We start from the raw sequence: 107160 nt of genomic DNA on the forward strand, positions 1-107160 counted from the left end.
GCGAGCGTGGCCGAACTGGCCGACCCGGACTCGGTCGGCACGCTGCTGACCGCGCAGACCTGCGCGGGTTTTCTGCTCACGCTGGTGAGCATTCATCTCGTGCCGTACGCGGTGGCGTGGCTGGGATGGCCGGGCGGCTTCGGCATGCTGGCCGTGGGACCGGCGCTCGGCTGTGTGGCGATGCTGCGGCTGCGGCGGCATCCCGATGCGGTGCGTCTTGCGGGCGGGCGTCGGTGATCCGCAAGGGGCCCATGCGGGCGGAAATCGAAAAGCAGAGGAAAACTGAACAATCAAAAGTGCGCGACGCGATGTGCCGGCGAGCGTGCTGCGTGGTTCCACGCTCCCTGCCGTTCGTGGACCTTTCCACAGAACCACGACATGCGGTAACTTAACGCGGATATTGGTTGCGTCCCGCGCAAGAGGAGCTTGTCACGCATGTCCGCAAGACTGAACGAATTCCAGCAGCCCATAGGCGACCCTGTCACCGGCTGGCAGCCGCGCGAACGGCCTGCGCGTATGACGATCGAGGGCCAGTTCTGCCGCATCGAGCCGATCGACCTCGACCGTCACGCCGTCGATCTCTTCGGAGCCTACGGCACCGCGGCCGACGGCCGTGACTGGACCTACCTGTTCTCCGAACCCTTCACCGACTTCGCCGCGTTTCGCGAGTACCTCGCGAAAGCGGCTGCATCGAGCGACCCGTTCCATTACGCCGTGATCGACCGCGCGAGCGGGAAGGCCGTGGGCACGTTCGCGCTCATGCGCATCGAGCCGGTGCATGGCGTGATCGAAGTGGGCAGCGTGACGTTTTCGCCGCGCCTGAAGCAAACGCCGCTTTCCACCGAGGCGCAGTATCTGCTGATGCGCTACGTGTTCGACGACCTCGGCTACCGGCGCTACGAATGGAAATGCGACAGCCTCAACGCGCCGTCGCGCAAGACGGCGCTGCGTCTGGGCTTCCAGTTCGAGGGTATTTTCCGCCAGGCGATCGTGTACAAGGGCCGCAACCGCGACACCGCGTGGTTCGCGATCATCGACCAGGACTGGCCGCTCGCGAAAGCCGCGTTCGAGCAGTGGCTCTCGAAAGAGAACTTCGACGCGCAAGGCCAGCAGCGCGCGTCGCTTGCCAGCTTGAGAGAAGCGGCAGCGTCCTGAATGTCCGGGGCGATCCTTATCCGCGACGTCGCGCCCGCCGACCGCGACGCGTGGTTCGATCTTTGGGCGGGCTACAACGCGTTCTACGAGACGAGCGTCGCGCCGCACATCAGCGAGCGAACCTGGCAGCGCATGCTCGATGCGAACGCGCCGGTGTTCGCGCGCGTCGCCGAAGTCGAGGGGCGGCTGGCGGGATTCAGCCTTTGCGTGCTGCATGAAGGCACATGGGTCGATGCGCCCATTTGTTACCTCGAGGACCTGTTCGTCGATCCCGGTTGCCGCGGCCAGGGCATAGGCAGGCGGCTCATCGAAGACCTCATCGCACTGGCGCGTTCGCGCGCATGGTCGCGTCTTTACTGGCATACGCGCGAGGACAACCCCGCGCGCAAGCTCTACGACGAATTCGCGCAAGCCGACGATTTCGTACGGTATCGGTTGCAGTTCTAAACCACTCTCAGGATGAGACGCGCGCGTGCGCGCAAACGCAGGCCCCGGGCGAAAGCCGAACGCGCGGGCCGGCGTTGCCACGTCTCGAGCCCGATAGATAGGATTGTAACGAGTATTGTCACGATCGTTTCATCGGTATAGGATGGGTGCGAATAAACCACCACGGTTTGATGTGCATTGCACAAATTCGCCTCCCAGCCTATGTCAGAAGCCTCAACGAATTCGCTCGTCGTGCTGCGCGGCGCGCCCGCCCAGCATGCTGCGCATGTCGCGCGCAACGCCGGCGTGGCGTTCGACGCGGCGTGGCTCGACGCCTTGCGCGTCAACCAGTCCGCCGTCGAGCGGCGCACGGCCACGCTCGGCACGCGCCGCGCGGTCAAGAAGGACGCGCAGGCCGCGTGGCTCCTGAAGGCCATCACCTGCATCGATCTCACCACGCTCAACGGCGACGACACCGAAGGCCGCGTGCGCCGCCTGTGCACGAAGGCGCGCCACCCCGTGCGCGCCGACCTGCTCGCGGCGCTTGGCTTCGCGCCCGATGCCATCACGACGGGCGCGGTGTGCGTGTACCACCGCTTCGTCGCGGCAGCGGTGGACGCGCTGGCGGGCAGCGGCATTCCCGTCGCAGCGGTCTCCACCGGTTTTCCAGCGGGCCTCAATCCGCACGCGCTCAAGCTCAAGGAAATCGAGGCCTCCGTCAAGGACGGCGCCGAGGAAATCGACATCGTCGTCACGCGCGAGCACGTGCTCACCGGCAACTGGCGCGCGCTCTACGACGAAGTACGCGAGTTTCGCGCGGCCTGCGGCGAGGCGCATCTGAAGGCGATTCTCGCCACGGGCGACATTCGCGTGCTGTCGAACATCGCCCGCGCGTCGGTGGTCTGCATGATGGCGGGCGCGGACTTCATCAAGACGTCCACGGGCAAGGAGGGGGTCAACGCCACGCTCGACGTCTCGCTGGTGATGGTGCGCATGATCCGCGAGTACCGCGAGCGCACTGGTGCGCTGGTGGGCTTCAAGCCTGCGGGCGGCGTATCGAATGCCAAGACCGCGCTTGCGTACCAGATCCTCATGAAGGAAGAGCTGGGGCGGCCCTGGCTCGAGCCCGAGCTGTTCCGCTTTGGCGCGTCGAGCCTGCTCGCCGACATCGAGCGCCAGCTCGAACACCATGTGAGCGGCCGCTATTCCGCCTTCCACCGCCACCCCGTAGCCTGAGCAGACCATACCGATGAGCGTAGCCGAGTATTTCCGAACGATGGATTACGGTCCCGCCCCCGAGGACGATCAGCCCGTGCGCGCGTGGCTCGCGCAGCACGAGGCCGCGTTTGGGCATTTCATTGACGGCGCGTGGCGCGAAAGTGCCGATGGTGCGCGCTTCGAAGTGCGTGCCCCCGCCACGGGCGAGGCGCTTGCCGCCGTTGCTCAGGGCGGCGCGGCGGATGTGGCGGTGGCCGTCGCGGCGGCGCGCGCGGCGCAGCCCGAGTGGTACGCCATGGGCGGCGCGGCACGCGCGCGGCATCTTTACGCGCTCTCACGCATGGTGCAGCGCCACAGCCGCCTCTTCGCCGTGCTGGAAGCGCTCGACAACGGCAAGCCGATTCGCGAGGCGCGCGATATCGACGTGCCGCTCGTGGCGCGCCATTTCCTCCATCACGCGGGCTGGGCGCAGCTTCAGGAGAGTGAGCTGGAAGGCTGGTCGCCGCTTGGCGTGATCGGCCAGATCGTGCCGTGGAATTTCCCGCTGCTGATGCTCGCGTGGAAAGTGGCGCCCGCCATCGCACTCGGCAACTGCGTGGTGCTCAAGCCAGCCGAATACACGCCGCTCACTGCGCTCCTGTTCGCCGAACTGGCGCATCGCGCCGGCCTGCCCAAGGGCGTGCTCAACGTGGTGACGGGCGACGGCAGCACGGGCGCGGCGCTCGTCGAGCATCCCGGCGTCGACAAGATCGCCTTCACTGGCTCGACCGAAGTGGGCCGCCTCATCCGCACCGCCACGGCCGGCACGGGCAAGTCGCTCACGCTCGAACTGGGCGGCAAGTCGCCGTTCATCGTGTTCGACGACGCCGACCTCGACGGCGCCGTGGAAGGCGTGGTGGACGCCATCTGGTTCAACCAGGGCCAGGTATGCTGTGCGGGCTCCCGGTTGCTGGTGCAGGAAGGCGTCGAAGCGCGCTTCATCGAGAAGCTCAAGCGCCGCATGGCGACGCTGCGCGTCGGCCTCTCGCTCGACAAGGGCATCGACATTGGCGCGATCATCGATCCGGTGCAGCTCGAACGCATCGAGTCGCTCGTCGAAGCCGGACGGCGCGAAGGCTGCAACGTGTGGCAGCCGCGCGAAGTCGAGCTGCCGTCGGGCGGCTGCTTCTATCCGCCGACGCTCGTGACGGGCATCGGGCCCGCCTCGACGCTCGCGCAGGAAGAAATCTTCGGGCCGGTGCTCGCGGCCATGAGCTTTCGCACGCCGGAAGAGGCCGTGGCGCTCGCCAACAATTCGCGCTATGGCCTCGCCGCGAGCGTGTGGAGCGAGACCATCGGGCGCGCGCTCGATATCGCGCCGCGCCTGCAATGCGGCGTGGTGTGGATCAACGCGACGAACCTCTTCGACGCGAGCGTGGGCTTCGGCGGCTACCGCGAGTCGGGCTTCGGGCGCGAGGGCGGCCGCGAAGGCGTGTTCGAGTATCTGAAGCCGGCCGCATGGAGCAAGCTGCCGATGCGCGCGCAACGTGAAGTGCGCCCCCCGGCACCAGACTTTCCGCACGCGGGCACGGGTCTCGATCGCACTGCGAAGCTATTTATCGGCGGCAAACAGGTGCGGCCCGACAGCGGCTATTCGCACGCCGTCTACGCGCCGAACGGCGAATGGGTGGGCGAAGTGGGCGCGGGCAGCCGCAAGGACGTGCGCGATGCCGTTGCCGCCGCGCGCGGCGCGGGCAAGTGGACGCAGATGAGCACGCACGCTCGCGCCCAGGTGCTGTATTACCTCGCGGAAAACCTCAGCGCGCGCGCCGATGAATTCGCGCAGCAGCTCACGCGCCGCGCGGGGCACGACGCGCGCGCGGCCGGGCGTGAAGTGGAGATGGCCATCGACCGGCTGTTCAGCTATGCGGCGTGGGCCGACAAGTTCGATGGCGCGGTGCATACCCCGCCGTTGCGCGGCGTCGCGCTCGCCATGCACGAGGCGCTGGGCGTGGTCGGCATCGCTTGCCCCGACGAAGCGCCGCTGCTCGGTTTCGTTTCGCTGATCGCACCGGCGCTCGCGATGGGCAATCGCGTCGTGGCGCTGGCGAGCGAGGCGAGCCCGCTGGCGGCAACGGACTTCTATCAGGTCGTGGAAACCTCGGATGTGCCTGCGGGCGCACTCAACATCCTGACCGGCGAGCGTGCCGCGCTGCTGCCGGCCCTCGCGAAGCACGACGACGTGGATGCGCTCTGGTGCTTCGGCACGGCGGCCGATTCGTCCCTCGTGGAGCGCGAGTCGGTCGGCAATCTGAAGCGGACCTTCGTCGATCACGGCCGCGAGGTTGACTGGTTCGACCGGACGAGCGCAGGATTGCCGTTCCTGCGCCATGCCGTGCAGGTGAAGAACATCTGGATACCGTACGGCGACTGAGCGCTTCGAAAGAGAGAGACGCCAAGCCCATATCGGAGGAGACAAACATGCTGAAGAATCTCGACCCGCTTCTGAACGCCGATGTCCTGCAAGCGCTGCGCGCGATGGGTCACGGCGACGAACTCGTCGTTTGCGACGCCAACTTTCCCGCCGACTCCGTTGCGCGCGCCACGGTGCTCGGCAAGCTCCTGCGCATCGACGGCGCCGATGCGCCCCGCGCCGTGCGCGCGATCCTCTCCGTGCTGCCGCTCGACACCTTCGTCGAAGCCCCGGCCATGCGCATGGAAGTGGTCGGCGAACCCGACACGATTCCCACCGTGCAGCACGAAGCGCAGGCCGAAGTCGACGCCGCGGAAGGCCGCGCCGTGCCGTTCGCGCCCATCGAGCGTCATGCGTTCTATGCGCGTGCCCGCAAGGCCTACTGTGTGATCGCCACGGGCGAAACGCGCGGCTACGGCTGCTTCGTGTTCACCAAAGGCGTGCTGCTCGCACCCGACGCGCCGCGCGCGAAGGAGCAGGGCCAATGAGCGGACGCGTCGTCATCCTCGGCATCTATGTGACCGATCTCGCGTTCCGCGCGAGCCGCATGCCGATGATCGGCGAGACGCTCGCCGGATCGGCATTCGCGATGGGACCGGGCGGCAAGGGCTCGAATCAGGCCGTGGCCGCCGCGCGCGCGGGCGCGCAAGTGGTGTTCTGCACGCGCGTGGGCAACGACGCGTTCGGCGACATCGCGCGCGCGACGTGGGCCGCCGAAGGCATCACGGCGCGCACCCGGGCCGTGGACGGACTGGCCACGGGCGCGGCGCACATCTTCGTGGACGACACGACCGGCATGAACGCGATCATCGTCGCAGCGGGCGCGGCGGCGACGATGGAGCCCGGCGACGCCGAAGCGATCGAAGCCGATATTGCGGCCTCCCAGGTATTCGTCACGCAGCTGGAACAGCCGCTCGCGGCAGCGCGGCGCGGCCTCGAACTCGCGCGCCGGCATGGCGTGAAGACGGTATTCAATCCGGCGCCCGCCATGGCGCTGCCCGACGACATCTTCCCGCTGTGCGACTACATCACGCCCAATGAGACCGAGGCGCAGGCGCTCACGGGCATCGAGATCCGCAATGCCGACGACGCGCGCCGCGCCGCCGACGTGCTGCTCGCCAAGGGCGCGGGCGCGGTCATCGTGACGCTGGGCGAAGCCGGCGCGCTGCTCCACACGCACGATGCATCGGTCTTGCTACCCGCCTTCAATTGCGGGCCGGTAGTGGAAACGGCGGGTGCCGGCGACGGCTTCACGGGCGGTTTCGCGGCGGCGCTCGCGCGCGGCGACGACGCGCTCACGGCCACGCGCTTTGGCTGCGCGCTGGCGGGCATCTCCGTCACGCGCCCCGGCACCGCGCCCTCCATGCCGCGCAAGGAAGAAGTCGACGCCATGCTCGCACGCACGGCGAACGCAGATGTCCATTGAGCATTGCCAGGTGAAAACACACCGCAAAGGATGAGGTCCATGAAGTCTGCACTCTTTGTCAAATGGTTCGGCGACCGGCAGTTGAACTTCCTGCTGGCCGTGAACCTGCTGGTCGTGCTGGTCGCGGTCTGGGTGTCGCGCGGGCAGTTCGTCGGCATCGACAACCTGCAGTCGATGGGCGCGCAACTGCCCGAAGTCGCGCTGCTCGCGCTCGGCATTATGCTCTCCATGCTGTCGGGCAACGGCGGCATCGACCTTTCCGGCGTGGGGCTCGCGAATCTCTCGGGCATGATCGCCGCGCTGGTCGTGCCGCGGCTCGTGAGCGGCGACGATTCGCCCGCGCTGTATACGGCGCTCTTCTGCGTGATCGTGTTGTGCATGGGCCTCATCGGCGGCCTGCTGAACGGTGTGGTGATTGCGCGCCTCGGGCTCACGCCCATTCTCTGCACGCTCGGCACGCAGCTGCTTTTCACGGGCTTCGCGGTGGCGCTCAGCAACGGCGCCTCCGTGCACGTGGACTACGTCGAACCGCTCGCCGATATCAGCAACGGCACGTTCTTCCAGGTGCCGATCTCGTTCCTGCTATTCGTGGCCGTCGTCGTGCTGCTGGGCTGGCTGCTCAGGCGCACGCCGTTCGGGCTGCGCCTCTACCTGATGGGCACGAACCAGCGCGCGGCGTTCTATGCCGGCATTCCGCGCGCGCGCATGCTGGTCATGACCTACGCGATGTGCGGCGTGCTTGCCTCGCTCGCGGGGCTCGTGAGCGTTTCGCACACGCTCAGTGCGAAATGGGACTACGGCAATTCGTATTTGCTGATCGCCATTCTCATCGCGGTGATGGGCGGCGTGAATCCCGCGGGCGGTTATGGACGCATCATCTGCGTGTTCTTTGCCGCGACGGTGCTGCAATTCCTTTCGAGCCTCTTCAATCTGATGGGCGTTTCGCAGTTTTTCGGCGACTGTGCCTGGGGCTTCCTGCTGTTGCTCTCGCTCGCATTCGCGGGCGGCGAGCGGGTACGAGCGATTTTCGGTCTCGGTGGCTCCGCGTCTGCCGGCAAAGGGCGGACCTCGGGCTGACGGGCTGAACCGTGTAGCAGGCGGGCCTCGAGCCTCGGAGGTCCGCCGCCATCTCTTTCGGGGCGAAGGCTAATCGGCTATAAAAAAACGGAGACATCGAACATGAAGATCAAGCGACTCAGTGTGGCAATCACGGCGTGTGCACTTGCCGCTGGCATGGCGGCCGTGGCGTACGCGGCGGAGAACCCGACGATCGTCACGGTGGTGAAGGTGACCGGCATCAGCTGGTTCAATCGGATGGACGACGGCGTCAAGGAATTCGGCAAGGACAACCCGAAAGTTTCGGTCTACCAGACCGGGCCGGGCCGCGCGGACGCCGCGCAGCAACTGAAGATCATCGACGACCTGATCGCGAAGAAAGTGAGCGCGATCGCCGTCGTGCCGTATGACCCGCCCACCCTCGAGCCGGCGCTCAAGAAGGCGATGGACCGCGGCATCAAGGTCGTCACGCACGAAGCCGACAACGAAAAGAACACGATGGTCGACGTCGAGGCGTTCGACAACTCCGCCTACGGCGCCGCGCTCAACGACCGCCTCGCCTCGTGCATGCACGACGATGGCAAGTGGGCGACGATGGTCGGCTCGCTCGGCAGCCGCTCGCAGGTTCAGTGGGCCAATGGCGGCATCGACAACGCGAAGAAGAAGTTCCCGAAGATGCAGCTCGTCGAGACCAACCTCGAAACCAACAACGACGGCGAGCACGCGTATGAAGTGGCCAAGGAAGTGCTGCGCAAGCACCCGGACATCAAGGGCTTCCAGGGCTCGTCGTCGCTCGACGTGATCGGCATTGGCCGCGCCGTCGAGGAAGCGGGCCTGCAGGGCAAGATCTGCGTCTATGGCACCGGCTTGCCGACCGAGGCCGGCAAGTACCTCGAAAGCGGCGCGATCAACGGCATTGCGTTCTGGGATCCGAAGCTGGCGGGCATCGCCATGAACAAGATCGCGATGATGCTGATCGACGGCAAGACCGTGGAGAACGGCGCGAACCTCGGCCTGCCGGGTTACGAGAAGGTCACGGTGTCGAAGGGTCCGGGCAAGGGCATCATCGTGCGCGGCCAGGGCTGGGTGAGCGTCGACAAGTCGAACTACAAGCAATACAACTTCTGATCGGGAGAAGGTGGCGCGCGCAGCGGGCTTGCAGCCCGGCGCGCGCTTCGTCGTAACGTCACGAAGAGACGACATGGCTTCAGAACCGTTATTGCAGGTGCTCGGCGTGCACAAGCGCTTCACCGGCGTGCACGCCTTGCGCGGCGTGACGCTCGCGTTCGAGCGCGGGCAGATCTATCACCTGCTCGGCGAGAACGGGTGTGGCAAGAGCACGCTCATCAAGATCATCTCCGGCGCGCAGCCGCCCGACGAAGGCGAACTGATGATCGACGGCGCGCGCCACGCGCGGCTCACGCCGCTCGAATCGCTCGCGGCCGGCATCGAGACCGTGTATCAGGATCTTTCGCTGCTGCCCAACATGAGCGTGGCCGAAAACATCGGGCTCACGACCGAGCTCGCTGAGCACGCGGGACGTCTCGCGCGCACGTTCGACCGCCGCGAACTCGCCCGCACGGCCGAGCGTGCGTTGAAGGCCGTGGGCCTGCCGGGCGACGCCGAGTTTCAGGCGACGCTCATCGAACAGCTGCCGCTCGCCACACGCCAGCTCGTGGCGATTGCGCGCGCCATTGCGAGCGAGGCGAAATTCGTCATCATGGACGAGCCCACGACTTCGCTCACGCAAAAGGAAGTGACCAACCTCATCGCCGTGCTCGGCCAGTTGCGCGCGCAGGGCGTGACCGTGCTGTTCGTGAGCCACAAGCTCGACGAGTGTTATGCGATCGGCGGCGAAGTGATCGTGCTGCGCGACGGCCAGAAAGTGACGCAAGGCCCGATCACGAACTACACCAAGGCACAGTTGAGCGAACTGATGACGGGCCGCGAACTCTCCACCGAACGCTACCGCAACGCAGCGGCCGAAGCCGAGGTGCTGCTCGACGTTCGCGGCCTCGGTCGCGCGGGCCTCTTCAGCGACGTGTCGTTCAAGCTGCATCGCGGCGAGATTCTCGGCGTGACGGGCCTGCTCGATTCGGGCCGCAACGAACTCGCGCGTGCGCTTGCGGGCGTCGCGCCCGCCGATGCGGGCGAGATCGAGCTCGAAGGCCGCGCGATCAAGCTTTCGACACCGGGCGACGCGAGGCGCGCGCGCATTGGCTACGTTCCGGAAGACCGCCTGAACGAAGGCCTTTTCCTCGACAAGCCGATTCGCGACAACGTGATCACGGCGATGATCGCGAGCCTGCGCGACCGCTTCGGCCAGATCGACCGCACGCGCGCACGCGCGCTGGCCGAAAACACCGTGAAGGAACTGCAGATCGCCACGCCCGATGTGGACAAGGCCGTGCAGTCGCTCTCGGGCGGCAACCAGCAACGCGTGTTGATTGGCCGCTGGCTCGCCATCGACCCGCATGTGCTGATCCTGCACGGGCCGACCGTGGGCGTGGACGTCGGCTCGAAGGACATCATCTATCGCATCATGCAGCGGCTCTCGAAGCGCGGCATCGGCATTCTGCTCGTCAGCGACGACCTGCCCGAGCTGCTGCAGAACTGCGACCGCGTGCTGATGATGCGTAAGGGCCGCCTCGCCGAAGAGCATCACGCCGATGATCTGACCGAGGCCGAGCTGTACCGCGCGCTGCTTGCAGAGGCAGCCTGAATTCCGCGTAACGTTTTGCCGGATACCGCATGAGCATGAATCAGACAATGAGCACGTCGTCCAACACCGTCGAAGTCGCGCGCCAGAGCGTACCGCTCAACTGGCGCGCGAAGCTCGCCCGCAACCCCGAATGGTTCACGGCCACGCTGATCGTCATTACCTGCGTGATCGTCGCTTCCATCAACCCGCGCTTTTTCCAGTGGGCCACGCTGTTCGATCTGCTGCACTCGGCCACGATCACGTCGCTGTTCGCGCTCGGCACGCTCGTCGTGCTGGCGTCGGGCGGCATCGACGTGTCGTTCACGGCGATCGGCGCGCTCACGATGTACTCGATCACGAAAGCCGTGTTCGCGTGGTGGCCCGATGCGCCGTTCGCGCTCATTCTGCTCACGGGCGCCGTGGGCGGCATCGTGCTCGGTGTGATCAACGGCATGCTCGTGCACCGGCTGCAGGCGCCCTCGCTGATCGTGACGATCGGCACGCAATATCTCTATCGCGGGCTGCTGCTCACCTTCGTGGGCACGACGTTCTTCATGAACATCCCGCACAGCATGGATCACTTCGGCCGCATTCCGCTCATCGCCTACAAGACCGCCGACGGGCTCAATGCGGTGCTGCCGGTTTCCGCGATCGCGCTCGTGGCCGGCGCGCTTCTCACGTGGTGGCTGCTCAATCGCACGATGATGGGGCGCGGCGTCTATGCCATGGGCGGCAGTACGGCGATTGCGGAGCGGCTCGGCTTCAATCTGCGCGCGATCCGCTTGTTCGTGTTCGGCTATACGGGGTTTCTCGCCGGCGTGGCAGGCATTTTGCATGTGGCGAACAACCGGCTTGCCAATCCGTTCGACCTCGTGGGTTCGGAACTCGACGTGATCGCGGCAGTGATTCTGGGCGGCGCGCGCATTACGGGCGGCAGCGGCACGGTCGTGGGCACGCTGCTCGGCGTGGCGCTCGTCACGCTCATCAACAACGTGCTGATTCTCGTGGGCGTGCCGAGCACGTGGCAGAAGGTGATCGTCGGCGCGTTCATTCTGGTGGCCGGTACGCTGTTCGCGCTGCGCCGGCGCGGCTGAGCCGGCAGGCTAATGAAGCGACCGGCGCCGCGCAGCCGGCCGGCGCACATGCGCTTATGCGCTGTGCGCGCGCAGCGTCTGGCCTTTCTCGGTGATGACGGAGTTGAAGTCGTCGAGCTGGGAAAAGCGCCACGCCTTCACGATGCCATACTTGCTGGCATCCACAACGAGATGGCTTTCCACGGCGCTGGCCATGGCGGCCTGCTTGAGCGCCACTTCGTGGAAGTTCCAGCACGTCACACCGCGCGCGGCGTCCACGCCGCCTGCTGAAATAAACGCCTTGTTGATGCCCATGCGGCGCAGCGTTTCCAGGCTCTCCTCGCCGGCGAACGAGTCCGACGACGGCACATACACGCCCCCCAGCAGGATCATGCGCACATTGGGCATGCGCCGCAGAATCTCGGCCACGTTGAGCGAATAGCACACCGCCGTGATCTGCAGCTGCGAAGGGATGAGGCGCGCGAGCGCGGCAAGCGTCGTGCCGCAGTCGATGAACACGGTGTCGTTCTGCGCGATGAGCCGCGCCGCGTGCGCGGACGCTTGCGCCTTGGCCTGCGCGAAGTGGTCCTTTTCGTGTTCGAGCGAGTAGCCGGCGGTATTGGGCACGTCCTGCGCGCTCACGATATAGCCGCCCAGATACGTGAAACGCTCCGGATTCGCGGCGATGTCGCGCCGCACGGTCATTTCGGAGACACCAAGCACGCTGGCTGCATCGCGCAGATGCATGACGTTGTGTTTTGCGAGCGCGTCGGCAAGGGCGCGCAGCCGGTCGGTTTTGGCCATGGAGTGGGTGCTGCGCCGGAGTGTGCTGCGTTCCGGCGAACGTTAGATTTGTTTCGTACGCTTGAGCGAATTATAACAAGCAAGGCGTGCGATGGCCACGCGCTTTGGCGCCTGCCGCCCCGCGCCTGCTTCACCGAGCATGCGTTTTTCGCATGCTCCGCTCGACAATTAATCGTTTGTGGCGTCCCGATGCCGCACGGATACTGCCCTTTCTCATGACGCGGCGGCAACGCCAAACCGGCAGCAATCCATGCGATCAGACCTCAATTTCATCAACGGGCAGTTCGTCGGCGCCGAAGGGCCGCAGATCGCTGTCCATAACCCGGCAACCGGCGACCCGATCGGCCACGTGAGCGTCGCGAGCGCCGCCGACGCAGTGCGCGCGGTCGTGGCCGCCAGGGCCGCGCAGCGCGCCTGGCGCAAGCTGCCCGCCGCCGAGCGCGGCGCGATCCTGAACCGTTTCGCGGACGCAATCGTGGCGCGCGCGCCGAAAATCGGCGTGGCGCTTGCCGCCGAGTCGGGCAAGAGCGTCGCGGACGCAACCGCCGAGGCGCAGTACGCCGCTGAAATCCTGCGCTACCACGCGCAGTGGGCGCGCCGCATCGAAGGCGAGGTGATTCCGAGCGACAGCGCGAACGAAAACCTCATCCTCATGCGCGAGCCGATCGGCGTGGCCGCGTGCCTGATTCCGTTCAATTTCCCGGTGTACACACTGCTGCGCAAGGTCGCGCCGGCGCTGATCACGGGTAACGCGGTGGTCGTGCGGCCGAGCAACAACACGCCGTGCTCGGCGTTCGAAGTGGCGCGCGCCGCGCAGGAAGCCGAACTGCCCGCGGGCATTTTCAACGTGCTGGCCATGGATCACGACACCGCCGCCGTGCTTTGCACGCACACGGATGTCGGCATGATCACGCTCACGGGCAGCGTGAGCGCGGGCCGCAAGGTGCTCGACTACTGCAAGGAAAATATCGCGAAGCCTTCGCTGGAGCTGGGCGGCAAGACGCCCGCGATCATCGAAGACGATGCCGATCTCGAAGCGGCCGCAACGGCCATCGTGCGCTCGAAAACCACGCACTGCGGCCAGCTTTGCACGGCGATCGAACGTGTGTACGTGCACGCTTCGGTGCATGACCGCTTCGTCGCGCTGCTACGCGAGAAGATGAGCGCCGTGCGCTTCGGCGACCGCGCCGAAGACGCTACCCGGATGGGTCCGCTAGTGAGCGCGAGCGCACGCGCGGCGATCCACGCGATGGTCGAACGTGCGGTGGCCGAAGGCGCGAAGCTCGAAACGGGCGGTTACGTGCCCGAAGGCAAGGGTCATTTCTATCCGCCGACTTTGATCACGCATTGCCGCCAGGACATGGAGATCGTGCAGGAGGAGATCTTCGGTCCGGTGCTGCCGGTGCTTGCGTACGAGACGCTCGACGACGCGCTGCGCATGGCCAACGATCACCAGTTCGGCCTGTCGTCGGTGCTCTTTACGGAGCGCTACCGCACGACCCTGCGCGTCGCGAACGAGATCGAAGCCGGCGAACTGTACGTGAACCGCACGCCTGCGGACCCGTATCAGGGCTATCACGCCGGCTGGAAGCGCTCGGGCCTCGGCGGCGACGACGGCAAGCACGGCATGCTCGAATTCACGCAGACACGCCTCGTCGTGATGCCGTTCTGATCGTTCGACATACTGATTAACCGCAGAAGCGGTGCCTCTCGAATCGGGCGCCGCAGTTAAAGAAAAAAAAACGCCTCGCGCGGCCAACCTTCCGCGCGCCGGCGTCAGCCTTGCATGGGACCAGAGTAAGTGCTTTGCACTAACTCTGGTCGACAGGAGACAATCTTGCAGAAGTCCATCGGAAAACCCAATGCGCCGGCGCTGCCGTGCGCCGAAACCCCATCGCTCACGCCCGCCGCATCGGGCTCCATGCAGCGCTACGTGCAGTTGCTGTTGCTCGTGCTCGCCGCAGGCGGTATCTATCCTCTGCTGTATCTGCGTCAGGTCTACCAGACCACGATGCTCGATGTCCTGCACATCGACAACGCGCAGCTCGGCTACCTCTACTCGGTGCTCGGCATCGTATTCTTCGTTTCCTATCTGCCGAGCGGCTGGCTCGCCGACCGCGTCGCACCGCGTCTGTTGATCTGCTTTTCGCTCATCGGCACCGGCGCGCTTGGCCTCTGGTACTCCACCGCACCCTCGTTCCATGCGCTGCTCGTGATCTTCTGCCTTTGGGGCGTCACGACCGGCCTCACGTTCTGGGCCTCGGTGCTCAAACGTGTGCGCATGATCGCTGGGGCGAACGAACAAGGCCGGTTTTTCGGGCTGCTCGATGGCGGACGCGGGCTCGTCGAAGCCCTGCTCGCCACTGCCGCGCTCGCGCTCTTCGCCGCCGCGACTGGCTCGGGACGCGGTGAAGCGGTGGGCCTGCGTCACGTGATCTATATGTATTCCTTCACGTGTATCGCACTCGGCGCGTTGATGAGCTTCTTCAAGGATCCCGCGCCCGCGCAGGCCGAAACCAGGTCGGTCGAAGTGAATGCGAACGGTTCGCTGTGGCGCGATCTCGCGACGCTCGCCGCGATTCCGCAGCTCTGGCTCATGGCGGCCGTGGTGTTCTGCGGCTATCAGATTTTCTGGGCGACTTACAGCTTCTCCGCGTATCTCCAACAGGGCGAGATGCATATGACCGTCGTGGCGGCCGGCATGGTCACCACCGCGAAGCTCTGGATGCGCCCCATCGGCGGCATTGGCGGCGGTTTTCTCGGCGACCGCCTGTCGAACCTGCGCGTGCTGATCTGGGCGCTGTTCCTCGCCGTCGCGGGCCTGATCGGTCTGATCGTGCTGCCCGCGCTGCGCAACATGGTGCTGCTCGGCGCGGTGGTGCTGTTCATCGGCCTCATGACTTACGCGATTCGCGGCCTCTACTGGACGCTGCTCGACTACTGCGCGATTCCCATGCGCATCACGGGCCTCGCCATCGGTCTCGTTTCGCTGATCGGGTATTCGTCGGACATCTTCCTGCCGCTCGTGAACGGCTATATCACCGAGCACTACGCGGGCATGCTCGGCTACCAGATCTATTTCGCCTATGTCGCCGCCATCGGCACGCTCGGCGGTATCGCCGCGCTCGTGCTCAAGCGCATGACCCATTCCAAACCTGCCTGAAACAGCCTGAACCATGAAAGTCGTTGCAATTGAAACGAACGTCGTTGCCGTGCCTCCTCCGCACCTCGGCGGCATGTACTGGATCTTCGTTACGCTGAAAACGGATTGCGGCATCGAAGGCGTGGGCGAGATCTACGCCGCCACGTTCCATCCCGACGTGATGGTGAGCGCGATCGAAGACGTCTTCACACGCTATCTGCTGGACCACGATCCGCACCGCGTCGAGCGCCTGTTCCGCGAAGCCTATTCGAGCGGCTTCACGCAGCGCCCGGACCTCACGATGATGGGCATCGTGAGCGGCCTCGAAATGGCATGCTGGGACATCATCGGCAAGGCGGCGGACAAGCCTGTGTACGAATTGCTCGGCGGCATGGTAAACGAGCGCCTTCGTTCGTACACCTACTTGTATCCGAAGAACGCGAAGGGCGAATACGATTACGACGACCCCGATCTCGCCGCCGAATGCGCCGCCGAGAACGTGAAGCGTGGCTTCACCGCGGTCAAGTTCGATCCGGCGGGTCCGTACACCGCTTATTCGGGCCATCAGCTTTCGCTCGAAGTGCTCGACCGTTGCGAAATGTTCTGCCGCAAGGTGCGTGAAGCGGTGGGAAGCAAGGCCGATCTGCTGTTCGGCACGCATGGCCAGATGGTGCCTTCCTCGGCGATCCGGCTGGCGAAGCGGCTCGAAAAATACGACCCGCTGTGGTTCGAGGAGCCGGTGCCGCCGGGCCAGGAGGAGGCCATCGCCAATGTCGCAAAGCACACGTCGATTCCCATTGCCACGGGCGAGCGCCTCACCACCAAATACGAATTCCACAAGCTGCTACAGGCGGGCGGTGCGTCGATCCTGCAACTGAACGTCGCGCGCGTGGGCGGCCTGCTCGAGGCGAAAAAGATCGCGACGCTCGCCGAAGTGCACTACGCGCAGATCGCGCCGCATCTCTACAACGGGCCCATCGGCGCGGCGGCGAGCATTCAGCTCGCGGCCTGCACGCCGAACTTCCTGATTCAGGAAAGCATCGGCACGTGGGACGGTTTCCACGCGCAAGTGCTCAAGCAGCCTATCCAGTGGGAAGACGGCTACATCATCCCGTCGAAGGCGCCGGGCCTGGGCGTCGAACTCGACATGGACGTCGTGCGCGCGCACTCGCCTTATACGGGCAAGCGTCTGCATCTGCAGATGGCGAGCCAGCCCGCCGACGTGCGCGATACCTCGCCCGCACGCGGCTGATCTGCCGGAGCACTCAGATGAACTACGACTACATCATCGCCGGCGCCGGTTCGGCGGGCTGCATTCTCGCGGAACGGCTCTCCGCTTCCGGGCGTCATTCGGTGCTGCTGCTCGAAGCGGGCGGACCCGACGATTCGTTCTGGTTCAAGATCCCGATCGGGTTCGCCAAGCTGTACTACAACAAGCAGTACAACTGGATGTATTACAGCGAGCCGGAGCCGGAGCTTGCCGGCCGGCGGATCTACGCGCCGCGCGGCAAGGTGCAGGGCGGCTCGGGTGCGATCAACGCCATGATCTACGTGCGCGGCGCCGCGCGCGACTACGACGACTGGGCCGCGGCGGGCAATGCGGGCTGGTCGTACCAGGAAGTGCTGCCGTACTTCCGCAAGCTCGAATCGCATCCGCTGGGCGACACGCCCTGGCACGGCGCGAACGGCCCGGTGCGCATCACGCCGATGAAGGAAGGCGCGCATCCGGTATGCCGCACCTTCGTCGAAGGCTGCACGCAGCTCGGCTACGAGCGCAACGACGACTTCAACGGCGCGCGGCTCGAAGGCGTGGGCATCTACGATGTGAATACGCGCGACGGCAAGCGCGATTCGAGCAGCGTGGCCTACCTGCATCGCGCGGGGCAGCGCTCGAACCTGAAGTTCGAGCATCATGCACGCGCCACGCGTGTGCTGTTCGACGAGGCTCAAAAACGCGCCATCGGCGTGGAGATCGTGCAGCAAAGCGTGAAGCGCACGTTTCGTGCAAATCGCGAAGTCATCGTCGCGGCCGGCGCGGTCGATTCGCCCAAGCTGTTGCAGCTATCGGGTGTGGGCCCGCGCGAACTGCTCGCGAAGCACGGCATCGACGTGGTGCACGAGCTGCCTGCGGTGGGGCAGAACCTGCAGGACCATCTGTGCGTGAGCTTCTACTATCGCTCGCGCGTGAAGACGCTCAACGATTCATTCGGCAGCTGGACGGGCAAGCTGAAGTTCGGGCTGCAATACGTGTTGCAGCGCAAGGGTCCGTTCTCGATGAGCGTGAACCAGTCGGGCGGCTTCTTCCGCACGAGCCAGGACGAGGCGCACCCGAACATGCAGGTGTACTTCAATCCGCTTTCGTACCGGATTCCCAGATCGAACCGGGCGCAGCTCACGCCGGAGCCGTACTCGGGCTTTCTGCTCTGCTTCAATCCTTGCCGGCCCACGAGCCGCGGCTCGGTCGAGATCGCTTCGGCGAACGTGGAAGACGCGCCCAAAATTCGCGGCAACTATCTCTCGACGCAGAAGGACCGCGACGAGGCGATTGCGGGCAGCCGCCTCGTGCGCAAGCTGATGACGGCGCGCGCGTTGCAGGGCATCACCGAAGCCGAGGTGACGCCCGCGGGCGAAGTGACCGACGACGCGAGCATGCTCAAATTCTTCCGCGAGCAAAGCGGTTCGATTTATCACCTGTGCGGCTCCTGCGCGATGGGGCCGGACCCGCGCACGTCAGTGGTGGACGCACGCCTGCGCGTGCATGGCATCGAAGGCTTGCGTGTGGTGGATGCGTCGATCTTCCCGAACATCACGTCGGGCAACACCAACGCGCCGACCATGATGGTCGCAGAAAAAGGCGCGGACATGATTCTGGAAGACGCGGATCAGGCGATTGCCGCACAGGCCGTCGCGCAGGGCCGTCAGCGCATGGCCGCAATTTCGTCCTGAAGCCATTGCCGGAAAAGCCGGAGCGGCTTCGACGCCTTCTGTTCGGGCCGCACCACGAACCAGTAGGACTGGCGGCCGTCCACGTGGATGTCGCGCACGGGCGCAAGCAGCCCCTGGGCCAGTTCGTGTTCGATCATGTGGCGGTCGGCCATCGTCACGCCGAGCCCTTCGATGGCCGCGCAGATCGCATGATCGAGCAGGTCGAATTCGTAGCCGCCCGAGGTGTCCACGTCTTCGATGCGCGCCGCGTCGAGCCAGTGCCGCCACGTGAGATAGCGCTGGTTGTCGCCCGCGAGCACGTGCAGCAAGGTGTGCTGCGTGAGATCGATGGGCCCTTGCGCAAGCAGCGCGGGCGCGCACACCGCGATGTGCGATTCGTGCATCAGCAGCGAGCTGTCGAGGCCTTCCCATTCCCCATCGCCAAAGCGGATTGCGCAGTCCAGCGCCGTCGAATCGGCCAGACTGTCCCGCAGATGCGTGGTGAGGCTCAGTTCGAGCTCGGGATGCCGCGCCTGCAGGCGCGTGAGGCGCGGCACGAGCCAGCGGCTCGCGAAGGTGGGCGGCGCGTTCACGCGCAGGCGGTTGAGGTCGCTCTTCTGCTGGATCGTGCGCACCGTCACTTCGATGCGGTCGAACGACTGCTGGAGCGTGCGCAGCAGCGCACGCCCGGCTTCGGTCAGTTCGAGCCGGTGGTGATGGCGCTCGAGCAGCGCCTCGCCAAGCTGTTCTTCGAGCTGGCGCACCTGGCGGCTCACCGCGCTCTGCGTCACGTTCAGCTGCTCGGCGGCGCGGGTGAAGCTGCCGCTCGTGCCTGCCGCCTCGAACGCCTTCAGGGCGTTCAGCGCCGGCATCTTTCGCTTCAAGGTCGTCTCCTCGCTCCGGGCGCCTCGAAACGACGCCTCCTGCAAACGACGCAGTATACCGGCCCGCGCCGCCATTCAGACGCCCCGCGCGCGTGACAGCGCCGCGAGCGCGAGCGTGACGACGAGCGCGAACACATAGAGCCCGCCCGCCCCCAGAAGACGCATGAACAGCGAAGCGACGGTGGGACCGGCCGCGCCGCCGAGCGAGAAGACGAGCAGCAGCGTCGCGCTTGTCTGCACGCGCCGCGTTTGATCGACACGATCGTTCACGTCGGAGACGATCACGCCGTAGAGCGTGAACGTGAGCGCGACGTAGAGAAACAGGATCGTATCGACGAGAACCGGCGCGCGCAGGATGGCGAGCGCCGCGGCCGCGCACGCGGAGACGAGCGAGATCAGGCCGAGCGTAGTGCGCCGCCCGAGCCGGTCGGAGAGCCGCCCCACGGGCCATTGCGAAAGCAGCGCGCCGATCAGCACGACGCCCATGGCGCGCGAAATCCCGCTGGCCGGATAGCCGATGCGCGCGAGATACACCGGCGTGAGCGCATAGAACGCGCTGGAAAGCAGCCCCGCGCCGACGCAGGCCGGCACGCTGCGCGGCGCGACGCGATGCAGTTCGCGCAGGCCGTCGAGCAGCAGCGTGGGGCGCTTCGGCGTGGCGAGCGCGGAAGCCGGCGCCGTGGCCGCAGCCGCGGGCGGAGCGGCTCCGGCCGACTGCCACTCGCCGATCAACGCCACGGGTATGAGCGCGGTCACGAACAACCCGTTCATGAGCGCATGCTCGAAAATGCCGCCGGGCGCGCCCACGCCCAGCAGGAACTGCCCGGCGCTCACGCCGAGATACGTGAGCACGAGATAAAGGGCAAACGCGCGCCCGCGGCGTTCGTTCGGCACGGCCCCGTTCACGCCGCTTTCGATCGAGGTGAACACGCCGACCATGCTGAAGCCGGTGATTAGCCGTAGCACGGCCCAAATGTCAGGGGAATCGAACGAGAGGTAGCCGAGCGCCGCGAGTGCGGCGAGCGCGCCAAAACCGATGAAGGCGCGCTGCGGCCCGATGCGCCCGACGATCGGGCCGAGCCCCAGCGCGCCGATGATGAAGCCGACGTAATAGCACGATTGCACGAGGCCGACGTCGAGCGCGGTGCGCTCGCCGTGCAGCATGCGCAGCGAGATCAGCGTCGTGAGGAGGCTGTTCCCGCAAACGAGGATCGTATAGCCGCCCAGCAGGCCGATGAGCGCCCGCATGTACGGCGGCTTAGTGCGTCGTCCCGGCGCGGCGCTCGACGAAGCGCCGCACGTAGTCGTCGGCGGGGCGGTGCAGGATGTCGTCGGGCGAGCCGCACTGGATCAGGCGGCCGTCGCGCAGGATCGCGATCTGGTTGCCGATGCGCAGCGCCTCGTCGAGGTCGTGCGTGATGAACACGATGGTCTTCTTGAGCGTGGCCTGGAGTTCGAGCAGCTGGTCCTGCATTTCGGTGCGGATGAGCGGATCGAGCGCGGAGAAGGCTTCGTCCATCAGCAGCACGTCGGTGTTCGCGGCGAGCGCGCGGGCGAGGCCCACGCGCTGGCGCATGCCGCCCGAAAGCTCGTCGGGATAGTGGTCCGCGTAACCCGCGAGGCCCACCTTGCCGAGCCATTCGCGCGCGCTCGCGTGCGCCGCCGCCCTTTTTTCGCCGCGCGTGGCGAGGGCGTACGCGGCATTGTTGAGCACCGTCTGGTGAGGCAGGAGTCCGAAGCTCTGGAACACCATGCTCACGCCGTAGCGGCGCAGATCGCGCAGGCCGTTGTCGGAGAGCTTGAGCACGTCCCTGCCGTCGATCAGGATCTCGCCCACGGTCGGCTCGATGAGCCGGTTGAAATGGCGCACCAGCGTGGACTTGCCCGAGCCCGAAAGGCCCATGATCACGAAGATCTGGCCCGAGCCGATCGACAGGCTCACGTCGTTGAGCCCGACGTTGCAGCGCGTCTTCTCGAGGACCTCGGCTTTGCCCGCGCCGCCGCGCAGCAGTGCGAGCGCGCGCTGGCTGGCTTCGCGCGTGCCGAAGATCTTGTAGACGTTCTTGACTTCGATGCCGCTCATGATCGTTACCTCATTCCATGCTCAATGCGTATGCGGGACGCGCCGGCCGGATTTCCGCCATTGTGCCGGCGCTTTTGCCTGCGCGTTCGTTACTTGGCCGGCTGGCTCGTCAGGTCGCTGCTACCGGTCGCGTCGGCGCGCTCGCTCTCCTGTTCGCGAACGCGGCGAAACGGAATGCGCGAGGGCTGCTTCGATTTGCGCGCGAGGCCGCGCGTGCGCCGGCCCTGCCCGTAACTCTGGCTGATGCGATCGATCACGATCGCGAGAATCACGATCGCGACGCCCGCCTGCGTGCCCTTGCCCACGTCGAGCGTCTGAATGCCCGCGAGCACGTCTTCGCCAAGACCGCGCGAGCCGATCATCGAGGCGATCACGACCATGGAAAGCGCCATCATCGTGGTCTGGTTGATACCGGCCATGATGCTCGGCCGTGCGAGCGGCAACTGCACGCCAAACAGCAATTGCTTGCGCGTGGTGCCGAAGGCGCGCGCGGCTTCGACGATTTCCGCATCCACGTGGCGGATGCCGAGATCGGTCAGGCGAATGAGCGGCGGCAGCGCATAGACGACCGTGGCGAGAATCGCGGGCACCTTGCCGAGGCCGAACAGCATGAGTACCGGAATCAGGTACACGAAGCTGGGCAGCGTCTGCATGACGTCGAGCACCGGCAGCAGCACGCGGCGCAGCCCGCTGCTCGAAGCCGCGAGGATGCCGAGCGGCACGCCGAGCACGACCGAGATGAGCGTGGCGACGACCATCAGCGCGAAGGTCTGCATGAGCTTGTCCCACAGCCCGAAGCAGCCGATCAGCCAGAGCAGCACGACGAACAGCAGCGCCACACCGATGCGCCGCGAGGCATGCCAGCCGAGCAGGCCCACGGCTGCCAGCACGACGACGGGCGGCGTGGCGCGCAGCAGGCTTTCGAGCGGCACGAGCAGGTCGCGCAGCATGAGCACGCTGAAATTGTGGAACGCGTCGCCGTAGCGCTGCACGAACGCGGCGACCTGATCGTTGACCCAGTCGGCGATCGAGAGGTGAAGAAAGGGAGATCCCATGGTGAGCCTCATTCTGCGTGTGTCATGTGATGCGTACCGTCGTGCGGCCAGTGTCGGTGCTTACGTGCGCAGGCCGGCCTGCACGCGCGCCGCGACTTCCGGCGTGACCCATTGCTTCCAGATTTCCGGATGCTGCTCGAAGAACGTGCGCGCGACCGTGGAGGCGTCGAGTTTCTTGTCGTGCATCTGCTGGACCAGTTGTTCATCGAGCGTGAGCGGCAGGCTCACCTTGTCGAAGAACGCGACGGCGTCCGGCTCGGCGTCGTAGAACGGCGTGGAGACCGCGACCTTCAGATGCGAGACCTTGAAGGCGGAGGCGCACGGCGCGCCCTTCGGGTCGGCGATGGTGTCCCAGCAGGCGTCGGAATACGGCGCGCCCTCGAGTTGCACGAAGTGGTACTTCGCCATCAGGCCGGCGGGCTGCCAGTAGTAGAAGAGAATGGGCTTGCCGCGCTCGTAGGCCGAGGCGATGGCCGCGTCGAGCGCGCCGCCGGTGCCGGGGCGGAAGTTCGTGTAGTCGTCGCCGAGCTTGTAGGCCGTGAGCAGGCGGTTGTTGAAGCGCTCGCAATCCCAGCCGGCGGGGCAGTTGTAGAAACGGCCCTTACCGGGTTCTTCGTCGTCCGTGAAGAGGGATTTGTACTGCGGCAGTTGCGCGACGGAGCGCAGCTGCGGCGCCATGGGCTTGATGCCGCGCTTCGCGTCGCCGTTGATCACGTAGTCGGGGACGTACCAGCCTTCCTTGTCGCCGCCGGGAATCAGCTCGCCCACGAGCTTCACGCTGCCGTCCTTCAAGCCGCGCGCGACGATGGGGCTGCGGCCCGTCCAGTGCTCGGCCCATACCTGCAGGTCGTTCTTCGTGAGCGCCGTTTCGGTGGCGGCCGTGGCGCCGGGCACGACTTCGGTCTTGCAGCCGTAACCCTTCTCCAGCACCGTGCGCACCACTTCGGTCATCAGCGCGCCGCTTTCCCAGGTGATTTGCGCGAGCTTCACGGTTTTTCCCGCCTGGCACCAGCCCGGGGCTGCAAAGCTGCTCGTGGCCGCGCAGGTCAGCGCGAGGGCGGCGGCAATACGCACGCCTGCCAGCGTGATACGTCTCATGTCGTCTCCAGTGATTGGAATTGTATGCGCGGGCCAGCGTGCGGCCGCCGCTTTTCGAATCAGTCCGACCAGAGTCTAGCCGTGGCATTTCGGGTTGCGAAGCAACGAATAGTCATCGATGCATTACCTGTTCTCATGCCACTTTCATCACGCGAATGATGCATGCGAGAGCGATGACTGCGCGTCATGCCCCCATGAGATTTCATAGCTTTTGGGCGCTTGCGGCGTGTGCTGGAATGCGTCTGGCCAAATTCGAACTCGTGTACACAGGAGACGGAGTCAAACATGAAAGACCTGCAAGTCTATATCGGCGAAGGTTTCGCTGGACCAGGCGTAAACGCTGCCCACATCAACATCATGATCGGCCCGCGCAACGGCCCGGTGGGGCAGGCGTTTACGAACAGCCTGTCGTCGCCTTCGCAAGGGCACGTGCCATTCATGGTGGTGGCGCAGCCCAACGTGCCGGTCAAGCCTGCCACGCTGTACGTGAACAAGGCCGACATTCGCGGCGACCTGCACGGCAACGCCACGTGGGGCGCCTCGCAGGCGGCCATCGCGAAGGCGGTGATGGAAGCGATGCTCGACGGCACGCTGCCGCCGCAAGCGGAGAACGAATGGTGCATCGTCACGGCGAACTGGGTGAACTGGTCGTGCGACGACCTCGACGCCGTGTACGAGAACAATTACGTGGCCTGCAAGACGGCCATTCGCGCGGCGATGAACGGCCTGCCGTTGCTCGACGACATTGCGAAGATCAAAGATCAGATCAGCAATCCGTTCTACACGCCGAAGGCCAAAGCGGCCTGAGCCGCGCCACACGTTACAGGTGACTACGATGCAATACACGCAAATTGGCCGCTCCGGCCTGAAGGTATCGCGCCTGTGCCTCGGCACGATGAACATGGGCACGCCCGAGTGGAAGCCCTGGATCTACAACGAAGAACAGAGCGAGCCGATCGTGCGCCGCGCGCTCGAAGCGGGCGTGAACTTCATCGACCTCGCGGACTTCTACTCGACCGGTGTGGGCGAGGAAGTGGTGGGGCGCATCGTGCGGCGGCTGGCGAAGCGCGACGAACTCGTGCTCACGACCAAGGTCGGTTATCCGATCGGCAACGGCGCGAACAACCAGGGCCACTCGCGCAAGCACATCATGGAAAGCATCGACGGCTCGCTGCGCCGGCTGCAAACCGACTACGTCGACATCTACATGCTGCACTACTTCGACGTGAACACGCCGGTCGAAGAAACCATGGACGCACTCAACGACATCGTGCGCGCGGGCAAGGCGCGCTATATCGGCGTGTCGACGATGTTCACGTGGCAGTTCGCCAAGATTCTGCAGGCGTGCGAGCGCTATCACTTCGCACGACCCATCAATATGCAGCTGCAGCTGAACTGTGCGTATCGCGAGGAAGAGCGCGAGATGATTCCGTTCTGCCAGGATCAGGGCGTGGGCGTATCGGTGTTCAGTCCGCTCGCACGCGGTCTCCTTACCGGCGACGCGAAGTCGGTGCGCAACCAGACCGACTTCTTCACCGTGCAGATGTACGACGATGAAGCTTCGCGCGATATCGCGCGATCGGTGGCTGAAGTCGCTGCGGCGCGCGGCGTGTCGTGCGCACAGATCGCGCAGGCCTGGGTGCTGGGGCGTGCGGGCATCTCGTCGATGCTCGTGGGCGCGGACACCGTCGCGCAGTTCGAAAGCGCGCTCGCCGCGCTCGACACGCAACTCACCGCAGACGAACTGTACGAACTCGATCGCAACTACACGCCGTGCGACGTGATCAACGACTACGTGAGCGCGCGCATTCCGCGCGTGCCGCGCGCGGCGCGCCGCCTGGAGATCGCAGCATGACGAGCCTGACGATTGACGGACTCAAGGAAGCGCGCCTGTGGCGCACATCGAGCTTCATCGACGGCGAATGGGTGGCGAACGAAGCGACCTACCCCATCATCGACCCGGCCACCGGCGCGCCGCTCGCGCAGGTAGCCCGCGCCGGTGCGCGCGAAGCGCTGCAGGCCGTGGCGGCGGCCTCGCATGCGTTCCCCGCGTGGCGTGACGCCACGGCAGCGGAGCGCAGCGCGAAGGTGCGCCGCTGGGGCGAGCTGATGCATGCGCATCGCGAAGACCTCGCGCGCATCATGACGGCCGAGCAGGGCAAGCCGTACGCAGAATCGCTGGGCGAAGTGGCGTACGCGGCGAGCTTTCTCACATGGTTCGCCGAGGAAGCGCGACGCGCCTATGGCGACGTGATTCCCGCGCCGAAGAAGGGCGCGCGCATTGTCGTGACGAAGGAGCCCGTGGGCGTGGTCGGTGCGATCACGCCGTGGAATTTCCCGCTCGCCATGGTCACACGCAAGGCCGGCCCGGCGGTCGCGGCGGGTTGCACGATGGTGCTCAAGCCTTCGGAAGAAACGCCGCTTTCGGCGCTCGCGCTCGCCGAACTGGCGGTCGAAGCGGGCATTCCGCGCGGTGTATTCAACGTCGTTTCCGGCGACGCCCCGGCGATCGGCGACACACTGATGGCCTCGAAGGCCGTGCGCAAGATCTCGTTCACGGGTTCGACGCGGGTGGGCAAGCTGCTCATGCGTGCTGCCGCCGATACGGTGAAGAAGGTGTCGCTCGAACTGGGCGGCAACGCGCCCTTCATCGTGTTCGACGATGCCGACCTCGATGCCGCCGTGGAAGGCGCGATAGCCTCGAAATTCCGCAACACGGGGCAGACCTGCGTGTGCGTCAACCGCTTCTATGTGCAGGCCGGCGTGCACGACGCCTTCGTCGAGAAACTCGTGAAGGCGGTGCGCGCGTTGCGCGTGTCGGGCGGCATGGAGCCGGGCGCCACGCAAGGTCCGCTCATCAACGGCGCGGCGTTGCGCAAGGTCGAGGCGCACGTTAGCGATGCGCTCGAAAAGGGTGGCGCCATTGCGTGTGGCGGCCACCCGCATGCGCTGGGCGGCACGTTTTACGAGCCCACGGTCATCACGGGCGCGCACGGCGGCATGATGCTCGCGCACGAAGAGACGTTCGGCCCCGTTGCCGCGGTGTTCCGTTTCGAGACCGAGGAAGAAGCGATCCAGGCGGCGAACGATACCGAGTTCGGCCTTTCCGCGTACTTCTACGCGCGCGACATTGGCCGCGTGTGGCGCGTGGCGGGCGCGCTGGAAAGCGGCATGGTCGGCATCAACGAGGGCATTGTCTCGACGGAGGTCGCGCCGTTTGGCGGCGTGAAGGAGTCGGGGCTCGGGCGCGAAGGCTCGAAGTACGGGCTCGACGAGTACCTCGAAACGAAGTACCTGATGATGGGCGGGCTCGGTTGAATTTCTACGCGGTTACCACGCTTGCCAGCTTCTGGCGAAGGCCGCCGCGCGAGAGCGCGGCGGTTTTTTTTGAGCCTTCAATTGAACGAGCGAATGGGCTTCAGGCCTCATTCAGCCGCAATGAAACGCAGGGTGCCCGCAAGGCGCGCCGGCCCGCCGGTGTCGTTCGGATGATTCACGCCGTCCATCACCGGGACCTCGGCGAAATCGAACGGGCTGATGCCGTCGAGGCAAGCCACGTTCACGCCATATAGATTCGGGTTGGAACGCCGTTGAAGATGGGTGGCGATTCCGCAGCGGGAACAGAAGAAGTGCTGCGCCGCGCCGGTGTTGAAGCGGTAGCTCGTCAGCGCCTCCTCGCCCTGCAGGAATGCGATCCCGCCCATTTCGGCCGCGACGATGACCGCGCCTCGCATGCGGCAGTAAGAGCAGTTGCAGCGGCGAATCGAGTTGAAGCCGTCGCTGAGCGTCACGACGAAACGTACTGCGCCGCAATGGCACTGGCCTGCCCGTTGGTTCGTATCGCCCACCATGTCGTTGGTTTCCCCTCTGCGGATAAAGCGCGTTGTGCAAGTACGCGGCGTCAACCTGCCCACGCGTTCACGTCGAGAACCGCTTTGGCGAATATTGCTGGCGCCTCCTGCGGAAGGTTATGACCGGCATTCGGCACGATGCGGTTCTCATGGCGCCCGCTGAAGCGCTTCGAGCTGGTCTCTCGTGCGCCGGGCGGCTGGACGCCGTCGGCGTCTCCGTCGAGCGTGATCGTCGGCACGGTGATCGGCGGGGTGGCGGCGAGGCGATGCTCGATGTCGTCAAAGCGGGGATCGCCTTCGACCAGTCCGAAACGGTGGCGGTAGGAATGGACCACCACGTCGACGAAATCGGGATTGTCGAACGACGCTGCCGTGCGCGCGTAGAGGTCGTCGTCGAAGTGCCAGGTCGGCGACCAGAGCGACCACAGGAGACGGCAGAACGCGCGCCGTTTTTCGGTCAATCCAGCCCGGCCGCGCTCGCCGTGCAGGTAGTACTGGTACCACATGCGATGTTCCTTTTTGGGGTCGGCCGGCTGTGCGGCGGCGGCGATATCCTGAATGTTGTAGCCGTTGACCGATACCAGACCCCTGGCTCTCGACGGGTAGAGCGCCGCCACGATGCACGCCGCGCGGCCGCCCCAGTCGTATCCGCCGAGGATGGCGCGGTCGATCGCGAGGGCATCGAGCAGCGCCAGCAGGTCCGCGCCAAGCGCCGCCTGCTGGCCCGAGCGAAGCGTCGTGGGAGAAAGGAAGCGCGTTGGGCCGTATCCCCGCAGGTAGGGGACGATGACGCGGGCACCGTCGGAAACCAGGCGTGGCGTCACCTCGTCGTATGCGCGAATGTCATAGGGAAAGCCGTGCAGCAGCACGACCGGCCATCCGTTCGCATCGCCCTGTTCGTCATAAGCGATGTCGAGCAGTTCGGTTTCGATATGGTCAAGCATGGGGCGCTCCTTCGAACTCAAGTTGCGTGCTCAGTTGCGTGATGCTGCACGGGTAGCAAACGGCGTGCGTGAAATCATCTCAGAGCCCGAGACAAACCGCACCGGCCGCGACGACCACGCAGGCGAGCCAGCGCGATCCACTCACCGCCTCCCGCAAAAACATCCGCCCGATCAGCACCGCGAACACCACGCTGGTCTCGCGCAACGCCGATATTGCGCCCATCGCGCCCGCCTGCAGCGCCCAGATCACGATGCCATACGCCCCGATCGACACGAGGCCGCCGGCCAGCGACGAGGCGATCGACAGAGGCTCGGCGCGCACCGGCGTCCATAGCGCAGCGGACCCGCGCCGCGCGACGAACAGCAGCGGCATCGCCCAATAGGACAGGAACATCCACGCGGTGTAGCTGAGCGGCTGGTCGTCGGACAGGCGCACGCCGATGCCGTCGATCACGGTATAGAGCGCGATCGTTGCCCCGGTCGTCAGCGCGGCCAGCGCACCCGCGCGCGACACGTCACGCCCATGCAGCGCGATCGCGATGATGCCGCCCGAAATCATCACGATCCCGAGACCGTGCAACGGACCGATCGCTTCATGCGCGAACAGCGCCGCGCCGAGCGTGACGAGCAGCGGCGACGAGCCACGTGCGATCGGGTACGCGAGCGCCAGGTCGTTGCGGCGATACGACCGCACGAGACTCACGTTGTAGAAGACATGCACGAGCCCCGACGCGAGGATGTAAGGCCACGAAGCGCGGGCCGGCGAGGGCATGGACACGACGACCAGCGTGGCGACCACGCCGATGGCGATGCTCATCCACGCCATCGAGAAAAACCGGTCGCGGTTGCCGTGGAGCATCGCGTTCCAGCTCGCGTGGAGCAGCGCGGCGAACAGCACGATACCGCCGGTATAACTGAGCATGAGGGTGCGGGCAGGGTTGCATGAATGGTCTAACAAGAAGGATATCTATCTTGTGGCGGGGCAACAAACCAGATAAATTCGACGTTCGTGTTAGATACACTATCTCGAATGAAACCGGTGTTGCCCCCACTCAATGCCCTGCGAGCCTTCGAAGCCGCGGGCCGGCTCGGCAGCTTCAAGGACGCCGCCGCAGAACTGCACGTGACGCCCGGTGCAGTGAGCCAGCACGTGCGCTTGCTGGAGGAGTGGCTTGGCGCGTCGCTCTTCGAGCGGCACAACCGCCGCGTGGCGCTGACGCCGGCGGCGAAAAGCTATCTGGCGGAAATCGGCCCGTTGTTCGAACAGCTCTCGCAGGCGACCGCGCGATACGGCGCGCCGCAAACGGTCTCCCGAACCCTGTCCGTGAATGCGCCCGCGACGTTCACGCTGCGCTGGCTGGTGCCGAGGCTGGCGACATTCCGCGCCGGGCATCCCGACATCGACGTCAAGGTGGAGACGTCGAACGCGCCGCTGGAGAGTCTGAAGGACGACGATGACGTCGTCATCCGGGGTGGCCCGGACACCTTCTACGGTTATTCGATGCGGCCGTTCTTGTCCGAGGAGCGGCTGCCGGTCTGCAGTCCTACGCTTATCAGGCGCGTGCCGCTGCGCGCGCCTCGCGACCTGCGAGAACACACGTTGCTGCACACCTCGAGTCTTCCGCGGCTTTGGCCCGACTGGCTGGCGAGCGCGCAGATTCCCGACCTGCGGCCGGCCGCCGCTTTGACCTTCGACCACTTCTTCCTGACCTTGCAGGCCGCCATCGACGGTATCGGCATCGCGATGGGTCCCACTGCGCTGGTCGCCGACGATCTCGCCGCCGGCCGGCTCGTGGCGCCGTTCGCAGGTCCACGTCTGCCGTCGCGCAGCTATTGCACTTACGTGGCGGACGAGAAGTCCGGCGATGAACGGGTCGCGTTGTTCCGTTCATGGCTCGAACGCGAGGGAACAGGTTCGTGAACGCGGATGCGCCGCGCGATGCAAGAGGAAGCCGGTCATCGCGCTGATCCCACGGCAGGACCGGCGTCGTAATAATGCGACGCCTCGCAGAATTTTGCCGCCCACGCGCGACCGATTACGCGCTCCATTTCTCTCCCAGTCGCGAAAGAGCGCGTCAGAGCCGCTCGATAGCCGATGGATGCAATTGGCTGCGCGGGCAATGTGACCACGAGCCCATGGTCACGAACGCTGCGCCTACTCCATGACGGGATCGATATCAAGCTAATGATGCAGCCGCATTTTCCCCGCCCTGCGCCGAACCTTGCATTCTTATAATTTGCCGCGCGCTCGCGCGATTGGACGCGACGCCGCAATACGAGGCGGCATCGCGTCGAGCGGCGTTTTTGGCGCGCGAATGCTTAGTCGTGGATGGTGTAGTGCACTGGCCCGTTCGTGGGCCCACAACAAGACTGTGACAACAGGAGAAATTCCATGAAGGCTATTCAGGTATTCAAGCTGGCCGCGGCGACGGCTCTCGTGGCCGCGTCTTTGCACGCCTATGCGCAGGGCGACGCGGCTAGCGGCGCGACTGCCGCAGCCGAGCAACAGGCAGCCTCGTCGAAGGCGCAATCGAAGCAGGCCAAGGCCGCTAATCGCGCGCTCAGCCGCAAGGTCCGCACCGCTCTCGCCAAGGACAAGAAGATCGATGTCGCGAAGATCACCGTGCGCGCGCGTGACGGCGCCATCGTCCTGCAGGGCTCGGTGCCGGAGCAGTCGCAGATCGAACACGCCACCGAAGTCGCCACGGGCGTGCAAGGCGTAACGTCGGTCAAGAACGCGCTGACGATCCGTCCGAACGAGTCCTGATCATCCTCTCACTATGGCCTTGCGCCCGGCCGGGCGCATGCGCTAAAGCCCGGAGACAGGTCTCCGGGATCCTCCTGAGGGCCTTTATCCGCGAATCAGCAGCTGAGCCGCGTGCGTGCATTAGCGAGCGTCGCCGTGTTCGCCGGACGACTCAACCAGGTTCGGGTGGCCAACGCGTAGCTTGCGCGGTTCAAAGGCTGTATGCAGCGCGAGGCCTGTCGCTGCGCCAATCAGTTGGGCAATGACGAAGGCGGGTACGCTGGAAGGCGCAATGCCTGCAAAAGTGTCGCTGAACATGCGTCCGAACGCTGCGGCCGGATTCGCAAACGATGTCGATGCCGTGAACCAGTATGCGGCGCCAATGTACGCAGCCACCATGATCGCAGCGCGTTCGCCCGGCGCGCGCAGGATCACGAGGATCAAACCTGCAGTCGCCACGGCTTCGGCAATCCATTGTCCGGTGCCTGTGCGCACCTTGCTCGATAGCTCGACGATGGGCAGGTCGAACATGGCGTGCGCGAGCCATGCACCCAGCAGCGCGCCGACGAGTTGCGCAGCGATGTACGGCAGCAATTCCCGAGCATGCAGTTCGCCGCGCAGCACCATGACAGCGCTGACGGCGGGATTGAAATGCGCCCCGCTCAAGGGCCCAAACACCTCGATCAGCACATACAGTCCGGCCACGGTTGCCAGCGTGTTGGCGAGCAGCGCGATCGCCACGTTGCCGCCCGCAAGCCGTTGCGCCATGATGCCGGAGCCAATCACGACTGCGAGCAGCAAGGCCGTGCCGGTCAACTCGGCCAGGACCTTGCGCTTGAGACTCGTGACTGCGGTCATGATTCGGAGATTGCAGTGAGCGCCTGCTGAAGCGCCTCGTCGCCCATCGATTCGAGCGGCAGCGCGAGGAGTTGCAGCATGCGATAACCGATCGCCTGGCGGGTGAGTTCGAACGCCACGCGCTTGCCTTCATCGCCACCGGGCGCAAGAGACGGATCCGGGTAGCCCCAGTGGACCTTGACGGGACTGCCGGGCCAATACGGACATGTCTCGGCGGCGGCACTGTCGCAGACGGTGATGACGATGCGCATGACCGGCGCATCGCTGGCGGCAAACTCATCCCAGCTTTTGCTGCGGTAGCCGCTCACGTCGATGCCCGTGCGCACGAGCGACTCGACGGCGAAGGGATTCAGGCGTCCGCCCGGCGCGCTGCCCGCGCTGAACGCGCGCACGTCCTTGCCGGCCTTCGAAGCGAGGTGATTCAACATGGCTTCGCCCAGCACGCTGCGAGCGGAGTTGTGCGTGCACAGGATCAATACGTTGGTCGTCATGGCGTTCCCGCTGGATCGTGCGCGGCTGCTCAGCAGCACGCCGAAGACTTGGTCGGATTGCCAGCCGGCTTGTCCGACGACGGTGCGCAGCACGCGGCAACTTCGCGGCCCGGTGCGCCGGTCGGCGTATTGCGCGATTCGCCGAACACGGGAATTTCATTGAGCGTGTGATACGACTCCCACGCGATGCCCTGCGGATCGACGCTCCAGTACTTGTTCGACTTCGCGTAGCAGCACGCGGTATCCATCTGCGTATCCACCGGCAATGCCGCGCTTTCCAGCCGCGCGTGCATTTCGGCCAGCTCGGCTTCGTTCTCGACCTGCACACCCAGGTGATCCAGGCCCGGTGCGGCGCCGCGTTGCGAGATCGCAAAATTGACGCGCGGGTCCTCGAGCATCCACTTCGCGTAGTCGCTTTTCGCGACGGTCGGTTCAGCGGCAAACAGCGCCGAATAGAAACGGATGCTCGATGCGAGATCCGCAACGGCGACGTGAATGTGAAAGCGCTTCATGACTGCTTCTCCGTGGAGGGTGAGCATATTGATGTCGGCGAACAGGGATTGCCGCCGCAACAGTTCTCGGTGAGGTAGGCCAGCAGGTCGTTCATCGTCGCGAAGTTCGCGCAGTAGAAAACGAACCGGCCTTCCTGACGGCTCGTGACGAGTTGCGCGTGAGACAGCTCCTTCAGATGGAAGGAGAGCGACGACGGGGGCACGTCGAGCAGGGTCGCGATCTGGCCGGCGGGCAAGCCTTCGGGGCCTGCCTGAACGAGGGCGCGAAAGATCGCGAGCCTGGACTCGTGCGCGAGTGCCGCCAGGGCGGCGATGGTCTGGTTCGTTTCCATGTTTCGATAATAGTCGAAATGTGGAAGGATAGGCAAGAAGATCGCTCGCACGACGTGAAAATTTTTGGCCTCGGTGGCCTCGCTCGCGCTTCGTACGGTTTTGCCGGCGCGCTGCGCGTTGCATGCCAACGCGGAAATGAATGATGACCTCGATGCGCATGCAACGAAAATCGCGCAGACCGATTATGTGTGCCGCAATGAAGGCGACCGATATTCCGCAATATGGATGCGAAATGTAGTCTCGCAAAATGCGCTGTAAATCGTCGAGGTGGATTTCAATCAGGGAGCTAAAAAAGGGGCTTTTCGCAGAGGCCAGGTCAAATCGCCGAACCGCATATCGAGCCGCGCAGCCACGGATTCGAGCCCGCGAAATCCACTACGCCATTACGGGTAATTGCCAGAAAACGAAATAAATCGTTGCGCACAATGCGCTTAATTATTCGCGATTGCTTTCCTAAACTTGATATCAACTGGCAGTGGTTTGCTTTACATGCAAGCCTGCGAACAGTTACGCGATTTTGATCGTCGTGAGCCGCATATAACGACCGCCCAATGAGAAATATCGCGGGTCGTTTGTGTCGGAATTCCAGTCCAATCAAAGGAGGAGCAAGTCATGATCAAGACAACCAGCACAATCATCGCGGCCGTCGCCGCACTCGTGCTGTCTGGCGGTGCGTATGCACAGGCCAACAATACGCTGGCAACCCCGAGCGTTACGTCGCCCGCCGCTGCCAATAACAATGCAACGAGCGGCTACGGCACGCCGGGCGCCACCGGGACGGACAGCGGCATGAGCGCCGCTTCGCCGAACTCGAGCATGAACAATGGCGCAACGTCGGCCACCCCCGCCTATGGTGGCAACAACACGCTGGCGACCCCGTCTACCGCGTCTCCGGCCAAGTAACAGCAGCCTGTTACCGTAAGCAGGACCGCTGCCCTCGCGGACAGCGGTCTTTTCTTTTGCCTTGACCCCGCTGGAACAGGCCGCCGGCGCGCGGGTGTCGTCGTTCGACGCTCAAGTCTGTCCCCAAGCTGCCGTAATAGCAGGCTTCGGAATATTCTCGATGCATCGTGACACATCCCGGGACTCAGCCTTCACTGGATCTTGCTGCGCTTATCGAAACCGTCCAGCGGAACGAGCGCGCATCGAAGTCGTTCCAGGACGTGGAACTGCGCCTGATCGGCGCGCACGACTGGTGCGTCTTTCTCGAAGGGATATTCGTCTATCTGCCCGAGGTGTTCCGGCTGGCTTGCGCCGGCCTCTGGCTCGACGTGCGCACGCCGCTGCTGCGCGATCTGCTCGAATCCGACTGCGGGCGCGCCGACCTCGAAGCGAACCTGCGCTCCGGGCTCCAGGGCGGCCTTGCGCTGGCGCGCCTGTGCGCGGGAAACCAGCCGTGGCTTGGCCGCGTGAGCGAGCTGGGCGAACTCGAGCCCGCGGTGAGCGAGACCTTCTTCGACGCGCGGACTACGATCGGCAGCGCGATCGTGTTGCCGCTTCTGAACCGCACCCAGCTGCTCGGCTATCTGTGCCTCGCGAGCGATGACCCCGCGCGCTTCGACGCCAGCATGGGCACCGATCTGCTCGCGCGCTTCAGCCGCGTTGCGGCGGCGAGTCTCGACAACGTCGCTCACCGCGAGCATCTGCGCAAGACCGGCGTGACCGACCCGCTCACGGGCCTGTCGAACCGCCGCTATTTCGACGAGCGCCTGCATCACGAAATCCGGCGCGCGAGTTCGCACGCGGCGCCCATGTCGTGCCTCTTCATCGACATCGATCATTTCAAGCAGATCAACGACACGCACGGCCACGCAACCGGCGACCTCGCGCTGGGCGCCATCGGCACCTGCCTGAAGCAGCAGGTGCGCGTGGGGGACACGGTGTCGCGCTACGGCGGCGAGGAGTTCGTCGCGCTGCTGATGTGCGAGCTGCCCGACGCGCTGGCCGTTGCGGAGCGCATCCGGATCGCGGTCGAGGCGCTCGACGTGCTCGACGACGAGGGCGGGCGCATTGCGCTCAGCGTGTCGATTGGCGTGGCGGCGTATCGGCTCAACAGCGAGGCGAACACCGGCGCCGCGACGCCGGAAGCGCTGGCGCGCTCGCTGCTCGACCAGGCCGATCAGGCCATGTACCGGGCCAAGCACCAGGGGCGCAACCGCGTTTCGCTGCTGGAAGCGTGAATGGCTCGACGTTCACAAACGTTGCATCAAAACGGCAGCGCGGCGGGCATGGCGGCTCAAGGCCGCGCTGAAACGTAAGTTTTCAAAATCCGGCACTATTTGCGGTAGCAGTGGTTTCCCAGGCCCGTTGAGCAGGCAAAGCGAAATCATGTCTACCGACCTTTTGATGACCGTTGCCTGTCTGGCCTGCGCGATCGCGATGTTCCTGATCGGCAGGCCCCGCTCGGACGCGGTGGCGCTCATCATGATCGTCGCGCTGTCGCTTTCGGGCATCGTGACGGTCAACGAGGCGCTGGCCGGTTTCTCGGACCCGAACATCGTCCTCATCGCGGCGCTCTTCGTGCTCGGCGACGCGCTTGCGCGCACGGGCGTTGCCCAGCGCGTGGGCGACTACCTGATCGAGCGCGGCGGGTCCAATGAGCGTCGCCTCGTCGTGCTGATCATGATCATCGTCGGCGTCATGGGCTCGGTCATGAGCTCGACGGCCGTCGTCGCGATCTTCATTCCCATCGTCATTCGCATCGCACGCCAGTCGGGCGTGTCGCGCGCGCGCATGCTCATGCCGGTCAGCATGGCCGCACTCACGAGCGGCATGCTCACGCTCGTCGCCACGACGCCGAACCTCGTCATCAACAGCGCGCTCGTCTATCGCGGCTACCGGCCCTTCAGTTTCTTCGCCATCACGCCGCTGGGCGTGCCGGTTCTCGCCGCGAGCATCGGCTGGATGCTGTTCGCGAGGCGTTTTCTGAACGGCACGGGTGGCGCAGAGACGACCACGCGCCCGTCGCTGAACGACTGGGTTGCGCGCTATTCGCTCGAAGGGCGCGCCTTTCGCCTGGAAGTCGGCGCGGATTCGCCGCTCGTGGGGCAGACGCTCGGCCACACCGGGCTCGACGACGACCCCGTGGCGCACGTCGTCGCGATCGAGCGGCGCACGCGCATGGGCGCGACGGTCCTGCCCGCGACCGCGGACAGCAGCATCGCGCCCGGCGACGTGCTGCTGCTCGACGTGGAGTCCGCGAGTTTCGACGTGCAGGCGTTTTGCGCGCGCTATACGCTCGCGACGCGCCGCATGTCCGGCGCATACTTTACCGACCAGTCGCACGACGTCGGCATGGCCGAAGTCATCGTGCCGCCCGACTCGTCGCTCGTCGGCAACGTCGCACGCGGTTCCGCGTCGCTGCGCCGGCACGGCGTGACGGTGGTCGGCCTGCGCCGCGCCGACGCCGCGCTCGAGCAGGATCTGCAGGCCACGCAGCTCAAGGTGGGCGACACGCTGCTGGTGGTGGGGCCGTGGATCGACATCTTCTCGATGCAGGCGGTGGAGCGCGATATCGTGTGTCTCGCCATGCCGGTCGAAAGCGACGCCTACGTGCCGGTGCCGCACAAGGCGCTGCACGCGCTCGCCATCATGGCGCTCGTCATCGCGATGATGCTCACGCCGCGCGTGCCGAACGTGCTCGCGGGCCTGATCGGGTGCCTGCTGATGGGCGCGGCCGGTTGCGTGAGCCTCGACAGCGCGTATCGCGCGATTCACTGGCGCAGCCTCGTGCTGATCGTGGGCATGCTGCCGTTTTCCATCGCGCTGCAGCGCACGGGCGGCATCGACATCGCCGCCGACACCGTGCTGCGCGTGGCCGGCAACTGGGGTGCGCATGGCTTGCTGGGCGCCGTCTTCCTGCTCACGCTCGTGATCGGCACCGTGATTTCCGGCACGGCGACGGCGGTGCTGATGGCGCCCGTGGTGCTCGCGATGGCGGCGCACCTGCATGCGTCGCCGTATCCGTTCGCGATGACGACGGCGGTTGCCGCGTCGGCGGCCTACATGTCGCCGATCTCGACGCCCGTGAATGCGCTCGTCAGCACGGCTGGCGGCTATCGGTTCCGGGAATTTTTCATGGTGGGCTCGCCGGCTGCCCTCGGGGCGCTCGTGATCACCGTAATGCTGGTACCGCTCATCTGGCCGGTTTTCCCGCGCTAGCGCGAGGGAAAGGGCACCCGTTCACGAGGCATTGACCGGACATGGCGAATTTCTTGACGAGAGCGTGGCTCCTTCGCTGGATCAGGCGGATTGCCCTTTTCGTGCTGATCGCATTCGTGTGCATTGCCGGCGTGCGCTTCTACGACGCGCAGCGCAAGGCGCCGTTGAGCCTGTGGCACATCTATGTGCCGGAAGACATGCACGCGCACGAAATCGATCATGCGACGTGGGAGGAATACATCGCCAACGAGAACCGCCTGTTCGACGCGGTGAAGAAAAACGTGACCGACAAGCTGCCGGCGGACGAACGCATTCCGGCCAATCGTTATTTCTCGGGCAGCCCGATTTATCCCGGGCACTTTCGCACCGACTGGAACCGCTCGTACACGCTCATGCCGCAAGGCGCGCCGCGCGGCGTGGCCGTGATGCTGCATGGGCTGACCGATTCGCCCTATAGTCTGCGGCACATCGCGCAGCGCTATCAGCAGGATGGTTTCGCCGTGGTGGCGGTGCGCTTGCCGGGGCACGGCACCGTGCCCTCGGGGCTGACCGAAGTGACGGCGGAAGACTGGGAGGCGGCCGCGCGCCTCGCCGTGCGCGAAGCGCGGCGCCTCGTGCCGGCGCCTGCGCCGCTGCATATCGTGGGATTTTCGAACGGCGGCGCGCTCGCGCTGCAATATTCGCTCGAGGCGCTGGACGACCCGAGCCTGCCGCAAGCGGACCGCCTGATCCTGCTTTCGCCGATGATCGGCATTACGCGTTTCGCGCGCTTTGCGGGGCTCGCGGCATTGCCTGCGATCCTGCCCGCGTTTGCGAAAGCCGCCTGGCTCGACATCGTGCCGGAATTCAATCCGTTCAAGTACAACTCGTTTCCGGTGAACGGCGCACGCCAGTCGTGGCGGGTCACACGCAAGATCCAGCAGGAAGTGGCGGACGCGGCGCGCAACGGCAAACTGGCGGTGCTGCCGCCCACGCTCACGTTCCAGTCCGTGCTCGACTTCACGGTGAGCACGAGCGCGATCGTCAGTTCGCTGTATGCGCAACTGCCGGCCAACGGCAGCGAGCTCGTGCTGTTCGACATCAACCGCACGGCGCAATGGAGCCCGCTGCTGCGCGCGTCGATGCGTGACGCGCTGCGCCGTCTCTCGCCCGTGCCGCCGCTGCGTTACCGCCTGACCGTGCTCACCAACGCCTCGGCTACCTCGCCGCACGTGGTCGAAGAGAGTACGGCGCCGAACGAGACCACGGCGAAAGTCGAACCCACGGGGCTCGACTATCCGCTCGATGTCTATTCGCTTTCACACGTGGCCTTGCCGTTTCCGGTGACCGATTCGCTGTACGGCCGCAACCCCGATCCCAACGACGACCTGGGCATCCATCTGGGCGCCCAGTCCGTGCGCGGCGAAACCGGGGCGCTGATCGTGGGGGCGGGGCTCCTCACGCGACTTTCGTGGAACCCCTTCTACGACTACATCGTCGAGCGGATCGACTACCTGGCGAGCCACGGGCCGTGAGTGCGCGACGAGCGCGCGCCAGGCCCGGACCCGGCCGCGGCGTTACGCGCGCGGCGCGAGCTGGACCTGCGCGGTCATTTGCTCGCCGTCGCGGGCCACGACGATCGACACGTTGCTGCGTGCCCGCGCGACCATGCTTTGCAGCTGCTCGACGTTGTCCACCTCGATGCCGTTGACCGCGATGATCACGTCGCCGGCGCTGATGCCAGCCGCCTTTGCCGCACCGCCCGCTTTCACGACGAGCACGCCGCCGTCCACGCCGACCTGCTGCGCTTCGTCGCTGCTGAGCGCGCGCACGGCCACGCCGAGACGCGGATGCGCATTGCGCGCCAGCGTCGTGCCGTTGCTGTCGCCATTGCCGCCGCCCTGCACGATCTGATCCTTCATGTGCATGGCTTCGTCGATCGGAATCGCGAACGAGAGGCCCTGGAAGCCGCCCGTGCGCGAATAGATCATCGAATTGATGCCGATGACTTCGCCGTTCAGGTTGAAGAGCGGGCCGCCCGAATTGCCCGGGTTGACGGGCACGTCGGTCTGGATCAGGTGCGTCGGGCTATCTTCCGAAAGCTGGCGCGACTTCGCGCTGATGATGCCCGAGGTCACGGTGTTGTCGAGACCATAGGGCGAGCCGATCGCGACGACCCAGTCGCCGACCTTGCTGTTCGCCGGATTGCCGATCTTCACCGTGGGGAAACCCGTGCCGGCGATTTTCAGCACGGCCACGTCGCCGGCCTTGTCGGTGCCGATCACGCGTGCGGGGAGCTTGCGGCCGTCGGTGAGCTTGACCGTCACGTCGTCCGCGCCTTCGACGACGTGATTGTTCGTCAGGATGTAGCCATCCTGGCTCACGATGAAGCCCGAACCCAGGGCGCCCGAATGGCCGTCTTCGGAGTCCGGGTTTTCCTTGACGACCTCGACATGGACCACAGCCGGGCCGTACTGCGCGACGATCGCCGAGAAGTTCGGCGCCGCGCCGCGGACGTCGTCTGCCTTCGGCACAGGTGCCGACAACGACGTTTTGGTGATGCCGCTTTCGTCCGCGCTGGCGTGCTCGTGGCTGACGACCCAGGCGCCGGCAAGCGCCACCGCTACACCGGCGATCAGGCCCCGGCGCCGATATTTGATGGTACTCATTGCTATGGTCTTCGAAGAGATGGTGAAGGTGCGCGTAAGGTACTTTTAGCTGCTTAAACGTGACTTAAATGCAGGAGAGATCTTTTGTCCGCGCGAAGAGTCGATGTGCGTGCAACGAAAATCCGGGCGCGGTTGTCGGATTCCTCGCCAGCTAGCGCGCACGTCTTTTTCAAAGCGGCTAGTCTTGCGAAGTGGCGGCCGATCGCGCCCCGAAGACGCTTTATTGAGGGCCTGATGTGCGCGGCGAAGCGTGGATGGCTTGCAAACGTCTCGCGCCGGATAGCCTGATAACCGGTTCGCCGCGCGACACGCCGAGCGCAACCGCTGTCTACAACATCAACGCAACGTGGTTCGTCATCCAAAGCATTTCCATGAAACAGGATCTCGTCACGTTCACCTGCGTGGTCGTCATCGCCGTCATCACGGGGTGGGTGCTCTATATCGGGCGCCCGGTGCTGGTGCCGATCGCATTCGCGATCATCACGTCGTATGTGATCTACGGGCTCGCCGAAATCCTGCGGCGCGTGCCCCACGTGGGCCCGCGCATTCGCGCGGGCGTGCGCTACTGGAGCGCCGCCGCGCTCATCCTCGCGGCCGCGTGGCTCGCGACCGAACTGCTACTGTCCGACACTGATCGCATGCTCGCCGTGGCGCCGAAGTACGAAGCCACGCTGCTCGCGTTGCTCGCGAAAATCACCGCGCTGTTTCATCTGGAGACCGAGGCTTCGTGGACGGCGTTTCGCCGCGAGCTGCTCGCGACCGTCAACGTCCAGTCGCTGCTCACCTCGCTGCTCGGCTCGCTCTCTTCGCTTATGGCGACGACGCTCGTCGTTCTGCTGTACACCGCGTTCTTCATGGTCGAGATGGGGCGGTTCCGCCGCAAGCTCTCCGCGGTCATGCGCGGCAAGGCAGACATGGAGCCCGTGATCGACGCCATCAATTCGAAGATCGGCACGTATCTGGCGTTGAAAGCGCTGCTCGGCGTGGTGCTGGGCATTCTCAGCTGGGTCTGCATGCAGCTGGTCGGGCTGGAGTTCGCGCCGCTGCTCGCCGTGCTCATCGTGCTGCTCAACTTTGTGCCGTATGCGGGGTCGCTCATTTCCGTTGCGCTCCCCGCCTTGCTCGCGGCGCTCCAGTTCGGCCAGTGGAACGAGTCGATCACGCTGCTCATTGCGCTGTCCGCGATCAACTTCGTGATGGGCAACGTGCTCGACCCGTGGTTGATGGCGGGGTCGCTGAACCTGAGCCCCGCGGTCATCCTCATGAGCCTCGCGACATGGACGGCGCTCTGGGGCATTCCGGGCGCCTTTCTCGCCGTGCCGGGCACCGTGGCGCTTACGATCATCTTCTCCGCGTTCAGCTCGACACGGCCGCTGGCGCTGCTGTTGACGAAGGACGATGTAGTCAGGCATGCAGAATAAATGCGTGGCTTACTTTCACAGGTGACCTATGGCTTCCAGAATCAACCGCCGCGGCAACGCAATCCGCCCGGTCTCCGCCTGCCTGGGCGACAAGGCGCTCGCGGAGTTCGCCAGTCGCCGCATCAGCGCCGACCTTGCGCGGCGCGGCTTCCTGGTGGGCATGGGTGCCTCCCTGTTGAGCGCGGTGCTGCCCGAGTTCAGCAGCGCGCAGCAACCTGGCGCCGCCGCGCCTGCCCAGCCCACGACCTTCACGAACTTTCGCCTGTTCGACGGCAAGTCCGCGGCTCTGCAGGACGGCATGTCCCTCGTCGTCGACGGCAACCGCATCTCGCAGTTGCGGCGGGGCGCGCCTGACGCACGGAACGCGTCGGGCGGCCGCGTGATCGACTGCGGCGGCAAGGTGATGATGCCCGGTCTCATCGACATGCACTGGCATTCACTGCTCGCTGCGGTCCCCATCGCGACCATCCTCCAGTCCGATCTGAGTTTCGTCTACCTGGCCGCGGGCGCGGAGGCGCAGCGCACGCTCTTGCGCGGATTCACGACCATTCGCGACGTGGGCGGCCCCGCGTTCGCCCTGAAGCAGGCCATCGACGCCGGCATGCTGAGCGGCCCGCGCATTTACCCCTGCGGCGCGATGATCACCACGACGGGCGGCCACGGGGATTTTCGTCTGCTGACCGACGTGCCGCGCACGAGCAGCCAGATCAGCGAGATCGAACGCACCGGCGCTGCCGCCATTGCCGACACGGCCGACGAAGTGCGCCTGCGTGTGCGCGAGCAGTTCATGATGGGCGCCACGCAGATCAAGATCGTGGGCTGCGGCGGCGTCTCCACGCCGCGCAGTCCGCTCGACATGCTCACGTTCACAGAGCCGCAACTGAAAGCCGCGGTGGAAACGGCTTCCGACTGGGGCACTTACGTGCTCGTGCACGCCTACACGCCGGAATCGGTGAAGCGCTCGGTTGCTGCCGGCGCGCAATGCGTCGAGCACGGCCACCTCATCGACGACCGGACGGCTGAAGTCCTGGCGAAGAACGGCACATGGTTGAGTACGCAACCATTTACCAGCGAAGAGGATGTTGCACCGTTGGCGCCGTCGAGCCGCGAGAAGTTTCTCGAGGTGACAGCCGGGACCGACAACATGTACAAGCTCGCGCGCAAGCATGGGCTCAAGGTGGCGTTCGGCACGGACCTGATCTTTTCGCAGGCGCTGGCCACGCGGCAAGGCACGATGCTCGGGCACATGACGCGCTGGTATTCGAATGCCGAGTCGTTGCGCATGGCCACGGCCACGAACGGACAGTTGCTCGCGATGGCGGGCGAGCGCAATCCATATCCGCACAAGCTTGGCGTGCTGGAAGAGGGCGCGTACGCGGACCTGCTGATCGTGGCGGGCGACCCGCTCCAGGACATGACGCTGCTGGCGAACCCCGATCAGAACCTGAGCCTGATCATGAAGGATGGCCGCGTCTACAAGGACGCGTTGAAGGCGTGACGCGCGGGCCCCGCGTCACCCAAAGCCCGTAGAAAAGCCGGCATCACCGTCGCGATTTGGCACGCAAATCGAGGGCCAAATAGCCCGCGCGGGCATGGCGAACGCCCGCTCATGGCGAATCCGCCACACGATTTCTGTATCAAGATGTCACGGCGTGGGGACGTATCAAACGGGCCCATTTGCCTGCGCGGCGCAGCCATCATGGCACGCCTCGGGAACCCCCAGCGGGGGTCGAAATCCCACCTGTCCCTATCCGCCATCTGGCCGATTATGCCGGTTGAACTTCGCGTCGAAGTAGCTCATATTCAAATCGACTATTTGTTACAACCGTCCAGCGATTCGCGCAATAGAGTAGGGATTACAGCCAATACTTCGAATCCGTGCCGCCTGGTTGCCTCCGCTGCGCCGCGCACCAGCCGCCGGTAGCAAACCCGAAACCATCCTGTCAAAGCTTCCATGCCTGCAATGTTCAACGAACCTGGCCGATCCAAGTCTGGTCCGTGGGGATGTCCATACTGCGGGACCGGTTTTAATGCGCCACTGATGATCTGTCCTCAGTGCGGCGCGAAGCAGCTTTCTTCTGGCCCGCGCATGTCGCCGGCTAGCGAGTCCGCCGCGCCCGAATGGCACGATGGTTTCGCGCGCCACGCGCGCACGGAGTGGAACCCGTCTGCATTCAGTTTCAGTGGTGGCGCGCCGCGCGACAGCGATTACGAGCTGCGCGATGAAGCGCCTCGGGCGTCACGTTCGTGGATGCCCTTCTATGCGATTGGCAGCGTGGTGTCGATCGCGTTCCTGCTGACCGCGTACATGATTTCGCACCACGCCGGGCGCGAGCCGACCGTCGGCGCCCAGATCGTGGAGGGCGCGATCCTCGGACCCAAGGTCGCTTCCGCCGCGCACGACACGAAGCCGCACACGGTGCCCAGTGCGCCGCCCGTGGCCGTCGCGCAGTTGCCGCCTCCGGTTGCCAGCGTGCCATCGGCTCCCGTCGCCAGTGCCCCGCCGCCTCCGGTCGCGAGCGTGAAGCCGCCTCCTGTTAAAGCAGCGCCGCCGCCGGTGGTGGCCCATGTCGCGCCGCCTGCGCCGGCGCCCCAGCCGACGCCCGCTCAAGCGCAGCCGCCGCGTACCGCAACGGCTCGCGCGGAGACCGCGGCGCCGAGCGCTGCCGAAGAGCACGCGCTCGCTGCAGCGAAGGCCAAGGCAGACAAGGCCAACGCGGAGAAGCTCGCCGCCGCGAAGGCCAAGGCAGAGAAGGCCAATGCGGAGAAGGTCGCCGCCGCGAAGGCCAACGCAGAGAAGGTCGCCGCAGCGAAGGCCGCCGCCGAATCGCGGGCCGACGTCTCGAGAAATCTGTCGATCGCGCGCGCGAGCCTCGACAAGAACAGCCTCGGGCCCGCGCGCAGCGCGATCAATTCCGCGCTCGCGGCACAACCGGGCAACGGCTCTGCACTGCAAATGCAGGCCGAATTGACGTCGCGCGAAGATCAGCGCGATTCGCTGCTTGGCTACGCGCGGCTTTGCGCGCGCGATGGGCGGTGGGTGTGCGCCTGGCATAACGCGGGGCATGCACTGACCGTCGATTCGTCGAGCGGCGAAGCACGGGAGATCCTCTCGCGTTCGATCGCGGCTCAAGGAGCCCGCAACGTGGCACAGGGCGCAGGCCCCCCCGCGGCCACGATGAGACAGGTGGACTCGGGTCCGCCGGGCCCGCCGATCGATCCCAACTGACGATGCCGAGGTCGCAGACGCGGGTGCGTGACGCCAGTCATGCACCCGCGCTAGCGTTGTTGCCCGTCCCGTTCGCAGTGGTGCTCGACCAGCCAGTTGCTGAAGTTGCGCACGCGTAGAGTCTCTTGCACTTCGGGACGCACGTCGAGCCAGTATCCCGAAGGTCCCACCACTTCCACCTCGCTCAGTTGCACGAGCGTGCCGTTCTCCAGTTCGGGCGCGATCATGTGCCGGTCGGCAACGGCGATACCCAGACCCGCCACCGCCGCGTGAATGACCTGATCGAGCGTGCTGAACTCCAGCTCGCCACGCGGCGCGATCTGAACGTCGAGCGCCGCGGCTTCGAGCCACGCTTCCCAGACCAGCAGGCGCCGGTCGATATCGAGGATATAGAGCCACGGATGCTGCGCGAGGATTTCGCGCAGCGCGTGTCGATCGGCGGCCGCCTGGCTGAACTCACGCGCCGAGCCGACCAGCACGTGGCGCTCGCGCATGAGCAGCGTGCTCTGGCCGCCCGGCAGCGGTTCCATGCCGAAGCGGATCTGGCAATCTTCGTTGCGCTCCGTGCCGTGCAGCGGCCCGTATTCGTTGGTGATGGAGATGCGCAAGTCGGGGTGGCGCATCTGGAAGTCGCGCAGGCGCGGCGTGAGCCAGCGCGTGGCGAGCGTGGGCGCGGCGTTCAGGCTGAGCAGGCTGTTCGACGGATCGGCGCGGATCGTGTCGAGCGTATGGGCGATGCTGTCGAACGCGGCCTGCAGCGTAGGCAGCAGACGCTTGCCCGCGGCCGTGATTTCGAGCCGGTGATGATGCCGCATGAAGAGCGGCGTGCCGAGATAGTCTTCGAGCAGGCGAATCTGGCGGCTGATCGCCCCCTGGGTCACGTGCAGGTTCTGCGCTGCCCGGGTGAAGCTGAGCGTGCGGCTCGCCTCCTCGAATGAACGCAGTGCCGATAAAGAGGGTAGGCGTCGCATGCAAGCCTCGCGATGCTGGAGCGCCGGCGCATTGTCATTCGCGCCGGCGCGTTTTCAGTGATAAGGACAGCGTGGAAAGCGTTAGAACGCGTGCGTGATACCCACGCGGGCGACGGCCTGGTTGTCGGTGCCCGAGGGGTTGAAGCCCGTGATCTGCGCGTTGTCCGCCGAGCCGGCCGCGTGCTGGTACACGCCCATCGCATAGAGCGAGGTGCGCCTGGACAGCGCGTACTGGCCGATCAGGTTGACCTGGTGATACTTCGGCGATTTGTCGGTGGCGTGGTCCTGGCCTACCGTGTAGGTGTAGCCCGCGCCCACGACGAACGCGGGCGTCACGGCATAGGTACCCGCCACTTCGAAGTTCTGGAAGTGCAGGTCGCCGCTGCCGGTGGCCGAGGCGAAGTCTACGTTCGAGTAGTTCGTCATCAGCTTGAGGCTGCCGATCACATACGACGCGCCGGCCGAGAGGACGCCCTGGTAGCGTGCGTTGGCGAGCGCGTCGCCGAAGATCGAGTTCACGAAGCTGCCGCCGCTGCCATAACCGGCCACCGCCGTGATCGGATCGTTCACGCGCAGGTAGCCTACGCCCGCGCTGAATGAGCCGAGCGTGTAGGCTGCTGCCGCGCTATACGAGGCGTTGTTCGAGAACTGGCCCGCCTGGCCGCCAAACGAATAGTGGCCTTCGAACTGGAAGCCGGCGAGCACCGGGCTCACGTACTTCACGGCGTTGTTGACAGGGAACCCGTTGTCGAGGTTGTCCATGTCGTTCGGGTGGGCGAAATACCAGCCGCCGTAGTTGCCGTTGAGCGAATACGGCTCGATCAGATCGACGGTGGCGTCCCATTGCTTGCCGAAGGTGATCTGGCCATATCGATCCGACTTGAAGCCGACATAGGCGTTACGCGAAAACGCGAGACCGCCGCCCAGGCCGCCCGTCGCCGCGTTGAAGCCGCTTTCGAGCCGGAAGATCGCGGCATAGCCGCCGCCCAGGTCTTCGGTGCCGCGCAGACCCCAGCGGCTGCCGGCGGGCACGCCGCTTTGCATCTGCACGAGCTTGCTGCCGGTGCCCGGCACGAGCTGGCCGTTCGCGCCGTTCGCCACATTGCTGGCGTAGTCCACACCGAGGTCGATGAGGCCGTACAGCGTCACGCTGCTTTGCGCGTGCGCGCCCGCTGCGGCGAGCGCGAGCGGCAGCGCCGCAAGCATCTTCTTCTTCATTTAAGTCTCCTTATCATGGAGCCGCGTTGCGCGGCCCGGCTTTTCTCGTTGGAATCGTTTTATCTCGTGGGGCGCGTTGCGCTTACGCGCCAAGCGACTTCTGCACCTTCTGCGCGACATCGGCGGGCACCCAGGTCTTCCACATCTCGGGGTGCTGCTTGAGGAACTTGAGCGCTTCGTCCTGGGCATCGACCTTATGCTCGGTCATGTCGAGAATCGTCGTGTTCAGGAAGTCGATGGGGAAGTTCACCTTCGAGAAGAAGGCCATCACGTCGGGCTCGGCCTGATAGAACGGTGTCGAAACGCCGATCTTCAACTGCGAGACCAGATACGACGAGGCGCATGGCTGTGCGCTGCTGGCATCGCGCAGCGTCTTCCAGCACGCTTCGTTGAACGGCGGCATCTTGAGCTGAACGAACTTGTACTTCGCCATCAACGCGGCCGGCTCCCAGTAGTAGGTGAGAATCGGCTTGCCGCGCGCGTAGGCCGAGGAGATGGCCGCGTCGAGCGCCGCGCCTGTGCCGGGGCGGAAGTTCGTGTAGGTGTCGTCGAGCTTGAGCAGCTTGAGCAGGCGCGAATTCACGCGTTCGCAGTCCCAGCCCGAGGGGCAGTTGAGGAAGCGGCCGCGATCCGGTTCCTCGTCGTCCACGAAAAGCCCCTTGTATTTCGGCAGATCGCTCACGGACTGCAGGTCGGGCGCGCTGGCCTTGATGCCGCGCTTCGCGTCGCCGTGCACCACGTAGTCGGGCACGTACCAGCCTTCCTTCGTGCCGCCCGGCAGCGTGTCGCCCACGAGCTTGACCGAACCCGCCTTGAGCGCGCCTGCGATGATCTCCGAGCGGCCCGTCCACTGCTCGGACCAGACCTGCAGGTCGTTGCGCGAGAGCGCCGTTTCGGTGGCCGCCGTGCTGCCGGGCACCGTGTCGGTCTGGCAGCCATAGCCGTTCTTGACGATGTAGCGCAGCACTTCGCTCGTGAAGTTGCCGCTTTCCCATGTGACGCCCGCGAAGCGCACGGGTTTGCTTGCGCTGCACCAGGTGCCGGCGGCGTGCGCCGGCAATGCGGCGAGGGCGAGCGGCGCTGCCAGGCTGGCTGCGCGCAGGAGGGTGGTCAGGCGGTTCATGGTGTGTCTCCGTTTTATTGAAATGTTTCGGAATGCTTTAGATGTGGGCTGGCATCTCGTTCGTGCTGCGGCCCAATGAGGATTCAGTCGTAACGGCTGTCGTGTGCGCGTGTCGCGGCGAGCATGGCTTCGTCGAGTTCGATGCCAAGGCCGGGCGCGTCGCTTAGCGCGATCCAGCCATTCGCATCGATGTCGATCACGTGCTTGATCGGAAAGTCGCGCCGCGCCGGCGTCCATTCGGGCGGGTCATAGGGAAACTCGACGAACGGCGCGTGGGCGGCGCCGGCCACGACATGCAGGTTGGCCGCGAGGCCAATGCCGTTGCCCCACGTATGCGGCGTGAACACCTTGCCGTGCGCCTCGATTTGCGCCGCGAGCCGCCGCGCGCCCTCCATGCCGAGCGTGCAGACGACATCGGGTTGATAGACGTCGAGGCAGTCGTGCGCGAGGAGCGCCGCGAATTCGTGCGCGTCGCGTGTCATCTCGCCGCCTGCGATCCGCACTTGCGTTTGCTTGCGCAACTGCGCGTGGCCCGCGTAGTCGCCGCGATGGAGCGGCTCCTCGACCCAGTACACGCGATGCTTTTCGATCTGGCGAATCACGGCGAGCGCTTCGTCCGCGCGCCACGGCGCCTGGGTGTCCCAGGGCATGCGCCAGCCCTGGTTGCAGTCCACCATCAGTTCGATGGTCTCGCCCGCGGCTTCGCGCACGGCGGCGAGCGCGGCGAGATCGTCGGCGAGGGTCGGGCGGCCGAAGCGCACCTTGAGCGCCGGGAAGCCGCGCGCGACGGCATGCTCGGCCCATTGCGCCATGCCTTCGAGCGTGCGATGCACGCCCGAGGACGCATAGGCCCGCACTCGCTTCGCCCGGCCGCCGGCCATTTGCCAGCACGGCTCGCCGCGAATTTTCCCGGCGAGGTCCCAGAGCGCGACGTCGAGCGGCCAGAGGCGGCCCGCGTGGAAGCTGAGGTTCTCGAGGACCGCCGAGTGCCGTGCGAGGTCGAGCGGGTCGGCGCCGATGAAGATGTCACGGTAGTCGTCGAAGCCGTACATCGCGTCGCCGGAGCCGATTCCTACGCGGCCTGCGTCGTCTTCCACGCGCACGATCGTCGCCGGGAAGGCGCGCCGCGGGCGGCTGTCCCACGAGGCGGGGAACGGTGGGTCGAGCGGCAGGCGATGTTGGCTCACGGTGATGCGTGCGATGCGGTTCGTCATGGCGTGGGGCGCCGCTCCGGCGCGTGCAGCATTGCGTGACTTACGTCTGAAGATACGCATGCCGCGCGCCGTGGGGCGGGCGATTGTCTCCTTGGCCTTGTCAGGCGTTACGGCATCCTAGAGGGTCAATTTCGTGCCCTCAATGAAGTCAATTTAAGTAAATGACAGCCTTCATTTCCGCGAATTGGGCGCGATAATGACGCAGCCGTCGCGCCGTGCCGCGGCGTGCATTGCTCCTTCGGGAAAACCATGAATGGCTGGATGCCCACGCTCTCGCGCAGCAGCGAACCCAAGTATCGGGCGATCGCCCAGGCCTATTCGCAGGCCATTCACGGCGGCCAGATGCTGCCTGGCGAAAAGCTGCCCGCACACCGGCTGCTGGCGAAGAAGCTCAACGTCACGACCGGCACGGTGAGCCGCGCTTATGCGGAGCTGGAGCGCGGCGGCCTCGTGGTCGCGCGCGTGGGCGACGGCACTTATGTGGCCGAACCCGACGCCGACGGGGCGCGCATCCAGGACCGTACGCGCCCCGCGCCCGAGTCCAGCGAGCGGGCGGCGGCGATCACGCACGGTGCGCCGGGCGTCCATGCGGCGGGACGGCTGATCGATCTCGGCCAGAACGTGCCGATGCCGACCGACGAAGCCTTCCTGCTCACACAGACCTTGCGCGAACTGGCCGCCGACGAGCGCCTCGCGGGCGAACTGCTGCTGTATCAACCCGAAGGCGGGCGCCGCTCGCACCGCGAGGCGGGCGCACGCTGGCTCGCGCGCATGGGCTGCACGGTGGCCGCCGAGCGTGTGCTGGTGACGCAGGGTGCGCAGCACGGTCTTGCGTGCGTGTTGCGCGCGGTGCTGCGGCCAGGCGACACGATCTTCGCCGAAGCGTTGAGCTATCCGGGCATCGTCGCGCTCGCGCGGCAGTTGCGGCTGAATCTCGTCGGCATCGAAATCGACGGGGAAGGCATCGTGCCGGCCGCGCTCGAGCGCGCGTGCGGGCTGCTCGCGCCGCGCGCGCTCTTTTGCGTGCCGACGCTGCACAACCCGACCACGGCGACGCTCTCCGAAGCGCGCCGCGCGCAGATCGCCGAGATCGCGGTGCGCCATCACCTCGTCGTGATCGAAGACCTCGTGCCCGCCGCGTTGCTCGATGCGCCGCCCACCCCGCTCGCCGCGCGGCTGCCCGAGCACGGCATCGTCATCAGCAGTCTTTCGAAGGCGGTCGCGCCGGGCCTGCGGGTGGGCTATGTGCAGGCGCCGCAGGACTGGGTCGGCAAGATCCTCGCGGTGATACGCAGCGACTGCTGGATGACGTCGCCGCTCGCCGCGGAGATCGCAGCGCGCTGGATCGTGGATGGCGAAGTCGACCGGCTCGTCGCTCAGCAGCGCGCGCAGGTGGACGCGCGCCATGCGATCGCCGCCGAGGTGCTGGCGGACTGGACGTATCGCACCGATCCGGCGAGCCCGCATCTCTGGCTTCCGCTTGCCGAGCCCTGGCGCGCCGCCGAATTCTCGGCGGCGCTGCGCCAGGCCGGCGTGCTCGCGAAAACGGCGGACAGCTTCGTGATCGGCCGCGGGTCGGCACCGCACGCGGTGCGCCTGAGCCTCGGCGGCGCGCGCAGCCACGAGGCCCTGCGAGAAGGGCTGGAGCTGCTGGCGCGCACGCTGCGCAACGGGCCGGAAGGGCTGTATTCGGCGTGACGGCGGACCTTTAACGGCGCGCGGCGTTACTCCGCGATGAACGAGACCGTGCGCTTGCGCCGTTCATCGACCGAAAGCGCGAACACGTCGGGCCGCGCGTAGTGGCCCACCACGTCGAAATCGTAGCGGGCGCGCGTGAGTTCACCTGTGTCGATCTCCGCGACGATGAGCCCGGCTTCACCGCGCAGCGGGCCGGCCAGCACGTCGCCGAGCGGCCCGACGATCAGGCTGCCGCCGTTGATGAGCGGCCGGTTCTCGTCCCAGCCCGGCACCTCGACGCCGAGCGCCGCGGGCGAAGGCTGCACCTGGCACGCGCTGATCACGAAGCAGCGTCCTTCGTGCGCGATATGGCGCATGGAGCACTGCCAGATGTCGCGCTCGTCCACGGTGGGCGAGCACCAGATCTGCACGCCCTTCGCGTACATCGCCGTGCGCAGCAGCGGCATGTGATTTTCCCAGCAGATGGCCGCGCCCGCGACGCCGGATTCCGTGCGCACGGTGGGCAGCGTCGAGCCGTCGCCCTGCCCCCAGATGAGCCGTTCCGTGCCGGTCGGCATGAGCTTGCGATGCTTCGCCACGAGCCCCTCGCCCGGATTGAAGAACAGCGCGGTGCAAAAGAGCGTGCTGCCGTCGCGCTCGATCACGCCGATCACGAGCGACGCGCGGCAACGCGTCGAGAGCTCCGCGAGCGCTTCAGTTTCCGCGCCGGGCACGTCGATCGCATTCTCGTAGTAGCGCGCGAATGCCTCGCGGCCTTCGGGCAGGCGGTAGCCGAGGCGTGTGCCGAATATTTCGCCCTTCGGGTAGCCGCCGAGCAACGCCTCGGGCATCACGACGAGTTGCGCGCCCGAGGCGCGGATCTGCGCTTCGAACGAGAGAATCTGTTCCAGCGTTTGCGCTTTGCCGGCGGCGGACGAACCGATCTGCAGCGCGGCGACTTTCGACCTGGGCATGATGACATGCTCCCACGGGGTTGGACTGCCCACATCTTTCCACGGCGATAAGATCGCGAGAACGTATATCGATACTAAGTGATATGAACCAGTTTGATATCGCCGCCGTGGACCTGAATCTGCTGAAGATATTCGAGGCGCTGTTCGAAGAGGGCGGGGCGAGCCGCGCAGCGATTCGCCTCGACATGACGCAGTCGGCCGTGAGCGCGGCGCTCAGGCGTCTGCGCGCGCTCTATGCGGACACGCTGTTCGTGCGCACCGGCCGCGGGCTCGCGCCGACCTCGCGTGCGCAGGAACTCAAGCCCGTGATCAGCGAAGCGCTCGACCGTTGCCGCCATAGCCTCGCGATCGCCTCGCCCGATGCCACCACGTTTCACGGTCGCGCAGTTTCCATCGGGCTTTCGGACGACTTCGAAGTGGCTTTCGGCCGGCGCATCATCGAAACGCTGGAAACCAGCGCGCCGGGTCTGCGCATCATCTTTCGCCAGACGCACAGTCAGATCGTCGCCGATGCGCTTGCCAATCAGGACATGGATCTCGCTGTCGCGGCGGGCGGCTTCGCTTCGCGCGGGCTGAGCCACCGGGTGCTCGGCGAGGGCAGCTATGCGTGCCTCGTGGACGACGCACCGCGCACCTTGCGGCGTTTGACGCTCGGCGATTACGTGTCGAGAGGGCACATCCTCGTGTCGTCGGGCGGCGTGGTCGGGATCGTCGATGAAGGGCTCGCCGCGCGCGGCCTGAAGCGCAATGTCGTGGCTTCTACGACGCATTTCGCCGCGTTGCCCTTTCTGCTCAAGGGCACGCGCAGCGTCGCCACGATTCCGCGCCACGCGGCCAAGGCGATCGCACGCGTGACGGGCCTGAAGTTGCTCGCGTGTCCGCTCGATCTGCCGCGCTATCCCGTGGAACTCGGGTGGCGCAACAGTTCGCTGCGCGACGCCGCCATCGTCAAGGTTCAGGCGGCCATCATCGCGTGCTTTCCGGCAAAACACTGATCGACACCCAGGCGCCATTCGCGTTGAATGAACGGGCACGAGATTTGCGTCGAAGTACCAATTTCCCAGAACGACGATAACGACCATAACGACGATATCGACGGACTCGACAAGGAGTTTCTCCGCATGCGCGCAATGCCTTTCCCTGACGGTTATACGATCGAGTCACATTTGCAGGAACCGCGCGACCTGCGCCGGGTGCCCATTCATCCCGACCACTGGTATCCGCTCGCCTGGTCGCGCGAACTCAAGCCTGGCAAGACGCTGGGCACGCATTTCGCCGGCGAGCCCATCGTGCTGTTTCGCACCGCGTCGGGCGCGGTGCACGCGCTCGAAGACCGCTGCGCCCACCGCCAGGTGCCGCTGCATGCGGGCGTGGTGGATGGCGAGTCGCTGCGCTGCGGCTACCACGGCTGGACCTACGACTGTTCGGGGCAGTGCGTGGACGTGCCTTACCTCGGCAGGGAGCGCCTGCCCAACGGCGTGCGCGCCTATCCGTGCCGCGAGGCGCACGGCATGATCTTCGTCTTTCCCGGCAACACCACGCTCGCCGAAGAAACGCCGCTGCCCGTGCTGGATTCGGTCACGGACAAGGCATACAAGACGCGCCGCTTCGGGCGCGAGGTGAAGTGCCACTACTCGTTCATGCACGAGAATCTGATGGACATGAATCACCAGTTTCTGCACCGTCGCCAGATGGGCCAGATGCGGGCGCGCTCGCTCGGCCGGCGGCGCGGCAAGCGCTCCATCGAAGTGGACTATACGTTCGCGCGCATGGCGGGCAAGCAGCCTGCGGGCGAGGCGCTCGTGTTCGGCGCGAGCAGGAACCGCGCGGACCCGAGCGATCAGAGCGTGATGACGATCCGCACGGAATATCCGTATCAAACGCTGAAAATACGCTCGGGCGACGACTCGCTCCTGATGGACCTGTGGATCGTTTATGTGCCGCTCGACGCGCGTCAGCGCACGAACCGGACTTTCGGACTCCTTTCAGTCCGCAGGCCTGCCATTCCGTTCCTGCTCGACGCGGCGTGGCCGCTGCTGGTCTGGTTCACGGAGCGCATCTTCAAGGAAGACCGCACCATCGTCGAACTCGAACAGGCCGCGCACGACAACCAGGGCGCTGACTGGAATCACGAAGTGTTTCCCGTCATCAACGAGTTGCGCGACCTGCTGCGCGATTGCGGCGCGCGCACCGTGATTCCCATTCGCGAGGTGAGCGAAGCCGACGCCTGAGGCGAAGGCGCCTCGCGCTCGCATCAGGCCGTTTTGCGGGCGCGCGGTTTGGCAGACGCCTTTTTCTTCGCGTTGCCCTGGTTGAATTCGATCGCCGCGCAAATGAGCGCTGTGAGCGCGCGTTTGTCGACCTTGTCGCCCTCGAGCCAGTCGATAGCGCGTCGCGCGTTGCCGTCGAGCCCGGCGTTGAACAGCTGCTTCGGGTCTGGCAGGCTCGCGCCGTACAGGAACGTGAGCTTCACCTTGCCCTTGTGCGCGTTGCCCACGGCGATCATGCCGTCGCGATACCACACGGGGCTGCCCATGTATTTCCATTCCTCGACGATCGCCGGGTCGGCCGCGAGAATGGCTTCGCGCATCGCGGCGAAGGTTTCGCGGCGCCAGTCGGTGAGTTCCGCGATTAGCTGGTCAATCCGTTCCGATGGGGTCATTCGCGCTCCGTGCCTTGGATGACGTCCTGTTGTCGGGCAAACAGGATCGTAATGTAGCACTGAGGTTGCCAGGTCGAAGCCATGCAGGCAACTGAAGCAATCGCTAAGTGTTGAGCGACGTGCCCGTTTCGGGCGCCTTGGCGGAGCTGGATGCGTTTTGCGCTTCCGGCTCCATGAGGGAAATGGTGAAGAAGCTGCCCATGACCGCGGAAAGAATGATGAAGATCGAGGCGGCATCGACAAGGAAGCCGAAATAACGGAACACGAGGAAGCAAACCGAAAGCGTGAGCAGGTTAAGCGTAAGGCCGATGATGGCGGAGGCCTTCGGCACGGCGCGCATGAAGACGGCGAGCCGTGAATCGTTGCGCGGCACATACCAGATGAAGAACAGGCCGAGCACGAGGATGAAAGCCGTCTCACCCCAGATCACCCAATCCGGGCGCTGCAGGAAGCGGCCCTCGAAAATCGTTTCGATCACCTGCGCCTGTATCTCGATGCCGGGCACCAGTTCGCCCAACGCCGTCGTGCGCATGTCGGTCAAGCCCGTGCCGGTGAGGCCGACGAGAACCAGCTTGTTGCGGATACGGCTCGCATCGACCTTGCCCTGCAAAACGTCGCGTGCGGAAACATAACGCTGCTGCGTACGCGCAATCGAGGCGAAATGCAGCCAGATATCGCCGTCGGGTTGCGTTGGCACCCGCACGTCCGCCACGCCGACGGCGCGCACGCCGGATGGGCCCGCGAACACCTCGATGGCTGGCGAGCCGGTGGCCACGCGCAGCATTTCGATGGGCAGGCTCGGTACGAGTTTGTCGCCAAGACTCAGCACGAGCGGAATGCGCCGCACTGTGCCCTGTTCCTGTGCGACGTTGAGCATCGCCTGGCCGTGGGCCGCGCCCTGCAACTCGGGGAGGCTCGCGAGCACGTAATTGAAGCGGTGAACGTTCGCGAGGGCGTCCGGGCCGTGCACGAGCACGGGGGCGCTCAGGATGTCGGTGCGCGTCGTGGAGGTCGCATAATCGAAAGCCGCCGCGCCGAGGATCGAAGGCGATGCGCGCAATGCGGTCGCGAGAATGCGCTCGTGGCTGGGCAGCGCGCGCAGTTGCGTGGCGAGCGCGGCCTCCGAGGCGGGCAGGTTGTCGGCCACGTTGCCAGGCGACGTCTGGTCGGGCTCGGGCATGTAGATGTCGAGGCCGATCGCCAGCGGTCTGTTCGCCTCGATCGCATCGACCAGCCCGGCGAGGCGGTTGCGCGGCCAGGGCCATTGGCCGAAGGATTCGAGCGTCTTGTCGTCGATCTCGACGATGGTCACCGGCTGCGTGGCCGGCACACGCGGAAAGCGGCGCTGGTAGTGGTCGAAAAGAAGCTGGCGCGCCGAGCCGAAGGTGTCGGGCAACACGGTGTCGAGCGTATCGAGCAAGGCTGGCCGCGCAACATCGCCGGGCCATTCGCTGCACAGGTTGATGAACAGAAGCGTCAAGAGCACCGCGAGCGCCCAGGGGCGCCCTTTGCGCGCCCGCATCATGCGCCTGAGAAAGGCGATGCATGAGTTGCGGTAGCGTTTCATCGTGGCATGGGATCGCTAAAGAGTAACGCGTATCGATACGGATTACTGAACGGTGATGACTGCGCGCCGGTTTGCCTGGTTGGGGACGCCGTCCGCGGTATGGACGAGCGGCTCGCGCTTGCCTCGGCCTGCAACCTCGATCTGCTGCGCGGGTATGCCGGACTTGACCAGAAACGACGCCACGCTTTGCGCCCGGCGCATGGAAAGCCGGTCGTTGAACTCCTGGGAGCCCGCCATATCGGTGTGGCCGACCACCGTGAGGTGAGGCGCGGGCCAGCTCGCCAAGACCTTTTTCAACTCGGCTACAGTGGCCGTGGACTCGGGCGCAAGCTGCGTGGCGGAGTCGAATACGAAATTGATCGTGAACGTTCGGGGCCTGGGCGGCTCGGCGGCCAGCAGGGCGCCGTACTGGGTCTCCACGGCGGCCTTGTTGCCGGCGGTTTGCTCGATCGCGCCGCCCTTCGAGACGTCGGCGCGCGTGTAGGCCTTGTCGATGACCTGCGTCTTGCTGCCGCTATGCACGATCACGTTGCCGACGCTGCCGTCCGGATTGGGCAGCAGCGTGATCTTGTCCGGCGTGCTGCACGCGCAGAGGCACACGCACAGCGTGAGCGTCATGGATCGCGGCAGCCGGTGTGCGCGGTTCGTCGTCTTCAATGATCGGTCTCCCCGCTTCCTCCCACCTCGATGATGAACTCCGTGCCGCGTACACCGAGCGTGGTGGTGGGCGTGCTGTAGCGCACGGCTTCCGGATTGGCCTTCGCGAGCTTGCCGTCGACCACGGCGAGCGAGCCGCGCTTGATGCTCACGTCGAGCGCGCCGTCGTAGGTGGTGGTGTCGAATGCGAACTTGTTGAGATCGAGAACGGAGTTGGCGCCCTCGGTCAGCAGCGTGTTGTCGCGCAGTGTGATGCCGACCGAAGACGCGGGGCCGGTCAGGACGCGATCGCTCGCGAACACCTCGCTGCCGACCGCGACGCCGACCGGCTGATTCGCACGCTCGACATGCACCGAGCCTTTGATCGTCTTGACTATGCCAATTGCATCGGCTGCGTGCGCATCGATGACTGGCGGGCACCCGCAGGCGAGAAGCAAGGCATATTGGATGGCTTGGCTACGCACTGGCGACACCGTTTGGCGAAACGAACGTGAGGGCTCGCGCCGGGTCTCTCGGGCACCCGGCGAGCATAGGGACTCCGCGCAGTCTGCTCCGTGCGCTAGCGCACATAGTGCAAGCGCACTGAAGGTGCGCCAGAATCGGCAAAGCGGGCCGGGTTCTCGACTGGCGAGTGGCGTGCCCGAGCTTGCCAAAGGTTGCCGATACATTCTCATTCATGCCGACACCGACCAACGCGAGACCGCACGGAACGCACGCCACAGCGCGGACATGGGCGCTGGCGGCGGCGCAACTCGTTTCGTGGGGGACGATCTACTACGCGTTCTCGCTCTTCGTCGTGCCCATGGAGAGCGCGATGGGCTGGAGCCGCACGGCCACCAATGCCGCTGTTTCAGTGGGTTTGCTGGTCTCGGGGCTCGCGGCCTACCCGGTCGGCACGCTGATCGATCGCGGCTACGGACGGCGCGTCATGGCGGGCGGTACGCTGCTCGCGTCGGCGATGCTCGTGATCTGGGCCCAGGCGCGCGATCTGCCGACGCTCTTCGTCGTGTGGTGCGGCCTTGGCGTGGCGATTGCGGCGACGCTCTACGACCCCGTGTTTGCGGTCGTGACGCGCGAGTTTCCGCGCAGCTACGCGGGAAAAATCACGCTCATCACACTGGTGGCGGGTTTCGCTAGCACCGTGTTCATTCCGCTCACGCAAGGTTTGATCGATGCGTTCGGCTGGCGGGGCGCGCTGCTCGCGCTAGCGCTCGTCAATCTGCTCGTGTGCTTGCCGGTGCACGGCTTGGCGATTCGTCGCGGCGAGCCGGGGGAGGACGCCGCGAGGCGCAAAAGCGCGCGCGAGGTCAGCCGCGCATCGGCGCGCAACGCCTTGCGCTCGCCCGTGTTCTGGGCGCTGGCCGTTTGCTTCACGGCGTACTACTCCACGTTCGTGGCGCTGACGTTCCATCTGATCCCGTTGATGCGCGAGCGTGCCGTTGCGGGCGCCACGGTTATCGTCACCATGGCGGCGATCGGGCCGGCCCAGGTGCTCGCGCGTGTCGTATGGTTCGCCGTCGGCAGGCGCGCGCGACCGGGGCCCGTCGCCATCGTGGTGACGACGGCCTTCCCGTGTTCCGTCGTGATCCTGATGTGTGCCGGGAAGTCGGCCGCGTGGTTGATGCTGTTCGCCATCGTCTATGGCGGCGCCAACGGCATGATGACGATCTTGCGCGGGACGATCGTGCAGGCGCTGCTCTGGACCGAAGGCTATGGCGCGGTGAGCGGCCTGCTTTCGATGCCCGCGAATATCGCCAAGGGCATTGCTCCAATAGCGGGCGCGGCGATCTGGGCCGTACGCGAAAGCTATGTGCCGATGGAATGGACCGTGCTGATCGTCTCGTTGATTTCGCTCGCGGCCTGCGTGGTGGCGGTGCGGCTCGCGGGCAAGGCCTGACGCATCCGGCCGATGCCCGCGCAGGGCCTGTCCCTTCAGTGATCGTGCCTCACCTGCGCCATCACCGGCTGGCTCGCCTTGCGGCTCAGCATCAACGTTACGACCGCGGAAAGCGCGAGCGTCGCGCCAACCACATACAGGCCCACGGCATAGCTCCCGGTCCGGGTTTTCAGCCATCCGATCACGGCGGGCCCGACGAACCCGCCGAGATTGCCGATCGAATTGATCATGGCGATGCCCGCTGCGGCCCCCGCGCCGGAGAGAAACATGCTGGGCATGGCCCAGAGCGGCGCCTTCGCGGCACTGATGCCGACATTGACCACCACGAGCGCCAGCACGATCATCAGCGCGGTACTGGCCTGCCCCGCGAAGATGAAGCCCACGCAGGCCAGGACGCAGGGAATCACGACGTGCCAGGTGCGCTCTGCCGTGCGGTCGGAGTGGCGCGCCCAGAGAATCATGGCAGCGACCGCCACGATGCTCGGAATCGCGTTCAGCAGCCCGGTTTCGAGCGAGCTGAAGCCATATTGCCGGATGATGAGCGGCGCCCACAGGCCCAGCGTGTAGAGGCCAGCCGAGGTGCCAAAGTAGATCAGCGCGAGCGCCAGCACGCGCGGGTCGCGCAGGGCGCTCAGTGCCCCCGCCGTATGGCCTGCGTGCCCCTCGCGCGCCCTCGCTTCATCGGCGAGCTTCGCCATGAGCCAGTCGCGCTCTTGCGGCTTGAGCCACTGCGCTTTCGAGGGCGCATCGGTGAGAACTTTCAGGACCACGAAGCCTAGCAGCACGGCCGGAACCGCTTCGATCACGTAAAGCAGCTGCCAGTTGGCGAGCCCGAACAGGGTCGGCAGTTGCATGAGCGCGCCGGAAATCGGCGAGCCGAGCGCCGTCGAAATCGGCGCCGCCGCCATGAACCATGCCGCCGCTGCCGCGCGCTGCTTCGTCGGGAACCAGAGGCTCAGGTAGAGGATGATGCCGGGGAAAAAGCCCGCTTCCGCAACGCCGAGCAAGAAGCGCAGCGCATAGAAACTGCTGGGGCCGGTCACAAAGGCGGACGCCGCCGAGACAATGCCCCACGTGACCATCACGCGCGCGATCCAGATGCGCGCGCCCACGCGGTGCAAGATGAGATTCGAAGGCACTTCGAACAGAAAGTAGCCGATGAAGAAGAGGCCGCCGCCCAGGCCGAACGCCGTGGGCGATAGGCCGATCGCCTTGTTCATCGTCATCGCCGCGAAGCCCACGTTGACCCGGTCGAGAAAGCTCACGAAATAGAGCAGCATGACGAACGGGATGATGCGCCACATGAGTTTGCGCGTGACGATTGCTTCGGTATCCGAATTCACGTGTCTCCTCCTCGGAGGGTTTTGGCGGGGGCGCGCGGGTGTTTTTTAGTGTCACGCCCCCGTGTCTGCTTCTTTTAACGGCGCACGAGCGCTGAGCGCTCAGGCAGCGACGGCCGCCTTTTCGACGAGTTCGCACACCGCGGCCGTGACCTGCGCCGTGGTCGCCTTGCCGCCCAGGTCGCCGGTGTGCAGCGCGGGGTTGGCGGTCACGGTCTCGATGGCCTGCATGACATGAGCGGCGGCCTCGGTCTCGCCCAGATGCTCGAGCAGCATCACGACCGACCAGAACGTGCCGATGGGATTGGCGAGCCCCTTGCCCATGATGTCGAAGGCCGAACCGTGGATCGGCTCGAACATCGACGGATAACGCCGCTCGGGATCGATGTTGCCGGTCGGCGCGATGCCCAGGCTGCCCGCGAGCGCGGCGGCGAGGTCGCTGAGAATATCCGCGTGCAGGTTGGTCGCGACGATCGTATCGAGCGAAGCCGGGCGGTTGACCATGCGCGCCGTGGCGGCGTCCACCAGTTCCTTGTCCCACTTCACGCCCGGGAACTCCTTCGAAATCTGCTGCGCGATCTCGTCCCACATCACCATGGCGTGGCGTTGCGCGTTGCTTTTGGTGATGACCGTGAGCAGCTTGCGGGGGCGCGACTGCGCGAGGCGGAATGCAAAGCGCAGGATGCGCTCGACCCCGGCGCGCGTGAGGATCGAGACATCGGTTGCGGCTTCGAGCGGATGCCCCTGGTGCACGCGCCCGCCCACGCCCGAATACTCGCCTTCGGAGTTCTCGCGCACGATCACCCAGTTCAGGTCTTCGGGCTTGCAGCGCTTCAAAGGCGCGTCGATGCCGGGCAGGATGCGCGTGGGGCGCACGTTCGCGTACTGATCGAGGCCCTGGCAGATCTTCAGGCGCAGGCCCCAGAGCGTGATGTGGTCGGGCACGTCGGGGTCGCCCGCGGAGCCGAACAGAATGGCGTCCTTGTTGCGGATGGCGTCGAGCCCGTCGGCCGGCATCATCACGCCGTGCTGGCGGTAGTAGTCGGCGCCCCAATCGAAGTTTTCGAATTCGAACGCGAAGCGCTGCGTGGTTTTCGCAAGCGCTTCCAGCACTTCCTTGCCCGCGGGCACGACTTCCTTGCCGATGCCGTCGCCGGGAATGGTTGCGATGCGATAGGTCTTCATGTCTCGTTCCTGTGAAGTGTGGCCAGTGTGGGTTCACTTTACCGAACTCCCGGTTCAAAAACCGGTGCTAGACTCAAAGCATCCTTAACTTGAATTCACAAGTGGCGACCGTGACCGACACCGTTCTACCCGCCGATCTGGGCTTTTTCTCGACGCTCGCCTCCTCGGGCAGCCTGAGCGCCGCCGCGCGCGAGCTGGGCCTCACGCCCGCTGCCGTGAGCAAGCGGCTCGCGCAAATGGAGGAGCGAGCCGGCGTGCCGCTCGTGAACCGCACGACCCGCCGGATGATGCTGACGCCTGAAGGCGAGGTGTACCTGGAGCACGCGCGCCGCATCCTCGACGAGATCGACGAGCTGGGCGAGCTGCTGGGCGGCTCGAAGAAGCATCCCAAGGGCTTGCTGCGCGTGAACGCGACACTCGGCTTCGGGCGCAGCCATATCGGGCCCGCGCTTTCGCGTTTCGTCGCGCAGTATCCGCAGGTTTCCGTGCAGCTTCAGCTGTCGGTCATGCCGCCGCCGCTCACGGAAGATTCATACGATGTCTGCATCCGCTTCGGCGAGCCGCCCGATACGCGCGTGATTGCACGGCGTCTCGCGGCGAACCGGCGTTTGCTGTGCGCTTCGCCCGCCTATCTCGCGAGCCGGGGCACGCCCGTCACGCCGCACGACCTCGCGAAGCACAACTGCATCAGCATTCGCCAGGGCGACGAAGCCTATGGCGTGTGGCGGCTGTCGAACGAGCGCGGCAGTGCGCGCAAATCGGCAGCAATCCGGATCAACGGCAATCTCACGACCAACGACGGCGAGATTGCCGTGAAGTGGGCGCTGGACGGGCATGGCATCTTGATGCGCGCGGAATGGGACATCAATGAATATCTGGCGGACGGGCGGCTCGTGGTCGTGCTGCCCGAGTATGAAACGCCGGGCGCGGACATCTACGCCGTATATGCGCAGCGGCACCAGCTTTCCACGCGCATTCGGGCGTTCGTCGACTTCCTCGCTATCGAATTGAGCAAGTCGCAGCGATATCCAGTAGACCGGAGCGTTTAGCCTCGCTTCATTGCGCCGCCGCGGCAATCACGGCGGCGAGGCGCTGCGCGGCCGCTTTCATTTGCGCGCTGCTGAAGCCGCCAAAGCCGAGGATGAGCCCTGGGCGCGCGGTGCCCGCGGCGAACATGGGCGACGCTGCACGCACCGCGATCCCTTCGTTCGCTGCGCGCCGCACGATCTGGTGATCGTCCAGCCTCGCGGCGAGCCAGAGCACCAGATGCATGCCCTGATCGCCGGGCTCGATCCACGCCAGTTCACGGGGCAAAAGCGCTTCGAGCGTGTCGATCAGACTGAGACGCTGCTCGGCATAGACGTTGCGCACCTTGCGGACGTGTCGTTCGAGATGCCCCTCGGTCATGAAGGCGGCGAGCACGTGTTGATCGGCCGTCGGCGGATGGCGGTCCATTAGCACGCGCGCGCCGCAGAACGCATCCACGAGACTGGGCGGCACGACGACATAGCCGAGCCGCAGCGAGGGAAACAGGATCTTGCTGAAGGTGCCGAGATACACCACGCGATCCGGCGCGAGGCCCTGCAGCGCCGGAAACGGATAGCCCTCGTAACGCAGCTCGCTGTCGTAGTCGTCTTCGACGACCCAGGCATGGGCGGCGCGCGCCCACGCGAGCAACGCCGCGCGCCGCGCCATGCTCAGCGGCATGCCGAGCGGATATTGATGCGAGGGCGTGACGAACGCCACGCGCGCCTTCGGCGCCATGCGAATGCCGGCCTCGACGTCGAGACCTTCGGCGTCCACGGGCACGCGCACCATGGCGTTGCGGTAGGGCAGGCTTTCGAGGATGGCGGTGACGCCCCGGTAGGCCGGGTTCTCGACCCATGCCTGGTCGCGCGGCCCCAGCAGCACCTGGCTTGCGAGAAAGAGCCCTTGCTGGGTGCCGCTCGTCACGATCACCTGATCCGCTTCGCAACGCACCGAGCGGGACTTGCGCACATAATCGGCAATCGCTTCGCGCAGCGTCAGAGCGCCTTGCGGGTCGGCATAGCCGGTCGGCGAGGCGGGGCCCCGCGCGCGCAGGCGGTTGCCGAGCCGGCGCCAGACGTCGCCGGGCGCGGTCATGCCCGTTGGCACCGAAATGGCAAACGGCACTGGAGGAAGCGGCTTGAACTCGCGTCCGATCCTGGCGAACGCTTCGGCGCGTTCCGGCAGCCCGGCTTGTGCCGCCTGCGCTGAAGCCACGCGGGGCTCGCGCGCGGGCGGCGGCTCGGCCAGCGCGAGCGCCACGCGGGTACCGGCTCCGGCCTTCGATTCAAGAAAGCCTTCGGCTATGAGCTGCTCGTAGGCCTCGACCACCGTGCCGCGCGCCACCTGGAGCGAAGCGGCGAGCGCGCGCGTGGACGGCAGCGCATCGGCGGGCCGCAGATCGCCTTTGCGCACCGCTTCGCGCAGCGTCTCGGCGACCTGGCGGCTGAGATTGCCGGTCTCCCGGTCCAGCGTGCCGAACGATGGCATCTCGGCGGCCTGCGCGGTTCTTGGCATGATTCTGGTTCACTGGAATATGAATAAACTGGATCTACAGAATAAACCACTTTTGCGGCAGACTCGGGTCTGTGGCGGCATCGGCCGCGCTAACCCATCACCTTACGAGCAGGGACAAACGCATGTACGTACCAGCCCATTTCGCCGAAAACCGCAAGGACGTTCTGCACGACTGCATCGCCCAACATCCTTTTGGCACGTTGGTCACGCAGGGAAAGAGCGGGCTCGACGCCAATCACATTCCCTTTGAACTCGCAGCGGGCGAGGGCGAGCTAGGCGTTCTGCGCGCGCACGTCGCGCGCGCCAACCCGGTTTGGCAGGACGTGGCGAACGGCGACGACGTGCTCGTGATCTTCCACGCGGGCGACGCGTATATTTCGCCGAACTGGTATCCGAGCAAGCACGAGGCGCACAAGCAGGTGCCGACCTGGAATTACGTCGTGGTCCATGCTCATGGGCGCATCAGGATTCTCGACGACGAGCGCTACGTGCGCGGCGTGATCGGCCGCCTGACGCGTACGCACGAAGCCACGCAACCCAAGCCCTGGAAGATGGCCGATGCGCCGAAGGACTACACGGACATGCTCGTCAAGGCGATCGTCGGCGTGGAGATCGAGATCACGCGTCTGGTCGGCAAGAGCAAGCTCAGCCAGAACAAGGAAGAGCGCGACATTCGCGGCGCGGGCGAAGCGCTCAAATCGAGCGGCGAGTCTCGCATCGCCGACGCCATGCTCGCCGCTGCCGACGCGAAGGCGCAATAACGCGCACCAGCGCACACAAGGGCACCGTCATGGCAAACGACCCGTCGCTCGCGCCTGGCTTCTCAGGCATCGATTCAGCGAGCCTGCCATGGGTGCCCTCCCGCTTCGCGCCCGGCGTAGAGGTGAAGAACCTCGGCAAAGCAGACGGCCGCGCGATGCAACTGGTCCGGTTCGCTGCGGGGGCAACGTTCCCTGATCACCGCCATACGGGTCCCGAGTTCATCTACGTACTCGAAGGCGAGGCCGTACAAAACGGCCGGCGACTCACTGCGGGATACGCGGGCATTGCCGAACGGGGCACCGTCGACGCAGGATTTCATAGCGACACGGGCTGCGTGTTCCTGCTCGTCTACGACCTGGACCAGGTGTTCGACAAAACCTGATTGCCATCCAGGCTCGCGGGTAAACACGGGTAAACCACATTCCAGGCGCTTGAAGAAAATCTTCACAGGCCTATTCAACTAGTATTTAATAAACCGGCGCGGCAGTGAGCGACGGGTCACGCGCGCGTCGCCGTGACCTGACCCTGACGGTACGAGGCCGGAACGATGAATCCCCACGAATACGAAATCCACGATGCGCGCTTTCGCATGCTGCTGCAGCCCAACGCGCAGTTCGAGAAGCTCGCGGGCGGCTGCATGTGGGCAGAAGGACCGGTGTGGTTTCCCGCCGGCGACTTTCTTGTCTGGAGCGACATTCCCAACAACCGGATGATGCGCTGGGTGCCCGGCATCGGCACGGGCGTGTTCCGCGCGAACTCGAATTTCAGCAACGGCAACACGCTCGACCGCGAATGCCGACTCGTGACCTGCGAGCACGGCACGCGCCGCGTCACGCGCACGGAGCACGACGGGCGCATCACCGTCATTGCCGACCGCTACGAAGGGCATCGGCTCAATTCGCCCAACGACGTGATCGTGCATTCGGACGGTTCGATCTGGTTCACCGACCCCGACTACGGCATTCTCGGCGACTACGAGGGCTTTCGCGCGCCGAGCGAAATCGGCGCATGCCATGTGTATCGCGTGGCGCCCGCCACGGGCGCGGTGCAGCGCGTGGCCGACGACTTCATGAAGCCCAACGGGCTCGCCTTCTCGCCCGATGAATTGCGGCTCTATGTGGCCGACTCGGGCGCCTCGCATATCGAGAACGGCCCGCATCACATCCGCGTATTCGATGTGGACGCGCAAGGCAGATTGCACAACGGCCGGTTATTTGCGGACATTTCGCCTGGCGTGCCCGACGGCATGCGCGTGGACGAGCACGGCAACCTCTGGACGAGCGCGGGCGACGGCATTCACTGCTATGCGCCCGATGGCACGCTGCTCGGCAAGATTCTCGTGCCGGAGACGGTCGCGAATCTCGTGTTCGGCGGCCCGAATCGCAATCGCCTTTTCATCGCAGCCAGCACGTCGCTGTACTCGCTTTACGTGGGCGTGCGCGGAGCTTCCCAGGGAGACCGGCAATGACGCTTCTCGACCCCGCCTCGCTTTCGGCCGCGCTCATTCTCCTCGACCGGTGTGATGACGTTGCGATCGCGCGCGGGCAGTTGATGCCCGGCTCGGCACTCTATGGCGACCAAACGGTCGCGGGCATGATTCCGCCTGGCCACAAGGTGGCGTTGCGCGATATCGAGCCAGGCGAACCGGTGCGCCGCTACGGGCAGATCATCGGCTTTGCGAGCCGGCCGATCCGCTGCGGCGAACACGTGCATACGCAAAATCTCTCGATGGGCGATTTCGAGCGCGACTACGCATTTGGCGTGGACGCGCACGACACGCCGGCCGCCGCGCAACCCGCCACGTTTCTCGGCATTCGGCGCGCGGACGGCCGCGTCGCTACGCGTAACTACATAGGCATCCTGACGTCTGTCAACTGCTCGGCCACCGTCGCACGCGCGATTGCCGATCACTTTCGCCGCGACATCCACCCCGAAGCGCTGGAAGCGTTCCCCAACGTGGATGGCGTCGTGGCGCTCACGCACGGCGAAGGCTGTGCGCTGGCGGCCGAGGGCGAGCCGATCACGGTGTTGCGCCGCACGCTCGCGGGTTATGCGCGGCACGCCAACTTCTATGCCGTGCTGATCGTCGGACTCGGCTGCGAGACGAACCAGATCGACGGTCTCGTGGAAGCCGAACAACTCGAGCGCGGCACGCGCCTCTCGACCATGACGATCCAGCAGACGGGCGGCACCGCGCGCACGGTGGCAGCGGGCATCGAACAGGTGCGTGCGCTGCTGGCCGAAGCGAACCGCGTGACGCGCGAGCCGGTCGATGCGCGTCACCTCATGGTCGGCTTGCAGTGCGGCGGCTCGGACGGCTACTCCGGCATTTCCGCGAACCCGGCGCTCGGCGCGGCCGTGGACCGGCTCGTCACACACGGCGGCACAGCGATCCTCTCCGAAACGCCCGAAATCTACGGCGCCGAGCATCTGCTCACACGGCGCGCGGTGTCGCGCGAGGTGGGCGAAAAGCTGGTGGCGCGCATTCGCTGGTGGGAAGCGTATTGCGCGCGCATGGAAGCCAACATGAACAACAACCCGTCTGCCGGCAACAAGGCGGGCGGCCTCACGACCATTCTCGAAAAGTCGCTCGGCGCGGTGGCGAAAGGCGGTACGACGCGGCTCGTCGAAGCCTATGAGTATGCGCAGCCCGTGCGCGCCCAGGGTCTCGTGTTCATGGATACGCCGGGTTACGACCCGGTGTCCGCCACGGGCCAGGTGGCGGGCGGCGCGAACCTGATCTGCTTCACGACGGGCCGCGGCTCGGCTTATGGCTGCGCGCCTTCGCCGTCGCTCAAGCTCGGCACCAACAGCGCGCTGTGGCGACGCCAGGAAGAGGACATCGACCTGAACTGCGGCCGCATTCTGGACGGCGAGCAAAGCGTGGACGAGGCCGGCGCCGCGATCTTCGAACTGATGCTCGCGACGGCCTCGGGGCAGCGCACGAAGAGCGAGCTGCACGGCTACGGCCAGAACGAATTCGTGCCCTGGCATCTGGGGGCGGTCATGTAGAGCGGGAGCGATTCGAACAGGCGCCGCCCCTGACGGGAGAGGCGACGCCATATTCAGAAGGAGTGCTTTCGATGAAGGAAAAATCGCGCTGGCTGGTCATTTTCTTCTGCTTTCTGGCGATTGCGGTCAATTACATCGACCGCGCCAATCTCGCGGTGGCGGCGCCGCACATCATGAAGGACCTCGGCATTGGTCCTGCCGCCATGGGGCTGCTGCTCAGCGGCTTCTTCTGGACTTACGCCGTGATGCAATTGCCGTTTGGCTGGTTCGTCGACCGGGCCGGCGCGCGCATCGCGTTGCCGTTCGCCGTGGGCTGGTGGTCGGTGTTCACCGCGGCCACCGCGGTCGCGGGCGGCTTCGCGGCGATGTTCGGCTGCCGGCTCATGCTCGGCGTGGGCGAGGCAGGGGCGTATCCGTCTTGCGCGAAGCTCGTGAGCCAGTGGTTCTCGCGCGATGAACGCGCGCTCGCCACGAGCATCTTCGACAGCGGCTCGCGCGTGGGCTCCGCACTCTCGCTGCCGCTCGTGGCCGCGATCATGGCCGCGTGGGGCTGGAAGGCTTCGTTCTTGATTACCGGCGCGCTCGGGCTCGTGTGGATCCTGGGCTGGGTCGTGATGTACCGGGAACCCGAGGCGCGGGCCACACTCGACAAGCCGCGCGCTCCTGCGCTGGCCACCGCCTCGATACGCTGGAGCGGGCTGTTCCGCTACCGCACCGTGTGGGGCATGATGCTGGGCTTCTTCTGCCTGAACTTCGTCATCTACTTCTTCATTACGTGGTTCCCGAGCTATCTCGTCGAGGCACGCGGTTTCTCGCTCAAGTCGCTCGGCACGCTCGGCACCTTGCCCGCCATCGCCTCGATCCCTGGCGGCTGGCTGGGTGGCTGGCTTTCCGACACGCTCGTCAAGCGCGGCTGGAGCCTGACTGCCGCGCGCAAGACGTGCATCGTCGGCGGCATGCTGCTTTCGTCCGTGATCACGCTCACCGGTGTTGTTCAGGATGTCTACGTAATGCTCGCGCTCTTCGCGATTGCATACGGGAGCCTCGCGGCCGCGGCGGCCAGCATCTGGTCGCTGCCTGCCGACGTCGCGCCCACGCCGCGGCATGTCGCCTCGCTGGCGGGCATTCAGAACTTCGCATCGAATCTCGCAGGCATCGCGCTGACGACGTTCACCGGCGTGATGCTGCAGCTCACGCGCGGCTCGTTCACGATTCCGCTCGTGGTCGCCGGCGGGTTTTGCGTGCTAGGCGCCGTGAGCTATCTTGTGATTGTCGGACGCGTCGAGCCGCTCCGGGCGCCGGAGACCAGCGGCGTCGACGAACCGGCTTACGCGTCGCGCCCGTAAGCGCGTCAGCACCGCCTCTTGTTTCGCTGCCACACACAGGGTCATGTACATGTCGAATGCCACCGCTGCAAAAGGTTCAGAAGTCGTTATCGAGGCTCGCGCGCTGCACGCCTTCGTCGTCGCCGTCTGGCGCGCGGCCGGCAGCGAGGCGCGCGAGGCGGCGCTGGTCGCCGACCATCTCGTCGAAGCCAATCTCGCCGGGCACGACTCGCACGGCGTGGGCATGATTCCGCGCTATATGCTGTCGTGCCGCGAAGGCGAGCTCAAACTGAACGCGCACGCGCAGGTCGTGCGCGACGCCGGTGCGGTGCTCACGATCGAAGCCGGACGCGGCTTCGGGCAAGTCACGGCGTTCGAGGCGATGGAGCACGGCATCGAGCGCGCGAAGTCGCTCGGCGTGTGTGCGCTCGGCCTGCGCAACGCGCATCACATCGGACGTATCGGGCACTGGGCCGAGCAATGCGCGCGCGCCGGGCTCGTGTCGTTCCACTTCGTCAACGTCGCGGGCGATCCGCTCGTCGCGCCGTTCGGCGGCATCGACCGGCGCTTCGGCACCAATCCGTTTTGCGCGGCGTTTCCGCTCGAGGGGCGCTCGCCGCTGGTGCTCGACTTCGCCACGAGCGCGATTGCCGCGGGGAAAGTGCGCGTGGCCTACAACAAAGGCGTGGATGTGCCCGCCGACGCCCTGATCGACAGCGACGGCCACCCCACGCGCGATCCCGGCGCGCTGTTCAGCGACACCCAGCACGGCGCGCTGCGCGCATTCGGCGGCGCGGTGGCGGGCCACAAGGGTTCCGGGCTCGCCGCGATGTGCGAGATCCTGGCGGGCGCGCTCTCGGGCGGCTTCACCACACGCGAGCAAACTATCGTCTCCACGCACGCGATCGTCAATTGCATGACGTCGGTGATCGTCGATCCGGCGGCGTTCGACGCGCCCTCGCGCGAGCAGGAAGCGCTCGCGTTCGTCGAATGGCTGAAGGCCACGCGGCGCGTGGCGGGTGTCGACGAGATCCTGCTGCCCGGCGAGCGCGAGGACGCGACGCGGCGCACCCGCGAGGCGCAGGGCATTCCCGTGGATGCGACGAGCTGGTCGCAGATCGTCGATGCCGCGCGCATGGCGGGCGTGACCGAGACGGACATCGCGGCGTGCGAGCGTAGCTCGCGCTAACCAGGCGAACTACGAGGCTAACTACGCGCCGCTCACTCGTCGCACTTCACCTCGTTTTTGGGCGCGACGATGATCACCGGGTAGGTGCCGCGATCGAGTTCGACGCGCACGACGATGGCGGTAGTGGCAGGGTCGCTATCGTCGTACACGCTCGCCTTCTCGTTCTTCAGTAGCGTGACGCCGGTGCAGGCGGACGCGTGGCTGTCGTCGTCGGCGATCTTGCATTGAATCTCGTTGTCCTTCAGGTAGCGAATGCGGTCGCGGTCGGGCGTGGCCAGATAGTCGCGCACGCTTTGCGCCGAGCCGGCAACGCCCGTCACATAACCGATCGCGCAGTCGCGCTTCGAATTCGTATCGCCCGACGACGTTTGGGCAAGAGCGGGAGCAGCGGCCAGCGCCATGGCAGCGAGGGCAGCGAAGGCCGCGAGGACCGGCGAGAGGGTGAGGCACTTCATGAGTGATCGATTGCCGCAAAAGTGGAAGCGCCGATTTTAACGCCTGCGCGTTATCCGCTAAGATCGACGCGGAATTCACAGAGCGAAGCGACCGCACGCCAGAACGCGCAATGGACCGAATCGACGCCATGAAGGTTTTCGTCGCCACGCTCGACGAGGGAAGTCTCGCGGGCGCGGGCCGCCGGCTGGGCCGCTCGCCCGCGGCGGTCAGCCGGGCCATTGCGTTCCTCGAGGAGCACACCGGCACGGCGCTGCTGTACCGCACCACGCGCACGATCCGCCTGAGCGAGGCGGGCGAGCGCTATGCGCTGGCGTGCCGGCGCATCCTCGCCGATCTCGAAGAAGCCGACCTGCTCGCCGCCGACGAGCGCTCCGCGCCGCGCGGGCTGCTGGGCGTCACGGCGGCGGTGGCCGTGGGCGAAGAGGTGCTGCGCCCGATGATCGAGGAGTTCATCGACCGCCACCCCGAGGTGTCGATCCGCCTGCACCTGCTCGACCGGCCCGCGAGCCTCATCGACGAGGGCATCGACGTGGCGCTGCGCATTGCGCATCTGCAGGATTCGACGCTCGTCGCCATTCCGGTGGGCGAGGTGCGGCGCGTGGTGGTCGCCTCGCCCGACTATCTCGCCGCGCATCCCGCCATCGAGACGCCCGCCGATCTCGCGAGCCACCCGATCATCTCGATGACGCATTTCGGGCTCGACTCGTGGAGCTTCCCGGCGGCGCGCCAGACCGCGCTGCCTCAGGTCGTGCAGTTCTCGCCGCGCTTCATCGTGAATACGATCCGTGCGGCGCGGGCTTCGGCCGTGGCGGGGCACGGCGTCACGCGGCTCTTTTCCTATCACGTGGCCGAGGAGGTCGAAGCGGGCCGGCTCAGGATCGTGCTGCGCGACAGCGAGCATGCGCCGCTGCCCGCGAATCTCGTCACGCCGCATGGGCGCCTTTCGGTGCCCAAGGTGCGCAGCTTCGTCGATTTCGCCACGCCGCGGCTGCGCGAGTACTTCGAGCAGGCCAGGCGCATTACCGACGCCGATTGAGCGATATTCGCCATTCGTTCGCCACGCGGAAGAATGACTTACGTACTGCATCGATTCTCTCGACAAGTGATCTAACCTAGACTGGCTCTCATGTTCAGCGGTTGCTTCATTGCAGCCGCTCTCTGGAGTCGCCATGCATCAAGCCGTCTCGAATCCGTCCGCGCCTGCGGCCTACAACGTCTGGCGGGGCACGCTCGCCGGGGCTAGCGCAAGCCTCATCGGCATTGGTCTCGCGCGTTTCGCCTATACGCCGTTGCTGCCCGCCATCATCGGCGCCCACTGGTTCCCCGCCTCGACCGCCGCTTACCTCGGCGCCGCCAACCTGGGCGGCTATCTGGCCGGCGCGCTGCTCGCAGGCGCGATGGTCCGCGCCGCCAAACCCGCCACCGTGCTGCGCGCGATGATGCTGCTCGCGACCATCGCGTTCGTCGCTTGCGCGGTGCCCGTATCGTTCCTGTGGTTCTTCGTCTGGCGCTTCGCCTCGGGCCTGTCGGGCGGCGCGCTGATGGTGCTCGCCGCGCCCACGATCCTCGCGCACGTGCCGGCGGCGCGCCGCGGCTTCGCAAGCGGCGGCATCTTCACGGGCATCGGGCTCGGCATTGCCGCCTCGGGCACGATCGTGCCGATTCTGCTGCGCCAGGGCCTGACGGCCACGTGGTTGGGCCTCGCCGTCGTCTCGCTGCTGCTCACGGCTGTGGCGTGGAACGGCTGGCCCGAGCACGGCACGCCGGTGCACGCTCACGCGCCTTCGCGCTTCGAACACGCGAAGGCTTACCCACACACGCAACTGCGCGCGCTCTATGCCGAATACGGGCTGAATGCCGTGGGGCTCGTGCCGCACATGATCTTCCTCGTCGACTATGTGGCGCGCGGGCTGGGTCGCGGCGTGGATGCTGGCGCCGAGTTCTGGGTGCTGTACGGCATCGGCGCGATCGTCGGCCCGCTCGCGGCGGGGCACCTTGCGGACCGCTCGGGCTTCGGTCCGGCGCTGCGCGTCGCGTATCTGGTGCAGGCCGTGGCGGTTGCGATTCCGGCGCTCGGATTCTTCGGCCCGGCGGGGCTCATGGTCTCCGCCGTGCTGGTGGGCGCCTTCACGCCCGGCATCGTGCCGCTGGTGCTCGGCCGCGTGAACGAGCTGCTCGCGCATCATCCGTCCGCCGTGAAGGGCGCGTGGAGCCGCGCCACGACGAGCTTCGCCGTGATGCAGGCGGTTGCCGCCTACGGCCTGTCGTTCGTGTTCTCGTCGAGCGGCGGCAACTACCTCGCGCTGTTCGCGATCGGCGCCGCGGCGCTCGTGCTCGCGCTCTTCGTCGATCTCTTCTCCGCGTTGAGGGCCAGGTGAATACGACCATCTCTTCTCCCGCGGCTGCGCTGCGGCAGACAAAGCCGCAGCCGCGCGGCTACGCGGAGCGCAATGCGCAGTACTGGCGACGCAATCTCGTCGTGTGCGTGATCGGCTCGTTCACGACGCTCGTGAGCCTCAGCATGCTGCTGCCTTTCCTGCCGCTCTACGTGCGGCAGCTCGGCGTGAGCTCGCAGTCCGCCGTGATCCAGTGGTCGGGCGTGGCATTCGGCGCGACCTTCCTCGGCACGGCGCTCACCGCGCCGGTCTGGGGCCGCCTCGCCGACCGCTATGGCCGCAAGCCCATGCTCGTTCGCGCGGCCATCGGCATGGCCGTGGTGATGTCGTTGATCGGTGTGGCGCACAATGTGTACGAGCTCGTCGCGCTGCGTCTGATCGCCGGTCTCGTGGGTGGCTACGCGTCGGCTTCCACCGTGATGGTCGGCACCCAGGCGCCGCGCGAGCGGGCGGGCTGGGCGCTCGGCATTCTTTCCACGGGCGCGCTCGCGGGCAATCTCGTCGGCCCGCTGGTGGGCGGCGTGCTGCCCGGCTGGATCGGCATTCGCGGCACCTTTTTCGCCGGCGGCGCGATGATCGCCGTGGCGGCGCTCCTGACCGTCTTCGTGGTGAAGGAAGAGTTTCATCCAGAAAGCGACGCGAAACCGCACGCAAGCAACGCGGCGGCCGGTTCGGGCAGCGGTGCGCGCCGCCCCGACTATGCGGTGGTGGCCGCGCTGCTCGTGACCGCGATGATGGTGCTGCTCGCCAACATGTCGATCGAGCCCGTCATCACGGTGTATATCGGCAGTCTGGGCGTGGGCGTGGCGCATCTCGCGCGCGTGGCGGGCGTGGTCATGGCATGCTCGGCGCTTGGCAGCATGCTCACGGCGGCGCGCCTCGGCGCACTGGCCGACCGCTTCGGCAGCTGGCGCGTGATCGTCGCCTGCCTCGTGCTCACGGGGCTCGCGATGGTGCCGCAGGCGTTCGTCACACACTGGTGGCAGCTCGCGGGACTGCGCGTGGTGATGGGCATGACGCTCGCAGGGCTCTTGCCTTCCATCGGCAAGCTCGCGCGGCAGTCGGTAGACGAAAGCAAAACGGGCCGCATGCTCGGCTATTTGCAGTCGGCGCAATTCAGCGGCCAGGTGGTGGGCCCGGTGATCGGCGGCGTGATTGGCGTTCACTTCGGTCTGCACGCCGTGTTCTTCGCGACCGGCGCGCTGCTGGTCGCATGCGGTGGACTCGCGCACTGGGCGCAGCGCCGCGCTCACGCTTGAAACTGGAACGGATCCGGAGGGAACGCAACATGAGCAATCAAGTGGACCAACGGGCGTTGCTGCGCTCGCTCGGCATTCAGAAACCGATCATCCAGGCGCCCATGGCGGGCACCACCACGCCGGCGCTGGCCGCCGCCGTGTCGAATGCGGGCGCGCTCGGCTCGCTGGGCGTGGCCGCGATGAACGCGGAGAACGCGCGCCGCGCGATCCACCAGACGCGCGAGCTGACGGCGAAGCCGTTCAACATCAACGTGTTCTGCCATCGCCCGGCCACGCCCGACGCGGCCGTGGAGCGCGCGTGGCTCGACTGGCTCGCGCCGGTGTTCGAGCAATACGGCGCGAAGCCGCCTGCCGCGCTCTCGGAAATCTACACGAGCTTCGTCGTGGACAAGGCCATGCAGGCCATGCTGCTGGAAGAGAAGCCGGCAGTGGTGAGCTTCCATTTCGGCCTGCCGCCCGATGCGGTGATCGCCGAACTCAAGCACGCGGGCATCCGTTTGTTTGCGAGCGCAACCAGTCTCGACGAAGCGGCCGCAGCGGTGGAGGCGGGCGTGGATGCGATCGTCGCACAGGGTGTGGAGGCGGGCGGCCATCGCGGCGTGTTCGATCAGAATGCCCGCGACGACGGCCTCGGCACGTTCGCGCTCACGCGCCTGCTGGTGAGCGAATTCGACGTGCCCGTGATTGCGGCGGGCGGCATCATGGACGGCGCGGGCATTGCCGCCGCGCTCGCGCTGGGCGCGCAGGCGGCGCAACTGGGCACGGCGTTCGTGGCCTGCCCGGAGAGCGCGGCCGACGAAGGCTATCGCGCCGCCTTGCTCGGCGACGCGGCGCGCCATACGACGTTCACTTCGGCGATCTCGGGGCGGCTTGCGCGCAGCATCGTCAACCGCTTCACCGCGCTAGGCGAGGACCCGAAGGCGCCGCGCGTTCCGTCTTATCCGATCACGTACGACGCGGGCAAGGCGCTGATCGCGGCTGCGAAGGCCAGGGGAGAATCCGGCTACGGTGCGCAGTGGGCGGGCCAGGCCGCGCCGCTTGCGCGCGCGCTGCCGGCGGCGGAGCTGGTGGCGCAACTGGAGCGCGAGACGCGCGAGAGCATTGCACGGTTGCAGTCGGTGTTCGCTTGAGCGGTATTTGATCGACGCAAACGGGAACATCGGCACGCGCGATGGATGCGCGTGCCGATGTTCCTTTAGGTGGCGGGAAAGACGGCGTCAGGCAGACAGAATCTGCGCGATCACCACGAGTTCGACGGGCAGATCGAGCGGCAGTCGGGGAGGCGCGAACGCGGAGCGTGCGTGCCCGGCCTTCTCGCCGAGCACGGCGGCGAAGAGATCCGACGCGGCGTCGAGCACGGCAGGCTGCTCGAGAAAGCCTTCGGCGCTGCTCACGTGGCCTTCCATGCGCACGATGTGATGCAGGCGCTCGAAGCTGCCCAGGTGCCGCTTGATCTGCGCGAGCACGTTCAAGGCGGTGAGCCGCGCGGCCTCGCGGCCCTGTTCGAGCGTCAGCTCCGCGCCCACGCGTCCGCTCCAGCGCAGCTTGCCGTCGACGAGCGGTCCCTGGCCGGAGATGAAGAGCAGGTTGCCTGCCTCGGAAGCGGCCGTGTAGTTGCCGAGCGGTTGCGGCGCGGCGGGCAGGGCGAGGCCGAGATCGGCAAGTTTTTGTTCGACGGACACGATGTTCTCCTCCAGGGGTGATGAGTATTCGCCTCATGTTGGACGCATCAGAATAGAACTAAAGCATCTGGTGCGAGCAGGAGCAATCAGGAGAAAAGGGCATGCAACGCAAATTCGACGATCTGCTGCTGGGCAGCATTGAACTGTTCTGCCAGGCGGCGGAGCTGGGCAGCTTCACGCTGGCCGCCAATGCGGCGAGCGTCACGCCCGCCGCGGTGAGCCGGTCCGTGGCGCGGCTCGAAGAGCGGCTCGGCGTGCGTCTGTTCGTGCGCACGACGCGCCAGATCCGCCTGACCGATGCGGGGCGGCGCTACTTCGAGCAGTGCCGCGAGGCGCTCTCGCAACTCGTGGATGCGGAGCGCGAAGTCACGGGCGAGCAGACCACGCCGGCCGGCGTGCTGCGCATCAGCATGCCCACGCCCTACGGGCACTATCGCGTGCTGCCGCTCTTGCCGGCATTTCGCGAGCGCTATCCGGAGGTGCAGGTCGACACGCATCTGAGCAACCGCAACATCGACTTCGCGGACGAAGGCTTCGACCTGGCGATTCGCGGACGCGCGCCCGCCGATTCCAACCTCGTGGCGCGCAAGCTGGAAGACGCGGAGATGGTGGTGGTGGCCACGCCCGCCTATCTGAAGCGCGCGGGCGTGCCGAAGACCGTGGCGGATCTGCAGTCGCACGAATGCATACAGTTCGAACTGCCAAGTAGTGGGCGCCATCTTGCGTGGACGTTCGACGGCAATGCCAATGAAGACGGCGATGTGATCACGAGCGGAAGTTACGGAACGTCGGGTGACGCGCTCGCCGGCGTGACGCTCGCGCGCGCGGGGGCGGGGCTGTTCCAGACGTATCGCTTCGTGGTGGCCGACGACCTGCGCGAAGGCAGGCTCGTGGAAGTGCTGCGCGAGGAGGGCGGACGTACCCGGCCTTTCATTCTGCTGTATCCGCACGCGCGTTATTTGACGTCGCGGGTGCGGGCGTTCGTGGATTTTCTGGTGGAGGAACTGGCGGCGCCTGCGCTTGCGCCGAAAGCGAAAATCGGCGTGGCAAAGCGTTGAAGCGCGTTTAGCGGAATAGCCCCGCCCGCGGATCGTTTACGCAAGACGCGGGGCGCGCGAAGCATGGTGCGTTCACTGGCCGCGCGAGTCGTCCTGGCGTTCCGGACCGTCCCCGCGAGAAGGAGGTGTCAGATGAAAGCTTCTCGCTCGTTGTCCGCATGTCGTTCATACTTCGGCCGGAACCGGGCGGCGTTCGTGCCGCGACTGCGTCACCTGGCGTTGGGCGCCGGGCTCTTCGCCCTTGCGCTGGGAACCGTCCGCGCCGACGCCCTGCAGGCGATCCTGCCGCCGGCCTTCGCGACTTCGTCGACCGTACCGTCCAACGGCGACGTCAATCCGTATGGCATTGCATTTGTCCCGTTCGGCGTGCCCTCGTGGAGCACGCTCAAACCCGGCGACGTGGTGGTGTCCAACTTCAATGCGCAATCGAATCTGCAAGGCACCGGTACGACGATCGTCAAGCTTGTTCCGAATAGCCAGCCGGTGACGTTCTTCCAGGGAGCGCACCTCGGTCTCACGACGGCGCTCGCCGTGCTGAGAAGCGGCTTCGTGCTGGTGGGCAATGTCCCGACCTCCGACGGCAAGAACGTCATCGCGCCGGGTTCGCTTCTCGTCATCAATCCGCAGGGCCGGCTCGTCAAGGAACTGAAAGATGCGCGGCTGCTCGACGGCCCCTGGGACCTCACCGTGCTCGACGGCGGGCAGTTCGTGAAGGTCTTCGTCTCGGATGTGCTCAATGGCACCGTCGCCCGGATCGACCTCGCGATCGGCGAGAACGGCGTGACGGAGTTGCCCTCCTCGACGATCGTCGCTTCGGGCTACGTGCATCGCACCGACCCGGCTGCACTCGTCGTCGGCCCGACGGGCCTCGCCTATGATGGCCAGCACGACGTGCTCTACGTCGCCTCGACGGGCGACAACGCGGTGTTCGCCATCTACGGCGCGGCGGGTGCGAATCATAGCGGCGGCGTGGGGCGGCTGATCTATCAGGACAACACCCATCTGCACGGACCGCTTGCCCTTGCGCTCGCTCCCAACGGGCATCTCGTCACGGCCAACGGCGACGCCGTGAATGCCGACCCGCAACAGCCCAGCGAGATCGTCGAATTCACCGTGGAAGGGCAGTTCGTCGCGCAGATGTCGGTCGATCCCACGGCGGGTTCCGCGTTCGGGCTCGCATTCGGTATGGACAGCCAGCACCTCTCGCAGTTTGCCGCCGTAGACGACAGCACCAATGCGGCAACGGTCTGGACGTTGCGCACGGGTAACTGATCGACAACAATGCAACGTCACGTTCCTCGGCCCGCCCCGAAACGTCGGGCCGGGCCGGGCAATGACAATCGGTTAGCTAACCGAAATAATGTCAGGGATTCACGGTGTGCCACATGCCTTTGAAGCCGTCGCCGTTCATCTGGCCGGCGTGCGTGTCCTTCGAGTAGCGATAGAGGGGGTGGCCCTTGTAGGTCCATTGATGCTTGCCGTCTTCGGCAGCGATCAGCCCCCAGTCGCCGCTGGCCTTGTCGTAGGGGTCGGCGAGCGCGGCCGGCCACATGCTTGCGCACGCACCGGCGCAGGCGCTTTTGCCTTGCACCGTGTCCTTGTCGAAGGTATAGAGCGTCATGCCGTCATCGTCGACGATCATGCCGTTGGCCACTTTTGGCGCTTCCGCGAACACCGCGATGGGCAGAAGGCAAGCCATGGCGCACAACAAGATTCTGGTCATGATTTCAGTCCTTTTAAGCACCCCGCCGGGATATGGGTTAAACGGCTGACAGCGGCCTTTCTTCCATTTTCGGTTTGCCAATGGGAACAGCCGCGCGACTCGTGACATCTATTTCCTCGAAGGCAGGTGAAACGCCCGCCGCCCACCGAGGAGAATCGTATGAACCCCATCAGCATGCTGCCAGGCGCGGCGCTCGCACTGGTGAGCCTGTTCGTGGGCGCGCTGTCGAGCATCCCGGCGCTCGCCCAGGGCTCGGGCCCGACCGATCCGCAGATCGCCGCCATCGTCGTAGCCGCAAACCAGGCCGACATCGACGCCGGCAAGCTGGCCGAATCGAAAACGCAGTCGAAAGAAGGCCTTCGCGCAGCGCATGGTGGCCGACCATACCGCTGTGAATCAGGCAGCCGTCAAACTCGTGCACAAGCTGGGTGTCACGCCCGAAGCCAATCCGACCAGCGAGAGCCTGAAGCAGGGTGGCGAGGCCAACATGCCGAATCTCGAGACGCTCAAAGGCGCGGCGTTCGATCGCGCGTATATCGACCATGAAGTGACGTATCACGAACAGGTCATCGACGCGCTCAACAAGACGCTCATTCCCAGCGCGCAAAACGCCGAGCTGAAGGCCTTGCTCGTGAAGGTCCGCCCGGCGTTCGTCGCGCATCTGGACCACGCGAAGCACGTGCAGGCGACGCTCGCGACTTCGCAATGAGCCGCTTGCGCCGTGTTGCGCTGGGCGTGTGCGCAATCGTGTGTGCGGCCGGCGCCGGGCCAGCGGCGGCCGCCCGCTACGTCGTCGCCATCGAGCAGATGCGCTTCGATCCGCCGAGCGTGACGGTGCACGCCGGCGACAGCGTCGTGTGGGTCAACAAGGACCTCGTGGCGCACACGGTCACCGCCGAGGCCAAAACGTTCGACTCCGGCAGCATTGCGCCGGGTGCGTCATGGCGATATGTCGCGAGCAAACGGGGACGCCATGCCTACTCATGCCAGTTTCATCCGGTGATGCATGGCACCCTGATCGTGGTGCCGGGACCATGACGAATGAGGAGGCGGCGCTGGCCGAAGCGTGCACCAGCGGCCTGACGAGTGACGATGCGCGGATTGTGCGCCGCATCGTGGCGGGCGATCTTGCGGCTTTCGAACTCCTGATGCGCCGCCACAACCGGCGCCTCTACCGGCTTGCGCGCGCCATGCTGCGCGACGACGCGGAGGCGGAAGACGCCTTGCAGGACGCGTATCTGAAAGCCTTCAGGGCGCTCGCGCAATTCCGCGGCGATGCTGCGCTCGCGACATGGCTCTCGCACCTCGTGCTCAACGAATGCCTCGCCCGGATGCGCCGCGAGGCCCGCCGCCACAACATGATGGTTCGCTGCCGAACAGTCGCGGGTAGATCTCGCACGTCGAGCCGCCGGGGCGATACCGGATGCGGCATACTGGAAAGCGAACCACGCGTTTGTTTCCAGAGAGAGCCGCGATGATCTTTCGCCAGCTTTTCGACCCCGTATCGTCCACCTATACCTACCTGCTCGGCGACCCCGAAAGCGGCGAGGCGCTGCTGATCGATCCGGTCTACGAGCAGGTGCCGCGCGACCTCGCGCTGCTGCAGGAACTGGGCTTGCACCTGCAGGCGACGCTCGACACTCATGTGCATGCCGACCATGTCACGGGCGCGTGGCGCTTGCGCGAGCGCAGCGGCAGCCAGATCGCGCTCGCCGACGTGGTGGGCGCCGAGGGTGTGAACCGTGCGCTGCGGCACGGCGATCGCATCGCCTTCGGCAAGCGGTATCTGGAAGTGCGCGCCACGCCCGGCCACACCAGCGGCTGCCTGACCTACGTGCTCGACGATGCGAGCATGGCCTTCACCGGCGACAGCCTGTTGATACGCGGCTGCGGCCGCACCGATTTTCAGGGCGGGAGCGCGGAGCAGTTGTTCACCTCGGTACGTGAGCAGATCCTCACGCTGCCCGACGACTGCCTGCTCTACCCGGCGCACGACTATCGCGGCATCACGGTCACGAGCGTGGCGGAAGAGCGGCGCTTCAATCCGCGCCTGGGCGGCGACGTCGATCTCGGCGATTTCGCGGGCTACATGCACAACCTGAATTTGCCGCACCCCAAGCAGATGGCCGTCGCGGTGCCCGCCAACCTGCGCTGCGGCAAGCCCGAAGGCGACGCGCCGATCCAGGAAACGCCCGACTGGGCGCCGCTCACACTGCGCTTTAGCGGCGTGTGGGAAATCGAGCCCATGGCGCTGCTGGAGCATGCGGCCGCGCTGCAGATCGTCGACGTGCGCGAGGCGCCCGAGTTCATCGACCATCTCGGCCATCTGCCCGATGCGAAACTCGTGCCGCTCTCGCAGCTGATGGCGCGCATCGACGAGCTCGATCGCGACCGGCCGGTCGTGGCGGTGTGCCGATCCGGCGTGCGTTCCGCGCAGGCAAGCGTATTGCTGGCCAAGGCGGGTTTCGGCAAGGTGGCCAATCTCGCTGGCGGCATGCTGCGCTGGAAGGCCGAGGGATTGCCCGTCGCGCCGTGCAGTCCCTGATGACGCCCTGGAGGAGACGAACATGACAGCCCACGACTTCGCCGAGTTTTCCTGGGACGAGCAGGAAGACGTCAAGGCTGTGCTCGCGAGCCGGGGCCTCGACCTGCGCGAGTTCCGCATCTCGGACCACGAGAAAACGGCCGATGGCGGCGAGCGCGCGGCGATCCGCCAGGTATCCGTCACACGGATCGCCAACGGCAAGACGGCCACCTACGACACCGACCACTTCGCCCCGTGGATCACGGATTTCGACGAGGCTCTGCAGGCCGGCGAGTTCGACGACTGAACCCGATAGAGCGGGCGCCGACGACACCGGGGCCACGTTCTGTCCTCCGCGCATGGCTGGCGTACACTCGTGCCCTTGGGAAAGGAATCGGGAACAGGGAGCCAGGCTTGCCATGACGAACGCCACGGTGACTGAGGGCCGGAACGATCACTGGCTCGTCGCACGGCGCGATGCGCAGACGGGCATCGAGAGTCTGCGCGCGCATTTCAGCGGCCACGCCTACGACCCCCACGATCACGACGACATGCTGATCGGCTATACGGAGCAGGGGGTGCAGCGCTTTCAGTGTCACCGGTCGTTGCACACGAGCGTGCCGGGCCGCGCGATCCTGATCGAGCCGGGCGCGCTGCACGACGGCCACGCGCCCGAGCCGGGCGGCTTCACCTACGCGATGCTGTACCTGCCGCAGCCGTGGGTCGAGCGTGCGGCGCGCAGGCTGAACATCGCGGGCCTGGGTGGCGTGGCGGCCGCCTTCGGCCAGACGCTCGTGGACGACCCGCGCCTGATCGAGGCGATCCGCCGTGCGTTTCTCGCGCTATACGGCGAGGAAGGCCGGCTCGCGCGCGACGTGGCGCTCGACCGCTTGCTGGAGCACCTGGGCGGCCATCTGCTCGATACGACCGCGGCGACGCCCCCCGCTTCGCCCGCGCTGGCCCGTGTGCGCGATCTGCTGCACGAACACATGAGCGCGAACATCGGGCTCGACGAACTCGTCGATAGCTCTGGCATCGACCGGTTTCGTCTGACGCGCCTGTTTCAGCGCGAGTTCGGCACGTCGCCCCATGCGTACCTGGTGCGCTTGCGCCTGCGCGCCGCGCGCAGGCTGCTGGCGGCGGGCCACACGCCGGCCCGGGTCGCCGCGGAAGTAGGTTTCGCCGACCAGAGCCATCTCGGCCGCTGGTTTCGCCGCGCGTACCGCATGACGCCGGCCACCTACCGGCGCATGTGCGGGCGCGTGGATACGGACACGCCGGACTAAACGCATCCTGCAGGCCATGTCATATCGATTCCAGGACCGATGACCGGCGCACACCATGACACCTCGGCGCTCTTTGGCGCGGCGGGTACGGCCATCTCGCTCTTCGCGGCCATTCCGTACGGACTCGCGATCTACCGGCGCAGCATCCGTCCGCATCTCTTTACATGGCTCGTATGGTCGGTCGTCACGGCCATTGCCGCCGCCGCGCAATTCGTGGCGGGCGCCGGGCCTTCCGCGTGGTGTACGGCGGCAATCGCCTTCACGTGTTTCCTTACGTTCGTGGCGAGCATTTTTCGCGGCGACAGAAACTGGACGAAAACCGACTGGTTGTTTCTCGGGGCCGCGTTTTCCGCGATTCCCGTCTGGCTGCTCACTGCGGACCCCACGCTTTCGGTCGTCATCGTGACGTTGATCGAACTCGCGGGTCTCGGCCCGACCATGCGCAAGACGCTCCGCGATCCCTGGAGCGAAAGCCTGCTCTACTTCACGCTGTGCGTTCTCAAATATCTGCTGGCGGTGCTGGCGCTGGAGAAGTGGACGGTGGCCGTCGCGTTTTATCCGGCCGTCAACCTCGCTGCCTCGATCTGGATTTGCACGCTGATGGCCGTGCGGCGCCGCTCGCTGGCGCATACGGGTATGCGTTCGCGCCTGTGATCGCGCTGCGTTCGTGTTACGGCCGGTATAACCAGCTTGCCAGTTGCGTGCCGACGAAAGCGCAAGCGCCGCCGGCAAACGCGGCGATGCCCAGCGACGGATAGCGGGCCGTAAAAGGGTGCACGCAGATCAGCGCGACGAACGTGAAGAGCCCGGTGAACATGCCGCGTTTGAACTTGACGGTGGTTTCTCGCACGGCGGCTCCTCGCGGGTAGCTCTGCGCTATCGGCTCAACGCGGCCTGAGCCCGTTGCAGCCACTCGCTGTTGTGCTCGCGGGCGTGGCGCGGCCAGTGCTTCCCGTCGTGCACGATCTCGGCGTAAAGCTCGCGCGAGCGCTGGCGATCGGCGTCACCGGGCTGCTTTGCCAGCCAGTCGGCGAACAGGCATCGCGGGGCGGCGTCGCTGGCGCACGAGAGCGCGGCTTCGAACGCGGCGCGCGTGCCCGCTGCGCCGTTCGCGGCGAGCGCCCGTGCATACAGCAAGGAGGGATCCGGCTGCTGGCGGGCGGCCGGCTGGACGGCGAACAGTTTTTCGAGCGTCTCCTGGGTGGCTGCGGCATGGCCATTGGCGAACTGCGCGCGCGCGAGGCCCTCGAGCAACGCGGGATCGGATGCGAACGGCCCGGTGGCCGCCGCCTGGTAGTGCTCCAGCGCTTCGACGGCGTTGCCCGCGTCGAGCAGCGCAGCGCCCAGGCGCATACGGTGCGCGACGGTCGGCGCGCGGTCGAAATCGTTGCGCGCTTCGCGCACGGCGCGGTTGGGATCGACCAGTTGCGAGATGGCCCGGCCTGTGGCCCTCGCCCCGCGCGACTGGCGCAGGCTCGGCAGATAAATGACGAAGAAGTAGACGAGGCTGCCGAGGCCAGGGAACAGAAACAGGATCAGCAGCCAGTACATGTTCTGCTGGTTGCGGATGGCATGCACTGCAAAGAGCAGCGCGATGATGACGTAAAGGCTGATTCCGAAAATGCGCATGGACGAGAGGGCCCGGTGTGGTGCGTGGTTGTGTTAATGATACCCGCCGGCAGCTTGCGTTCGCGCGCAATCGACATTGATATCTCGGCCGGTGCGGATCGGCAATGGACGGATCGGCTCCCGCGTCGATCAGCAGCGCGGGCGTAGCGAGCCGTTTGAACCGCGCGGCATGGAAAAGCGGCGTTTCGCCGTGCGCCTTGAGGCTCAGTCAGGGCGGAAACGAAAGATGTCCTCGATGGCTTCGTCACGATTCCGCCGCATTGGAGCCACTGCCGGATTGTCGTGAATTCTATCTGTATCGTCCGATGAGCGTTCGTTTGCTGGTTGCCGTCAAGAACGGTTGAACGTTAGGAGAGCGATGCACGCCGCGTCTTCATCGAAACACGTTTGTGTCGTGGACTACGAAGAATGCGTCGGGTTCGAAATCCGTCTACCGCCGCTACGCCGGGCGCGGTCCCGGCGTGCCGCGAGCACGGCAGTGGCGAGCGTCAACGCGAAGAGCGCCAGCGCCACCGCGCCCGCGAAGGTCGTGTTCATGGAAGACTCGAGATAAACGACAGGATAACCAACCATGTGCGTATGGCACAAAACATTCACCGTCGATGAATGTTTTGATCATGATAACGCTTTGACGCATTCCGGCCCTGTGCTAATTGGCCGCAGAACATGCCTAAAAAATAAACAGGGACCGAGGGGCGGCCCGGAAACCCTTGCGCCCGTCGTGAAGCACACGGGCGCAGCGAGCGCCACACGTTGCGCATGCATCGATTTTCGCAAGAGCTTGTTGCGTCATCTGCCTCTAATGCGAGCGCAGCCGGCGCCGTATACGCAGAGACTCTCGCAGTGCGTGCCCGCGAAGGCGGGGTGCCGCTTGCTCAGGCACGCTCCTCAAATTATTAGAAAACGACAGACTGATGAAGCTTTCTTTTGTGCAAAGGCTTTGGTTGCCGCTGATCCTGAGCCTCGTGTGTCTCGCGGGCGTATCGATTTATGACGCGTGGCAGATGCGGGCAACGCGCCTCGAGGAGCGCAAGGCGGATTTGAAACACGCCTCGGAAATCGCGCTCGCCGTGGTGAAGTCATACGGCGAACGCGCCAATGCCGGCACGTTGTCGCAAGAAGACGCCCAGAAGCGCGCGATGGAAGCCGTCAAGAACATGAAGTACGGCGAGGGTGGCTACTTCGGCATTATGAATTCGCAGTATGTGCTGCTGATGAATGCCGCGAGCCCGCACCTCGTCGGCAAGAACGTCGGCGACTTTCAGGATTCGAACGGCGTCTATCTGTTCAAGGAGATCGTTGCCGTCATCAAGCAGGAAGGCCAGGGTTTCGTGTCCTATTCGTTCAAGCGCATCGGCTCGAACGACGTTGCGCCGAAAATCTCCTATAGCGTGAGCTACCAGCCGTGGGACTGGATTCTCACGACCGGTCTTTATGTCGACGATATCGACGCGGCGTTCCGCGTGACGCTCTATTGGAGCTTGGGCATTCTGGCGGCGATCGCGCTGGCGCTCTCGGCGGTCGTGGCAGTGGTGAACCGGGGCATCCTGCGCTCGCTGGGCGGCGAGCCCGCCTACGCGGCGCAAATCGCCAACCGCATTGCCGACAACGACTTGACCGCCGTGGTGGAGATCGCAGCGGACGACCGTTCGAGCCTGCTGTTTTCGATGAAGCGCATGCAGGCGCAGCTTACGCGGACCATCGACACGATCAAGCATTCGGCCGACTCCATCGCGACCGCGACCAACGAAATCGCCGCCGGCAATCAGGACCTCTCGCAGCGCACGGAAGAACAGGCCGCATCGCTCGCGCAAACGGCAGCGAGCATGGAGCAACTGACGTCCACGGTTTCGCAGAACGCCGACAGCGCCCGCGAGGCGAACCAGCTCGCCGCGCAAGCCGCCGAGGCCGCGGAGCAAGGGGGCAAGGTGGTCTCGCGCGTGGTGCAGACGATGGAGGACATCAACGCCAGTTCGGATCGCATCGCGAGCATCGTCGGCATCATCGAGAGCATCGCGTTCCAGACCAATATTCTCGCGCTCAATGCGGCCGTCGAAGCGGCGCGCGCCGGCGAGCAGGGGCGCGGCTTCGCCGTGGTGGCTTCGGAAGTGCGTTCGCTCGCGCAGCGTTCGTCGGCGGCGTCGAAGGAAATCAAGGAGCTGATTCACGAATCGGTCGAACGCTCGCATGCGGGCGCGGCCCACGTGCAGGAGGCGGGCGAAAAGATGCGCGTCATCACGCAGGAAATCCGGCGCGTGACCGATGTCATCAGCGAGATCACGGCCGCGTCGGAGCAGCAGAGCAAGGGCATCGGCCAGGTCGGCCAGGCCGTCACGCAGATGGACGAGGTCACGCAGCAGAACGCGGCGCTCGTGGAGCAGGCCGCGGCGGCGGCAAGTGCGCTCGCCGCTCAGGCGAACGACCTCAAGGGCTCCGTTTCGATGTTCCGGCTGGCCGGTTCGCACGATATGCCGGATCGGCACGCCTTACACGTGTAAGCGGTTGCGCGCGGGCGGCGCAAAGCCCCCGCGCGCAACCGCATCTGCTACCAATTTGCACGTGCGGACCCAGCACAGGCAGAATACGACATTCCGGCCGACTCAAGTGGGGCTGGATTCCGCGGGCTATGGCGATGAGCAGCCGTCCGCGCAACAATCAAAAATCGAGCTTAGGGGAAGTTGAGCATGATCGGACGGATTCTGGTGATGATATCGATGATCGGCGCACTGGCCGCTCTGGCGGGCTGCAACACGGTCGCCGGTTTCGGGCAGGACATCACAGACTCCGCCCGGGCCGTCCAGCGCGTTCTGTGACCTTCGCGCCGGGTGGCATAATAGCCGCTCGGTCAAAGGTTAAGGATGGGTTGGACAGGGCTCCTGCTGAGTAAACAATGAAAGTCGATACGGTCCGCGGTTTTATCAGCAAGAGTCTTCGCGTTCCCCATCCGGAAATCGTCCAGGATGAGGTCGAGAGCCTTTCCGCTTATAAAAAGCTTTCGCTTCTGAAGAAGCAACTGCATAAGTGGTCGATACTTTCGCTGAACCGGCAACTGGGTCTGTATACGGAATCTGCGCAGTTGCGCCCGGGCGCCCGGATCCTGTTGTTTTACAGCGGCGTCAACAACCTCGGCGACGCGCTGATGGACCTCTCCGGGCGTGCGCTCCTCAGCGGCACGTCGTACAAGCTGGACGTGGTGCTCGATCCGTCTCTGGCCGAACTGTTCCGCCACGACCGGTTTTTTTCGAAAGTCTATACGGATTATCGTGAAATCGATTTCGACGCATACGATTTCGTTATTCTGAACAAGCTCGGCATTCGCGTCATTAAAGAGAAAATCCGCTATGCCGGTCAAGCCAGATTTACGAGCCTGATTGGATGGTATGCCGGGCGCAATTTCAACCATATCCAGTTCAGCTACTACTCGTTCAACAAGATTCTGAATTCCGGGATCGAAGAAGCCGCGCTGTACAGGAACTCGCGGCTGATTCTCGATGCGCCACAGAGCCAGGATTTTCCGGCGCAAGCGTGGGCCGGCAGAATTGCGATTTCGGTCGGCGGCAGGGAGTCGAACCGCATCTACGGCAAGTGGGCCGACGTTCTTGCCCGGCTCGATGACGATCCCAAGTTGTCGCGCTATCAATATGTGCTGATCGGATCGGACAACGGGCTCAAGGAAGCCAGCGATCTCACTGCCATGTCATTCAGGAATTTGCAACTCGACTCGCTGGTCGGCAAGTTGAAGATTCACGAATGCTATGCGCTCATCGGTCAGAGCAAGCTGTTCGTTGGCGCGGACGGCGGCCTGCTGCATATCGCGCACGCGGCCGGCGTGCCGACCGTCGCGTTGTTCAGCGACGATATCGACCCGAGGACCCGGTACGTGGAGAACGACTTCTTCAGGTGTACCCCGCTCATCGGCCAGACCGACGTCACGAGCATCGAGGCAAACGATGTGGTGCGCGTCATGAAAGGCGCGCTGACACGTTAAAGCGCGATCCGGCTGGCAAGTTCCCCTGGCGGAGACCCATAATCCGGGTCTCGCTGCTTTGCGCGCAATCGATCAGGAATCCTGTTTGAATTGATGTCGGCTTGACTGGCATCCTGAATAAAAGCCATTATCATTCATGGCGATTAAAAGCATAAATAATGCCGCCGCTCATGGAAATCCCGTATAAATCTGCGTGACCCGCGAAAGCTTCGGGAAGGGTTCGAATCACTAGAATCCCGGAAACGATCGAGGTGGCGAGCATCGCGCCGCCGGCCCATCCTGACGGAGACAATCAATGCAATCGAGTTTTGGCGCGCTGCGTCGAGCCGCACTCGCTGGTGGCCTGCTGTTTGCCATGGCGCTTCAAGGCGCGCATGCCGCCGACGATGCCGGCGACAAGATCACCATCATGGTCGGCGGGATTACGAAGCTCATTTACCTGCCCGCGCGCCTCACCGAGCAACTGGGTTATTTCCGCGACGAAGGGCTGAACGTCGAGCTGCTCTCGCAGCCCGCCGGTGTGGATGCGGAAAACGAACTGCTCGCCGGCGCGGTGCAGGCCGTGGTGGGCTTCTACGATCACACCATCGACCTGCAGACCAAGGGCAAGGACGTCAAGGCGATCGTCGTGTTCGGCCAGGTGCCGGGCGAAGTGGAAATGGTGTCGTCGAAGGCGGCCGGCACGATCAAGTCGATGGCCGACGTCAAAGGCAAGACGCTCGGCGTGACGGGCCTTGGGTCCTCGACCAGTTTTCTCACGCAGTATCTCGCGAGCCAGCATGGCATCGCCGCGAGCGCATACACGATGTTGCCGGTGGGCGCGGACGCGAGCTTCATCGCGGCCATCAAGCAGGGGCGCATCGACGCGGGCATGACGACCGAGCCGACCGTCTCGGCGTTGCAGAAAGGCGGCGACGCGAAGGTGCTCGTCGATATGCGCACGGTGGAAGGCACGCGCGCCGCGCTCGGCGGCACCTATCCCGCCGCAAGCCTTTACGTGCAGGACGCATGGGCCGAGTCGCACAAGGCTCAGGCGGTGAAGCTCGCGCGCGCGTTCGTGCGCACGATGCAGTTCATTCACACGCACAGCGCCGAGGAAATCGCCGCGCAAATGCCCGCCGACTATCAGAAGGACAAGGCGCTTTACGTGAGCGCACTCAAGGCCTCGCTGCCGATGTTCACCGCGGACGGCAAGATGCCCGCCGACGGTCCCGCAACCGTACTGAAGGTGCTCTCGAGTTTCAATCCCTCGGTGAAGGGCAAGCACGTGGATTTGTCCGGCACGTACACGAACGAATTCGTCAGCGCGAAATGAAGCACGCCCGGAGCTGCAGTCCTGCGCGCACCGCCTGGCGGTTCGGTACCTGAGAGAGCGCGACATGGTGCATAGCCTGCGTGGACGGTTGCTGTTGTGGCTGCTGGTGCCGCTCGCCGCGTTTGTCGTCGTGACGAGCTGCGAGTCGTACGATGCCGCCCGGCAGACTGCGGATCTCGTGCAGGACCACTCGCTGCTGGATTCGGCGCGCACGATCATCGAAGACGTCGACTGGGACAACGGCTCCCTCAGCGCGACGATCCCGCCGGCGGCGCTGGAACTGTTCGAATCGCCGTGGCAGGATCACATCTTCTACAAGGTGCTCGCCGCCAATGGCCGCCTGCTGGGCGGCGCGCCGGACTTGCCGCTGCCGCGCGCGAACACAGCCGAGGCGCCCGTGTTCTACGACACCACTTATGCGGGTTTGCCGATTCGCGCCGTGGCCTACGAGCGCATGCTCTACGACTCGGGCCGCGCCGAGCGCGTGATGGTAATCGTCGGCAAGACGATCGCGTCGCGCGAGGCGATGGTCAACGCCTTATGGAGGCCGCAGCTCGCACGCCAGTGGTTCATGCTGGCGCTCGTCGCGTTGCTCGTGCCGCTCGGGCTCACGCTCGAACTGCGGCCGCTCATGAAGCTCAAGGACGACGTTGCCGACCGCGAGCCCGTGCAACTGGAGCCGATCCGCCCGGATCATCTGCCATCGGAGCTGAGGCCGATCGTCGAGGCGATCAACCAGTGCATCGCGCGGCTCAAGGTGCATGCCGCCATGCAGCGCCAGTTCATCGCCGACGCGGCGCACCAGCTGCGTACGCCGCTCACGCTGCTCACCACGCAAACGCAATTCGCGAGTCAATGCGACGCGAGCGATCCTGCGCTTTTCGACGCACTCAGGGGCGTGCGCCGCACCTGCCAGAAAATGGCGGAGTTGACGAATCAACTGCTCGTGCTCGCACAGGCCGAATCGATGACGCAATCGTCGCCCAGCCAGACGCGCGTCGATCTCACCGAGGTCGTGTCTTCCGTGCTCGAAGAGATGGTCCAGGCGGCGGAACGGCGCGGCATCGATCTCGGCGCCGAACTCGACGACGACGTGCAGGTGGCGGGCAACACGGGCCTGCTGGCCTCGCTCGTGTCGAACCTGATCGACAACGCCATTCGCTATACGCACAAGGGCGGCCGCGTGACGGCCGTGTGCCGCAGCGAAGGGGAGCAGGTCATGCTGCAGGTGGTCGACAACGGCCCCGGCATTCCCGCCGAGGCCCGTGCGCACGTGTTCGAGCGCTTCTATCGCATCGCGGCGGATACCGAGGGCACGGGGCTCGGTCTTGCCATCGTGCATCAGGTCGCGCGCTCGCACGGCGGCTCGGTGAGTGTCGCCGCGGGGGCCGAGCGGGTGGGTCTGGTCGCGACGGTGCGCTTGCCCGTCTGGCCCGGATGAGGAGACGTGAGGAGGGACCATGAAGCTGCTGCTCGTAGAAGACAACGCCGAACTCGCGCACTGGATCGTCAACCTGCTGCGCGCCGAGAATTTCACGGTGGACTGCGTGGCCGATGGCGAAGCCGCGGATTCCGTGCTGCTCACGCAGAGCTACGATCTCGTGCTCCTCGACATGCGCCTGCCGCGCCTGAGCGGCAAGGACGTGCTCAACCGTTTGCGGCGCAGGCGCAACAACGTGCCCGTGCTCATGCTGACCGCGCATGGCTCGATAGACGACAAGGTGGCGTGTTTCGGCGCCGGCGCCGACGATTACGTGGTCAAGCCGTTCGACAGCCGCGAACTGGTGGCGCGCATCAAGGCGCTGATACGGCGCCAGACAGGCGAGAAGTCGGGCTGGCTGACCTGCGGCGACCTGCAGTACGTTTGCGACACGCGCGAGTTCCGCCACAAGGACGCGCTGCTCACCCTGCGCCGGCGCGAGCATTCCATCCTCGAAGCATTGATGCTGCGCCAGGGCAAGGCGGTGCCGAAGCAGGCGCTGCTGGAGCGCATCTGCAGCCTGAGCGACGAACCGAGCGTGGACGCGATCGATATCTACATCCACCGCCTGCGCAAGCATCTGGCGGAATCGAGCGTGCAGATCACCACGCTGCGCGGCCTCGGCTACATCCTTCGCGCGAAAGAGCCGGTGGCGGCCTGAGCAGGCCGGATTTTTTACCGGTATTGGTGGATGTACTTAGACATACGAATCGTTCGTGAAAGAATCGCGAAGGATTCACCTCTCTACTATTCGTCTCACCCGCTGATTCACACGGCTCGCCGCAACCGGTGAGTGATGGCAGCGGGTCCATGAAAACTTCCAACGAAGCAACCCTGGAGACGATCTTGAAGAGAAAACAACTTGCTGTCGCTGCCGTAGGCGCGACCTTCGGTGCACTCGCAGCGAGCGGCGCACACGCGCAATCGAGCGTTCAACTCTACGGCCTCATCGACCTGAGCGTCCCCACCTATCAATCGCACGCGGACGCCAACGGCAATCACGTGATCGGCATGGGCATTGCCGGCGAGCCGTGGTTCAGCGGCAGCCGCTGGGGCTTGAAGGGCGCCGAAGACATCGGCGGCGGCACGAAGGTGATCTTCCGGCTCGAAAGCGAATACCGCGTCAGCGACGGCCAGATGGAAGACCCGGGCCAGATCTTCGACCGTGACGCCTGGGTGGGCGTGGAGGACGAGCGCTTCGGCAAGCTCACGGCGGGCTTCCAGAACACCATCGCGCGTGACGCCGCGGCCATTTACGGCGACCCGTACGGCAACGCGAAGCTCACGACGGAAGAGGGCGGCTGGACCAACGCCAACAACTTCAAGCAGATGATTTTCTACGCGGCGAGCGCAACGGGCACGCGTTACGAAAACGGCCTGGCGTGGAAGAAGGTCTTCGATAACGGCATTTACGCGGCAGCGGGCTACGCGTTCGGCAATTCAACGAGCTTCGGCAATAACGCGAACTATCAGTTCGCACTCGGCTACAACGCTCCGACGTGGACGGCCTCGACCTTCTATAACCACGTGAATCGCGACGGCAACACGAACCAGGCGTTCTCGGTTGGCGGCAACTACACGATCGGCATCGTGCGCGCCAATGCGGGCTATTTCCGCTACTGGGGCAATCAGGGAGCGCTCGGCCAGCGTCAGGACAATGCGTGGACGGTCTCGTTCAAGCTCGTGCCGAAGGGCGCGCTCGACTACGAACTCGGCTATCAGCAAATGCGCACGCACAACGCCGCGTATAACGTCGATGGCGATATTCCGAACGCCAACATCGGCGCATTCGATCCCACGAGCGGGCTGCACAATGGCTTCAAGGAAACGCTCTACGGCTCGATTTTCTATCACCTGTCCAAACGCACCGAAGTGTATCTGGCGGGCGACTACATGAAGCTGCACGGCGGCTACACGGTGGGCACGACCTTCGGTGCGACCAACCAGGTCGAAGTGACGACGGGCGTGCGCACGCGCTTCTGATCCGGCTTCTCAGTCAACTTCGTAGCACGCGGGGCTCGATTCGTCAGGCGAATCGAGCCCCGCGTTTCTTCCTGCGGCATCAACCCGCGTCCACGCAGGCAATGCTCGGCGCCGTATAGGCAGAGGGATAAGGCGATTCCGGTCCGCTCACGAGCCTCAAACGCTGCGTGGCGAGCACATCGGCTTCCACCTGTTCGCGACGCGTGAGCGTCGCCAAATCGCCGGCAGGATGTGATTCGTTCACGCTGCACAGCAGATTCCTTCCGCTCGATAACTGCACAGGCGTCTGGTAGGCCGCACCCGGCGGTGCGGCCAACGCGCCGGCACTCCACAGCGCCGCGGCACAAACGACGGCGCATCCTGGCAAGACGATTTTCATGGCTCGCTCCTCACATTGCGGTTATCCATCTTCTGCCAACGACCGGCGTCGTTCCAGAGCGAATTCTGAAAATCACTCTTGCCGTGCACTCAACGGTCAGGCCGAGATTTCAGCCTGCGGCTCGGGCCGATTCTGAAATCTCGGCTCGGCGGTGGCTTCGAGAAGAGTGACGTTGCTGGAAAAGGCAAACAAATCAACGTGTTGCGGAGTATTCGAGACGCTGGCGCGAGCTGGCACGGCTACTGCTTTATAGAGGCCCGGCGGCTTATCCCTCGATAGCCCGCAGCCCTCATTAAACAAGCACCGGAGACGCGACGCAGTCCGGTCGCGAAAACGAAGGAGACATCCCGTGCAGAACAGTGCATCCGCATCCGCCGCCTCGCAAGTGACCCAGGCGGTCCCCGAGCCATCCCCGACGACGCAAACCCGCTTCTGGCCCGAAGGCTGGTGGAAGCTGATGGAAATTCGCATCGGCATCATTCCGCTGCCGATCTACGTGATCCTGTTTGCGCTGATCGCGGGCTTCGCGGTCACCGGCAAGGTGCCCGGCGAGATCTCGATGGCCATCGCCGTGCTCGCCTTTTGCGGCTTCACGTGCGCCGAACTCGGCAAGCGCCTGCCGCTGTTGCGCAATATCGGCGCGGCGGCAATTCTCGCGACCTTCGTGCCCTCGGCGCTCGTGTACTACCACGTGCTGCCCAAGCCCGTGCAGCACCTCACGGTCGAGTTCACGAAGCAGACCAACTTCCTCTATCTCTTCATCGCCTCGATCATCGTCGGCAGTATTCTCAGCATGGACCGGCGCGTGCTGATTCAAGGCTTCCTGAAGATCTTCATTCCGCTGGCGGCCGGCACGGTGGCGGCGACCATCGTGGGCACCGCGGTTGGCGCGGCGCTCGGGCTCGGCGTCAAGCACACGCTGCTCTATATCGTCGTGCCGATCATGGCCGGCGGCGTGGGCGAAGGCGCGATTCCGCTTTCCGTGGGCTACTCGGAAATCATGCACGTCGCGCAAGGCGACCTGTTCGCGCAGGTCTTGCCGCCCGTGATGCTCGGCAGCCTCATGGCGATCATCCTCTCGGGCATGCTCGACATGCTGGGCAAGCGCATGCCGCATCTCACCGGCAACGGCCGTCTGCAAGTCGGCGCGACCGATGAACTCGCGTCGTCGAACGACGAAGCTCGCGGGCACGTGGACGTGAGCCACATCGCGGCTGCCGGTATCACCGCGATCACGCTGTACCTCATCGGCCTGATGGCGAACAAGCTGTTCGGCCTGCCCGCGCCGGTGGCGATGCTGTTCCTCGCCGTGCTCGTGAAGCTCGCGCGCGCGGTTTCGCCGCCGCTGCAGGAAGGCGCGTTCGTGGTCTACAAGTTCTTCTCGACCGCGGTCACGTACCCGCTGCTGTTCGCGATCGGCGTCGCGATGACGCCGTGGGACAAGCTCATGGCCGCGTTCACGCTCGTCAATGTCGTGACGATCGCCGCGACCGTGGTCACGCTCATGGGCACGGGCTTCGTGGTGGGCCGCCTGATGAAGATGTACCCTATCGACACCGCAATCGTGAACGCGTGCCACAGCGGCCAGGGCGGCACCGGCGACGTGGCGATCCTCACCGCCGCGAACCGCATGCAACTCATGCCGTTCGCGCAGATCGCCACGCGTATTGGCGGCGCCATCGTCGTGACCGTGACGCTCATCCTGCTCGCGCATTTCGGCGCATGACGCGCCGTTGCGCGCGCCTTCGCGATCGTGGCGCCGGTGCACCCGGCGCGCGGTATCCGCTGAACCCGCCGTCTGGCGGCAGCCAATCGACGAGGGCGAACGTGCAGATGCGTTACAAGGGCATTCCATGGTGGGGATGGGCGGCGGCGGCCGTGCTGTATGTCGGTGCGGCCGCCGCCGCGGTGGAGTTCGCATGGAACCGCGCGATCGACGCGCTGGCCGACGTCGGCGAGCATCGGCTCGATCTCTACGCGGCGAGCCTGCAAAGCGAGCTGGGACGCTTCGAGATGGTCCCCGCGCTCGTGGCGCGCCAGGACAGCGTGCGCGCGTTGCTCAAGGCGCCGCCCGCTGCAGCGCACGGCATGCTGCCCGCGGTCGATGCCTATCTCGAAGCGGTCAACAGCGATGTGGGCAGCGGCGCGGTAGACGTGATCGACGCGCACGGCACGGTGGTCGCCGCGAGCAACTGGAACCAGCCGGTCAGCTTCGTCGGCACCAACGTGTCGTACCGGCCGTACTTCAAGGACGCGCTCGCGCAGGGCCGCGGCCGCTTCTTCGGCATCGGCACGAACACCGGCATTCCGGGGCTGTACTTTGCGAATGCGATTCACGACGGCGACACGGCGATCGGCGCGGCGGCGGTGAAGGTCAGCGTCGACGCGCTCGAATCCGCGTGGCGCACGCCTGGCGAGGCGGCGATCGTCGTCGACAGCAACGGCGTGATCGTGATCTCGACCCAGCCCGAATGGAAATTCAGCGCCATGCGCGCGATGACCGAGCCGCAGCAGCGCGACATCCAGGCGTCGCGCCAATACGCGGGCCGCATCGTCGAGGCGCTGCAATACCGGCGCGTGGGCGACTGGAATGACAGCGCGTGGATCGGCATCTTCCCCGACCTGCGCCGCGCGGGCCGTACGGCCCGCTTTCTCGTGATGTCGCGACCCGCGCCGCAAGGGCAGGACACGATCATGGTGCTGCTCGACACGGCCGGCGCGCGGCGGCAGCAACGGCTCGCGTTCGCCTTCGTGACGGGTGTCTTTCTGATCGCCGCGCTCTACGCGCTGTATGCGGTGCAGCGCCGCCGCGTGATCGTGGAGAAGCTCAAGGCGCAAGAAGCCTTGCGGCGCGCGAACGACCAGCTGGAAACGACCGTGGCGCAGCGGACCGCCGCGCTCACGCAAGCGAACGCGCAGATGCAGCGCGAGATCGCCGAGCGCGAACGCACCGAGCAGCGCCTGCGCGCCACGCAGCAGGAGGTCGTGCATGCCGGCAAGCTCGCCGTGATCGGCCAGATGGCGGCGGGACTCACGCACGAGCTGAACCAGCCACTCGTCGCGATCCGCACGCTCTGCGACAATGCGCGTACCTTCTTCGAGCGCAATCAGGGCGCCCAGGCGAATGCCAATCTCGAGCGCGTCGGGCGCCTCGTGGACAGCATGGCGGTGCTGACGAGCGAGCTGAAGGCGTTTGCGCGCAAGCCGGAAGTGGAGCGCGTGGCGGTGTCGCTCGGCGAAGCCGTCGCGCATGCGCGCCTCATCTACGAGTCGCGCATTCGCGACGAAGCGGTGCGGCTCGACGTGCGGATCGCGCAGGGCACGACGGTGTATGCGGAGTCGAGTCAACTGCAGCAGGTGATCGTCAATCTGCTCGGCAATGCGCTCGACGCCGTGCGCGACGCGAGCGCGCGCGTGATCGCGATCGAGGCGGGTGAGCCCGACGCGCAAGGCCGCGTGCGCTTCACGATCGAGGATAGCGGCCCCGGCATCGCGCCAGATGTGCTGGCGCACCTGTTCGAGCCGTTCGTGACGACCAAGCCGCGCGGACAAGGCCTCGGGCTCGGGCTCGCGATCACGTCGCGCATCGTCGAAGGCTTTGGCGCGAAAATCGCCGCAACGAATCGCGACGAAGGCGGAGCCCGCTTCACGATCGAATTCGCGGCAGCCGAGCCGCAAAGGACAGAACATGGCAGATGAGATTCGGGTGCTGGTCGTCGAGGATGACGAGAACGTCCGCATCGGCGTCGAGCAGGCGGTGGCGCTCGCGGGCTTTCCGGTGAGCGCCTATGCGTCCGCTGCCGATGCGTATGCCGACATCGCGCCGGGCGCGCCGGTCGTGATCGTCTCGGACGTGCGCATGCCGGGCATCGACGGCCTGCAACTGCTCGATCACGTGATGGCGATCGACCCGCAAATTCCCGTGCTGCTGATCAGCGGGCATGCGGACATTTCGACGGCGGTCAGCGCGATGCGCGTGGGCGCCTATGACTTCATCGAAAAGCCCTTCTCCTCCGATGTGATCGCGGGCCGCGTGGCGCGCGCGGTCGAGAAACGGCGGCTCACGCTCGAAGTCGAGGGCCTGCGCGCTTCGCTGCACAACTGGCAGGGCATCGAGGCGCTGGTGCTTGGCAAGTCGCCGGCCATGGCGGAGGTCCGCAAGAAGATTCTGCGTCTCGCGGATACCTCCGTGTCGGTGCTGATCACCGGCGAAACGGGCACCGGCAAGGAACTGATCGCCCGCAGCCTGCACGACTTCAGCGCGCGGCGCGACGCGCATTTCGTGGCGCTGAACTGCGGCGGTTTGCCCGAGCAGGTGTTCGAGAGCGAACTGTTCGGGCACGAGGCGGGCGCGTTCACGGGCGCGATCAAGAAGCGCGTGGGCAAGATCGAATGGGCGAATGGCGGCACGCTCTTTCTAGACGAGATCGAAACGATGTCGATGCCGCTGCAGATCAAGATGTTGCGCGTGCTGCAGGAGCGTGTGGTCGAGCGCCTCGGCGCAAACGAGCTGATTCCGGTGGATTGCCGGATCGTTGCCGCTTCGAAGGCCGACCTCGCCGAAGTGTCTGCGCAAGGGGGCTTTCGCGCCGACCTGCTGTACCGGCTGAACGTCGCACAGATCGAATTGCCGCCGCTGCGCGAGCGGCGCGAGGACGTCCCCCTGCTGTTCGAGCATTTCGTGCTCGCCGCCGCGCGGCGTTTCGGCACGCCGGCGCCGGTCGTGACCGCTGCACAGGTGTCCGAGCTCATGACGCACGCATGGCCCGGCAACGTGCGCGAGCTGCAGAATGTCGCCGACCGCTTCGTGCTCGGGCTGACCGGCGACAGCCTGCTTTCCGCAGGCGCGGCTACCGTGAAAGGGGAGACGCTGGCGGACCAGCTAGCGTATTTCGAGCGGATGCTGATCGAGAACACGCTGCGCCGCCATCACGGCAACGTCGCCCAGGCGAGCGAGGAGCTTGGGATGCCGAAGAAAACGCTGTATCACAAGCTGCGTCAGCTGAAGATCGCGGACCGCGACTCGCAGGGCGACGACAAGGACGACAAAGACGCCTGACCGGGCTAGTTGGTGCGGTAGGTGGTCGTCGACGATTGCAGCTTGGTGAGCGCGCCGTTCTTGAGCCGGAACCAGCCTTCCGAGCCTTGCATCACGACTTCGTCGGGTTGCCAGAACACGCGCTTGATCGTCATGTGTGTGCTCACGTGCTGCACGAGCGGCGGATTGTGGCGAAAGTCGTACAGCACGGGGCCGTAGGCGGTCTGCACGAGCATGCGCGTAATCGTGCTGTTGTCGCGGCCCACTTCGTCGAAATGGGCGAGCGTCTTCGCGTCGAAGCGGTCGAAAACATCCTTGCCGAGGACCGCCACGAAGTCGCGGTCGTCGCGCACGAACTGCACCGTGCCTGCGGGGGTGGCGAACGAGCCGGTCGCGTCGCTTTGCGCATGAGCGCAGGTCGCGAACGAGGCGGCGGTGAGTGCGGCGAGTAACAGTCGTTTCATGTTGCTTTCCAGTGGGTTCGCAGCATTTTCGTTCATTTCTGTCGCTGCGTCGAAAATTTGCACATCAGGAAGCGCGGCGTCGTCTCACACCAGGGTTCGCACAAGCATGCCTCGCCGCCTGTACGAAAGAGGCGCCCGGCCCGCGGAACAGTGTCCGCGGGCCGGGCGCCTCAGGGTCCGGCGTTTTCGTGCGGCCAGGCGGCCGCCCAGTTCGCTCAGTTCGGCACGTAGCCCGTGGGCAGCGTCGCATTGGCGCTGGCCACCGAAGCGTTCTGCGAAATCACATACACCGGCGATTCGGTCAGGCTCAGCGCGACCTTGCCGTTGGTGTAGTTCTTCGTCGTCGGATTGCCCATTTCGTCGAGCACGGTGACCGTGCCGCTCGTGCCGGGTGCATCCACCGCGAGGCTGTAGCCCACGCTATAGGTCGAGCTGTAGCCGGCGCTCGCGCTCCACACGCTGTTGTTGTGCGTCCAGAGGGCCGTGATGACCGCGCCGTTGTTGAGCTGCTGGAACGCGTAGGCGTAGACACCCGAAGGCGTCATCTTCACCGGACCGAGCGTGTTGGAGCCGTCGAGAATACGCGTCATCGCCGCGACGGACATCGCCGCGGGCTTCGGGCTGATGTTCTGCGCGCCATACTGACCCTGTGCGTCGGCGAGATCGAAGAACGTGCCGTAGCCCACGAGGCCCGGGAAGTCCGCACCGTAGAAGATCCAGGTTTGATCAGCGCCTTCACCCAGAATGATCAGGTGGCTGCGGGCCACTACCGCGCCTTGTGCGTACAGGATATTGCCGGTCGGATAGTTGGGACCGTACGACGAACCGTTGTCGTAGCTGATGCCAAGCTCCGTGCTGAACAGCTTCATGCCGGGCTTGTAGTCAGCCGCCATTTCGCTGCGCAGCGCACGCATTTGCCCCATCAGCGAGCCGGACGCGTTGGCCGGATCGGTTTCCTGACGCTCGGGCGGGAACGAAGGCGAGCTGCCGTTGATGTCGTAGTAGCCGTGCGTCGTCACGCCGTCGATGTCCTGCGCGTAGCCGAGCGGCGCGAGGGCCTTGAGGTGATCGGCGGTGCCGGACGGCGCCGTATCGGTCGGCCCCATCACGACTGCGTGTGGATCGGTCGAGTGAATACCCTGATAGACGGCCTGATAGAGCTGCACGAATTGCGTGTCATTGCCTTGCCATTGGGCGTCCGGTTCCCAGGTGAGCTGGTAGTAATTCGACGCCTGCTTCGGAAAGTAAGTCGTCCGAATGAGGTTCGATTCCGTACCGATCCGGCTCATGTAGTTCTGGTAGTACGAGAGGTTGCTCGGCGGCAGGGCTTCGTCCTCGAACGCGCCGTTCGGGCTCGCCCAGGCGGGGATGCCGTCCAGACGCACGAGCCGCATCACGTTGCCCGCGGTGTAGAACGGGTCGAGGTTGTTGGCGTTCGGGTTGAAGGTGTTGGGGCCATTCGGCTCCATGTTGTATAGCTCGCGGTGGTCATAGGTCCACGAGATGCCGAGCGAGGAGAGCACGGAAGTGTTGTCGTCTTCGCCTTGCATGCCGAAGCGGTGCAGGTCCTGATGCGGATACGTCACCGTCGGCACGATGCCGGCCAGATTGGGCAGCACGCCGAAGGTCGCGGTGCCGGCGGGGCGGGTGCCCAGTTCAGGGAGCTGACCACCGGCGGTGGCGAGCCTGGCGGTCACGGAAAAGTAGCCTGCGAGCGTGGACGTGCAGCTCAGCGTGGTGGTCTGCGGGCCTGCCGTCACGCGCAGGCTGCCGCTCGTGACCACCTTGCCGAGATGGTCGCTGATCGACCAGTTCACCGTGTCGGCTGCGGGTGCATTGGTGGTGAATGCGAGGGGGAACGCCGTACCCGAGGCGAAGATACGGCCGCTCTGCGTGGTCGGCGTATCGGCGCTCACCAGCTCGCTGCTGGAGCTCGCGCTCGATTTCACGGCGGAGCCGCAGTGCAGCGTGCCGCGCGTGGTGGTGGCCGCATTCGCGCTGGCGTCCGTGGCGGCCGCGTCACTCGCGCTTTGTGTCGTGGCCGAGGCATTGGTCGCTTCCGTGCCGGAGCTTCCGGAACCGCCGCCGCACGCCGCGAGGAATAGCGACGACGACAGCAAGAGATAGAAGAGTTTCATCGATCGAAGAAAAAAAAGACAAAACGACGCCCAGCCGGCGAAGGTGCGCGATGCGCGCCCAGATGCTGGCTAAGGTCTGAAGAATGAGATTTAACGAACGGCCGCTGCACAACGGCTCGATGAGCCCTGCGCCCGCTACGTGCGCCGCGCGGCTCGCGCTATTGCGCGAACCTGCGTATCTGTCCTTTTGCTTTCGCGCGGGTAAATATTGCACCCTCGCTACGGCTGCCCCGTCGGGAATTTCGGCCCTGCGCTGGATCCCTGAAGGAGGGGAGACGTGCGCAATTTTTTCGGACGAAGATTACGAAGTCACTGCTTGAAGTCAGATGCGCGGCGGATATTACCGATAATTCCCCCTGACATGTGAAAATCAGACGTAACAAAATGTCACACGAATTGTCTCCAGTTTCAATTACCGAAACTTAGTCAATTTCCGCCAATAGCAAGGTATTAATTACATCAAATCAAGGAGGTAATGCTTACTGCATGGATTGCGTGTTTCGCCTGCTATTGCCCGCAATATCGGCAGTTCTGGCACGGTCTGAAGTGTGCGGATGTAATTAATTCTTTGGTCTATATTTCCCTTTTAATTTCCTTTCTGATTTAATCGGGTCGGACGTTAATTGACTCTGCTGATATTATTGCGGGCATGCGAATCGATCCCTATAGCCTCGAGCTGTTCATTTCGGTGGTGGAGGAAGGCTCCATTGCGCGGGCGGCCAGCCGCAATCACATCGCGCCTTCGGCACTGAGCCGCCGCATGGCGGATCTGGAAGCGGCGATGGGGCTGCCCTTGCTCATTCGCTCGTCGTCGGGCGTCGAGTTGACCGAGGCGGGCCGTCACGCGTTTTCACGCGCCGTGGCGGTGCACGACCAGTTGCAGTCGCTGGCGCGCGAAGTCCAGTCGCTCAGCGGCGAGGTGGCGGGTGTGGTGCGCCTGTTCGCCAACGCGTCCGCCATCGTTGGTTTTCTGCCGGAGCGGCTCAAGGTCTTTCAGGCGCGCTACCCCCTCGTGCAGATCGCCCTGACCGAACAGATCAGCGACGAGGTCGTGCGGGCCTGCATGGAAGATCGCGCGGACGTGGGGATTTCCGCCAGCGCCAGGATTCCCGGCGGGCTGGATTCGTGGCACTTCGCCGACGACCCGCTCATGGTCGTGCTGCCGCCCGAGCACGACCTGGCCGCCATGTCCGCACTCACGTTCAAGGACGTGCTGCGTTTTCCGCTCGTGGCCCTGCAGGCGGGCGGCTCGCTCGACCAGATCCTCAAGGAGCGCGCTGCCGCTGCGCGCGTGCCGCTCAGGATTCCGGTGACGGTCAACAGCTTCGACGCCCAATGCCGCATGGTCGAGGCGCGGCTCGGCATCTGCATCGTGCCGACCAGCGCGGCGTCGGCCTTCGCGGGCTCGCCGGGGTTCGTGCGCCGGCCGCTCGACGAGCCCTGGGCGACGAGCCGCAGTCTGCAACTGCACGCGTTGCGCAAGTCGCCGCGCCTGCGGGCCGTGCAAGCCTTGATCGACACGCTCGTCCAGCGCGAGGGTTAACGAGGACATCGCGAGCGGCGATGCCCCCTTTGCCGATCGAGCACTTCATCGCGCCGCCCGCCGCCGTCTAGATTTCCCCTCAAGGAGAAATTGGATGGCAATACTGGAATCGACTGGGCGCGTACTGTTTCTTTGCAATGACCCGGAGCAGGTCGAGCGGCAATTGAACGGCGCCGATCTGCAAGGCGTGACGCCGGGCGCATTGAGAGACGACGTCTCGACCGACGAGATCACGCCGATGAGCGTGCTCACGCGCTTCGACGATCGCCTCGGCCGCGTGCCCTACCTTGGCTTTCAGGCCGGCGGGCGCAATCCTGTTGGTATGGATTCCGTACGGAATGGCGGATTCAGCGTGACCGTGGCCGGCAATCGCTACGGCAAGGGATCGTCGCGCGAGCACAGCCCGCTGGCCGAATTCCGTGCGGGCATCCGGCTCGTCATCGCGCGCAGTTTCGAGCGCATTTATCGGCAGAACGCCGACAACATCGGCCTGTTCACGTCGACGGATTTCGGGCTGATCGAGCGCATCCGGCGTGGCGAACCGGTCGATATCGAGGAGCTGGTTGCCTCCCGCGACGGCCTTGCGGCTTCGATTCTGCGCAGCGGCGGGTTGTTGAAATACGGCGCGCAATCCATGCGGCAAATTGCGCAAGCCACGCATCGCGCACAGTACGCACCGCTCACACTCGCGCAAAAAATCCTCGCACGCCATGTATTGCGCACGGAGCACACAGGCGACTCGCTCACGCCGGGCGCGGGCGCTTTCGTGCGCGCGGACTGGCGTTTCATCCACGAGTACTACACGGGGATGGCAGCGCACATGCTGCATGCCACGTTCGGCAATCCGCTTTCGCTGCACGGTCCCGAGACCATACTGGTGTTCGAAGATCACCTTTCCTATTCGCATAAGAGCGAGCTGCATGTGCGCAATGGACTGTTGCCCGATGTGCGCGAGCTTTCGGCGGCGCACCGGCAATTCGCGCACGACTATGGTTTGCGCAATCACGGCTATTCGAGCGAGTTGGACGGCGGCATTCGCGAAGGCTCCGAGGGCATTTCGCACGCAATGATGGCCGAGCGCTATGCATTGCCGGGGCAGGTCGTCGTCGGTACCGATTCGCATACGCCGCATAGCGGGGCGCTCGGGTGTCTCGCGTTCGGCGTGGGTACCACCGACATGGCGAATGCGTTCGTGACGGGCGCGGTGCGCATGACGGTGCCGCAGTCGTTGCGCGTGAATTTCCACGGCTCTATTCCCGCAGGTGTGACGGCGAAAGACCTCGTGCTGCACCTGCTCGCGCAGCCCGGCATTCGCGCCGGCGCAGGCGTGGGAAAAGTGTTCGAGTTCGCCGGCTCCGCGGTCGCGCGATTGAGCACTGACGAGCGCACGACGCTCACGAACATGACGGCGGAACTGGGTGGCTTCACGGGCATCGTTGCACCCGATGAAGAAACCGTACGTTTTTTGCGGGCGCGGCGCGGCATCGAGTTCGCCATCGAGCCGTGGATGTGCAGCGACCCGGACGCTGTGTATGCCGAAGTCATCGATATTGACTGCGCTCACCTCTCGCCCATGCTCGCCGCGCCTGGCGACCCCGGCAACGGCGTCGCACTGCATGAACTCGAAGCGAGGCCGCGCATCGACATCGCCTATGGCGGCTCGTGCACGGCGGGCAAGCGCGAAGACTTCGACCACTACCACGAAGTGCTGGCGTGGGCGGCGGCGCGCGGCCTACGCGTACCTGCAGACGTGAAGCTCTACCTGCAATTCGGCACGTCCGACGTGCGCGACTATTGCGTGCGACGCGGCTATATCGCGGCCTTCGAGCAGGTGGGCGTCATACTCCTGCAGCCCTCATGCGGTGCGTGCGCCAATTGCGGACCGGGGGCATCCGTCGACGCGGGCCAGGTCACGATCAGCGCGATCAACCGCAATTTCCCGGGGCGCTCGGGGCCTGGCCGTGTGTGGCTCGCGAGTCCGCCGACGGTTGCGGCGAGCGCGCTCGCGGGAGAGATCGCTTCATTTGACGAATTGAAAGCGCGATATCCGTGAGCCAGGTGCCACAAACAATTGATTCGAACTACTACATTGGAGACAGACATGGCCATTCTGGAGGGCGCGGCGAATCTGCGGGCCGCTGACCATGGAACACCCGTCGATGCAAATGCGGCTGCCGACGGCAGCGCGCAGTACGGCGCGATATCGGCCCGTCTCGACCGGCTTCCGGCCACGCGCGCGGTATGGAAGCTGATCTTGCTGCTCAGCCTCGGGTTCTTCTTCGAACTGTACGATCTGCTCTTCACCGGTTATGTCGCACCGGGTCTGGTCAAGAGCGGCATTCTCACTTCGACCACGCCGGGCCTCTTCGGCACTTCGGGCGTGGCGAGCTTCATTGCCGCGCTGTTCTGCGGCCTCTTCATCGGCACGGCCGCGTGCGGCTTCCTCGCGGACCGCTTCGGGCGGCGCGCCATCTTCACGTGGTCGCTGCTGTGGTACGTCGCGGCGAACACGGTCATGGCCTTCCAGGATACGGCGAGCGGCCTGAATCTTTGGCGTTTCGTCTCGGGACTGGGCATCGGCGTCGAACTGGTGACGATCGGCACGTACCTCTCCGAGCTTGCGCCCAAACACCTGCGCGGCAGGGCGTTCGCCGTGTGCCAGGCGATCGGCTTTTCGGCGGTGCCGGTCGTGGCGTTTCTTTCGTGGCTTCTGGTGCCGCGTGCGCCGCTGGGGCTCGATGGCTGGCGTTGGGTCGTGCTGCTGGGCGGCATCAGTGCACTCTTTGTCTGGTACTTCCGGCGCAATCTGCCCGAGAGTCCGCGTTGGCTCGCGAGTAAAGGGCGCACCGACGAAGCCGCAGCGGTATTGGCGGACCTCGAAGCAAAGGTGGCACGGCAGTACGGTGCGCCGCTGCCTGCAGTCGGCCCAGCCGACCCGGTGCCGCGCAAAGCGGGGTTCGCGGACATGTGGAAGCCGCCGTACGGCAAACGCACCGTTATGCTCATCGTCTTCCATATCTTCCAGACGGTGGGCTTTTACGGCTTTGCGAACTGGGTGCCCACGTTGCTCGTGAAGCAGGGCATTACGGTCACGTCGAGCCTCATGTACACCACGGTAATCGGTCTCGCTGCGCCGCTGGGTCCGCTGCTTGGCTACTGGATTGCCGACCGCTTCGAGCGCAAGCATGTGATCGTCGGCATGGCGGCGATCAATATCGTGAGCGGTCTGTTGTTCAGCCAGGCGTCGGCGGCGGTCGCGATCGTGACGCTCGGCGTGCTGCTGACGCTCGCCGGCAACATCATTTCGTTTACCTATCACACCTATCAGCAGGAGCTTTACCCCACGGCCGTCCGCGCGCGCGCCGTGGGCTTCGTCTACTCGTGGAGCCGTCTCTCGGCGGTGTTCAGTTCCTTCGTCATCGCGTTTACGCTCAAGGCGTTCGGCGTGACAGGCGTGTTCGTTTTCATCGCGGGGGCGATGGCGCTCGTGATGGTGTCCATCGGCCTGATGGGGCCCCGCACGCTCGGCAAGTCGCTGGAGAGCATTTCGCATTGAGCGGTCCCCGCGCTCTGCCCACGCGTGTTTACGCAAATTTTTCGTAAGAGCGTCATCTTTTTCTGAAATTGTTCGGTCGACCGGCGTAGCCTTTCAAGGAGTTTGACAAGTAAAGCGCTAACGCAAATGAACAACAATCCCGGTGATCGGCGAGGCGCTCGTTCGCGTGGCCTTCGCGCGCTCGTTCTGGCGGCGCTCCTGGTGGGTGGTGCGTTCAACGGAACGACCTATGGGGCCGACGCATCGGTCGTTGTGCCGACCGGACCCGCCTATGACGCCGTCCCACAGGGCATACCGACAGCCGAAGACATCGCGACGATGTTGAACTTGCGGTTTCATATCGGCCTGCACGATGCGCTGAAAATCGGCGAGGCGGTGCTGCAAGCTGCACGACGCGACACGATTTCGCCGATTCTGCTGCTCGCGGTCATCGCCGTCGAATCGAATTTCGACCGCTTCGCCGTGAGTGTCGCCGGCGCCAGGGGGCTCATGCAGATCCTGCCGTCGCAGCACAGGGACATCGTGCTTCGTGCTTCCGATCTGACCGACGCGGGCACCAACGTCAGCATCGGGTCGTCGATCCTGCGCGACTACATCGAGGCTTCCGATGGGGACGTTCATGACGCGCTTCTGCGCTATAGTGGTGGCGCTAGAGACTACCCGAGGCGCGTGGCCGATCGCGTGAGCGTGATCAAGACGGCATTCCCCGTCCAGCCGCGTATTCCGGCATCCGCAGCAGCGGCGCATTTCCAGTAACGACGCTTGCGTGGGAGGTACAACAATCATGAATCAGCCAACTGCTCACCTCACCGAGCCCATCCTGGCCGCGGACTCGTCCGTCTGGTTTTCGGCTTACCGGTTTGGGTGGGGATATTGCGCCTATTCACTCCCTCGCGAGGTCCTTTGCGATAAGCTGGGTGCGACGGACGGGTCCCCGAAACAACTCATGCTGGCATTTGCGCTCAATAAATCGAGGCTCGTTCGCGTAATCGAGCATCGATATCCTCTACTCGTCAACGAGCGCATCACACTGGCGGCCACCGATCTCTGAGTGCGTACTGCCTGGCTCGCTCGCGACTATAACCCCGACTGATCAGCGCGAACCCCCGAGACCTACGTCAAGGGGGTAATGCCGTTCAGTTAAGGTCTTTTTTAAGGTACCGAACGGAGTAACGCGAGGGGCGGGACTTGACGACCCGGTCGCATGCGCGGCCGGGTCGTTTTTCGTTGGGAAGAGACTTCAGCCGCTCCCGC

At 65.4% G+C, this 107160-nt stretch carries 96 protein-coding genes and 4 pseudogenes; 65 read left to right on the forward strand and 35 right to left on the reverse strand.

Going from position 1 to position 107160, the window contains the following annotated elements; translation table 11 throughout:
• The 11 genes and pseudogenes from AB4Y44_RS23835 to AB4Y44_RS23885 form a co-directional block, all read left to right on the forward strand.
• Positions 1–237: pseudogene (locus AB4Y44_RS23835) on the forward strand (MFS transporter); the annotation flags it as partial.
• 198 nt (positions 238–435) lie between these two features.
• Entirely contained in the window at positions 436–1155 is a 720-nt protein-coding gene (locus AB4Y44_RS23840; RefSeq protein WP_368701048.1) for a GNAT family N-acetyltransferase, read from the forward strand.
• Positions 1156–1602 carry a GNAT family N-acetyltransferase gene (locus tag AB4Y44_RS23845; RefSeq protein ID WP_342919699.1) on the forward strand — a complete coding sequence of 149 codons (447 nt, stop codon included), beginning with the start codon at positions 1156–1158 and terminating at the stop codon, positions 1600–1602.
• Positions 1603–1803: 201 nt separating this feature from the next.
• Entirely contained in the window at positions 1804–2817 is a 1014-nt protein-coding gene (gene deoC, locus AB4Y44_RS23850; protein WP_342919698.1) for a deoxyribose-phosphate aldolase, read from the forward strand.
• A gap of 13 nt (positions 2818–2830) precedes the next feature.
• Positions 2831–5212 carry an aldehyde dehydrogenase family protein gene (locus AB4Y44_RS23855; protein ID WP_368701049.1) on the forward strand — a complete coding sequence of 794 codons (2382 nt, stop codon included), beginning with the start codon at positions 2831–2833 and terminating at the stop codon, positions 5210–5212.
• A 47-nt stretch (positions 5213–5259) separates the two neighbouring features.
• Positions 5260–5739, forward strand: coding sequence for an RbsD/FucU family protein (locus AB4Y44_RS23860; RefSeq protein ID WP_368701050.1), 480 nt, complete (start codon positions 5260–5262; stop codon positions 5737–5739).
• Positions 5736–6677, forward strand: a complete 942-nt coding sequence (gene rbsK, locus AB4Y44_RS23865; protein ID WP_368701051.1) for a ribokinase — start codon at positions 5736–5738, stop codon at positions 6675–6677. Before AB4Y44_RS23860 ends, rbsK begins: the two co-directional genes overlap by 4 nt.
• 39 nt (positions 6678–6716) lie before the next feature.
• Complete coding sequence (locus AB4Y44_RS23870; protein ID WP_368701052.1) at positions 6717–7754, forward strand: ABC transporter permease; 1038 nt, start codon at positions 6717–6719, stop codon at positions 7752–7754.
• A 102-nt stretch (positions 7755–7856) separates the two neighbouring features.
• Positions 7857–8861: an autoinducer 2 ABC transporter substrate-binding protein gene (locus AB4Y44_RS23875; protein ID WP_069267015.1), complete on the forward strand. Its 1005-nt coding sequence runs from the start codon at positions 7857–7859 to the stop codon at positions 8859–8861.
• A gap of 73 nt (positions 8862–8934) precedes the next feature.
• Positions 8935–10455, forward strand: coding sequence for a sugar ABC transporter ATP-binding protein (locus tag AB4Y44_RS23880; protein ID WP_368701053.1), 1521 nt, complete (start codon positions 8935–8937; stop codon positions 10453–10455).
• 29 nt (positions 10456–10484) lie between these two features.
• The gene (locus AB4Y44_RS23885; RefSeq protein ID WP_368605139.1) at positions 10485–11528 is read left to right on the forward strand and encodes an ABC transporter permease; all 1044 of its coding nucleotides are present in this window, start codon (positions 10485–10487) and stop codon (positions 11526–11528) included.
• Positions 11529–11582: 54 nt separating this feature from the next.
• Here the strand turns inward: AB4Y44_RS23885 and AB4Y44_RS23890 are convergent, their stop codons facing one another.
• Positions 11583–12311, reverse strand: coding sequence for a DeoR/GlpR family DNA-binding transcription regulator (locus tag AB4Y44_RS23890; protein WP_342919691.1), 729 nt, complete (start codon positions 12309–12311; stop codon positions 11583–11585).
• A gap of 250 nt (positions 12312–12561) precedes the next feature.
• Between AB4Y44_RS23890 and aldA the strand changes: the two genes are divergently transcribed.
• The 4 genes from aldA (at position 12562) to AB4Y44_RS23910 (ending at position 18399) form a co-directional block, all read left to right on the forward strand.
• Positions 12562–13983, forward strand: a complete 1422-nt coding sequence (gene aldA / locus AB4Y44_RS23895; RefSeq protein WP_368701054.1) for an aldehyde dehydrogenase — start codon at positions 12562–12564, stop codon at positions 13981–13983.
• Positions 13984–14232: 249 nt separating this feature from the next.
• Positions 14233–15474 (forward strand): nitrate/nitrite transporter, encoded by a 1242-nt coding sequence (locus AB4Y44_RS23900; protein ID WP_368701108.1) that lies wholly within the window; start codon positions 14233–14235, stop codon positions 15472–15474.
• Between the two features lie 13 nt (positions 15475–15487).
• On the forward strand, positions 15488–16705 hold the full coding sequence (locus AB4Y44_RS23905; protein WP_368701055.1) for a mandelate racemase/muconate lactonizing enzyme family protein: 1218 nt from the start codon (positions 15488–15490) through the stop codon (positions 16703–16705).
• Between the two features lie 17 nt (positions 16706–16722).
• Positions 16723–18399 carry a GMC family oxidoreductase gene (locus tag AB4Y44_RS23910; RefSeq protein ID WP_368701056.1) on the forward strand — a complete coding sequence of 559 codons (1677 nt, stop codon included), beginning with the start codon at positions 16723–16725 and terminating at the stop codon, positions 18397–18399.
• Here AB4Y44_RS23910 and AB4Y44_RS23915 read toward each other — a convergent pair.
• From AB4Y44_RS23915 to AB4Y44_RS23935, 5 genes are all read right to left on the reverse strand, one after another.
• Positions 18372–19250 (reverse strand): LysR substrate-binding domain-containing protein, encoded by an 879-nt coding sequence (locus AB4Y44_RS23915; RefSeq protein ID WP_342919899.1) that lies wholly within the window; start codon positions 19248–19250, stop codon positions 18372–18374. The two genes, AB4Y44_RS23910 and AB4Y44_RS23915, sit on opposite strands and share 28 nt — an antisense overlap.
• Before the next feature lie 87 nt (positions 19251–19337).
• The gene (locus AB4Y44_RS23920; protein ID WP_368701057.1) at positions 19338–20510 is read right to left on the reverse strand and encodes an MFS transporter; all 1173 of its coding nucleotides are present in this window, start codon (positions 20508–20510) and stop codon (positions 19338–19340) included.
• Positions 20511–20520: 10 nt separating this feature from the next.
• Positions 20521–21345 carry a betaine/proline/choline family ABC transporter ATP-binding protein gene (locus tag AB4Y44_RS23925; RefSeq protein ID WP_342919686.1) on the reverse strand — a complete coding sequence of 275 codons (825 nt, stop codon included), beginning with the start codon at positions 21343–21345 and terminating at the stop codon, positions 20521–20523.
• 89 nt (positions 21346–21434) lie between these two features.
• On the reverse strand, positions 21435–22400 hold the full coding sequence (locus tag AB4Y44_RS23930; protein WP_368701058.1) for an ABC transporter permease: 966 nt from the start codon (positions 22398–22400) through the stop codon (positions 21435–21437).
• 60 nt (positions 22401–22460) lie between these two features.
• On the reverse strand, positions 22461–23498 hold the full coding sequence (locus tag AB4Y44_RS23935; protein WP_342919684.1) for an ABC transporter substrate-binding protein: 1038 nt from the start codon (positions 23496–23498) through the stop codon (positions 22461–22463).
• A 285-nt stretch (positions 23499–23783) separates the two neighbouring features.
• Between AB4Y44_RS23935 and fae the strand changes: the two genes are divergently transcribed.
• The 3 genes from fae to AB4Y44_RS23950 are packed head-to-tail and all read left to right on the forward strand — an operon-like array spanning position 23784 to position 26816.
• Positions 23784–24305, forward strand: a complete 522-nt coding sequence (fae, locus tag AB4Y44_RS23940) for a formaldehyde-activating enzyme (protein WP_342919683.1) — start codon at positions 23784–23786, stop codon at positions 24303–24305.
• Between the two features lie 28 nt (positions 24306–24333).
• Entirely contained in the window at positions 24334–25353 is a 1020-nt protein-coding gene (locus AB4Y44_RS23945) for an aldo/keto reductase (RefSeq protein WP_342919682.1), read from the forward strand.
• Entirely contained in the window at positions 25350–26816 is a 1467-nt protein-coding gene (locus AB4Y44_RS23950; protein WP_342919681.1) for an NAD-dependent succinate-semialdehyde dehydrogenase, read from the forward strand. Before AB4Y44_RS23945 ends, AB4Y44_RS23950 begins: the two co-directional genes overlap by 4 nt.
• Before the next feature lie 107 nt (positions 26817–26923).
• Here AB4Y44_RS23950 and AB4Y44_RS23955 read toward each other — a convergent pair whose 3' ends face one another.
• The 3 genes from AB4Y44_RS23955 to AB4Y44_RS23965 all read right to left on the reverse strand — a co-directional run bounded on the left by AB4Y44_RS23955 (position 26924) and on the right by AB4Y44_RS23965 (position 29215).
• Positions 26924–27349, reverse strand: coding sequence for a GFA family protein (locus tag AB4Y44_RS23955; protein WP_368701059.1), 426 nt, complete (start codon positions 27347–27349; stop codon positions 26924–26926).
• Between the two features lie 50 nt (positions 27350–27399).
• Positions 27400–28293 carry an alpha/beta fold hydrolase gene (locus AB4Y44_RS23960; protein WP_368701060.1) on the reverse strand — a complete coding sequence of 298 codons (894 nt, stop codon included), beginning with the start codon at positions 28291–28293 and terminating at the stop codon, positions 27400–27402.
• 79 nt (positions 28294–28372) lie between these two features.
• Positions 28373–29215 carry an EamA family transporter gene (locus AB4Y44_RS23965; RefSeq protein WP_368701061.1) on the reverse strand — a complete coding sequence of 281 codons (843 nt, stop codon included), beginning with the start codon at positions 29213–29215 and terminating at the stop codon, positions 28373–28375.
• Positions 29216–29323: 108 nt separating this feature from the next.
• Here AB4Y44_RS23965 and gcvA point away from each other — a divergent pair, with 108 nt between their 5' ends.
• Positions 29324–30214, forward strand: a complete 891-nt coding sequence (gcvA, locus tag AB4Y44_RS23970) for a transcriptional regulator GcvA (RefSeq protein WP_342919677.1) — start codon at positions 29324–29326, stop codon at positions 30212–30214.
• A gap of 471 nt (positions 30215–30685) precedes the next feature.
• Positions 30686–31060, forward strand: coding sequence for a BON domain-containing protein (locus AB4Y44_RS23975; protein ID WP_368701062.1), 375 nt, complete (start codon positions 30686–30688; stop codon positions 31058–31060).
• A gap of 120 nt (positions 31061–31180) precedes the next feature.
• On the opposite strand, the gene AB4Y44_RS23980 is transcribed toward AB4Y44_RS23975, so the two are convergent.
• From AB4Y44_RS23980 to AB4Y44_RS23995, 4 genes are read right to left on the reverse strand one after another with little or no spacing between them, the layout of a single operon-like run.
• On the reverse strand, positions 31181–31897 hold the full coding sequence (locus AB4Y44_RS23980; RefSeq protein WP_368701063.1) for an aquaporin: 717 nt from the start codon (positions 31895–31897) through the stop codon (positions 31181–31183).
• Entirely contained in the window at positions 31894–32388 is a 495-nt protein-coding gene (locus AB4Y44_RS23985; protein ID WP_342919674.1) for an arsenate reductase ArsC, read from the reverse strand. The genes AB4Y44_RS23980 and AB4Y44_RS23985 overlap by 4 nt, the downstream gene beginning before the upstream one ends.
• 29 nt (positions 32389–32417) lie before the next feature.
• Positions 32418–32900 carry an ArsI/CadI family heavy metal resistance metalloenzyme gene (locus AB4Y44_RS23990; protein WP_342919673.1) on the reverse strand — a complete coding sequence of 161 codons (483 nt, stop codon included), beginning with the start codon at positions 32898–32900 and terminating at the stop codon, positions 32418–32420.
• Positions 32897–33232, reverse strand: a complete 336-nt coding sequence (locus AB4Y44_RS23995) for a metalloregulator ArsR/SmtB family transcription factor (protein WP_342919672.1) — start codon at positions 33230–33232, stop codon at positions 32897–32899. Before AB4Y44_RS23995 ends, AB4Y44_RS23990 begins: the two co-directional genes overlap by 4 nt.
• A gap of 613 nt (positions 33233–33845) precedes the next feature.
• Here AB4Y44_RS23995 and AB4Y44_RS24000 point away from each other — a divergent pair.
• From AB4Y44_RS24000 to AB4Y44_RS24015, 4 genes are all read left to right on the forward strand, one after another.
• Positions 33846–34136, forward strand: coding sequence for a hypothetical protein (locus AB4Y44_RS24000; protein ID WP_342919670.1), 291 nt, complete (start codon positions 33846–33848; stop codon positions 34134–34136).
• Between the two features lie 167 nt (positions 34137–34303).
• The gene (locus AB4Y44_RS24005) at positions 34304–35413 is read left to right on the forward strand and encodes a sensor domain-containing diguanylate cyclase (protein ID WP_342919669.1); all 1110 of its coding nucleotides are present in this window, start codon (positions 34304–34306) and stop codon (positions 35411–35413) included.
• A 148-nt stretch (positions 35414–35561) separates the two neighbouring features.
• Positions 35562–37394, forward strand: a complete 1833-nt coding sequence (locus tag AB4Y44_RS24010; protein ID WP_368701064.1) for an SLC13 family permease — start codon at positions 35562–35564, stop codon at positions 37392–37394.
• A 101-nt stretch (positions 37395–37495) separates the two neighbouring features.
• Entirely contained in the window at positions 37496–38908 is a 1413-nt protein-coding gene (locus AB4Y44_RS24015) for an alpha/beta hydrolase (RefSeq protein WP_368701065.1), read from the forward strand.
• Between the two features lie 42 nt (positions 38909–38950).
• Here the strand turns inward: AB4Y44_RS24015 and AB4Y44_RS24020 are convergent.
• Positions 38951–39874 (reverse strand): annotated as a pseudogene (locus AB4Y44_RS24020) (S1C family serine protease); the annotation flags it as partial.
• 422 nt (positions 39875–40296) lie between these two features.
• On the opposite strand from AB4Y44_RS24020, the gene AB4Y44_RS24025 reads away from it, so the two are divergent.
• From AB4Y44_RS24025 to AB4Y44_RS24035, 3 genes are all read left to right on the forward strand, one after another.
• Positions 40297–41463, forward strand: coding sequence for an AI-2E family transporter (locus tag AB4Y44_RS24025; protein WP_368701066.1), 1167 nt, complete (start codon positions 40297–40299; stop codon positions 41461–41463).
• Between the two features lie 28 nt (positions 41464–41491).
• Positions 41492–42961 (forward strand): amidohydrolase family protein, encoded by a 1470-nt coding sequence (locus AB4Y44_RS24030; protein ID WP_368701067.1) that lies wholly within the window; start codon positions 41492–41494, stop codon positions 42959–42961.
• A 543-nt stretch (positions 42962–43504) separates the two neighbouring features.
• A complete protein-coding gene (locus AB4Y44_RS24035) occupies positions 43505–44692 on the forward strand; it encodes a hypothetical protein (protein ID WP_342919664.1) in 1188 nt (395 codons plus the stop codon).
• Between the two features lie 50 nt (positions 44693–44742).
• Here AB4Y44_RS24035 and AB4Y44_RS24040 read toward each other — a convergent pair whose 3' ends face one another.
• The 4 genes from AB4Y44_RS24040 to AB4Y44_RS24055 all read right to left on the reverse strand — a co-directional run bounded on the left by AB4Y44_RS24040 (position 44743) and on the right by AB4Y44_RS24055 (position 49218).
• Positions 44743–45663 carry a LysR substrate-binding domain-containing protein gene (locus tag AB4Y44_RS24040; protein ID WP_368701068.1) on the reverse strand — a complete coding sequence of 307 codons (921 nt, stop codon included), beginning with the start codon at positions 45661–45663 and terminating at the stop codon, positions 44743–44745.
• Positions 45664–45744: 81 nt separating this feature from the next.
• On the reverse strand, positions 45745–46881 hold the full coding sequence (locus tag AB4Y44_RS24045; protein WP_342919662.1) for a porin: 1137 nt from the start codon (positions 46879–46881) through the stop codon (positions 45745–45747).
• Between the two features lie 82 nt (positions 46882–46963).
• Positions 46964–48004, reverse strand: a complete 1041-nt coding sequence (locus tag AB4Y44_RS24050) for an ABC transporter substrate-binding protein (RefSeq protein WP_368701069.1) — start codon at positions 48002–48004, stop codon at positions 46964–46966.
• An 83-nt stretch (positions 48005–48087) separates the two neighbouring features.
• A complete protein-coding gene (locus tag AB4Y44_RS24055; protein ID WP_368701070.1) occupies positions 48088–49218 on the reverse strand; it encodes a mandelate racemase/muconate lactonizing enzyme family protein in 1131 nt (376 codons plus the stop codon).
• Positions 49219–49467: 249 nt separating this feature from the next.
• Here AB4Y44_RS24055 and AB4Y44_RS24060 point away from each other — a divergent pair, with 249 nt between their 5' ends.
• Entirely contained in the window at positions 49468–50916 is a 1449-nt protein-coding gene (locus AB4Y44_RS24060) for a PLP-dependent aminotransferase family protein (RefSeq protein ID WP_342919659.1), read from the forward strand.
• Between the two features lie 26 nt (positions 50917–50942).
• Here the strand turns inward: AB4Y44_RS24060 and AB4Y44_RS24065 are convergent, their stop codons facing one another.
• The gene (locus AB4Y44_RS24065; protein ID WP_368701071.1) at positions 50943–51869 is read right to left on the reverse strand and encodes a carbon-nitrogen hydrolase family protein; all 927 of its coding nucleotides are present in this window, start codon (positions 51867–51869) and stop codon (positions 50943–50945) included.
• An 83-nt stretch (positions 51870–51952) separates the two neighbouring features.
• Here AB4Y44_RS24065 and AB4Y44_RS24070 point away from each other — a divergent pair, with 83 nt between their 5' ends.
• The gene (locus AB4Y44_RS24070; RefSeq protein WP_368701072.1) at positions 51953–52864 is read left to right on the forward strand and encodes a LysR family transcriptional regulator; all 912 of its coding nucleotides are present in this window, start codon (positions 51953–51955) and stop codon (positions 52862–52864) included.
• 126 nt (positions 52865–52990) lie between these two features.
• A complete protein-coding gene (locus tag AB4Y44_RS24075) occupies positions 52991–54100 on the forward strand; it encodes an aromatic ring-hydroxylating dioxygenase subunit alpha (protein ID WP_342919656.1) in 1110 nt (369 codons plus the stop codon).
• A gap of 23 nt (positions 54101–54123) precedes the next feature.
• On the opposite strand, the gene AB4Y44_RS24080 is transcribed toward AB4Y44_RS24075, so the two are convergent.
• From AB4Y44_RS24080 to AB4Y44_RS24095, 4 genes are all read right to left on the reverse strand, one after another.
• Positions 54124–54531 carry a DUF1801 domain-containing protein gene (locus tag AB4Y44_RS24080; RefSeq protein ID WP_342919655.1) on the reverse strand — a complete coding sequence of 136 codons (408 nt, stop codon included), beginning with the start codon at positions 54529–54531 and terminating at the stop codon, positions 54124–54126.
• 103 nt (positions 54532–54634) lie between these two features.
• On the reverse strand, positions 54635–56098 hold the full coding sequence (locus AB4Y44_RS24085) for a CHASE2 domain-containing protein (protein WP_368701073.1): 1464 nt from the start codon (positions 56096–56098) through the stop codon (positions 54635–54637).
• A 42-nt stretch (positions 56099–56140) separates the two neighbouring features.
• Positions 56141–56755 carry an OmpA family protein gene (locus tag AB4Y44_RS24090; protein WP_368701074.1) on the reverse strand — a complete coding sequence of 205 codons (615 nt, stop codon included), beginning with the start codon at positions 56753–56755 and terminating at the stop codon, positions 56141–56143.
• Positions 56752–57219: a FecR domain-containing protein gene (locus AB4Y44_RS24095; RefSeq protein WP_368701075.1), complete on the reverse strand. Its 468-nt coding sequence runs from the start codon at positions 57217–57219 to the stop codon at positions 56752–56754. The genes AB4Y44_RS24090 and AB4Y44_RS24095 overlap by 4 nt, the downstream gene beginning before the upstream one ends.
• 212 nt (positions 57220–57431) lie before the next feature.
• Here AB4Y44_RS24095 and AB4Y44_RS24100 point away from each other — a divergent pair, with 212 nt between their 5' ends.
• Positions 57432–58652, forward strand: coding sequence for an MFS transporter (locus AB4Y44_RS24100; protein WP_368701076.1), 1221 nt, complete (start codon positions 57432–57434; stop codon positions 58650–58652).
• 35 nt (positions 58653–58687) lie between these two features.
• Here the strand turns inward: AB4Y44_RS24100 and AB4Y44_RS24105 are convergent, their stop codons facing one another.
• Positions 58688–59995, reverse strand: a complete 1308-nt coding sequence (locus AB4Y44_RS24105; protein ID WP_368701077.1) for an MFS transporter — start codon at positions 59993–59995, stop codon at positions 58688–58690.
• A gap of 99 nt (positions 59996–60094) precedes the next feature.
• On the reverse strand, positions 60095–61177 hold the full coding sequence (locus tag AB4Y44_RS24110; protein WP_342919650.1) for a tartrate dehydrogenase: 1083 nt from the start codon (positions 61175–61177) through the stop codon (positions 60095–60097).
• A 110-nt stretch (positions 61178–61287) separates the two neighbouring features.
• Between AB4Y44_RS24110 and AB4Y44_RS24115 the strand changes: the two genes are divergently transcribed.
• On the forward strand, positions 61288–62226 hold the full coding sequence (locus AB4Y44_RS24115) for a LysR family transcriptional regulator (protein ID WP_342919897.1): 939 nt from the start codon (positions 61288–61290) through the stop codon (positions 62224–62226).
• A 7-nt stretch (positions 62227–62233) separates the two neighbouring features.
• Here the strand turns inward: AB4Y44_RS24115 and AB4Y44_RS24120 are convergent, their stop codons facing one another.
• Positions 62234–63721 (reverse strand): PLP-dependent aminotransferase family protein, encoded by a 1488-nt coding sequence (locus AB4Y44_RS24120; protein WP_368701078.1) that lies wholly within the window; start codon positions 63719–63721, stop codon positions 62234–62236.
• Between the two features lie 122 nt (positions 63722–63843).
• On the opposite strand from AB4Y44_RS24120, the gene AB4Y44_RS24125 reads away from it, so the two are divergent.
• From AB4Y44_RS24125 to AB4Y44_RS24150, 6 genes are all read left to right on the forward strand, one after another.
• Positions 63844–64482, forward strand: a complete 639-nt coding sequence (locus AB4Y44_RS24125) for an FMN-binding negative transcriptional regulator (protein WP_368701079.1) — start codon at positions 63844–63846, stop codon at positions 64480–64482.
• Between the two features lie 29 nt (positions 64483–64511).
• Positions 64512–64865, forward strand: coding sequence for a cupin domain-containing protein (locus AB4Y44_RS24130; RefSeq protein WP_342919647.1), 354 nt, complete (start codon positions 64512–64514; stop codon positions 64863–64865).
• A 165-nt stretch (positions 64866–65030) separates the two neighbouring features.
• Positions 65031–65951: an SMP-30/gluconolactonase/LRE family protein gene (locus tag AB4Y44_RS24135; protein WP_368701080.1), complete on the forward strand. Its 921-nt coding sequence runs from the start codon at positions 65031–65033 to the stop codon at positions 65949–65951.
• The gene (locus AB4Y44_RS24140; protein WP_368701081.1) at positions 65948–67495 is read left to right on the forward strand and encodes a UxaA family hydrolase; all 1548 of its coding nucleotides are present in this window, start codon (positions 65948–65950) and stop codon (positions 67493–67495) included. The genes AB4Y44_RS24135 and AB4Y44_RS24140 overlap by 4 nt, the downstream gene beginning before the upstream one ends.
• A 71-nt stretch (positions 67496–67566) precedes the next feature.
• Positions 67567–68841: an MFS transporter gene (locus AB4Y44_RS24145; protein ID WP_368701082.1), complete on the forward strand. Its 1275-nt coding sequence runs from the start codon at positions 67567–67569 to the stop codon at positions 68839–68841.
• 49 nt (positions 68842–68890) lie between these two features.
• Positions 68891–70009, forward strand: a complete 1119-nt coding sequence (locus tag AB4Y44_RS24150) for a malate/lactate/ureidoglycolate dehydrogenase (RefSeq protein ID WP_368701083.1) — start codon at positions 68891–68893, stop codon at positions 70007–70009.
• A gap of 32 nt (positions 70010–70041) precedes the next feature.
• Here AB4Y44_RS24150 and AB4Y44_RS24155 read toward each other — a convergent pair whose 3' ends face one another.
• Positions 70042–70464, reverse strand: a complete 423-nt coding sequence (locus AB4Y44_RS24155; protein WP_368701084.1) for a hypothetical protein — start codon at positions 70462–70464, stop codon at positions 70042–70044.
• Positions 70465–70574: 110 nt separating this feature from the next.
• Between AB4Y44_RS24155 and AB4Y44_RS24160 the strand changes: the two genes are divergently transcribed.
• From AB4Y44_RS24160 to AB4Y44_RS24175, 4 genes are all read left to right on the forward strand, one after another.
• A complete protein-coding gene (locus AB4Y44_RS24160; RefSeq protein WP_368701085.1) occupies positions 70575–71501 on the forward strand; it encodes a LysR family transcriptional regulator in 927 nt (308 codons plus the stop codon).
• Between the two features lie 133 nt (positions 71502–71634).
• A complete protein-coding gene (locus AB4Y44_RS24165; RefSeq protein WP_368701086.1) occupies positions 71635–72843 on the forward strand; it encodes a YbfB/YjiJ family MFS transporter in 1209 nt (402 codons plus the stop codon).
• On the forward strand, positions 72840–74120 hold the full coding sequence (locus AB4Y44_RS24170) for an MFS transporter (protein WP_368701087.1): 1281 nt from the start codon (positions 72840–72842) through the stop codon (positions 74118–74120). The genes AB4Y44_RS24165 and AB4Y44_RS24170 overlap by 4 nt, the downstream gene beginning before the upstream one ends.
• A gap of 29 nt (positions 74121–74149) precedes the next feature.
• Positions 74150–75250, forward strand: coding sequence for an NAD(P)H-dependent flavin oxidoreductase (locus tag AB4Y44_RS24175; RefSeq protein ID WP_368701088.1), 1101 nt, complete (start codon positions 74150–74152; stop codon positions 75248–75250).
• Between the two features lie 87 nt (positions 75251–75337).
• Here the strand turns inward: AB4Y44_RS24175 and AB4Y44_RS24180 are convergent, their stop codons facing one another.
• On the reverse strand, positions 75338–75802 hold the full coding sequence (locus AB4Y44_RS24180) for a RidA family protein (RefSeq protein ID WP_368701089.1): 465 nt from the start codon (positions 75800–75802) through the stop codon (positions 75338–75340).
• Positions 75803–75903: 101 nt separating this feature from the next.
• On the opposite strand from AB4Y44_RS24180, the gene AB4Y44_RS24185 reads away from it, so the two are divergent.
• Positions 75904–76860: a LysR substrate-binding domain-containing protein gene (locus tag AB4Y44_RS24185; RefSeq protein WP_368701090.1), complete on the forward strand. Its 957-nt coding sequence runs from the start codon at positions 75904–75906 to the stop codon at positions 76858–76860.
• Positions 76861–76992: 132 nt separating this feature from the next.
• Positions 76993–78132: a hypothetical protein gene (locus tag AB4Y44_RS24190; RefSeq protein WP_368701091.1), complete on the forward strand. Its 1140-nt coding sequence runs from the start codon at positions 76993–76995 to the stop codon at positions 78130–78132.
• Between the two features lie 91 nt (positions 78133–78223).
• Here the strand turns inward: AB4Y44_RS24190 and AB4Y44_RS24195 are convergent, their stop codons facing one another.
• A complete protein-coding gene (locus tag AB4Y44_RS24195) occupies positions 78224–78583 on the reverse strand; it encodes a hypothetical protein (RefSeq protein WP_368701092.1) in 360 nt (119 codons plus the stop codon).
• A 174-nt stretch (positions 78584–78757) separates the two neighbouring features.
• Between AB4Y44_RS24195 and AB4Y44_RS24200 the strand changes: the two are divergent.
• From AB4Y44_RS24200 to AB4Y44_RS24230, 7 genes and pseudogenes are all read left to right on the forward strand, one after another.
• Positions 78758–79292 (forward strand): annotated as a pseudogene (locus AB4Y44_RS24200) (DUF4142 domain-containing protein).
• Positions 79289–79621 (forward strand): cupredoxin family copper-binding protein, encoded by a 333-nt coding sequence (locus AB4Y44_RS24205; protein WP_342919634.1) that lies wholly within the window; start codon positions 79289–79291, stop codon positions 79619–79621. The pseudogene AB4Y44_RS24200 and the gene AB4Y44_RS24205 overlap by 4 nt, the downstream one beginning before the upstream one ends.
• Positions 79618–79944: pseudogene (locus AB4Y44_RS24210) on the forward strand (sigma-70 family RNA polymerase sigma factor); the annotation flags it as partial. The gene AB4Y44_RS24205 and the pseudogene AB4Y44_RS24210, both read left to right, overlap by 4 nt.
• A 113-nt stretch (positions 79945–80057) precedes the next feature.
• A complete protein-coding gene (locus AB4Y44_RS24215) occupies positions 80058–81128 on the forward strand; it encodes an MBL fold metallo-hydrolase (RefSeq protein ID WP_342919633.1) in 1071 nt (356 codons plus the stop codon).
• A gap of 22 nt (positions 81129–81150) precedes the next feature.
• Complete coding sequence (locus tag AB4Y44_RS24220) at positions 81151–81414, forward strand: hypothetical protein (protein ID WP_254314809.1); 264 nt, start codon at positions 81151–81153, stop codon at positions 81412–81414.
• Between the two features lie 112 nt (positions 81415–81526).
• Positions 81527–82393, forward strand: a complete 867-nt coding sequence (locus AB4Y44_RS24225) for an AraC family transcriptional regulator (RefSeq protein ID WP_342919631.1) — start codon at positions 81527–81529, stop codon at positions 82391–82393.
• 39 nt (positions 82394–82432) lie between these two features.
• Entirely contained in the window at positions 82433–83047 is a 615-nt protein-coding gene (locus AB4Y44_RS24230; RefSeq protein WP_368701093.1) for a hypothetical protein, read from the forward strand.
• A gap of 16 nt (positions 83048–83063) precedes the next feature.
• Here AB4Y44_RS24230 and AB4Y44_RS24235 read toward each other — a convergent pair whose 3' ends face one another.
• From AB4Y44_RS24235 to AB4Y44_RS24245, 3 genes are all read right to left on the reverse strand, one after another.
• Positions 83064–83243 carry a hypothetical protein gene (locus tag AB4Y44_RS24235; RefSeq protein WP_368701094.1) on the reverse strand — a complete coding sequence of 60 codons (180 nt, stop codon included), beginning with the start codon at positions 83241–83243 and terminating at the stop codon, positions 83064–83066.
• A gap of 26 nt (positions 83244–83269) precedes the next feature.
• On the reverse strand, positions 83270–84022 hold the full coding sequence (locus AB4Y44_RS24240; RefSeq protein ID WP_368701095.1) for a hypothetical protein: 753 nt from the start codon (positions 84020–84022) through the stop codon (positions 83270–83272).
• Between the two features lie 399 nt (positions 84023–84421).
• Positions 84422–84559, reverse strand: a complete 138-nt coding sequence (locus tag AB4Y44_RS24245; protein ID WP_368701096.1) for a hypothetical protein — start codon at positions 84557–84559, stop codon at positions 84422–84424.
• 377 nt (positions 84560–84936) lie between these two features.
• Between AB4Y44_RS24245 and AB4Y44_RS24250 the strand changes: the two genes are divergently transcribed.
• From AB4Y44_RS24250 to AB4Y44_RS24280, 7 genes are all read left to right on the forward strand, one after another.
• Positions 84937–86520, forward strand: a complete 1584-nt coding sequence (locus tag AB4Y44_RS24250) for a methyl-accepting chemotaxis protein (protein ID WP_368701097.1) — start codon at positions 84937–84939, stop codon at positions 86518–86520.
• Positions 86521–86706: 186 nt separating this feature from the next.
• Entirely contained in the window at positions 86707–86835 is a 129-nt protein-coding gene (locus tag AB4Y44_RS24255) for a hypothetical protein (RefSeq protein WP_342919625.1), read from the forward strand.
• Between the two features lie 77 nt (positions 86836–86912).
• Positions 86913–88010 (forward strand): glycosyltransferase family 9 protein, encoded by a 1098-nt coding sequence (locus tag AB4Y44_RS24260; protein WP_368701098.1) that lies wholly within the window; start codon positions 86913–86915, stop codon positions 88008–88010.
• A gap of 295 nt (positions 88011–88305) precedes the next feature.
• Positions 88306–89325: an ABC transporter substrate-binding protein gene (locus tag AB4Y44_RS24265; protein WP_368701099.1), complete on the forward strand. Its 1020-nt coding sequence runs from the start codon at positions 88306–88308 to the stop codon at positions 89323–89325.
• 64 nt (positions 89326–89389) lie between these two features.
• Positions 89390–90766: a sensor histidine kinase gene (locus AB4Y44_RS24270; protein WP_368701100.1), complete on the forward strand. Its 1377-nt coding sequence runs from the start codon at positions 89390–89392 to the stop codon at positions 90764–90766.
• Between the two features lie 19 nt (positions 90767–90785).
• Entirely contained in the window at positions 90786–91466 is a 681-nt protein-coding gene (locus tag AB4Y44_RS24275) for a response regulator (protein WP_342919621.1), read from the forward strand.
• Positions 91467–91615: 149 nt separating this feature from the next.
• Complete coding sequence (locus AB4Y44_RS24280; protein ID WP_342919620.1) at positions 91616–92788, forward strand: porin; 1173 nt, start codon at positions 91616–91618, stop codon at positions 92786–92788.
• A gap of 79 nt (positions 92789–92867) precedes the next feature.
• On the opposite strand, the gene AB4Y44_RS24285 is transcribed toward AB4Y44_RS24280, so the two are convergent.
• Positions 92868–93167: a hypothetical protein gene (locus tag AB4Y44_RS24285; RefSeq protein WP_368701101.1), complete on the reverse strand. Its 300-nt coding sequence runs from the start codon at positions 93165–93167 to the stop codon at positions 92868–92870.
• Positions 93168–93552: 385 nt separating this feature from the next.
• On the opposite strand from AB4Y44_RS24285, the gene AB4Y44_RS24290 reads away from it, so the two are divergent.
• The 3 genes from AB4Y44_RS24290 to AB4Y44_RS24300 all read left to right on the forward strand — a co-directional run bounded on the left by AB4Y44_RS24290 (position 93553) and on the right by AB4Y44_RS24300 (position 98226).
• Positions 93553–94893 (forward strand): 2-hydroxycarboxylate transporter family protein, encoded by a 1341-nt coding sequence (locus AB4Y44_RS24290; RefSeq protein ID WP_368701109.1) that lies wholly within the window; start codon positions 93553–93555, stop codon positions 94891–94893.
• Between the two features lie 107 nt (positions 94894–95000).
• Positions 95001–96866 (forward strand): ATP-binding protein, encoded by a 1866-nt coding sequence (locus AB4Y44_RS24295; RefSeq protein ID WP_368701110.1) that lies wholly within the window; start codon positions 95001–95003, stop codon positions 96864–96866.
• On the forward strand, positions 96856–98226 hold the full coding sequence (locus AB4Y44_RS24300; protein WP_368701102.1) for a sigma-54-dependent transcriptional regulator: 1371 nt from the start codon (positions 96856–96858) through the stop codon (positions 98224–98226). Before AB4Y44_RS24295 ends, AB4Y44_RS24300 begins: the two co-directional genes overlap by 11 nt.
• Positions 98227–98231: 5 nt before the next feature.
• Here the strand turns inward: AB4Y44_RS24300 and AB4Y44_RS24305 are convergent, their stop codons facing one another.
• Together AB4Y44_RS24305 and AB4Y44_RS24310 are read right to left on the reverse strand one after the other, a co-directional pair.
• Positions 98232–98669: a hypothetical protein gene (locus tag AB4Y44_RS24305; protein ID WP_342919616.1), complete on the reverse strand. Its 438-nt coding sequence runs from the start codon at positions 98667–98669 to the stop codon at positions 98232–98234.
• Between the two features lie 215 nt (positions 98670–98884).
• A complete protein-coding gene (locus tag AB4Y44_RS24310; protein WP_368701103.1) occupies positions 98885–100807 on the reverse strand; it encodes a hypothetical protein in 1923 nt (640 codons plus the stop codon).
• A 649-nt stretch (positions 100808–101456) separates the two neighbouring features.
• Here AB4Y44_RS24310 and AB4Y44_RS24315 point away from each other — a divergent pair.
• From AB4Y44_RS24315 to AB4Y44_RS24330, 4 genes are all read left to right on the forward strand, one after another.
• Positions 101457–102350, forward strand: a complete 894-nt coding sequence (locus AB4Y44_RS24315; protein ID WP_368701104.1) for a LysR family transcriptional regulator — start codon at positions 101457–101459, stop codon at positions 102348–102350.
• Between the two features lie 94 nt (positions 102351–102444).
• Complete coding sequence (locus AB4Y44_RS24320; RefSeq protein WP_368701105.1) at positions 102445–104403, forward strand: aconitase family protein; 1959 nt, start codon at positions 102445–102447, stop codon at positions 104401–104403.
• 48 nt (positions 104404–104451) lie between these two features.
• Positions 104452–105906: an MFS transporter gene (locus tag AB4Y44_RS24325; protein ID WP_368701106.1), complete on the forward strand. Its 1455-nt coding sequence runs from the start codon at positions 104452–104454 to the stop codon at positions 105904–105906.
• Positions 105907–106032: 126 nt separating this feature from the next.
• A complete protein-coding gene (locus AB4Y44_RS24330; protein ID WP_368701107.1) occupies positions 106033–106662 on the forward strand; it encodes a lytic transglycosylase domain-containing protein in 630 nt (209 codons plus the stop codon).
• The last annotated feature ends 498 nt before the right edge of the window (positions 106663–107160 follow it).

The organism is Paraburkholderia sp. BR10937, from assembly GCF_040965695.1.
GTDB lineage: Bacteria > Pseudomonadota > Gammaproteobacteria > Burkholderiales > Burkholderiaceae > Paraburkholderia.

Bases quoted from the DNA above. Each gene is read 5' to 3' on its own strand.
- AB4Y44_RS24230 (WP_368701093.1), top strand. From the start codon at position 82,433: ATGACCGGCGCACACCATGACACCTCGGCGCTCTTTGGCGCGGCGGGT.
- AB4Y44_RS24145 (WP_368701082.1), top strand. From the start codon at position 67,567: ATGAAGGAAAAATCGCGCTGGCTGGTCATTTTCTTCTGCTTTCTGGCG.
- AB4Y44_RS23845 (WP_342919699.1), top strand. From the start codon at position 1,156: ATGTCCGGGGCGATCCTTATCCGCGACGTCGCGCCCGCCGACCGCGAC.
- AB4Y44_RS24185 (WP_368701090.1), top strand. From the start codon at position 75,904: ATGCAACGCAAATTCGACGATCTGCTGCTGGGCAGCATTGAACTGTTC.
- AB4Y44_RS24065 (WP_368701071.1), bottom strand. From the start codon at position 51,869: ATGCCCAGGTCGAAAGTCGCCGCGCTGCAGATCGGTTCGTCCGCCGCC.
- AB4Y44_RS23945 (WP_342919682.1), top strand. From the start codon at position 24,334: ATGCAATACACGCAAATTGGCCGCTCCGGCCTGAAGGTATCGCGCCTG.
- AB4Y44_RS24215 (WP_342919633.1), top strand. From the start codon at position 80,058: ATGATCTTTCGCCAGCTTTTCGACCCCGTATCGTCCACCTATACCTAC.
- AB4Y44_RS24250 (WP_368701097.1), top strand. From the start codon at position 84,937: ATGAAGCTTTCTTTTGTGCAAAGGCTTTGGTTGCCGCTGATCCTGAGC.
- AB4Y44_RS24280 (WP_342919620.1), top strand. From the start codon at position 91,616: ATGAAAACTTCCAACGAAGCAACCCTGGAGACGATCTTGAAGAGAAAA.
- AB4Y44_RS24100 (WP_368701076.1), top strand. From the start codon at position 57,432: ATGCCGACACCGACCAACGCGAGACCGCACGGAACGCACGCCACAGCG.
- AB4Y44_RS24220 (WP_254314809.1), top strand. From the start codon at position 81,151: ATGACAGCCCACGACTTCGCCGAGTTTTCCTGGGACGAGCAGGAAGAC.
- gcvA (WP_342919677.1), top strand. From the start codon at position 29,324: ATGAAACCGGTGTTGCCCCCACTCAATGCCCTGCGAGCCTTCGAAGCC.
- AB4Y44_RS24285 (WP_368701101.1), bottom strand. From the start codon at position 93,167: ATGAAAATCGTCTTGCCAGGATGCGCCGTCGTTTGTGCCGCGGCGCTG.
- AB4Y44_RS24265 (WP_368701099.1), top strand. From the start codon at position 88,306: ATGCAATCGAGTTTTGGCGCGCTGCGTCGAGCCGCACTCGCTGGTGGC.
- AB4Y44_RS24330 (WP_368701107.1), top strand. From the start codon at position 106,033: ATGAACAACAATCCCGGTGATCGGCGAGGCGCTCGTTCGCGTGGCCTT.
- AB4Y44_RS24270 (WP_368701100.1), top strand. From the start codon at position 89,390: ATGGTGCATAGCCTGCGTGGACGGTTGCTGTTGTGGCTGCTGGTGCCG.
- AB4Y44_RS24040 (WP_368701068.1), bottom strand. From the start codon at position 45,663: ATGCGACGCCTACCCTCTTTATCGGCACTGCGTTCATTCGAGGAGGCG.
- AB4Y44_RS23880 (WP_368701053.1), top strand. From the start codon at position 8,935: ATGGCTTCAGAACCGTTATTGCAGGTGCTCGGCGTGCACAAGCGCTTC.
- AB4Y44_RS23960 (WP_368701060.1), bottom strand. From the start codon at position 28,293: ATGCTTGACCATATCGAAACCGAACTGCTCGACATCGCTTATGACGAA.
- AB4Y44_RS24225 (WP_342919631.1), top strand. From the start codon at position 81,527: ATGACGAACGCCACGGTGACTGAGGGCCGGAACGATCACTGGCTCGTC.
- AB4Y44_RS24080 (WP_342919655.1), bottom strand. From the start codon at position 54,531: ATGACCCCATCGGAACGGATTGACCAGCTAATCGCGGAACTCACCGAC.
- AB4Y44_RS24010 (WP_368701064.1), top strand. From the start codon at position 35,562: ATGTCTACCGACCTTTTGATGACCGTTGCCTGTCTGGCCTGCGCGATC.
- AB4Y44_RS23875 (WP_069267015.1), top strand. From the start codon at position 7,857: ATGAAGATCAAGCGACTCAGTGTGGCAATCACGGCGTGTGCACTTGCC.
- AB4Y44_RS24035 (WP_342919664.1), top strand. From the start codon at position 43,505: ATGATCTGTCCTCAGTGCGGCGCGAAGCAGCTTTCTTCTGGCCCGCGC.
- AB4Y44_RS24135 (WP_368701080.1), top strand. From the start codon at position 65,031: ATGAATCCCCACGAATACGAAATCCACGATGCGCGCTTTCGCATGCTG.
- AB4Y44_RS23980 (WP_368701063.1), bottom strand. From the start codon at position 31,897: ATGACCGCAGTCACGAGTCTCAAGCGCAAGGTCCTGGCCGAGTTGACC.
- AB4Y44_RS23910 (WP_368701056.1), top strand. From the start codon at position 16,723: ATGAACTACGACTACATCATCGCCGGCGCCGGTTCGGCGGGCTGCATT.
- AB4Y44_RS24055 (WP_368701070.1), bottom strand. From the start codon at position 49,218: ATGACGAACCGCATCGCACGCATCACCGTGAGCCAACATCGCCTGCCG.
- AB4Y44_RS24260 (WP_368701098.1), top strand. From the start codon at position 86,913: ATGAAAGTCGATACGGTCCGCGGTTTTATCAGCAAGAGTCTTCGCGTT.
- AB4Y44_RS24150 (WP_368701083.1), top strand. From the start codon at position 68,891: ATGTCGAATGCCACCGCTGCAAAAGGTTCAGAAGTCGTTATCGAGGCT.
- AB4Y44_RS24245 (WP_368701096.1), bottom strand. From the start codon at position 84,559: ATGAACACGACCTTCGCGGGCGCGGTGGCGCTGGCGCTCTTCGCGTTG.
- AB4Y44_RS24295 (WP_368701110.1), top strand. From the start codon at position 95,001: ATGCGTTACAAGGGCATTCCATGGTGGGGATGGGCGGCGGCGGCCGTG.
- AB4Y44_RS23915 (WP_342919899.1), bottom strand. From the start codon at position 19,250: ATGCCGGCGCTGAACGCCCTGAAGGCGTTCGAGGCGGCAGGCACGAGC.
- AB4Y44_RS23995 (WP_342919672.1), bottom strand. From the start codon at position 33,232: ATGGAAACGAACCAGACCATCGCCGCCCTGGCGGCACTCGCGCACGAG.
- AB4Y44_RS23890 (WP_342919691.1), bottom strand. From the start codon at position 12,311: ATGGCCAAAACCGACCGGCTGCGCGCCCTTGCCGACGCGCTCGCAAAA.
- AB4Y44_RS24320 (WP_368701105.1), top strand. From the start codon at position 102,445: ATGGCAATACTGGAATCGACTGGGCGCGTACTGTTTCTTTGCAATGAC.
- AB4Y44_RS24300 (WP_368701102.1), top strand. From the start codon at position 96,856: ATGGCAGATGAGATTCGGGTGCTGGTCGTCGAGGATGACGAGAACGTC.
- deoC (WP_342919698.1), top strand. From the start codon at position 1,804: ATGTCAGAAGCCTCAACGAATTCGCTCGTCGTGCTGCGCGGCGCGCCC.
- AB4Y44_RS23905 (WP_368701055.1), top strand. From the start codon at position 15,488: ATGAAAGTCGTTGCAATTGAAACGAACGTCGTTGCCGTGCCTCCTCCG.
- AB4Y44_RS24140 (WP_368701081.1), top strand. From the start codon at position 65,948: ATGACGCTTCTCGACCCCGCCTCGCTTTCGGCCGCGCTCATTCTCCTC.
- AB4Y44_RS24165 (WP_368701086.1), top strand. From the start codon at position 71,635: ATGCATCAAGCCGTCTCGAATCCGTCCGCGCCTGCGGCCTACAACGTC.
- AB4Y44_RS24085 (WP_368701073.1), bottom strand. From the start codon at position 56,098: ATGAAACGCTACCGCAACTCATGCATCGCCTTTCTCAGGCGCATGATG.
- AB4Y44_RS24325 (WP_368701106.1), top strand. From the start codon at position 104,452: ATGGCCATTCTGGAGGGCGCGGCGAATCTGCGGGCCGCTGACCATGGA.
- AB4Y44_RS24310 (WP_368701103.1), bottom strand. From the start codon at position 100,807: ATGAAACTCTTCTATCTCTTGCTGTCGTCGTCGCTATTCCTCGCGGCG.
- AB4Y44_RS24155 (WP_368701084.1), bottom strand. From the start codon at position 70,464: ATGAAGTGCCTCACCCTCTCGCCGGTCCTCGCGGCCTTCGCTGCCCTC.
- AB4Y44_RS23950 (WP_342919681.1), top strand. From the start codon at position 25,350: ATGACGAGCCTGACGATTGACGGACTCAAGGAAGCGCGCCTGTGGCGC.
- AB4Y44_RS24255 (WP_342919625.1), top strand. From the start codon at position 86,707: ATGATCGGACGGATTCTGGTGATGATATCGATGATCGGCGCACTGGCC.
- AB4Y44_RS23990 (WP_342919673.1), bottom strand. From the start codon at position 32,900: ATGAAGCGCTTTCACATTCACGTCGCCGTTGCGGATCTCGCATCGAGC.
- AB4Y44_RS23920 (WP_368701057.1), bottom strand. From the start codon at position 20,510: ATGCGGGCGCTCATCGGCCTGCTGGGCGGCTATACGATCCTCGTTTGC.
- AB4Y44_RS23870 (WP_368701052.1), top strand. From the start codon at position 6,717: ATGAAGTCTGCACTCTTTGTCAAATGGTTCGGCGACCGGCAGTTGAAC.
- AB4Y44_RS24240 (WP_368701095.1), bottom strand. From the start codon at position 84,022: ATGCGCATTTTCGGAATCAGCCTTTACGTCATCATCGCGCTGCTCTTT.
- rbsK (WP_368701051.1), top strand. From the start codon at position 5,736: ATGAGCGGACGCGTCGTCATCCTCGGCATCTATGTGACCGATCTCGCG.
- AB4Y44_RS24030 (WP_368701067.1), top strand. From the start codon at position 41,492: ATGGCTTCCAGAATCAACCGCCGCGGCAACGCAATCCGCCCGGTCTCC.
- AB4Y44_RS24125 (WP_368701079.1), top strand. From the start codon at position 63,844: ATGTACGTACCAGCCCATTTCGCCGAAAACCGCAAGGACGTTCTGCAC.
- AB4Y44_RS23925 (WP_342919686.1), bottom strand. From the start codon at position 21,345: ATGAGCGGCATCGAAGTCAAGAACGTCTACAAGATCTTCGGCACGCGC.
- AB4Y44_RS23860 (WP_368701050.1), top strand. From the start codon at position 5,260: ATGCTGAAGAATCTCGACCCGCTTCTGAACGCCGATGTCCTGCAAGCG.
- AB4Y44_RS23985 (WP_342919674.1), bottom strand. From the start codon at position 32,388: ATGACGACCAACGTATTGATCCTGTGCACGCACAACTCCGCTCGCAGC.
- AB4Y44_RS23840 (WP_368701048.1), top strand. From the start codon at position 436: ATGTCCGCAAGACTGAACGAATTCCAGCAGCCCATAGGCGACCCTGTC.
- AB4Y44_RS24315 (WP_368701104.1), top strand. From the start codon at position 101,457: ATGCGAATCGATCCCTATAGCCTCGAGCTGTTCATTTCGGTGGTGGAG.
- AB4Y44_RS23900 (WP_368701108.1), top strand. From the start codon at position 14,233: ATGCAGCGCTACGTGCAGTTGCTGTTGCTCGTGCTCGCCGCAGGCGGT.
- AB4Y44_RS24120 (WP_368701078.1), bottom strand. From the start codon at position 63,721: ATGCCAAGAACCGCGCAGGCCGCCGAGATGCCATCGTTCGGCACGCTG.
- fae (WP_342919683.1), top strand. From the start codon at position 23,784: ATGAAAGACCTGCAAGTCTATATCGGCGAAGGTTTCGCTGGACCAGGC.
- AB4Y44_RS23965 (WP_368701061.1), bottom strand. From the start codon at position 29,215: ATGCTCAGTTATACCGGCGGTATCGTGCTGTTCGCCGCGCTGCTCCAC.
- AB4Y44_RS24060 (WP_342919659.1), top strand. From the start codon at position 49,468: ATGAATGGCTGGATGCCCACGCTCTCGCGCAGCAGCGAACCCAAGTAT.
- AB4Y44_RS24070 (WP_368701072.1), top strand. From the start codon at position 51,953: ATGAACCAGTTTGATATCGCCGCCGTGGACCTGAATCTGCTGAAGATA.
- AB4Y44_RS24305 (WP_342919616.1), bottom strand. From the start codon at position 98,669: ATGAAACGACTGTTACTCGCCGCACTCACCGCCGCCTCGTTCGCGACC.
- AB4Y44_RS23855 (WP_368701049.1), top strand. From the start codon at position 2,831: ATGAGCGTAGCCGAGTATTTCCGAACGATGGATTACGGTCCCGCCCCC.
- aldA (WP_368701054.1), top strand. From the start codon at position 12,562: ATGCGATCAGACCTCAATTTCATCAACGGGCAGTTCGTCGGCGCCGAA.
- AB4Y44_RS24130 (WP_342919647.1), top strand. From the start codon at position 64,512: ATGGCAAACGACCCGTCGCTCGCGCCTGGCTTCTCAGGCATCGATTCA.
- AB4Y44_RS24195 (WP_368701092.1), bottom strand. From the start codon at position 78,583: ATGACCAGAATCTTGTTGTGCGCCATGGCTTGCCTTCTGCCCATCGCG.
- AB4Y44_RS24050 (WP_368701069.1), bottom strand. From the start codon at position 48,004: ATGAACCGCCTGACCACCCTCCTGCGCGCAGCCAGCCTGGCAGCGCCG.
- AB4Y44_RS24205 (WP_342919634.1), top strand. From the start codon at position 79,289: ATGAGCCGCTTGCGCCGTGTTGCGCTGGGCGTGTGCGCAATCGTGTGT.
- AB4Y44_RS23935 (WP_342919684.1), bottom strand. From the start codon at position 23,498: ATGAGACGTATCACGCTGGCAGGCGTGCGTATTGCCGCCGCCCTCGCG.
- AB4Y44_RS23885 (WP_368605139.1), top strand. From the start codon at position 10,485: ATGAGCATGAATCAGACAATGAGCACGTCGTCCAACACCGTCGAAGTC.
- AB4Y44_RS24275 (WP_342919621.1), top strand. From the start codon at position 90,786: ATGAAGCTGCTGCTCGTAGAAGACAACGCCGAACTCGCGCACTGGATC.
- AB4Y44_RS23955 (WP_368701059.1), bottom strand. From the start codon at position 27,349: ATGGTGGGCGATACGAACCAACGGGCAGGCCAGTGCCATTGCGGCGCA.
- AB4Y44_RS23930 (WP_368701058.1), bottom strand. From the start codon at position 22,400: ATGGGATCTCCCTTTCTTCACCTCTCGATCGCCGACTGGGTCAACGAT.
- AB4Y44_RS24045 (WP_342919662.1), bottom strand. From the start codon at position 46,881: ATGAAGAAGAAGATGCTTGCGGCGCTGCCGCTCGCGCTCGCCGCAGCG.
- AB4Y44_RS23975 (WP_368701062.1), top strand. From the start codon at position 30,686: ATGAAGGCTATTCAGGTATTCAAGCTGGCCGCGGCGACGGCTCTCGTG.
- AB4Y44_RS24175 (WP_368701088.1), top strand. From the start codon at position 74,150: ATGAGCAATCAAGTGGACCAACGGGCGTTGCTGCGCTCGCTCGGCATT.
- AB4Y44_RS24075 (WP_342919656.1), top strand. From the start codon at position 52,991: ATGCGCGCAATGCCTTTCCCTGACGGTTATACGATCGAGTCACATTTG.
- AB4Y44_RS24190 (WP_368701091.1), top strand. From the start codon at position 76,993: ATGAAAGCTTCTCGCTCGTTGTCCGCATGTCGTTCATACTTCGGCCGG.
- AB4Y44_RS24000 (WP_342919670.1), top strand. From the start codon at position 33,846: ATGATCAAGACAACCAGCACAATCATCGCGGCCGTCGCCGCACTCGTG.
- AB4Y44_RS24110 (WP_342919650.1), bottom strand. From the start codon at position 61,177: ATGAAGACCTATCGCATCGCAACCATTCCCGGCGACGGCATCGGCAAG.
- AB4Y44_RS24160 (WP_368701085.1), top strand. From the start codon at position 70,575: ATGGACCGAATCGACGCCATGAAGGTTTTCGTCGCCACGCTCGACGAG.
- AB4Y44_RS24025 (WP_368701066.1), top strand. From the start codon at position 40,297: ATGGCTTGCAAACGTCTCGCGCCGGATAGCCTGATAACCGGTTCGCCG.